We start from the raw sequence: 113,058 nt of genomic DNA, 5'->3' as shown, positions 1-113,058 counted from the left end.
CTGGGTTGCTAACCTCGGCAGCAAGTTCCGGGGCGTTAGCCAAGATGGCGGTCATACCTGCAACGTCGAGAATATGGCCATCCTTCGGCGCCAGTTCGACGGACATTCTAGCGTATTTCAATGCCTCGTTTGGCTGGTTTTTGACAGCCAGCACCCAACCATTTGCGCCGTTTGCCCACGCATCAGAGGGGGACAATTCAAGCGCTTTTCCAGACATTTCCGAGGCTTGATTGAAGAGATCATCCCTTTGTGCTTCATCCGGCGACAACACCGCCAGGATCGCCAAGACCTGCGCTGATCCGGCATAGCCGTCGGACAGACCCGGGTCGAGTTCCCTAGCGTACTGGAACATTCCCAGCGCTATTTGCTGACGCTTGACATCAAAAACGGGGAAAAACATGCCGCGGGCTTGATCCGCAAGGTTGACCGCCTGGAGTCGTGTCAATGATTGTTCACCAAGCGCCACACGTTCTGCTTGTTCGATGGATCGAGTTGTTGGCACAACCTCCCTGCTATCCTGGCTCATCCAGATGCCAAGTACAGCGACCAATGCAAGAACACCCAGTCCTGCATGCAGCAGTCGCCGCGAACGCCAACGGCCAACTGGATTGTCGCTCTTCAGTTCACTTGATGTGCGGTCTTCGATTGTAGGTTCGAATGAAAACCGCGGCTTGTATCCGCCGGGGTCAACAAAAATGCGAACTCCTTTGCCGTCCCAGTGATCTTCGTAGAACTGATGCAAAAGACGACGCAGCCGCCTTGCCTCAACGCGAACCAGGTTTTGACCACCAGTACCATCTATGCGCCGCCCATAGACCTCAACAGCGATAGCTTTGCCTCTAATCTGATTGCTTCGACCAGATAGAGATTCCTCGACTATATAGGTGAGAAATTGCGTGAGTCGTGGTGAAGCTTGAAACCCGTCGCTTGATACGATTCGACTCAGAGCTTCCCGAATGAGTTCCGGAGAAGGCTGCCCAACATGTTGATTTATTGTTAAATCGTTGGATTTGTTCAATGTCAACTCACCCCCAACTCACGGTGACTCACTTGGCCTTTGCGGTCAACCGCACTCATCTTGATTTGAGAATAGATAGTGGGTGTCGGGACTTTTCCAGTGACGGTCGACCTGATTGAAGAAATTCCAGAACTTTCTGATGTGCTGTCGGGGCGTATCGGAACGGATGCGCTACTCGGCGAGGTCATCGAAGACCTGAAGAAAGCATCTGCGTTTTCGAAAGACGCATCGATCTCGGCCTTAGAGCGCGCCGAATGGGCCCACATCAAATCTGAACTCATCAACGAGCTTCGCCGGATGTTGAAGCGCAACCTTTGAGATACTTCCAACTGAGGACCAATCCATGACCAAGGAAGACAATAGAAAAGACCAAGACGACAAACAGGTTCGGGCATCAGATCAAATTGAAGACCCGTCGCGGCGGAGTGTTCTTAAGGGCTTGGCAACTGGAGCGGCTGCGACAGGGGCAGCTGGGTTTGCGGCAGGAAGTGCCGAGGCCCACGAAGGAGACGGCCCACTAGGAGAAACACTCAAGAACCCATATGGTGGTCGACCCGCAGGCGGCATCTCTTTGCCAGAGTACTTCCGTCCTACGAAGTACATGACTGGTTCAAATGCGAACTATTTTCCGCTTAGTGAGGAGTTGGGGCCAGATGAGATGCGCATCTCATTCTGCGGCTCAACACCATATCCGCCGCGCGAAGATCAGGCGGGTACTTGTATCATGGTGGAGTTGGGGAATGGAAAACGGTTCTTCTTCGACTTTGGGTCCGGTTGTGTCCGCAACATCATTGCGATGCAAGTGCCTGGGCAGTTGATCAACGATATCTTCATCTCTCATTTGCATGTCGATCACTACGCCGACATTCCTTATATCTATCCGTTCCGGGCTTGGTCTGGAGGGTATACACCATTGCGCATCCATGGTCCCTCTGGTCGGACACCCGAACTTGGCACAGCTGGAATGGTCAAAGGCATGCAACAGATGCTCAAATGGCATCTGGAGGCCTTTGATGTGTTCCCGATTGGGGACGGCTATGAGATCGAGGTCAACGAGTTCGATTTCCGCCAAGAAGGTGGCATCGTTTATGACCAAGACGGTGTGACTGTTCGGTCCTGGCCGCGCAGTCATGCCAAGGACGGCGCAGTTGGTTATCGGCTCGATTGGAACGGTCTGAGCTTTGTATGGACCGGCGATGGACGCCCGGATGAGCTTTCACGGAAATACGGCGAAGGCGTTGATGTCTTTGTAACCGAAATGTCGGGACAGGATATTGGTCAGTTGATGACTTACAAATACGGTATCCCACAGGATCTCTTTAATTACACTATCGATACGCATCACACCTCCCACTATGCCGTGGGTAAGCTCTTTGCTGACACAAGGCCGCGTTTGGGAATGGTGACACACTATACCCAGGACGAAGACATTGACGCTGAAATGCTGGCTGGTATTCGCGCTCACTACGACGGTCTGTTCCAATGGGGTCTCGATGTAGCCGTTGTGAACGTGACCAAGGATGCAATCTGGTACAGGAAAGCTGCATTGCCCGGAAAATCCGGTACTGTGCCACCATTTCGTGAACTGGCTGCGGCAGCCGAGGCCGGGCGTATTGAGCTTCCGGATGAAATCACATTACCGAATCCGAGGCTCACCCGAGCAGATCAGCAAGACCAGAAGTACCGTGATATGGAGATCGATCCACGCGAATACTACCCAACTGACGTTTTCCGAGCACCCGGCGGAGATTGGCCGCAGAACTTTACCATCAAAGTTTCTGATATAATCGGCTCGCGCGATGAAGACTGAGAGGAGATCCAATCATGATTGAATTCGGTTCGACTTCTGCGATCCCCGTAACGATCCTTACCGGCTTTCTAGGAGCCGGTAAGACAACGCTTCTGAACCGCATCCTCACTGGCAATCACGGGTTGCGGGTTGCGGTTCTTGTAAATGACTTTGGATCCATAAACGTCGATGCAGACTTGGTGGTCGGCCTCGAAGATGACGTCATGAGCCTCGCGAATGGGTGCGTTTGCTGCTCGATACGAGATGACCTGATCGAAACGGTGGAAGCCGTTCTCGCCCGGCCTGAGAAACCGGAATACATCGTCCTTGAAGCAAGCGGAGTGTCGGATCCGTCATCAATTGCGATGACATTTACCGATCAGAAGTTTCGGGACATGATCCGCTTGGACAGCCTTATGTGTCTGGTTGATGCGGAACAGCTTTTTGCTGCGCCGGAACAAATGGAACTGAAGCTCCGTCAAATCGCGTTCTCAGATATGGTTATTTTGAACAAAGTCGATCTTGTCGACAGGGCCGCTGTTCAAAGGGTACACGATTGGCTCGGGTCTCGCTTCCGTCGCTATCGTTTGGTCGAAGCTGTCAATGCGGACGTCCCACTGGATATACTTCTTTCAGTCGGTCGCTTTGCCGCCGAACAGCTACAAACAGAAATACCCGATCATCATGAACATGGCCCCGACTGCGGTTGCCGCCACGCTGATCATTCAGACAGCTTTTCAACAACTATGATGAAAGCTGAACACCCCATAAGCCTATCCTCTCTCCGCAGCGCTATTCGGAAGCTTCCCGGTGATGTCTATCGTCTCAAGGGTTTTGTCTTCAGTGAGGAGGATCCGGATCATCGCATTCTTGTTCAGGTCGTTGGAAAACGTATGGACATCGCACGGGATGGAACATGGGGTGACCGCAAACCCGAAACAAGGCTTGTCGCGATAGGCGCACCGGGGGCCCTCTCCGAGGATGTGCTTTCGGATACGCTTATGGAGACAGTCTGAAAGCCATGTTCGATCAAGTATTTTGGCTATAAGTCAACCGTGCTGGATAATTTCATCCAGTTCGGCGGCGGCGGACTGTGAGTGGGCCATTGACGTCATTGCCAACCTGGCGATCTCAAGTGCAAGCCACCCATGAGAAAACGGCCAGCTAAGAGGAGACCGCCTATGAACCTCAGGTTGCTACGCTGCTCCATACTTGCCGGGATTGGTGCCCTTTCTGGTACTGCGTGGGCAGAGTCCCAGGAAGAAGAACTAGCAAAGCAACTTGCTAACCCCGTGGCCGCTCTCATTAGTGTACCATTCCAGGTGAACTATGATCAGAATTTGGGTGCCGACAGAAATGGTTCGCATTGGATATTAAACGTACAACCGGTTGTTCCCTTTGATCTTTCGGATGATTGGAACCTCATATCCCGAACAATTCTTCCAATTGCGTCCATAGATGGTGGCCTGCCGGGTTCTGGATCCGAGACTGGGCTAGGAGATACTGTTCAAAGCTTATTCCTTTCGCCCAAAAAACCAAGTGCGGGCGGTTGGATCTGGGGGGCTGGCCCCGTTTTTCTGCTGCCAACGTCGACAGATAACAGCTTAGGTCTCGGAGAGTGGGGTGCTGGAGTTACCGGCGTGGCACTCAAACAGCAGGGTCAGTGGACATATGGTGGCCTTACAAATCACATCTGGGACATTGATGGTGATACCGACATCAACCAGACGTTCTTACAGCCATTTATTTCCTACACAAATTCGAACGCGTGGACGTTCACATTAAACACTGAGTCCACCTACAACTGGGAAACCGATCAATGGTCTGTGCCAATCAACGGTGTTGTCACCAAAGTTACCCAACTCGGGGTTCAACTTATCAGCGTAGGCGGGGGAGTACGCTACTGGGCCGACGGCCCAGATAGTGGACCTGACGGTTGGGGCGTAAGACTTGTAGCTACCTTGCTATTTCCCAAATAGTTGAGCCCTTCCTGAGAGAATACCGCTTACGGTTATCGCAGCGAGAACTTCTTTCAGGAATTTCTCTTAAGAAACAGGCAAACTTTCTGCCCGGCTTGCTTACTTTCGGACATTGAGACCAATCGAGACGGATTGGGAATTGGCGCAGCAAGCATCAATTGGACATTTAACCCGGTTCGAACCTGTCGATATCATAGCGTGCCTTTGGTTCGAGCGCGCAAGGCAACAAGCAATGGTGCGAAGATCGACACTTCGTACTTGAAACCTAACATTGGGGATCTTGAGGACATCTTGGCGCACTCAAAAACTCGAAGACCTTCTGAACTTCAAGGTTATGTGGAGAAACGGTTGGAAGGTCATATGGTATCGAGCTGGATGGATAGCCAGCCGATTGATCTGGCGAACCGTTCTACCGAGATGCTTCGGGCATGCGTTGAGTTTGGAGCTCATACCGCGTTTTCGAAGCTAAACGAAGACAACTGGGATCACGCCGCTAAGGTAGGTTACGAGTTCACATCGAGGGGCGAGAAGGGAATTCGAAACGGCCTGAGATACCTATTGAATAGCTCTGAAAAGAACCAATCGCAGTCCGGGCCGCAGGGAACATTCGGAGGGCTTTTTCACTGGGTCTAGGCCGAACGCGGTGTTAAGCACATCGGACCTTTCAAAGAGGTTTTTCGGGAGTTCATTTTGGACAACGTCCGAGTAGAGCTAGGTACGTTGCTATTTGGCTCAGTGGTAGATCAAGCGAGGGTTCACTCAGTAGCGTCGCTTGCCAGAAAGTATGCTCTGCATCCGAAAACGGTTAGGAGTGCTTTGACAAAGTCCGGACTGCTTCGCGGCCCAAACGACCACTTTTCAATCCGTCAAACCGCTCGCGTCTAGCAAGCTGAGAAATTGATCAAAAAATTGGTCCGAGCTGTGCCTGTAGCTAAAATTCCGGATTACATCGAGTGCAAGAGGGCGCAGGCGCAGCAATAGTTGAAAGCAGGGATTCTTGAGCCGGTTGTAGATGATGAAAAGAAATTTAGCGGTCGCCACAAGCGCCGCTACAAACGACGCAACCGCCCCTCTCGTGACATTGCTGTGCAATGCACTGCCGGGCAGTGATACGAGATCATGTTCGGACGCCTGAAGGATTGGCGGCGTGTGGCAACCCGATATGACAGATGCCCAAAGGTATTCCTTTTGGCCATCGCTCTAGCAGCTACCGTGCTGTTCTGGCTGTAATTCAATGAGTCTGGAGCCTAGTTCGTGTGTGGGAGAGTGTGGAAACCAACGTTCTTATGACCGATTTGAACGTTCAGGGGTTTGGGATTGCAGTTTGCTGTCGCATTTGAGAATTAATCGTGCTTCACCTATGTTCGCTTACACTTGGCAGCTTTCGGTGATCTGATGCGATTTTTGAGATACACGGCGATGACAGCCTTTTTGGCCATTGCAAACAGCTCTTTTGCTCAACCCTCCAATAACGCACCATTTCTGACTACTGTTGAAGGCCTTCGAAACGGAAATGGAGTAATCATCGTAGCCGGCTTCAATAAAGCTGACGCATTTGAGGCAATGGACGTAACCAATGCGGCAGCGATGGCACAGATACCGGCGTCCGGCTCAAAGACCGCCTTCACGTTTCATTATTTGCCCCTGGGAGACTACGCTTTTGCCGCTCTTTACGATGAGGACATGGATGGTGACCTGGACATGAAGGTCCAGGTCCCGACCGAGGGCCTGCCTCCAGAATTCAAGGATGTTGCTGTCTTAGCCGGTGGAACCGCTCAGTCGTCATTGCGGCTGAAATATTGGGATTAGAACAATGGGACGCCCTTCAAATCGCGATGAGCGCTATGGTCAGGTCATGGAGGCGTTTGTGCGCTGTGTCGCACGGATGGGCCTGGATAGTGCCACCTTGAGTGCGATTGCAAAAGAGGCGGGGTTGACCCGCCCACTGATCCGTCACCACCTTGGCAACCGGGATGAGATGATCGTGGCCTTGCAGGATTACGTGTTGGACCAGTTCAACAGTGCTGCGAACGAATTGGTTGCCGCATTGCCGGATTCAGAGCCCGCGCATGCCTTGGTGAACTACCTATTCTCCGATCAGTCAGATTCGTCACCCGATCTGGTTCTGGCATTTGCGGCTCTTACGGCTCGGGCCAAAGAGGATGGTGAACTCAGATTAAACTGCCGGGCTTCGATCCTTGGATTTGAAGCGCAGGTTACTGAGGTTTTGCAGCGGAACTATCCCGGGGCTTCAGAGGTCAACACCCAGCGCGCAGCGCATGGCATAGTGGCGCTTTACTTCAACACGGCATCGCTTGCTGCCTTGGAGATGCCGGCAGAGTGGGTGAACCAGTCGAAGGCGATGGCAATTTCGCTATGTGAAAATCTGGCAGACCCCGCATAAAACGCAGCCATTCCGCAAACTACATTGTGTTCGCCCTGCTGATGACCTCGATTCTCCTGGGCTATCAATTTCTTTGGGGTCTGTTGTTTCTATATTGGAGCGTCCTTGGCATATCGTCTGGACAAGCTTTCTTGTTGACCGATGTCTGCATGGCAACTGAGCCGGTCCTGTTCTGGTGTATCCAGATCGCCAGGGTTGTGCTGGGTTTTTTCATGCTGCCGGGCGACTTCTTTCCATCGGTGGCTTAACTTTTCCAGAAGAGGAATGCACCCAATGTCAAACATGCTTTACCCCACTCAATGATCTGCTGAATGACAGTTTCAATCGTATGATGTCAGCCGATCAGTCCGGAGATCCCTTCAGGGAAACCTACCTGCGCCTGACGCGAAACGCCCAGGCCCAGCACGAGACTTTCGCTGCCGCCACCAAGGGCATTGAGGCCCCGGGCAGGTTCCCTGAAACTGACCTCGCACAGCAACTCAAGATGGTGGCCGCACCATCGCCGCCTCTGATCGTCTCGGGCTGGAGCAGCAGACTTTTTTTGTGCGCTACATCGGCTGGGACCATCATGATGAGTTGCTTGAAACCCATGCCAGCATGCTTGCCGTGTTGTCCCAAGCTCTGGGCGCCTTCCAGTCCGCGCTCGAAGACATGGGGCTGGCGGACAGGGTTGTCACCTTTACCGGTTCCGATTTTGGCCGCACGCTCACATCGAATGGCAACGGATCGGACCACGGTTGGGGCGGCAATACCTTGGTGATGGGGGATCCCATTGTCGGTGGCCGAATTTTCGGTGACTACCCTGTCCTGGGGTTGGGCGATGACAACCCGCTGGATGTGGGTGACGGCGTGCTGATCCCAACGACTTCTACCGATCAGCTCTATGCAGACCTTTCTCGTTGGTTTGGTGTTCAGGATGCGGCCCTAACTGAGATACTCCCCAATCTACGGCGTTTTGCGGCTCCGGGCGAACGACTTGGGTTGATTGGGTAACACCATACTTTCAAGCGGTGATCGCATGAAATGCCCCGCAATGATCGTGGCATTCGTTTGACCGCAGGCGGCCAAGTGTAAACACTTGAATGCTTGCTCGCTATTGGTTCTGAAGGCGTCGGCTCCCACGATCGAGACAACAACTTCGTCCAGATGCCATTCGTCATCGAGATTGCCATCCGACCGGGGATGGTTCGTTCTGGTGAACCCCCGTCCGAAGTTTCCGGCCCGGGCTGTATTATATATTGCGAAACGACGATGCTGTGCTCGGGAAGAAGATCTGAGCTCGAGAGCGGCCAAACCCTTTTCTTTATTAAGCAGCGTTTTCCTGCGGTGAATGCGTTTTTAAACCAGAGCTTCATTTGTCGAGCGGTCTACTTGACATGGGTCTGAAATCCATTACTTGTCACAAAAGACAACTTATTAGGAGGCGATGAGAATGGAACTCCTCAACACGTACATTAGCGACTTTCAGCTCAACTATTGGGAGACAATGATCGACGAGTGGTTTTTCGTCTTTGCAATAGGTTTCCTGATCTTTGAGCTTGTACGCTACGCCATAGGGAAAAAGCTTAGCTTCGAGATGGTTGGGGACACGGTCACCAACTTCATCACTCTTGGCTTTTTCATTGCGATTACCTTTGTGCTGATGGCCGGCTTTTATGTCGGAGCGTATGTCTGGGCGTCGCAATATGCTGTGTTCGACATTCCCACGACATGGGCGTCGTTCCTGACTGTGCTGGTTCTTGCGGACCTTGCCTATTACTGGGAACACCGAATCCTGCACCGGATCAATATTCTGTGGGCCACCCATTCGGTGCATCACAGTTCACCTTTCTTCAACATCTCGGTGGCTTACAGGCATGGTCCGCTGGATGGCTTCTGGCCCGTCTTCTTCCACCTGCCGTTGGTTCTTCTCGGCTTCAATCCCTTCGTTGTTTTGATTGCGGAACTTCTGGTGCAGCTCTACCAGACGGCGCTGCACACCGAGGTGGTTCGCAAGCTTTGGAAGCCCATTGAGTACATCATGAACACGCCGTCGCATCACCGTGTGCACCATGGGTCAAACCGCAAGTACCTGGACAAGAATTATGGCGGGATCTTCATCATCTGGGACCGTATGTTTGGCACATTCGAAGAGGAGAACGAGGAAGTCACCTATGGTCTGGTTACGCCCATCAATTCGGTGAATCCGTTTGTGGCGTTTTTCCACGGCTTTACCCGTGTCTTTCGCGATGCGTGGCGTATGCCGGGTTTCCGGAACAAGCTGGCGGTTCTGTTCCGTCCGCCCGGCTGGCAGCCCAAGAAACAAGACACCAAAACTTCGAACCACTCTTAAGGCGAGGACCAAGCCATGCCGTCCAACTCAAAACGCATCTTCGGGGCTCTGGCCACAGCCGCCCTGTTTGTTGGCGGAGCCTGGGTCGCCTCAGGTTTTCGCACCGACATCGCCGTGACCTCGGCCTCTTCGACAGGAACGCCGTCCGACTATGGGCTGGTGATCAACCTGCGCGGCGCACGCAGTGACAAAGGTCAACTTGTTGTCATGGCTTTTGATAATGCTGCCGCCTTCGACATACTGGATTACAACGCAGCCGCTGGCTTTATCGCGCTTCCGGCCAGCATGGAACCGCAACGCGTGGACTTCCCTGATCTGAATGCCGATTACTATAGCGTTGTGGCCTACCATGACGAAAATGGCGACTATGAGATGGGTTTTGACGAAAACTGGATGCCAACGGAAGGTTATGCTGTTTCGGGAATGAATGACCTCTATGATGATCCTGTGTTTGAATATTCACTGATCAGCCCGGGCATGCCGGTGGATTTGGTTTTCTTCTATTGGCCCGCGCAATCCTAGGGTCAGGATTCATAACCAATAGATGACGAGAGCGGCGAGCGCGATGGCCGAGAGGAACACCTTTGGTGATCGGTCATAGCGTGTCGTCAAGCGTCTCCAATCCTTGAGCTTGCCAAAAATCCCAGAAGACATGGAAAAGATCGCAGTCATGGGCATCGACATCGGTAAAGACACAAGCCACCTCGTCGACTTTGGTCATGCAGGCCGGCGCGTTTTGCGCAAGAAGATTTAGCGGTTAGAACTAACGCCTATCTTTGAGAAACTTTCGCGTTGCGTCGTTGGGATGGAAGCCTGCATGAGCGCGCATTTTGTCAGCCGACTGCTGCGAGAGCTCGGTTTTGAGCCTCGGATCATCCCAGCGACCTATGTGAAGCCATTCAACAAGGGACAAAAGAACGACTACAATGATGCGGAGGCAATTGCAGAAGCAGTGATGCGTCCAAACCTGCACACGGTCACTGAGAAGAGCCAGGACCAGTTGGACCTGCACGCAATGCACCGGGTTCGTTCCTGGCTGGTGGCGCTGCGGACTGCCACGTGTCGGACGTCAGCGCCAATGGGACAGTTTAGGTCGATTTGATAAGAGAGGGTTTCTGGCACATCGTAACCACCAAGGAGCGGAGATGATATAGGTCAAAGCGTTTAGCATTTGATCCAGTGGATCAAATGTAGCGCATGACCGGAACGTGTAAGAGCCACGGCGAGAAGGTCGTCAAAGACATCCTCCGCGCCACCCGCAAGCAGTATTCAGCGGAAGAGAAGATCAAGGTCGCACTGGACGGCCTGAAGGGCGAGGACAGCATTGCAGAGCTGTGTCGCCGCGAGGGCATAGTGCAGAGCCTCTACTACAGTTGGTCCAAGGAGTTCCTGGAAGCCGGCAAGAAACGTCTGGCAAGCGACACGGCACGTGCTGCGACATCGACCGAGGTCAAAGGCCTGCGCTGTGAGGTCCGCGATCTGAAAGAAGTTGTGGCAGAACAGGACTTGGAACTGCGCCTGCTCAAAAAAAGCATGATCGCGCCCTCTCGGCAGCATCCTTCGGATGCGCTTGCTGGGCAGTGAATCAGGCGTCCACGCCCCCCTTTTTGACGCCCAAACTGGTCGTTGTGCGGTGCGCCTTCAGGTAGGTCGCGTCCACTGCCCGGCAGTCGAAACGCAGTTTCGATGAGAGGAGATCATCACGGTCTTATCTTCTCCGTGCTTAGCGGCCAACCCGGCCATCATCCGGGCGAAGATGCCCTTGCCGCTCCACCGTTTCCAGTGGTTGTAGAGCGTTTCCCGGGCTTACGCGGCCCCACTGGGGCCACAGTCCCCTTCAACTGTGCGGGCCGTATTCCTTCGGCGCATCGCGCCAGCGCAAACCATTGCGACTAATGAAGACTATTCCGCTCAACACCCGCTACCTGGGCGTCGGTCAGCCAAAACAGATCAGACATGTTCACCGCTCGTTCTTCGCCCGCGCACGTGAGGTTAACGGTTTGCCGCGCAAGATCGTCATCGACAAAAGTGCTGCCAATACAGTTGGCATCACGGCAATCAACAAGATGCTCAAAAGCTTTGGTTGCCCGATCCTGATTGAGACGGTCAGGCTGAAATACCTCAACAACATCATTGAACAAGACCACCGCTTCATCAAACGAAGGATCAGACTCATGCTGGGGTTCAAATCACTCGTTTCAGCCGCATCTGTCCTGGCAGGCATAGAATTGGCAAACATGATCCGCAAAGGTCAATTTGCGCCCGGGCTTCGTCCGTTTCAGCAATTTATCCAGCTGGTGGGGTATTCGCCTCTCAAGTTTCGTCTATACAACTCTCAAAGAAATTTGCGACAGAACCCGCGCAAGTCCGGCGACCTTTCAGCCGGCCAGTTTCACCTTCCGCAAATAAGGCCGGATCTCTTCCCAACCTTGCGGGAACAGTTCCTTGGCGTTTTCATTCGGAATTGATGATGGAATGATCGCCGCACCACCAGGCACCCAATCGGCGGGCAGGGCCACGCATTTCGCGTCGCTGGTTTGCAGCGCATAGATCACACGCAGGATTTCTTCGAAGTAGCGCCCAACGCTGATGGGATAGGTCATGGTCAGGCGCAGCTCCTCGTCGGGGTCGATGATGAACACCGACCGTACCGCGGCGGTTTCGGACTGCGCCGGGTGGATCATCTGATACAGTTTGGCGATCTTCAGATCAGGGTCGGCCACGATGAGAAAGGTCAGGTTCGTATGCTGGGTGTCGTTGACGACTTCGATCCAGCGCAGGTGTTCGGCGACGGTGTCGGTGCGCAGATCGATGGGTTTCACGCCACGCTCGGAAAATTCGTCGGCCAGCTGCGCAATGCGGCCCATTTCAGTGGTGCAGACCGGAGTAAAGTCGGCGGGATGGCTGAAAAAAACGCCCAGTCGTCGCCGATCCAGTGTTGGAAGGAAAACGGGCCGGTCGTGGTGTCGGCTTGGAAATCGGGAACTACGTCCCCAAGAAGCAAGGTCATTGGTCTTCCTTTCGGTCTTTTGGGCTTTATTTCATCGGTTCAGGTAGTTCCGTGCCGCATCCCGGTCAGTGACAAGATCGCCGAGCTTGCTAATAAGTTATATTTAGAATAGAGGTTTCGAAAAAAAGGCGTACATGAAACTCACATCCTATTCCAATTTCGCTCTGCGTTCGTTGCAGTTGGCGGCGCTTAAGGCGCCGAACCGCATCCGCGTAGACGATGTCGTGCGCGTGCACGGGCTGGCCCGACCGCATATCGTGAAGATCGTGCACGAATTGGGCCGCGCCGGTTATCTGGAAACCACGCGGGGTCGGGGTGGTGGGTTCCGGCTGGCCAAACCGGCCGAGGACATCGTCATCGGCGATGTCATTCGCCTGACCGAAGGGCCACTGGCCGTGGTCGAGTGTTTCAATCCTGAAAAAAATACCTGTCCGCTGATCGGAATATGCAAGCTGTCACAAGCGATTCAAAAAGCGACCCGGGCGTTCATGGCGGTGCTCGATGATCTGACCCTCGCCGACATCGCCGCAAACCGGGGTGAGTTGCTAAACCGCATCGCGCCGATCGAGGAGGGCATCGTGGCACCCATGCGCAAGGCAAGATGACGATCACCGACTGGACCGAGCGTTTCCACGGCACCAGCCGCCTTCCCAAACCGGTACGGGAAAGGTTGCGGACAGCCGCCCGAATCCTGTGTTTCCCGAAGGGTGCCCAGGTATTCGGGCCCGACAATGTGCCCGACAGCCTGCTCTTTCTGTATCACGGCCGGGTCCGGGTCTCTCAAAGGTCGGATTCCGGGCGCGAGATTGTGTTGTATCGAGTCGAGGCCGGTGAAAGCTGTGTACTGACCACAGCCTGCATGTTGGCCGAAGAAGCTTATAATGCAGAAGGTATTGCCGAGACCGATGTCGTTGCCGTGGTTCTGCCGAAGCTCTCGTTTGATCGTCTGGCCTCGGAAGAGGATGCCTTTCGCCAGTTTGTCTTCGAGGCCTATTCGCGCCGATTGATCGATCTGTTGCGGGTGGTGGATGATGTGGCCTTCGGACATCTGGACGTGCGCTTGGCCGAGCGTCTTCTTGTCTTGGCCGAGGGGGGCGATGAAATCCGGGCCACCCATCAACAGCTTGCCAGCGAGCTGGGCACTGCGCGCGAAGTCATCACGCGGATTTTGCAGGATTTCCAAAAGCGCGAGATGATCAGCCAATCGCGCGGACGGATCACTTTGACCGACAAGCCTGCATTGGAAAGACAGGCTCACGGCGTCTGAAAATTGCCAAAGGGTTGCGGGTTTCGTGACTTTGTCACTGAACTGGTGCTTTGAAAGTTATATTTGCATTTCAACTTTAGATTCGCGCCCAAGGTATCGAGGCCCTGAACAGAATTTCGGTTGCCGGCGGACCAAAACCCAGGAGACGGAAATGGATGACCGCAAAAACATCCCGAAGCTCGGCGGCATTGCCCTTGCGGCGCTTGCCGCTGCGGCGGTCGGTGCGCTCGGCACCTGTTTTCTGCGGCACGATGCACCCGGCCGCAAGGCTGGAAGGGCCGGCAGCCCGATGCGGCATCGCCACACAGCGGAAGGGCAAGGCCATGACGACGTGAACACGCCGGGATTGCGCGGCCGAAATGCGACGCCCGAGGAAATAGCCAAACTGGCAGCGATGTTCCGCAACTTCGATCCCATCACGGGAAATGTCGAAAACCTGCCGGACGGCATCCGTACCGTCACCCGGTCACCGGATACCCGGGTCATGGCGGCCGTTCACGAAATGATGTTGACGCGCGGCTGACAAAGGCTCGACTCGCGCCCAAGAGGAGGCACGAATATGAACGATCAGAAGTCCATTGACACGCACAACCAAAGGATGACAGACGCGATCGCGACGCCGATTGGCGCCTATCCTGTTGACCAAAGCGTCAGGCCCGAGGTTCAGGGGTTCTATGACGAGGCGACGGCGACGATCAGCTATATCGTCAAGGACCCGACGTCGAACGCCTGCGCGATCATCGACAGCGTGATGGACATCGACTATGCGGCCGGCAGGATCACGTTCGACCATGCCGACCTGCTGATCGTCGAGATCGAAAAGCAGGGTCTGAAGCTGGAATGGATCATCGAAACGCATGCGCATGCGGATCATTTGTCGGCGGCGCCCTACATCCAGCAGAAGCTGGGCGGCATGATCGGCATCGGCGAGAACATCAAGATCGTGCAGGAGGTGTTCGGCAAGATCTTCAACGAAGGCACCGAGTTCCAGCGCGACGGCAGCCAGTTCGATGCGCTGTTCACCGATGGCATGACCTACAAGATCGGCAACATGACCGCCTTTGCCATGCACACGCCGGGCCACACGCCGGCCTGCATGGTGCATGTCATGGGCGATGTGGCTTTTGTGGGTGACACGCTGTTCATGCCCGATGGCGGCTCGGCCCGGGCCGATTTCCCGGGCGGGGATGCCGGCACGCTGTATGACTCGATCCAGAAGGTGCTGAGCCTGCCTGACGAGACGCGCCTGTTCATGTGTCACGACTATGGCCCCAACGGGCGGGACATCCGCTGGGAAACCACCGTGGCCGAGGAGAAGGCGCACAACATCCATGTGGGCGGCGGCAAGAGTCGGGACGAGTTCATCAAGATGCGCACCGAGCGTGACGCGACGCTGGCCATGCCGACACTGATCATCCCGTCGATCCAGGTCAACATCCGCGCGGGCGACGTCCCGACCGATCAGGATGGGAATCAGATGCTCAAAGTTCCCGTCAACAAACTCTGATCTGCGGAGGCAACATGGATATTAGGAAAATATCAGACGCACTGTCGGTCTCGCCGCAGATCACGCCGGGCGACATGGAAACCGTCAAGGCGGCGGGGTTTCGGGCGATCATCTGCAACCGGCCCGATGGCGAAGGTGCCGATCAGCCCAGCTTTGACGAGATCGAGGCTGCGGCCCGGAAACATGGCCTTGAGGCGCGCTATGTCCCGGTACAGAGCGGGATGGTCAAGGATGATGACTCGCAGGCATTTGGCCGTACCCTGACCGAGTTGCCGGGCCCGGTTCTGGCCTATTGCCGGACGGGCACGCGCTCGGCCACGTTGTGGTCGCTGCACGAGGCAGCGCACAAGCGGCCCGTCTCCGAGATTCTGACGGCCACCAAGGTCGCCGGTTACGACATGAGCGGCGTCGCCCGCCGAATCGCCAATGGCGGCAAGACCCCGACCGACACGGGGGATGCGTCCTTTGACGTGGTGATCGTAGGCGGCGGCGCCGGGGGCATCGCCACCGCCGCCAGCCTGCATGCGCGCAAATCCGACTTGTCGATCGCCATCATCGACCCGTCCGACGTGCATTATTATCAACCCGGTTGGACCCTGGTGGGCGGCGGCGTATTCACGCCCGAACAGACGGCCAAGACGATGGGTTCGCTGATCCCGAGGGGAGTCAAATGGATCAAGGCCGCTGTGGCCGCGTTCGAGCCGCAGAACAACGCCGTGATTCTGGATGGTTGCCGGGTCGTCAAATACGACCGTCTGGTGGTGTCTCCGGGGCTCAAGCTGGACTGGGGCGCGGTTGAGGGGCTGGAGGAAACGCTGGGCCGTAACGGGGTGACCTCGAACTATCGCTATGACCTGGCGCCTTATACCTGGCAGTTGGTCGAAGGGCTGAAGGCGGGCCGCGCGCTGTTCACCCAACCGCCGATGCCGATCAAATGTGCCGGCGCGCCGCAGAAGGCGATGTATCTGTCGGGCGATGCGTGGGTCCGGCGCGGGGTTCTGAAGGATATCGACATCCAGTTCATGAACGCGGGCGGGGTGCTGTTCGGGGTAAAGGACTATGTCCCGGCGCTGATGGAGTACGTCAGGAAATACGACGCCACGCTGAATTTCTTTCACAATCTGGTTTCAGTGGACGGTCCCGCGAAAACGGCCACGTTCACGGTGGCCAAACCCGATGAGCAGCCCGAGCAGGTGACGGTCGAGTTCGACATGATGCATGTCTGCCCGCCGCAGGTGGCGCCGGACTTCATCCGGGTCTCGCCGCTGGCCGATGCGGCGGGTTGGGTCGATGTCGATCAGGCGACGCTGCGGCACAAGAGCTTTGACAACATCTGGTCTCTGGGCGACGTGATGAACGCCCCAAACGCCAAAACCGCGGCCGCCGCGCGCAAGCAGGCGCCGACCTTGGCCGACAACATCCTGGCCGATATCGAAGGGCGCTCGCCGGTGGCGGCCTATGACGGCTATGGCTCGTGCCCGCTGACGGTGGAGCGCGGCAAGATCGTGCTGGCCGAGTTCGGGTATGGCGGTGTTCTGAAACCCAGTTTCCCAAAATTCCTGATCGACGGCACCAGACCCAGCCGCGCGGCCTGGTTCCTCAAGGAAAAGCTGCTGCCACCGGTCTATTGGTCGGCAATGCTGAAGGGCAAGGAATGGATGGCCAAGCCCGAACCGTTGAAAGTCGCGGCTGAATAAGCCGCCCACCCCCGAAACCGACGCAAGTTCTGTCCTGTCTTCGCGCAAGTCAGGCCTTGATCTGGCGGTCAGAGCCATCTCGTGCTGACCGCCGCCTTTTCAGGACGAAACCCCATGCAGAGCCTTTATCGTTACCTTCCCATTCTCGACTGGGGCCGCCGGTATGATCGGGCGGCGCTGTCGAACGACCTGATCGCCGCAGTGATCGTCACGATCATGCTGATCCCGCAATCGCTGGCCTATGCGCTGCTGGCGGGGCTGCCGCCCGAGGCGGGGATCTATGCCTCTATCGTGCCGATCATCCTCTATGCGGTTTTTGGAACCAGTCGGGCGCTGGCGGTGGGGCCGGTGGCGGTGGTGTCGCTGCTGACGGCAAGCGCCGTGGGGCAGGTGGCCGAGCAGGGCACCGCCGGATATGCGGTGGCGGCGCTGACACTGGCCTTTCTGTCAGGCGGGTTCCTGGTGTTGCTGGGCGTGTTCCGGCTGGGCTTTCTGGCCAACTTCCTGTCGCATCCGGTAATTGCGGGCTTCATCACCGCATCGGGCATCCTGATCGCCACCAGCCAGCTCAAGCACATCCTGGGGGTCAGCGCGCATGGGCATACTCTGCCCGAGATGCTGGGATCGATCGTTGAGAATCTCGGCCAGACCAACGGGATCGCCCTGGTGATCGGCGTGCTGGCAACGGCCTTCCTGTTCTGGGTGCGCAAGAACCTCAAACCCGCGCTGCGACGCATCGGGGTGCCACCGCTGCTGGCGGATGTGCTGACCAAGGCCGGGCCAGTGGCGGCCGTTGTGGCAACCACCGTTGCGGTCTGGGCCTTCGGACTGGACGCGCGGGGTGTCAAGATCGTCGGCGAGGTGCCTCAGAGCCTGCCGCCGCTGACCCTGCCGGGACTGTCTTCGGACCTGATCGGCGTGCTGCTGGTGCCCGCCATACTGATCTCGATCATCGGCTTCGTCGAAAGTATTTCGGTTGCGCAGACGCTGGCCGCCAAGAAATGCCAGCGTATTGACCCGGATCAGGAACTGATCGGCCTTGGGGCGGCCAATCTGGGCGCCGCGTTCTCCGGGGGATACCCCGTTACGGGGGGATTCGCACGATCGGTGGTCAATTTCGATGCGGGCGCCGAAACCCCTGCGGCCGGTGCCTTCACCGCCATCGGGTTGGCGATAGCCGCGCTGTTCCTGACCCCGCTGGTCTACTTCCTGCCCAAGGCAACGCTGGCCGCTACGATCATCGTGGCGGTGCTCAGCCTGGTGGATTTCTCGATCCTGAAAAAGACCTGGGGCTATTCGCGGGCCGATTTTGCCGCCGTGGCCGCCACCATCCTGCTGACCCTGCTGGCCGGGGTCGAGACCGGCGTGGCCAGCGGTGTGGCGATCTCGATCCTGCTGCATCTGTACAAGACCTCGCGCCCGCATGTGGCCGAGCAGGGGCTGGTGCCGGGCACCCAGCACTTCCGCAACATCTTGCGCCACAAGGTCGAGACCGACCCCACGCTGGTCACGCTGAGGGTGGATGAAAGCCTGTACTTTGTGAACGCCCGCTTCCTCGAGGATCTGATCCAGTCGCGCGTGACCGAAGGCTGCGAGATCTGCAACGTGGTTCTGATGTTCTCGGCGGTGAACGAGGTCGACTTTTCGGCGCTGGAAAGCCTCGAGGCGATCAATGACCGCCTGCGCGACATGGGCGTCGGTCTGCATCTGAGCGAGGTCAAAGGCCCGGTCATGGACAGGCTGAAACAGTCCCACTTCCTCGACGACCTGAACGGCAAGGTCTTTCTGTCACAGTATGACGCGTGGAAATCCCTGACCGACCGCGAACCGGTGCGCGCGGCGGAATAGCCCTGTCAGATCAGTTCTTCATGGGCCTTGCGCGCGATGGTTTCGATGACCTGGCGACCGGAGCGGCCCACCATGGAATATTCCCACCGCCCATCCTGCCAGAACACGATGCCCAAATCCCCGTCGCGCCGGTATTGAAACGAGGTTCGAGCTGGGTCCGTGGTCAGATTGGCAAACAGGCTGAGGCGGTCGCCGGATTCGTTTTCGTACAGGAAGAAGGCCGCCGGGCCTTGGCCCAGTGGCAGCAGCCGACCTCCGATCAGCCGGTAGCCGGTCTCTCCCAGTTCCGGCGCGAACACTGGCGCGCCCAGCCGGTTGCTGAGCCAGGTTTGCAGATGCTCGCGCTCATCGGCGAACACCTCGACCGGGTGCAGAACCTCGGGTGAATAAAGGGCGTGTGCCGCTGCCGCCTGAATTGGTGCCTGCGCCATCAATTTCTCGGGCTTGACAGAATCCCGCGACAGGAGCAGGCCACTGCCCAGACCCAAGGCAAAGATCGCCACCGCTGCGGCCAGCCGCCCTAACACACCGTGACTGGCGCCTTCGCGCGCCCTGTGCATCAGCCGGTCCAGTTGCGCGGGATCGGGCTGCGGCACCGAGATGCGCATTATTCCCGCCTGCCGGATCATCGCCGCCAGCCGCGCACGGTCGGCGGGATGTGCGGCAAGGTGCCGGTCCAGACGGTCCTGCTGAGATGGCGTCAACTGGCCGTCGACTGCGGCCTGAATCAGAGTGTCCATGTTCGGTTCGGTCGTCATGTCATGCTCCGCAATCGTGATTTGCCCGCCTGTTCTTCCGGGGCTTGCAGCCGTGTCCGGGCCCGGGACAACCGAGACATGACGGTGCCCTGCGGGACGCCCAGCAATCGGGCGGTCTCGGCATAGGTCAACCCCGCGATGGTGACCGCCAGCAGAACAAGTTTCTGATCCTCCGGCAAGGCGTCGATCCGACGCCACAGCCAGCGCAGTTCCAATCGCTCTTCGGCGGTTGCCCCGGGCGAGACCAGTTGATCCAACGCCCGAGGATCGGTTTCGGGACGGATCGCAGCGCGCCGCCGGTCATTGCGAAAACAATTAAGCAGGATTTTCATCGCCCAGGGCTTGACCGGGTGGCCCGGCCATCTGAGCCCCTTTTTTCGGATCGCGCGCAAGACCGCATCCTGCACCAGATCGTCGGCCAGGTCGCGATTCTGGGTCAGTGAAAACGCAAATCGCCACAGATCGGGCAAGGCGTCTTCGAGTTGCTGGTCGAATGTCCGTGTCATCGTCTAAGCCAAAGGCGGCCCGGTCGGACCGCCCCCTGGTGCCGCAATCAGGGCCGCGCGGTATGCCACACGCCCTTAACGCCGTCGCCGGTCATTTCTCCGGGTTGCTTGTCCTTGATCCACAGATACAGCGGTTGGCCCTTGTAGGCGACCTGCAGTGTTCCATCGTCGCGCTGGATCAACGAATAGTTCTTGGGCAGTTCGGTTCCCGCGGCTGCGGTCAGCGGCGGCCAGTTCACTGCGCATTGATCATAGCAGTAGGACTTGCCCGTTTCGTCTTTGTCGAACGTATAAAGAGTCATCTTGTTGGCATCCATCAAAATAGTCTGATCGCCCAGTTTCCCGGTCAGGACCGGGGCGTCGCCAGCTGCGGCGGCGGTTGCAAGGGCGCATGCCATCAGGGTGGATGCGGTCAGCGCAAAAGAAGTGCGGGTCATTCGGGTGTTCCTCCGTGTCGGGCGTCTGCATCATCGCAGACATGACACTTACACGCAGGCGATCGGGTTTATTCCCCCGGGCTTGAATTTTATTCGCGCCCGGCAGGGTCATGCGTGCCGCGCCAAATGCCGGTTGATTGGACAAAGACATCGGGAAGTGGATGTCGCGTCGCTGCGGAGCGATCGGAACATCGTTGATGCCGCGCCCGGATCGCCCAGCAACATTGCGACAGCAGGACCGGTGATATACCGGCCAAAGTTGGCGACTCTCACGCCGGTCACCGGAAGATCGGAGAACGGCTTGCGCGTGGTTCCTCTGGGAAGTTGTTGCACCCGGATGCCTACAGGATTTATTGACCGGCCAGCATCCAGCCTGCGGCCTTTTCTGCAATCATGATCGTGGGCGAATTGGTGTTTCCACTGGTGATCTCTGGCATGATCGAGGCATCAACGACGCGCAGCCCAATCACCCCCTTCATGCGCAAATGCGAATCGAGAACGGCGGTTTCATCATCCTCTCGGCCCATCTTGATCGTACCAACCGGGTGAAAGATCGTGCTGGCGATGTCGCCTGCCAAACGGGCCAGTTCCTCGTCGGTTTGATACTGAATGCCCGGCTTGAACTCTTCCGGCTCGTATGCTTCCATCGCGGGCTGAGACATGATTTCGCGTACCTGCCGCAAACTTTGAGCGGCAACCCTGCGATCTTCGTCTGTGTCGAGATAATTGGGAGTAATCTGGGGCGGCTGACGGAAATCCGAAGACGCGATGCGGACATGCCCGCGGCTGGTCGGATTCAGATTGCAGACGCTGACGGTGATGGCAGGGAAATCATGCAGGTCTTCGCCAAACGCCTCAAGGCTCAGCGGCTGGACGTGGTATTCGAGGTTGGCGTGTGGTCTTGCCGGATCAGACCGGGTGAAAGCCCCCAACTGGCTGGGCGACATGCTCATCGGGCCAGAGCGCTTCAGCACATATTCCAGTCCGATCTTGGCCTTGCCTATCAGCGAATTGGCCAGGGTGTTCAGCGTCTTGGTGCCCTTGACCTTGTAGACCGCGCGAATTTGCAGGTGATCCTGTAGGTTCTCGCCCACACAGGGCGCATCCATAACGACATCAATTCCGTGCTTTTTCAGAAGCGCCGCCGGGCCGATCCCCGACAGTTGCAGGATTTGCGGCGAGTTCACGGCGCCCGCAGACAAAACCACCTCCTTTGAGACCTCGACCGCAACGGGCTGTCCTTTGTGGCAGACAACTGCCCCGGAACAATGCAACCGACCGGTCTCGCCTGTTTCGAAAGTCAGTTTCTCAACCTGCGCCTCGGTCCAGATCGTCAGGTTCGGGCGCGACTTGGCGGGACGCAGAAATGCCTTGGAGGTATTCCAACGCCAGCCAGAACGCTGGTTGACGTCGAAATAGCCAACCCCGGCATTGTCGCCGGTGTTGAAATCATCGGTCTTGGGGATGCCGTATTCGACCGCGGCTTCGGCAAAACTGTCCAGAACATCCCAGCGCAGTCGCTGTTTTTCCACCCGCCATTCGCCGCCATGCCCGTGCAGATCGGAAAACCGGCTGTTGTCGCCGGTGCGCGGATCGGCGCCGTCATCCAACCGGTAGTGGTTCTCATGAGCCTTGAAGTCGGCCAGCGCGTTTTCCCAGTTCCATGCCTCTTCACCGGTGAGCTTGGCCCAGTTGTCATAGTCACGGGCCTGGCCCCGCATATAGATCATCCCGTTGATTGAGGAACACCCGCCCAGCGCTTTCCCGCGCGGGTAAAGCAGGCTGCGCCCGTTCAGCCCCTTAGCGGGTTCGGTTTTGTACATCCAGTCTGCGCGCGGGTTGCCGATGCAATAGAGATAGCCAACCGGAATGTGTATCCAAGGATAGGTATCGGGCTTGCCCGCCTCAAGCAGCAAAACCCGGTTCCCTGGATCGGTGCTCAGCCTGTTGGCCATCAGGCACCCGGCCGAACCGCCGCCAATCACAATATAGTCGTACCTGTTTGCGCCATCAGACATCTTTGTCTTCCACCTGTTCTGTCTTTTCGTTGCCAGTTGTGCGCCAGAGGGAACAAGGTATGCTGTTCTCTTGCAGGCTGCACGATTATGCGGCACGTTTTCTCCGCCACAAGCCAACGATGTGGTTCACGCCCCCTCCCGGAACGCTGGTTTTACCGATCTCTGCGGGAGCGGCAGGCAAAAAGCTAATGACAATTTGCACAATACCATATTAGTAAATTTTATATGGACCGGTTTTCGAGCATTAACACCATCCTGGCCTTCGTGACGGTGGCCCGGGAAGGCAGTGTTTCACGCGCAGCCGAGGTGCTGAACCTGACACAGCCGGCCATCAGCCATCAAATCAAGCGTCTTTCCGAAGATACGGGGCTTACCTTGTTCAACCGAACCGCTACCGGGTTGCAGATCACTCATGACGGCACTGCGGTATTAGCGAAGGCTCAACACGTCCTCGATGCAGTCAGTGATTTCCAACGCAGCGCCCGCCTGCGCGTTGGGCGCTTGAGTGGAAAACTGACGATCGGTACGATCGTCGATCCGGAGTTCATCCGGTTGGGGCGTCTGTTGGCGAATTTGCGCGCAGAGCATCCTGATGTTCAAACCGAACTGAAGCACGGGGTCAGCGGAGATATTTTGACATGGCTCAAGCGGGGTCGGGTTGATGCCGGGTTTTACTTGTGTGGGCCCGATGACCTATCCAGCATCGGGTCGGACGGAGACGATCCGGTGCATGCCATCAAGTTGGCCGAATTCACGTATCGCGTGATCGGACCGGCTGGCTGGCAGAAGCAGGTGGAAGAGTCCGACTGGTCTTCGCTTGCAGCCCTTCCTTGGATCGGCACGCCCGAAGCCTCTGTTCACCATCGCCTTCTGGCCAAAGTTTTCGAACGTCACGCCTGCCGCCCGAACGTGGTTGCGCTGGTGGATCAAGAAGCTTCGATGCTTGAAATGGTCAGGTCCGGCATTGGCCTGAGCCTCTGCCGCGAGTCCATCGCGCTGCATCAAAAGCAATCCTTCGGGCTTGCCGTCTGCAATTCCGTGTCTGTTCCTGCGTGTCTGAGTTTCGCGGCATTGGAACGTCGCAAAGACAACCCGATGATAGCCGAGACATTTGACCTGTTGCTCCGGTCCTGGTGATCGCGTCTGGGAGGTTGCAAAATACTTCTGAGGCGTGTTGCAAATTGCCATCCGGCGCGTTCTGCGCGTGGTACGGCGGGCGGCGCTATAAACCTGGTCGGCCCCAAGTGCCATGTTCTGCACAGACAGCAAGTGAGCAAAGGACAACTTATTGCATAGTGGGGTGGGTTTCAAACAATGGGTGGTGACGATATCGGCCCGGCTGCTGCGAAGACCATGCATGGTGCAACCGTGCCGCCTTCGTTTCTTGTCGCGTTCCACGCCAAAAACATTGGGAAAGACGTTCAGACAACCTATGATCTGATCCCGGGCGACGACAAGAAACGACACTGGGTCGAGGGCGGCGATACGTGACGCTTCATCGGCTGTAACCTCTTTGGCGAGCACCCCGAAACGAAGGCCGAGTTCTGCAACCCGCACATAAGATGACGGCAAAGCTCATACGGGAACGGTCAAGCGATCCTGTAATTGACCAACCAAAATGGCAGAGGTCGCGGACTGACTCTGCCTTGTCAGTTTATCTGCCAAAGAACTCAACCACCGCATCCGACGATGCTTTTACCGCCTCGGGTTTGTAGTAGAAGTCCACGTGCGAGAACTGATCAAATGCCAGTTCCTCGTGCTTATTCGTTAGCTTTCCGACAAATTGCGTTGAGCTAGGGGCGGTGAAGGCCGTACTGCTGTAGATGGTCAGGGATGGCTGCGCGATCTTGTCGGCTTAGACTTCTCCGATGGAAAACAGAGACTGCATGCCCCGACCGCCGATGAGCATGTTGGTATAGGTCGGAACCGCCTTCGGCCCTTTGACCCGGATCGTGACTTCGTCGAGCAATTGAAGGAAGCCTTGCGGCGCTGCATTGGGGTGATTACGGAAGAGACGGCCATCGGACTGAATCGGATGGTCATCTCAGAATTGATCCGTGACCTTGACCGGCCCCGGCAATTCTTCACTGAAACCGCGACACTTGATTACCCAATTACCAGGCTGTTCAGCGAAGCCGTGGATGTGGGCGTTATCCGAAAGGCTGATCCGGTTTTTGCAACCAACCAGCTATTGGCGCTGGTAAAGAACTTCTTTTTCTGGCCAGAGTTCTTCCTCGGTAAAAACCCGACGCCCAAAGATGTTTTGGACGATTGCGTCGCGATGTTCCTGGCGCACTACAAAGCAGACGTTTGACGCGTGATCGCGAACGCCCGCTTCGTACCGCGAAATGCACCTTCGAAAGGTTCAGGACTTTGCACCTGCGGCCAAAGTCCGGTCTGGCGGGCGCCGCAGAAGCGATGACCGGTCTGGGCCGCCCATATCGATGCGTCATAGAACCAAAAGGTCGTGGTCATGCGTTGCATCTTGAACGACGATTAATCGCTTGAATTCGCCGCGCTTTCGGAGTTCATCCTTTCATCCAGCGTTTTCAGAAGCCTGTTCAAGTCTTTGGCTTCTGCCGAGGTTAGTCCGCGCAAAAGGTGATGCTGTGTGTCGACATGATCGACGACGGCTTTCTCGATCGTCGCAAATCCGGCTTCTGTCAAACGGATCAGAAACCCGCGTTTGTCTTCAGGGTTTGGCACCCTCTCGACGAGGCCGTGTTTGACGAGTTGATCGATGCGATTGGTCATTGTTCCCGAGGTCACCATGGTCAGATCCAGCAATGCTCCAGGGGATAAGCCATCGGGTTTTCCGGATCTGCGCAGGGTCGCCAGGACATCAAAGCTGGCGGCGTTCAACCCATGAGCCTTCCAGGTTCTTTCCATTTCGCCCCGAAGCTTGGAAGTCAATCGTGACAGCCGACCGATGATTTCCATCGGTCCGACATCAAGGTCGGGCCGGGCCTTGTTCCATTGGGCAATGATGCGGTCTACGTGGTCCATGAAACTATATTGCGGAGTTATCTCTTGACGTCAAGATAAATGGATATATCTTGACATCAAGATAATGGAGGTCCGCGATGAGACATCTCGACATTGCACTAACAGCCATTGCGCCGCTGGTTTGGGGCAGCACCTACTTTGTGACGACGGAATTCCTTCCTTCAGGGTATCCGGTGACGATGGCCGCCCTGCGCGCTCTGCCTGCCGGCCTTCTGCTGCTGGTAATGGCACCGCGCTTGCCGAAAGGAATTTGGTGGCTGCGCATTTTCGTTCTCGGCGCGCTCAACTTCACGCTTTTCTGGACCTTGCTGTTTATCGCAGCCTATAGGCTGCCTGGAGGGGTCGCGGCGACAGTCGGTGCGATACAGCCTCTGATCGTCGTGTTCCTGGCCGCGCTGCTGCTTGGGACAGCGATCAGAGCGTCGGCCGTGATGGCTGCCTTGATCGGCATCTTTGGTGTCGGGCTGCTTGTCCTCGGGTCAGGTATAAGGCTTGATCCCATCGGTTTGATTGCCGGAGTTTGCGGGGCGGCCTCGATGGCGGCAGGCACGGTCTTGACTCGGAAATGGCAACCTCCGGTGCCGCTGCTTACCTTCACCGCCTGGCAACTGACCGCCGGCGGTCTGTTGCTGGTGCTTCTGGCCGTCTTCATCGAGCCGCCGCTTCCAACACTGGATGCACGGAACCTCTCAGGCATCCTCTACCTAGCGCTCATCGGGGCTGCGCTCACCTATATCCTGTGGTTTCGCGGTATCTCACGGATAGAGCCAGGGGCCGTCTCGGCGCTTGGTTTTCTCAGCCCGCTCTCCGCCGTTCTGATCGGTTGGGCATTGCTGGGTCAGGCGCTGACACAGATGCAAATCGCCGGCGCCGCGCTTGTCTTTGCAGCAATCTGGCTTGGTCAAAGAGCGGCGCGTACCCGCCCATCTGAGCTTTTGAAAAACTCCATCCGCCACCCATTGTAAAGGAGAACTCCGATGAAACTCATAGTATTTGGTGCCACCGGCGATGTCGGATCTCGCGTCGTAACGGAAGCGCTTGCTCGCGGGCATCTCGTAACCGCAGCTATTCGAAACGAGGCAGCGATTGCCAAGCTGCCCGAGGGTGTCAGACCGGTCATCGCGGATGCGACAGATCCCGCAACCCTCGTCAAAGCCATGGAGTCTCAGGACCTTGCGATCAGCGCGTTGCGCTCTCCTCCCGGGCGCGAAGGCGAGATCGTGGCTCTGACACGTTCGATCCTAAATGCTGCTTCACGCACGGGTCTTCGGGTGATCATCGTTGGCGGCGCCGCGCGCCTGCATCTGCCAAACGGCAGTCCGCATACGGTTCTGTCAGATCCGGATTTCTTGCCTGACAACATCGTTCCAACAGCCCGCGCATCGATGGCGCAATGGGAGCTCTGCGCCTCTGAAACATCGGCAAATTGGACTTATGCCAGCCCTCCAGCCCTTTTGCAGCCCGGCCCACGCCTGGGCGCGTTCAGAACCGGCACCGACACGCTGCTGGTCGATGAACTGGGCAATTCGGAGATATCGATGGAAGACTTTGCCGTTGCGCTGGTAGACGAGGCACAATCAGCCAATTTCCAGTGTGCTGCGTTCACGGTCGGTTACTAGCACTTGTTCAAGAGCGCCAGGGAAAGGCAGACCGGCCAGCCGACCAGCAGGCCGGGCAGGGACTAGCGGGGGCAGGTCAGACCAGATAAACCGTTTCACCGGTTTCAATTGCCTGTTGTGCCGCTTGCCCCATCCTGACAGCCCAGAGGCCGTCCTTCAAACTTACATCCGGTTTTGCTGTTTCGCCACGAAGCACGGCCAGGAACCCTTTGTGCTGATAATAGGTCGACCCATTGTGATCCCCTGCCGCCAAAAGGGTGGGGTCGACCGGAACGTCCATTGATACCGGACCTTTGGGGTTGCGCGGGCTCAGGATCACCTGCGGCAGCGGCGGGGCACCCAAATGGTCGGGCCAGAATCGTCCGGGTCCGGGAACAAACGCCTCGATCTTGGCGTCCGGTCCGACGGCCGATATTTCTTCTTGGTAGCGTGCGCCTTCGGCAAACATGCAAAGTTCCAACATCGCGCGCGCGCCCGAAGCGAAGTCGACCAGAACATAGCCGTGATCCAGAATATCCGGGGTTTGACCGTCGTAACTTTCGTCCAGATGGTTCACCGCCTGCCCGCCGCTTGCCGTGATGCGCACCGGATCGGATCGCAATATCAGACGCATCAAGTCGAAGAAGTGGCAGCATTTCTCGACGAAAGTACCACCAGTATTTCGGTTGAACCGGTTCCAGTTGCCGACCTTGTTGAGGAAGGGAAAACGATGCTCGCGGATCGACAGCATTTTCACCCCACCTGTCGCCTCGGCCTTGTCGATCAAAGCAGCGATAGGGGGCATATACCGGTATTCCATCGCAACCCAAATCGGGCAGGGGTAGTCGCGCTGCAACTGCTCGAGCCGGGGCGCGTCCTGCGGGTCGGTGAACAATGGTTTTTCTACCAGAAGCGGCAGAGGACGTGTTTCAGCGATTTCGCAGATCTGGTCCACATGAAGATGGTTCGGGCTGACAATGACGACGCAGTCCAGTTCCTCTACTGCCAAAAACTCTTGCACGGAACCTGCCATAGTTGCAGTCGGCGCAATTGCCTTGGCGGCTTTTGCCATCTCCTGATCGGGTTCAAAGATCGCAGCCACTCTGGTACCTTCCAGCAATCCGATATTGTGCAGGTGCTCTTGCCCCATCATTCCGCATCCAATCAGCCCGTAATTGATGGTCCGGGTCATGTGCGTTTCCTTCTACTTCAGACGTTGAACGTAGTTGGCCCGATCCGGGTCGAACCAGGTTTTTGAGAATTCGACGGGTTCGGCGCTTTCCGACCAGCTGAACCGCTCGATGTAACCGACTGCTTGGCCGGCTGGCTTGGTGAAGTCAGAAGGCGTCCAGTCCGGTAGAGGCCGGACCGAAACCCTGTCTTCGGCTCTTGCGATCCAAAAGCCCAACTGGCGCTGATAATAGCGATAGAGCGAGTCGGACAGCAGGCTCTGGTCGATTAGGCCCGCTGATTCGTCCAGCCAGATTTCTTCGACAGCGATGATTGTATCATTCAGGTAGCGCATCCTCCGGACACGCGAACCGGCGTCAGAAGCACCGAATTTTGGCAGATCAACCGGCTTTTTCAGATGGTCAACCGACAGGATATCCGCACGAGGCAGGCCACCCCCTTCGGGCAGTTCCAGCCTGAACATTGCATAGACGCTGTTTTGCGTACCGGTCTCGCGTATGTAGTTCCCCGAGCCTTGGATTCGCTCCAACATCCCCTTTTTTTCTAGCTCTGAGAGCGATTTTCGCAGCGTTCCAACCGAGACATTCAGCTCTGCGGCCATCTCGCGCTCGGGCGGCAATCGTTCACCGTCAATAAGGCGACCAGCCGCGATGTCACGGATCAGAAGTTCCGCGATCTGAATAAATACCGGCAGGGCATTGGGGTTTCGGTTGGATGCAGGCACGGCAGACGCTTCACTCGGTCGCAGGAAAAATTGATACACTATTGATCTACATCAAAGCGATTGCTACGCAAGAGGAAAGTCAAAGATGTACGGAGCGTGAATCAAATGAGCATCGTCCCCATCACATCCCCCGATCTGGATGCGGCCGAAGTTTCGTGGTTCGCTGCCCTGTGTTCCGATGATTACCAGTTCCTTGGCGTTCCCGACGGTGACCTGCGGTCGAGTTGGGAGCATTGCTCGAACATTGTGAAAGAGGCCGAAGCGCAGGGTTTTCGCAACATCCTCTGCCCGTCCTCCTATCAGGTCGGTCAAGACACGCTGAGCTTTGTCGCCGGCTGCGCTCCGATCACCGACCGGATCAACCTGCTGGCCGCCGTACGCTGTGGCGAGATGCAACCGATCATGCTGGCCCGCACCATCGCAACGCTGGACCACATGCTGAAGGGGCGTTTGACGGTCAACATCATCTCATCCGACTTTCCCGGTGAGAAGGCCGACAGCGCGTTCCGCTATCAGCGCTCGCGCGAAGTGGTGGAGATTCTGAAACAGGCCTGGACGCAGGATGAGATCAATCATGCAGGCGAGGTCTACAACTTCTCGGGCCTGACCACCGACCCGGCCAAGCCATATCAGACCGGCGGCCCGCTGCTTTATTTCGGCGGCTATTCTCCCTCTGCCCTGGACCTGTGCGGCGAGCATTGTGACGTCTACCTGATGTGGCCTGAAACCAAGGATCAACTGGCTGAACGGATGAAGGCCGTTCACGCCGTCGCTGAAAACTGCGACCGCACGCTGGATTACGGGTTGCGTGTCCATATGATCGTTCGCGATACCGAGGCTGAAGCACAGGAATACGCGGATTACATCGTCTCGAAGCTGGACGACGAATATGGTCGCGCTATCCGCGAACGGGCGCTGGATTCGACCTCGCTGGGGGTGGCGCATCAGGCCAGAAACCGCGATCTGGCGGATGAATACGGCTATGTCGAACCCGGTCTCTGGACCGGTGTTGGCCGGGCACGGTCTGGTTGCGGTGCCGCTCTGGTCGGATCGACGGATCAGGTTATGTCGAAGGTCGAGGAATACCAGAAGATGGGCATCCGCGCCTTCATCTTCTCGGGCTACCCGCATCTGGACGAAGCCCGCCATTTCGGCGCTCGCGTGTTGCCGAATTTGAAAACCTGTTCTCTTCCCGAAGCTTACGGAAGGGTTCCCAAAACGACCCCGGCCACACCGCTGGGCAACGGAGAACGCCGCTGATGCAACGTGTGAAACTATCTGACTCGCTGGAGATGAGCCGCCTTGTCTATGGCATGTGGCGGTTGGGCGATGACAGTGACACGTCCGCGGGCCATGTCGAGGCCAAGATTCAGACCTGTCTGGATCAGGGTATCACCACCTTCGATCAGGCCGACATCTATGGCGGCTACCAGGCCGAGGCCGTGCTGGGTGCCGCCCTGCGCGCCAATCCAAACCTGCGTCAGAAGATGGAGATCGTCACCAAATGCGACATCGTCGCGCCGGTTGGCCGTTACGCGGATGCGAAGGTAAAATACTACGACACCTCGCGCGCCCACATTCTGAAATCGGTCGACACGTCGCTGTCGGAAATGGCGATTGACCACATCGATCTGCTGTTAATCCACCGCCCGGATCCAATGATGGATCACCATGAAACCGGTGCAGCGCTGGATGAGGTGGTTGCCAGTGGCAAGGTCGGCGCGGTTGGTGTGTCCAACTTCCGCCCTTGGGATTGGTCGTTGCTGCAATCGGCGATGAATACGCCGTTGGTCACCAACCAGATCGAAATTTCTCTGGGTCAGATCAGCCCATTCACCAACGGTGATTTGGCCTTTCACCAACAGCATGGCCATCCGTTGATGGCATGGTCGCCGCTGGGTGGAGGCTTGTTGATGGCCGGAAACCCGCCGGTTGGGGTCGTTGCCGATGAAATCGCAGCCGGGTTCGGCGTAGATCGCGCCGCCGTCGCTGTGGCGTTCCTGCTGGCCCACCCGGCCAACATCCTGCCGGTTCTGGGCACCAACAATCTGGACCGGATCAAACGCGCCTCGGACGCATTGAAAGTCAAACTGGATCGCGAAAGCTGGTTCCGCCTGTACGAGGCGGCACTGGGGCACGAGGTACCATGATGAACGCAATCTCAAAGGACATGACTCGCACCTTCATTCCACATAAGGACGACACACGTACTCTGCGCGACGCCTTCGGCCGCTTTGCAACCGGTGTCACCATCGTGACCTGCAACAGCGCGGACGGTCCGGTCTGCATCACCGCCAACAGCTTTTCGTCCTTGTCGCTTGACCCACCGCTGATCATGTGGGCCGGAGACCGCAACTCGCGTCGCTTCCCCTATTTCCACAAGGCCCGCCATTTCAGCGTGCATGTGCTGTCGTCGGACCAGGCCGAGCTGTGCTTCGGCTGCTCGAAAGACGCATTTGCACTGCGGGACATCAGCCACGAGCGCTGTGAGAATGGGACGCCGGTGTTGGCGGATTGCCTTGCGCGGTTCGAATGCGAACAGCACGCGTATCACGATGCAGGCGATCACGTTATTGTGGTTGGAAAGGTTCTCAAGGCCAGCATGTCGGATGGAGACGCGCTGACATTTTATGCCGGGAAACTCGGCCAATTCGCGAAAGTCTAAGCGCGATTTGATGACCGTGGGGGACACCCACGGCTGACCAAGGGAGGATCCGCATGGGCGGACTGGCATCGGTGCTTGCACCGATTGCATTCGTGAACGAAACCGTGCTGCGTCTGGGCCGGGCGTTTGGTGTTGTTGCGATTGCGCTCATGGTGATCGCAATCTTGATCCAGGTGTTTTTCCGATACGTTCTGGGCAATGCGCTGCCGTGGCCGGATGAGGCCGCGCGGTTCTGCATGTTGTGGATGACCGGTCTAATGGCGCCCACCGCCTTTCGGCGTGGCGGCTTTGTGGCCATAGACATGCTGGAACGCTTCCTTCCCCGTATCATCGGTCAAACGCTGAATCTGTTCCTGCTTTTGCTCTCGTTCGCCGTCCTGCTGGTCGCGGTCAATATCGGCTGGTCCGAGGTTACCGGCTTTGGCGGAAAATTCGCCACTGCCGCGCTGTATTTGCCTACCTCTTTCGGGTTCGATGAATGGTATCGCATTCCGCGCAGTTGGGTGATGGCATCGCTGCTGGTGGGGATCATCCTGCTGATCTCGGTGAATATCGAGCTGATCCTGCGATCCTTCATCACCTTGCTGGGCGGCGGCCACCTGTTGCCTGAAATTCCTGATGCGGCAGTGGGGGCCGAATAAGTGCTGATCTGGTTCCTGCCCACCTTCCTGATTTTCCTGCTGATCGGCCTGCCGGTCTTTTTCGCTTTGCTGGCGGCGCCCGGTATCCTGCTGTGGCTGAACGGCCAGACGAACGACATCACGTTGCTGTATCGCAATGTCTATAACGGCATGGACAGCTTCCCTCTGATGGCGATCCCATTCTTCATGCTGGCCGGAGAGCTCATGAACCGAGGCGGCATCACCATCCGCCTTGTCGAGTTTTCGCAGGCTCTGATGGGTCATCTGCGCGGTGGTCTGGCGCATGTGAACGTGCTGAGTTCGATCCTGTTTGCGGGCCTCTCGGGATCCGCCGTGGCGGACACCTCGGCGCTAGGGTCGATGCTGATCCCGGCGATGGAGAAACAGGGTTATACCCGGAAATTCGCCGCCGCGATCACGGCGGCAAGTTCCGTGATCGGGCCGATCATTCCGCCCTCGGGCATCATGATCATCTACGCCTATGTGATGGGCGAAAGCGTGGCCGCGTTGTTCCTTGCGGGGATCGTGCCGGGCGTGATGGTCGGTGTCGGTCTGATGCTGATGATCAAACTGATGGCCGACCGCTATGACTTCCCCGTCGCCAGCCGCAAATACTCATGGCCCGAGCGGCGTCAGGCCAGTTTGAAGGCCTTTTTCCCATTGATGACACCGGTCATCATTCTGGGCGGTATTCTGGGTGGTATCTTCACACCGACCGAGGCTGCGGCAGTCGCCGTGGGCTATGCCTTCATCATCGGGTTCTTCATCCTGCGGACATTGACATGGAAAGAGGTCCCCGAGGTGCTCAGCAATGCAGGCATGACTTCAGCCGTTGTTCTGCTGCTGGTTGGTGCTGCGATGGCGTTCAAGACGGTCGTCAGCCTCAGCCATGCGCCGGAACAACTGGCCTCGCTGATCCTCAGCCTGTCAGAAAACCCGCTGATCCTTTTGTTCCTGATCAACCTGCTGCTGTTCATCGTCGGCATGTTCCTGGACGCAGGCCCCGCGATCATCATCCTTGGACCAATCCTTGGACCGATCTTCACCAGTCTCGGCGTCGACCCGATCCATTTCGCCATCATCATGAGCGTCAACCTGACCGTCGGCCTCGCCACCCCGCCAATGGGCCTTGTGCTGTTCGTGGCCGCCGCCGTATCGCGCGAACGGGTTGAAACCATCGCCAAGGCGATCCTGCCGTTCCTGGCGGTCGAAATCATCGTGATTTTCCTGATCACCTACATACCCGCACTATCCATGACGATCCCGAGGATAACGGGATTTGCCAACTAACTGAGTTCCACAGGGAGGAAACGCATGCTCAGAGAATTCATCAAAACCGCAGCGGTGGCCACATCGCTGGTGGCGGCGTCCGCCATGGCTGCGACAGCCGCCGATTATACGCTGCGCGCAACCGCAAATTCGAACGAAAACGATGAGGATTATGACGGTCTGATCGTCTTCAAGAACTATGTCGAATCTGCCTCGAACGGCGCGATCGAGGTCGAACTGTTCATCGGCACACAGCTCTGCTCGAACGGGGCCGAATGCTTGCAGGGCGTGGCAGACGGCACCATCGACATCTACATCTCGACCTCGGGCGGTGCCTCAGGCATCTTTCCTTACGTGCAGGTTCTGGACCTGCCTTATCTGATGGCCGATGACCGCATTGCCGAGCATGTCCTGTCGGGCGATTTCACCCGCACAATGCGCGACATGGCGCTTGAGGACTCGGGCAGCGCAATCCGTCTGATGACCATCGGCAACACAGGCGGCTGGCGCAACTTTGCCAACACACAGCGCCGCATTGCCGAGCCTGCGGATATGGAAGGTCTGAAAATCCGCACCGTCGTGGCCGACCTGCCGCAGGAACTGGTCAAGGCGCTGGGTGCGTCGCCCACCCCGATCCCGTGGCCGGAACTGTTCACCAGCTTCCAGACCGGTGTCGTTGAAGGATCCAAGAACGGCATCACCGACATCATGGGCATGAAATTCCCGGATGCGGGCCTGCAATACGTAACGCTGGACGGCCACGCCTATATGGGCGCATTGTGGTGGATGAACAACGCCAAGTTCCAGGAGATGCCCGAGGATCTGCGCCGCGTCGTGGTCGACGGGTTCTATGCCCTGCAACAGGCCACTTTCGCCTCCCCCAAGCGCAAGTCGATCCAAGCCTATGAAGATTTCGTCGCCGGTGGCGGAGACCTCTATGTGCTGACACCCGATCAGAAGGCTGCGTTCAAAGAGGCCGCAACGCCAGTCTATGATTGGTTCCAGTCCAACGTTGCGCGTGGCGACGAGATCTTTGCTGCACTGACCGAGGCGGTCGCGGCGGCTGAGGCGGACGTCAACGCCGCTCGTGATGCGGATCTGAAGTGAACGGTTGGGCCGGGCTTTGCGGCCTGGCCCTCACCGAAACGGGTACATCCACCCTTTGTAGTCGTTGACCAGAACATGCGCCTTTTCGATCTGCTCCGGCGACATTTTCTTGACCACTTCCTCAAGGCTGATCGCCGCGTCGGGGTCGCCGCCAATGGCGCTGAGCGTGTACCACATATACGCACGCACCAGATCGGGCGCGGGCATGCCCAGACCCAATTCATAGTACCAGCCAACGCCCGATTGCGCCCCCGGATGCCCCTTCATCGAGGCGCGCAGATACCATTCAAAGGCCCGTTCGTAATCCTGCTCGACTCCCAAACCCAGCCCGTACATCACGCCGATCAACTCTTCAGCCTCGGCGTTGCCCGAGCGCGCGGCTGGAAGAAGTTCCTCGCGCGCAGCTGCAAACTGTCCGGCTTCCATCATATCGCGCGCTTGTTCCAGTTCAGCCAGAGCAGGAGACGCAAATACGCAAAGGGCAAAAACAAGCTGGCGCATGGGATGGTTGCCTTCTTTTGGGTCGGGGCCGCTGTGGCACAGGATTTGCCGCGCCCGCTGACCGATGATGACTTTATCCCCTTTGATATGGAACAGGCCGCCATCGGTCATCAACTGTTTTACGACCCGATCCTGTCAGGCAACCGCAACATCGCCTGCGCCCATTGTCACCACCCGGATTTCGGCACTTCGGACGGGTTGTCGCTGGGCATAGGAGAAGGCGGGCAGGGGTTGGGGCCGGACCGCACACCCGGCACCGGGGCCGACAGAATACGCAAGCGCATCCCTCGCAACTCTCCGGGCCTGTGGAATCTTGGGGCCAAGGACATACACACCGTCTTTCATGACGGCAGGCTGAGCATTTCCGACGTCTACGGCAACGGCTTCAATTCCCCGGCGCAGGAGTGGCTGCCCGAGGGCCTGAACTCCCTGCTGGCGGCACAGGCTCTGTTCCCCCTGACCTCACAATTCGAGATGGCGGGCAATGTGGCCGAAAATGAAGTCACAGGCGCGGTGCATGATCGTATCGACAAGGGCTGGCCCATTCTGGCGAAACGCGTCCGCACCGATCCTCGCTATGGTCCGGCCATCGTCGCCGCCTTTGATGAGGTCGAGACGACCGAGGACATCATGATCACGCAAGTCGCCAACGCTCTGGCCGCTTTCATGGCGATCGAGTGGCGTAGCACTGACAGCCCGTTTGACCACTATCTTGCGGGCGACATGAATGCCCTTTCACCTGCGCAAATCGAGGGGATGAGGCTGTTCTACGGAAAAGCCCGCTGCTCCGCCTGCCACCGCGGACCGCTCATGTCAGATCAGAAGTTCCATGCACTGGGCTTGCCACCCTTTGGGCCGGGTCGCACCCGGCAGTGGGATCCCTTCGTCCGGGATGTCGGCCGCATGGGTGAAAGCAACCGCCTTGAGGATGCCTACAGGTTCCGTACCCCGATGCTACGCAATGTTGCCCTGACCGCGCCTTACGGTCACAATGGCGCTTTCCCCGATCTTGAAAGCGTCATTCGCCATCATTTGGATCCGCAGGCCAGCCTGGACAAATGGACCCCTCAAATGGCTGCCTTACCCAAGGTGCCATGGTTGCAAAAAACGGATTTTCTGGTTTGGCAGGACCAATATGAAATGGCACGTCAACGCAAGAAAATTGATATTGATCCGATCCAGCTTGCGGAATTGGAAATCGAAAACCTGATTGCTTTTCTGCATTCGTTGACAGGTCGCAGCGTAGACTCTCCGATATTCGGTGTGCCGAAAGGATTTACTCCTTAGGGTCTGGATGCATTGATTTTCAAAGCGCTGCATGATTCACGGTTCGAAAAACGGAGCGGTGATATGAGCGACCTTTTCTGGCTGACTGACGAGCAGATGGCCAAACTTTCCCCTTTCTTCCCGCGGTCGCATGGCAAGCCACGGGTCGATGACAAGAGGGTGCTGAGCGGGATTATCTTCATCAATCGCAATGGGTTGCGGTGGCGTGACGCTCCCAAAGAATACGGACCGCACAAGACGCTTTATAGCCGGTGGAAGCGTTGGAGTGAGAAAGGTATCTTCGCTCGGATGATGGTCGGCTTGGCAGCCGAACACGGCGAGGAAAAGACCGTGATGATCGACGCGACCTATCTGAAAGCACATCGTACCGCGACCAGCATGGCCGCGAAGAAGGGGGGCGTGGTCGCCTGATTCACTGCACGGCAGGCGCATCCGAAGGATGCTGCCGAGAGGGGGCCGAACCAAGGGCGGCATGAATACCAAACTGCATGCTATCTGTGACAGCCAAGGGCGACCGATCAGCCTATTTGTCACCGCTGGCCAAGTCAGTGACTACATCGGTGCGCGAGCGCTAGTGAGCAGTATTCCAGATGTCGACTGGCTGCTCGGGGATCGTGGCTATGATGCAGACTGGTTCCGAGATGCGTTAAAAGACAAAGGGATACGCGCCTGCATCCCAGGTCGAAAGCAACGCAAGACAACCGTGAAGTATGACAAGCGCCGATACAAACGGCGCAACCGTATTGAGATCATGTTTGGTAGGCTCAAGGACTGGAGGCGCGTCGCGACACGTTATGATCGCTGTCCCAAAGTCTTCCTCTCCGCAATCGCCCTCGCAGCAACCGTCATCTATTGGTTATGAATACTGACCCTAGGTCCGTTTCGAGCCGATCCTCAACGGCATTATCCGTCCCGGTATGACGACCTCGCCAGATTGGTATTGCTTGGGGTGTCCTCACACTCGACTCTTAATCTGCCTCACTCCACAAGGATTGTGAGACGCAAACTTGTATTGCCCTCCTTCCGAGGCCCACGCATAAGCGTGGGTTTTCGTTTTTCTGGATGTAAGCTTGACTTGGGTTGTGTATTTGACAGCAACGACAGAAATGTGATCCGCGCCGGAAGCCGGGCTTTGCACAGTGCGCGTATCTGCGCGCCGTCGGATTAATTAAGCTGAAGACCGTGGCCAAGCGTTCGCAATTTACGACCCCAATGATGGGCTGAGCCGCAAACCTCCAATGCCAGCCACTCAGCGTAGGACCGTCTATTATAAATGGGAGTGACTTGGTGCGCTTGATTTCCTTATTAAGGATCCGCCGCTCGGTGGCTAAAACGCAGTGTACCTGAAAAACGTCCTTAGCCAGATCCAGACCTACATTTCTTCTCCGTAATTGGATGGCTCCTCTCTTTGCAGTCGATAACAACTGCACTTTGGCGCGTTCGATGCCGACGAAGGAGGAACTATCCACCTCATCCGGTAAGGACCGATTACTTCAAAAAGAGCGTTTGAAGTAGCAGTAATTCAGACTGCGAGAAGTAACTTTTGTTGGCGGAAAGGTAAGTTAACTGGTCAAAAGGCAAAATATCTCTGCATTTGACAAGTTGATTTCATTGGTCGGAGTGAGAGGATTCGAACCTCCGACCCCTGCCTCCCGAAGACAGTGCTCTACCAGGCTGAGCTACACTCCGACCGTGGCGGGTGATCTATACGCGGCGGGTCTGATGCGCAAGAGGATTTTGTAATGCGACCACCCGAATCTTTCGATCTCAACACCCAAAAATATATGGCAGCGGACCAATGGGCACGGAACCCAGTGATCTAAGCAGGTCGCCGTGTTTATGGTTCGCAAAAACGAGCGTTTACATGTTTGCGTTCTGCTGTTGACCGGCGCGCAAAGTGTCCGCCAAACTGTTCACCCCCCCCCGCCGGGCAGGTCGCGATGGCACCGGTGTTAAAACGTTGGCTGGATGACAGGCTTGTTGAAAGGCAACGGAATCGCAACCTATTGCGGTGGAAACCCTGTGGTTTCTTTGTCCGCTTTCGCCCGCGCAGCCATCGTCATCAATTGGTTGTGAAGCGTCCCAGGCAATCACGGCAAGGGATCTGTTTTGTACAGACGAATTTTGGTTCCACCATGGTCGACGACCGGTCCTGGCGCCAGCAAAGGCAGGCGTGTGGCCCGGGCAAGCCCCGGAGCACTGGTGATCACGCCGACCCGCCATCCCTGGAACCGGTTCATCAGGGTTTTGCCCATCGCGCCATAGACCGAGCGCAAGCGTCTTTCGTCACCAATTCGCGCCCCGTAGGGCGGGTTCACAATGACCAGCCCCGCAGGACCTTCGGGGGGTTTTATGTCGCTGACGGAACGCTGTTGAAACCGTGTCACGGCACCGACTTGGGCCCTTTCGGCATTGGCAGTCGCCGCGTCAACCGCGCCCGAGTTGCGATCCGAGCCGTAGAAGGTAAGCGCGCATTCCGCCGCCTTCGTTTCCCGTCGCATTTCCTGCCACTGATCAGGGTCAAAGCCCGCCAGGTCCTCGAATGCAAAACCGCGGGAGCGGCCAGGGCGCAGACCCAGAGCGATCTCGGCGGCCTCGATCACGAAGGTACCCGATCCGCACATCGGGTCCAGTACGGGTTCATCGCCCGAGTAGCCACATTCTTTCAGGAACATGGCGGCCATTGTTTCGCGCATTGGGGCCTTGGCAATGGCTTCCTTGTGACCGCGTTTGTGCAACAGCTCGCCGGAACTGTCGACCGAGATCGTGCAGATGTCTTTTTCGATTCGAAGCAACACCCGAAGGTTTGCCTCGGATGAAATCGTGGTGCCCAATGTCTCGGATATTGCCCGCTCGATCCTCTGACGAGCTGCACCGGCGTGATAAATTCTGGATTTGCGGCTGATGGCTTCCACCTTGACCGGCACGTCAGGACGCAAAACGGTGCCCCAAGGAAATTTCCGAGCACGTTTGTCCAATTGGGCAAGGTGCACGGCGGGGAAGCTGCCCAGTCGCACCAGAACCTTGTTGGCGCCGCGCAATGTCAGGTTGGCGCGCCAGACCTCGGGCCATGAACCCCGGCATGTTACCCCGCCGGGTACAGTTCTGACCTGCGCGAATCCGTTGAATTGCGCCTCGTCACCAAGAGGCGCCTCGAGGCCCGGCGTGGCAACCAGAAAGATTTCCAAATCTGTGTCTTTTTCCATTCCGGTTGCTTACACTGGAACCCTGGTGGGCGCGATATGCAATTATACGCCATGGATTCAGAAGAAATGACCGATCAATCGCAGGATTGTGTGGTTCATCCTCAAGTTTTGGCGGTAACAGGTTTGCGTTTATGACCTTCCCCGCGTAAAGGGTCCTTGATCGGAAATACGCCTGCGGATTTTGGACCGTTTTCGACGCTTTTGCGACGGAGGCTCGAAAAACCGCGCTATTGCATGACCCCGAAAGGGCGTTAGCAGAGCTGGCGCAGAAAAGAGGCTTGGAAGAACGTAGCAACATGCAAACTTTCAAACTGAAAAAAGGGCTGGATCTGCCGGTGGAAGGCGCTCCTGACCAGACCATTCACCCGGGCCCGGAATACGCGACCGTTGGCGTCCTGGGCGGTGACTACATCGGCCTGAAACCCAAGATGCTGGTGCAGGAAGGCGACAGCGTCGTACGTGGCGCGCCGCTGTTCTGTCACAAGGACGCGCCTGACGCGATGATGGTCGCACCGGTAAGTGGCAGGGTCGTCGCGATCAACCGTGGTGCCCGTCGGGTGCTGCAAAGCGTCGTGATCGAAGTGACAGATGTCAATGACACCGGTGTTGATTTCTCGGGCATAGGGGATGCCGACAGCGCCGAAGGCGTGACGGCCAAGCTGTGCGCCGCCGGCCTGTGGACGTCGTTCCGCACGCGCCCCTATTCAAAAATGCCGAACCCCGGCGTCAAACCGGATGCGATCTTTGTCACCGCCATGGACAGTGACCCGCTGGCCGCTGACGCTGCCACGATCATTGCCGAGGCGCCCGAAGAATTTACCGCCGGTTTGGCGGCAGTCAGCACATTGACCGAGGGCAAAACCTATCTTTGCCAAAAAGAGGGTGACACGATACCCGGCGCAGATGTCGCCGGTGTCGAAGCTGCATCTTTCGCAGGCCCGCACCCATCGGGGCTGGCCGGAACGCATATTCACTTCCTCGAACCCCTTGCAGGCGACAAGCAGGTCTGGACCATCGGGTATCAGGATGTCATCGCTATTGGTCGCCTGATGCTGACCGGCCATCTGGATCCGAATGTCGTGATTGCCCTGACGGGGCCGGGTGCGCGTCAACCACGTTTGATCCGTACCGTGATGGGCGCATCAACTGACGATCTGACCCGCGACGAAGTCGATGTGGACGGCACGCCCCGCATCATTTCGGGTTCGATCCTGTCGGGCCGGCACGCTGAGGGCCCGACCGCCTATCTGGGCCGGTTCGCGCGTCAGATCAGCATCATCCGTGAAGATCCCGATCAAATCCCGTTGGGCTGGATTCGTCCGATGCCGTCGAAATACGCGGTCCAGCCTGTATTGGGTTCGGCATTCGCCAAGAAGCTGTATGCCTTCACGTCCAATCTGAACGGCGGGCGTCGGGCCATGGTGCCCACAGGTGTTTTCGAAGATCTGATGCCGCAGGACTATCTGCCCACTCAGTTGCTGCGGGCGCTGCTGGTAATGGATACGGACACTGCCCAAGCCCTGGGTGCGCTGGAGCTGGACGAAGAGGATCTTGGCCTTGTGGGCTTTGCCTGTCCGGCAAAATATGAATACGGGCTGGCGCTGCGCGACTGCCTGATCAAAATTGAAAAGGAGGGCTGAGCCGAATGGGTTTGCGCAGCTTCTTTGACAGGATCGAGCCGAACTTTACCAAGGGCGGCAAGTACGAAAAGTACTTCCCCATCTACGAGATGGTGGAAAGCTTCATCTACACTCCAAAAACCGTGACCACGGTGGCGCCGCACGCGCGGTCCTATGTGGATATGAAGCGGATCATGACCTATGTCGTGATCGCGACGATCCCCTGCATCCTGTGGGGGATGTGGAACACCGGCTATCAGGCAAACTCGGCGATTGCTTTGCTGGGTCCGGAATCGGCCACCGGCTGGCGGATTGCTTTGTTGCAGATGTTCGGGATTTCGCTGGACCCGTCCAGCATTTTTGCCAACGTCATGCATGGTCTGATGTATTTCCTTCCGATCTACATCGTCACGCTGGTCGCGGGCGGTATCTTCGAGGTCATCTTTGCCACCGTGCGCGGCCATGAGGTGAACGAAGGCTTCCTAGTTACATCAATGCTTTACACGCTGATCATGCCTGCTACGACGCCCCTGTGGCAGGTGGCATTGGGCATCATCTTCGGCGTTGTGATCGGTAAGGAAGTGTTCGGGGGCACCGGCAAGAACTTTCTCAACCCCGCGCTTGTGGGGCGGGCGTTTTTGTATTTCGCCTATCCGGCGCAGATGTCGGGGGATGCGGTCTGGACACCCGTTGACGGGTTCTCGGGCGCAACTGCATTGGGCGTGTCTGCGGCCGAAGGCGTGCAGGCGCTGGCCGCTGAAGGCATCACCTGGTCGAGCGCGTTTTTCGGCACCATTCAGGGCAGCTTTGGCGAAACATCGACACTGGCCTGCATGATCGGTCTGGCTTTCCTTCTGATGACCAGGATCGCCAACTATCGCCTGATTGTGGGCTGTCTGGCGGGCACCATCGGCTTTACCCTGCTGCTGAACCTGATCGGATCGGATACCAACCCGATGTTCGCGATGCCATGGTACTGGCATATCGTGTTGGGCGGTTACGCTTTCGGGCTGGCCTTTATGGTGACGGAACCGGTTTCCGCCAGCCACACCAATGTAGGGCGTTATATTTATGGCGCTCTGATCGGTGTCATGGTCGTGATGATCCGCGTGATCAACCCGGCTTTCCCCGAAGGCATGATGCTGGCAATCCTGTTCGGCAACGTCTTTGCACCGCTGATCGACTATTTCGTCGTGCAAGCCAACATCAAACGGAGGGCGCGTCGCCATGTCTGATACGCAATCCCCAGATCAAAACGAGGCACCCAAGGGCGCATTAGCCAAATTCCTGGCGGCGTCGCCGGATTCTGTTGGCAAGACGATCTTCATCGCCGTTGCCGTCTGTCTGGTCGCCTCGATGGTTGTGTCCGCGGCCGCAGTCAGCCTGCGCCCGGTGCAAGAGGCCAACCGGCTGCAGGACAAACAGGTAAACGTTCTGCAAGTTGCGGGCGTGTTCGAGCCGGGCATCGACGTGACAGAGGCTTTTGCCGCCTTCGAACCACATGTGCTGGAGCTGTCCACAGGCACCTTCGTCGATGATCAGTTTGATCCGACCACATTTGACGACATCGCCGCCGCTAGCGATCCTGAGCTGAGCGTCGCGTTGGACAATGACCCCGCCGGTATCGGCCGCAAATCCAAATACCGTGTTATCTATCTGCTGCGCGATGATGCAGGTGATCTGGACAAGGTGATCCTGCCTCTGCACGGATACGGCCTGTGGTCGACGCTCTATGGATTTATCGCGCTTGAAAACAACGGCAACGATATCTACGGCCTGCAATTCTATCAGCATGGTGAAACTCCGGGTCTTGGGGCCGAGGTGGACAACCCACGCTGGAAAGCCCTGTGGAACGGGAAAAAGCTGCGCGACGAAGCAGGTGATCTGCAAATCACCGTTGCCAAATCGCAGCCCGCAGCCGGGCCAGATTTCTATGTGGATGCGTTGGCGGGGGCCACGCTGACGTCGGTCGGCGTCGATAACCTTGTGAAATTCTGGATGGGCGATGCGGGCTATGGTCCCTTCCTGGCCAAACTTCAAGCAGGAGAGATTTGATGTCCCAGACCAAGAAAGAGATGCTGGTCGACCCGCTTGTCGACAACAATCCGATCACATTGCAGGTGCTGGGTATCTGTTCAGCACTTGCGGTGACATCATCGTTGCAAGTGTCGATGGTGATGGCGCTGGCGGTGATCTTCGTGACCTCGTTTTCGTCGTTCTTCATTTCGTGCCTGCGCAACCAGATCCCCGGTTCGATCCGGATCATCGTTCAGATGGTGATCATCGCGTCGTTGGTGATCTTGGTGGACCAGATCCTGAAAGCCTATGCTTTCGAGATTTCGAAAACCCTGTCGGTTTTCGTCGGCCTGATCATCACCAACTGCATCGTGATGGGCCGCGCCGAGGCGTTTGCGATGAAGAATCCGCCGGTTGCGTCCTTTATCGACGGAATGGGCAACGGCATGGGCTATGGTCTTATCCTGCTGCTGGTCGGCTTCATTCGCGAGCTGTTTGGCGCGGGGTCGCTGTTCGGCGTTACCATTCTGGAAACCGTCAACAATGGCGGCTGGTACGTGCCCAACGGCATGCTGTTGCTGCCGCCCTCGGCGTTCTTCATCATCGGTCTGATCATCTGGGCCTTCCGCACCTGGAAGCCGAACCAGGTGGAAGAGCGTGAATACAAAATTCAGCAGGTAGAGGCCCACTGATGGAAGGTCTGATCTCACTGGCCGTAAAGGCCATCTTTGTCGAAAACCTTGCGCTTAGCTTCTTCCTGGGGATGTGTACCTTCATCGCCGTGTCCAAGAAGATTTCGACAGCGCTGGGTCTGGGGATTTCGGTCATGGTCGTGCAGGCCATCACCGTGCCTGCCAACAACCTGCTGCTGAACTACTTGCTGAAACCGGGCGCGCTGGCCTGGGCCGGGTTCCCGGATGTAGACCTGACCTTCCTTGGCCTGATTTCCTATATCGGCGTGATCGCGGCGATGGTTCAGATACTCGAGATGGTTTTGGACAAGTATTTCCCACCGCTTTACAACGCGTTGGGGATCTTTCTGCCACTGATCACGGTGAACTGCGCCATCCTTGGCGGGTCGCTGTTCATGGTGGAGCGTGACTATAACTTTGCCGAGGCGGCGACTTATGGCTTGTCTTCCGGTTTTGGCTGGGCACTGGCAATCACCGCAATGGCCGGAGTCCGGGAAAAGCTGAAATATTCAGACATCCCCGATGGTCTGCAAGGTCTGGGCATCACTTTCATTACCGCAGGTCTGATGGCTATGGCCTTCATGTCCTTCTCGGGCGTGAAACTGTAAGGGGGCGTTGATGGAAACCTTTACCTTAGGCGTAGCTCTTTTCACCGTAATCGTTCTGGCATTGGTGGCCATCATCATGGCCGCCCGATCCAAGCTGGTATCGACCGGAAACGTCAACATTACGATCAACGGCGAAAAGACCATTTCCGTTCCGGCAGGTGGCAAGCTGCTACAGACGCTGGCTGCCGAGAAGCTGTTTGTCCCTTCGGCCTGCGGTGGCGGCGGCACCTGTGCGCAGTGTCGGGTGCGGGTGCATTCGGGGGGCGGATCGATCCTGCCGACCGAAGAAAGCCATATCACGAAACGTGAAGCGTCATGTGGTGATCGCCTGTCTTGCCAGGTGGCGGTCAAGCAGGACATGGATATCGAAGTTCCGGAAGAAGTCTTCGGCGTCAAGAAATGGGAATGTACCGTTCGGTCGAACGAAAACGTAGCGACCTTCATCAAGGCGTTGATCCTGGACCTGCCCGAGGGTGAGGATGTGAACTTCCGCGCCGGTGGCTACATCCAGATCGAAGCACCTGCACACCAGTTGAAATACACGGATTTCGACATTGAAGAGGAATATCGCGAGGATTGGGATCGCTTCAATCTGTGGCAATATGAATCGGTGGTGACCGAACCCATCGAGCGCGCCTATTCGATGGCCAACTACCCGGACGAAAAGGGCATGATCATGCTGAACGTCCGCGTGGCCTCGCCGCCGCCGGGGTCCGAAGGCATTCCGGCGGGTCAGATGTCGTCTTACATCTTCAACCTGAAGCCGGGTGACAAGGTCACCATTTCAGGCCCATTCGGCGAGTTCTTTGCCCGCGAAACTGACAAAGAGATGGTCTTTATTGGCGGCGGCGCCGGTATGGCACCAATGCGCAGCCATATCTTTGATCAGCTCAAGCGTCTTCAGAACCGCAACCGCAAGATCAGCTTCTGGTACGGTGCGCGGTCTAAGAAAGAGATGTTCTTTGTCGAAGACTTCGACAGTCTGGCTGAAGAATTCGACAATTTCGAGTGGCATGTGGCCTTGTCGGACGCGCAGCCCGAGGACAATTGGAAAGGCTATACCGGCTTCATCCACAACGTATTGTTCGAAGAGTACCTCAAGAACCATCCCGCGCCTGAGGATTGCGAATACTACATGTGTGGTCCGCCAATCATGAACCAGTCGGTCATCAACATGCTGCTGGATCTGGGCGTGGACCGCGAAGACATCATGCTCGACGATTTCGGCGGCTAAGGAACAAAAAAGAACCGGCGTTGAAGACGCCGGTTCTTTCATTTGGCGGTAAGCCTGCGTTATTTTGCGTAATACTCTCGATACCACGCGACGAATTGTGTGATACCGTCTTTCAGATCTGTCTGGGGGCGATAGTTCGTCAGTCTTTGTAGCAGCCGATTGTCCGCCCAAGTGGCATGAACATCACCCTTCTGCATCGGCATGAAATTCTTGATCGCCTTCTGCCCCACGGCCTGTTCGATGGCTTCGATGAAATCCATCAGGCGCACTTTTTCGCCGTTGCCGATATTCACGATGCGATAGGGCGCGACGGGCGACAGGCTGTCTCCGTCCTCGATATCCTCACGGCTGGATGGCCGCACCGGAGGCACATCGATCAGCAATCTGATGCCGCGTACAAGGTCCTGGACATGGGTGAAATCCCGGTACATGTCGCCGTGATTGTAAATGTCGATCGGGCGACCATCCAGGATGGCGGCGACAAATTTGAAATACGCCAGATCCGGCCGTCCCCAGGTGCCGTAGACGGTAAAGAAGCGGAACATGGTCGTCGGCAAATCCCACAGATGCGCATAGGAATGCCCCATCGCCTCATTCGCCTTTTTTGTCGCGGAATAGATGGTAAGCTGGGTGTCGGCTTTTTCCGTCTCGGTGAAGGGCATGTCCTCGTTGGCACCGTAGATGGAGGAGGTCGATGCCATCAAAAGATGATCCACCTTATGTTGCCGTGCAATTTCCATCACGTTGAATGTTCCAACGACATTCGATTCAACATAGCTGCGGGGATGTTCCAAACTGTGTCTCACACCGGCCTGAGCCGCCAGATGAACGATGACTTCCGGCTGAAATTCTTCGGCGACCTGCATCAACCGATCAAAATTTTCCAACCGATCCTCGGTTGCCGTGAACCCGGGTGTCTGAAGCAGAATTTGATGCCGACGCTGTTTCAGGACCACATCATAGTAATCCGTCATCCCGTCGTATCCATGCACGCGGAACCCTTCCTCTAACAGCCGCTTTGCCAGATGGAACCCGATGAACCCCGCAGAGCCCGTAATCAAAACCCGTTTCATAGAACCCTCAAAACGCCCTGCACGATCATCGCTGAACAAAAGGTTCTTCCCGTGATGCCGGGTCAAACATTTTGAACTGCGCCGAAGGTCATATCGAACATCCAGACGTCATTGGTCAACTCTTTGCTGATTCAATCAGATGCTCATTGCCGCCAATGGGCGAGAAGGATAGGGATCAACGTGTATGATTACGAACTGGATCAGACGGTGGTTCGACCGCACGGCGGGGCGGACAACGAATGCAGTGTCTTGCGACATCGCTCCGGCCGAGAAAGTGACGGCCGTGGGCGATATCCACGGTCGTCTGGACTTGTTGCAGGCGTTGTTGCCCAGACTGGACGATCAGAGCTTGCTGGTCTTTGTCGGAGATTACATCGACCGAGGGCCATACAGCGCGCAGGTGCTGCGCCACCTGTTTCACCTGAGCGAGACGTCAGGAGGACGCGTTCAGTGTCTTCTTGGAAACCACGAAGAGTTTCTGTTGCAATTCCTGGAGGTGCCGGAAGGCAACGCCCGGCTCTGGTTTCAAAATGGGGGTGTGCACACGTTGGCGTCTTTCGGGCTGAAACCGCCCGCGGATATCGACAACTACCAGCAGGTTCGAAAACTGGCGGATGATCTTCGCCTGAAGATGGGGGAAAGCCTGATCAACTGGCTAGCTGACCGGCCTTTGACCTGGACTACCGGCAACGTCACATTCGTTCATGCGGCGCTGGACCCCCGACATCCGACTGAGGCCCAGGATCGCCAGATTTGCCTCTGGGGACATCCCATGTTTCCCAGGCTGGCCCGCAGCGATGGCCAATGGGTGGTGCATGGCCACACCATCGTGGACCTGCCCCGGATCAGGAACCGGGTGGTATCGATCGACACGGGCGCTTTCGCTTCGGGTCGTTTGACAGCCGCCGAGATCAACGCCGGAAGTGTTCGGTTCACCTCGACCGGATGAACAGTGGGCCTTTAACCGACGATCATTTGCTTCATGCGAAGCGCTTCATATTCCAACTCTTTGAGACGGAAGTGGACAACGTCTCCGATCGTGATGACGCCGCACAAATGACCGTCGCGCAGCACCGGCATATGGCGAAAACGGCCCTCGGTCATTGTTTTCAGAACTTCATTCAGCAGATCATCCGGTGTGCAGGTCTTAACATCCTTGGTCATGAGGTCTTCGACCGATTGCGGAAGGGTCTGGCCGGGTGTGTCTGCCATGCGCCGAACGATGTCGCGTTCTGACAAAATCCCCTGCAATGCCCCGTTCTGATCCGTCACGAGAACAGCGCCGATCCGTTTTTCCTTCAGCGTGTTGACCACGGAATGGATCGTGTCATTTGGCCGCACCGAAAACACCGCGTCCCCTTTACCTTCAAGCAGCCTGGCCACGGTTGTCTGCGAATGCGACAGGTTCGATTCCGCAGACTGGCTGTACGTCGTCTTGTCAGCCTTGTCGCCACGCGAAGGCGACTGGTAAGAGGTTGGAGCCATGGGCAATCTCCTTGTGGTTCTTGCAAAGTCTTTCCCTTTCACCTTAGCGCAGCTAAACGACCTGTATAGGGTGCAATTGCGCCGATCGGCAAAAACGCAGGCCGGAAAGGACGTTCAAGCCATTGAGTGAACTCTATCTTACGCCACCCATAGCGGCATTGATCTTCTTTGCCGTTGTTGTTTGTGGCCACAATTTCCGCATGGCGTGGAAGCAACAGCCGCCGGGTTGGCAAAAACGTGCGTGGTTGTTCGGCGTGCCGGCGGGGGTCGGCCTTTTGGTGCTGGGTTTCCTGCCGCTGAAGATGTGATCGCAGTTTGACTTTGGCGGGGGCCACTGGCATATGCCGGGCACAGAATTTCCCGGAGATCGCCGATGCGTCTTTTGCCTTTACTGGCCGTTGCCACTCTTCTTTCCGGCTGTTTGTTCGACAAAGAACCCGAGGTGGTTCGTCTGTCGGGCGAAACAATGGGCACGACCTTCAACATAACCGCGATCGGCGAAGATCTTGATGAGGCCGCATTGGCCGCGGCTGTCGAAGAGACGCTGGCCGAGGTGAACGCCAAAATGTCCAATTGGGATCCAGAATCCGAGGTGTCCGTCTTTTCCGCTTCAACTAGCACAGCCCCCGTTCCGGTCTCGGACGAACTCGCACTGGTCCTTTCGGCCGCCAATGACGTGCACGAAAAAACCGGTGGGACTTTTGATGTAACTCTGGGCCCGCTGATCGAACTTTGGGGCTTTGGCCCACGCAAGCCCGAGGATCCAGTGCCATCGGATCCCGAAATCGAGGCCGCGTTAAGCGGCGTCGGGCAGGCCCGTTTGCTGACGCTCGACACCGAAGCCGGCACGCTGTCGAAGGCTGATCCGCAGGTGGGCATCAACCTGTCGGCGATCGCAAAGGGCTATGGCATCGATGCGGTTGCCGGCGCTTTGCAGGATGCTGGTATCGACGATTACCTTGTCGAGATCGGCGGTGATCTTGTTGCCAAAGGCAAGAATGAGCAGGGCGAAGCCTGGCGCATTGGCATCGAAAAGCCTGAAACGGGCGCTCAGAGCATTCAACTGATCGTTTCCCTGGATGATCGCGGCATGGCCAGCTCGGGCGACTACAAGAATTTTTTCGAACAGGACGGTGTGCGGTATTCGCATATCATCGATCCGACAACGGGACGCCCGATTACACATCGCACGACTTCTGTCACGGTTCTTGCGGAAAACGCAATGTTGGCGGATGCCTGGGCAACGGCCATGCTGGCTTTGGGTCACGAGAAGGGAATGGACATTGCGGAAAAGTATAAACTTGCCGTGTACTTCATTTCGCGGGATGTGACAGGCGGCGAAGATGCCTATATTACGTCGCACAGCACCGCGTTCAAAGACGCTTTGGGAACCAACTGACAGGCAGGAACCGAGATGAGCACTTTTATTCTGGCCTTTATTCTTTTGGCGCTTGTCATGGTCGGTATGTCATTGGGTGTCATGCTGATGGGGAAGACCATCAAAGGCAGCTGCGGCGGCCTGAATGCGATCTCGGGCGCCGATAAATGCGTTGTGTGCCAAAAGGATGTCGACCCGGACAGCCCGCTGCGCGATCAGTTGCAGTGCAAACGGGCCAGGAAGATGCTGGAACAGATGGAACATCAGGCCTGAAGCAAGTTTTGCTTCGCTCTGCGAACGGAAGTGGCTAACTAGGTTCCCATGACTTTCGGGGAGGCGCCGCGTTGGCCAAGGCAAAGAATATCCTGTTCATCATGTTCGACCAGCTGCGCTGGGATTATCTGAGCTGTTACGGGCACCCACATCTGCATACTCCGAATATCGATCGTCTGGCCGCGCGCGGTGTCCGCTTTGACCGGGCCTATATCCAATCGCCGATTTGCGGCAGTTCCCGTATGTCCACCTATACCGGGCGCTATGTGCATTCCCATGGGGCTTCATGGAACAACATTCCCCTCAAAGTGGGTGAGATCACGTTGGGCGACCACCTGCGCAAGGCGGGAATGGATTGCTGGCTGGTCGGCAAGACACATATGGCCGCCGATGCCGAGGGGATGGCCCGTCTTGGGTTGGAGCCCGACAGCATCATCGGGGCCCGCGTCGCGGAATGCGGGTTTGACGTGTTCGAACGCGATGACGGGTTGCGCGCAGAGGGTCCGGACGGGTTCTATGACCCGGACGGGGCAAAGAAATACAACCATTACCTAGCAGACAAGGGGTACGAGAGCGACAATCCGTGGCATGATTTTGCCAATTCCGGTCTGGATGCCGATGGCAACGTGCTGTCAGGGTGGTTCCTGAAGAATTCATCCGAACCTGCAAATATCGCGGAAGAGGACAGTGAAACACCATATCTGACCACCCGTGGAATCGAGTTCATGAACAGCCATGACGGACCATGGTGCTGTCACCTCAGCTACATCAAGCCTCACTGGCCTTACATCGTGCCGGAACCTTACGCTTCGATGTACGGGCCTGAACATGTCGTGCCCGTGGTCCGCTCGGAAACTGAGCGAAAGAATGCCCACCCCGTCCTGAAGGCCTTCATGGACACCAAGGTCGGGCAGGCATTTTCACGAAAGGATGTCCGCGAGGCGGTGATCCCAGCTTACATGGGGCTGATCAAACAAGCGGATGACCAGATGGGTCGCCTGTTTGACTGGATGGAGAAAACCGGGCGGATGGACGACACGATGATCGTGCTGACCTCAGATCACGGTGATTTTCTGGGCGACCACTGGATGGGTGAAAAGACCTTTTTCCACGATGCCTCAACCAAAATGCCGCTGATCATTTATGACCCATCACCCGAAGCGGACGTCACGCGCGGCACCACCTGCGACGCGCTGGTCGAGTCGATCGATCTGGTGCCAACGTTTCTGGAACTGGCAGGCGGCGAAAAGGCCGGGCATATTCTCGAAGGGCATTCTCTGCTGCCGATCCTGCATGGTCAGTCCGACAAAACGCCCCGACAGGTCGCGATCTGCGAGTATGACTATTCCGCCTCTCCCATTGCGCAGCGGCTGAACGCATCTGTTCGTGACGCGGTGATGTTCATGGTCGCGAATGAAAAGTGGAAGCTCATCCATTGCGAAGGCGGGTACAGGCCGATCCTGTTCGATCTGGAAAACGACCCCGATGAACTGGTGGATCTGGGTGACAGCGCGGACCATTCGGACGTCATCGCGCAAATGTACGATTACCTGTTTGCCTGGGCGCGGCGCCCGTCACAGCGCACCACCCGGTCCGAACAGCAGTTGATCGATATGCGAACCCGAAGCGGGGGCACAGGCATCATGATCGGTATCTATGATGAAAACGACACGCCGCTGGAACTGACGGTCAAGTATCGCAACCGCAAGGCAAAGCCATACACGCGTTACTTCAAAGACTAGTCTCGTCCGGGTTGTCACCGCTAAAACCATGATGGCTTTAGGTCGAAAAATGCAGCGGCTCAATGTCCTCCAGCGATGGGCCGAAGCCGCTAGGCCGTTTAATTAATTCTGCGTAATTTGCCGCAAAGATGGTTCACCCCTTGCCGACCAGACGCTAGAAGAAGACCCAAGAGCAGTAATTGGAGAATTTCAATGCCAACCCCCAAACCCGTTGTTCTGTGCATTCTTGATGGGTGGGGCGTGTCAGACGACACACAGGCGAATGCGCCCTATCTGGCGAACACGCCGACCTTTGACGCGATCATGGCCAAATGCCCGCACGCCACGCTGACAACGCATGGCCCGGACGTAGGTCTGCCCAGTGGGCAGATGGGTAACTCCGAAGTCGGTCATACTAATATAGGTGCGGGCCGTGTTGTGGCCATGGATTTGGGGCAGATCGACCTGGCCATCGAAGACGGTTCGTTCTTTGGAAATGAGGCATTGCAGGCATTCATTTCCAAGGTCAAATCCTCAGGGGGGACGGCTCATCTCATGGGGTTGGTCTCGGATGGTGGTGTTCACGGGCACCTGAACCACATCATCGCTGCAACCAAGGCCATTACGGATGCCGGTGTTCCGGTCGCCCTGCATGCGGTCACGGATGGGCGCGACGTGGCCCCCAAATCTGCGCTGACCTATTTTTCCCAGTTGGAAGAACGGCTGCCCGAGGGGGCACGTGTCGTCACGGTAAGCGGTCGCTATTTCGCCATGGATCGCGACAATCGCTGGGAACGGATCGCAGAAGCTTATGACGCGATGATCAACGGCAAGGGCAGGGCGGCCGACACCGCACATGGCGCCATGGACCATGCCTACAACCAGTCTGAATCTGACGAATTCATTACGCCGACCGTGTTGCAAGGTTACAAGGGCGTCACCGACGGCGATGGTTTTTTCTGTCTAAATTTCCGCGCAGATCGTGCTCGTGAAATCCTGCGCGCGATTGGTGAACCGGGCTTTGCCGAGTTCGAAACCGGGCCGCGGCCGAAACTGTCGGCGCTGCTGGGCATGGTAGAGTATTCCGACGCTCACAACGCATATATGACCGCGGTTTTTCCGAAACGGGCGATTGTGAACACGCTCGGGGAATGGGTCGCCAAACAGGGGTTGCGTCAGTTCCGGCTAGCTGAAACCGAAAAATACCCCCATGTCACTTTTTTCCTGAACGGGGGCAAGGAGACCCCTGAAAAAGGTGAAGATCGCTATATGCCCAAATCACCCAAGGTTGCGACCTATGATTTGCAACCCGAGATGTCCTCGGCTGAGGTCACAGCCAAGTTTGTCGAGGCGATCGAACAAGGTTACGACCTGATCGTAACCAATTACGCCAACCCAGATATGGTCGGGCATACCGGCGACCTTCAAGCTGCGATCAAGGCATGCGAGGCCGTTGATGCGGGGTTGACTCAGGTCGTTGCTGCCTTGGAAAAAGCAGGTGGAGCAATGATCGTCACCGCCGATCACGGTAACTGTGAAGTGATGGTTGATCCGGAAACCGGCGGTCCGCATACGGCGCACACGCTGAACCCGGTGCCCATAGCTTTGGTCGGAGGGCCAGACGGCGCGCAGGTACGCCATGGGCGGTTATCTGATCTGGCGCCGACCCTACTTGATTTGATGAACTTGCCCGAACCGCCGGAAATGACCGGAGAAAGCCTGCTGTCATGAGGCTGGCCGCCCTAGCGATTGTGCTGCTTTCAGCTTGTCAGGCCTTTGCCCAGACCGACGCTTCTCGGGCAGCACTGGATGCGGCAAGGATGCTGGAACAGGCGTCGATCTCGCTGAGCGAAGCAGACGGCGCAAGGGATCGGGTGCGGGCGCTGACCAAAACGATACAAGCCTATGAGGCCGGGCTGAGCGCGATGCGGACCGGTCTGCGCAAGGCTGCAACACGCGAAGCGCAACTGAGCGCGCAATTGAGCGCGCGTGAAAAGGACGTCAGGCAGTTGCTTGGCATCTTGCAGACCATCGAAACGACCGCGCCGCCAGTGCTGATGCTGCACCCGTCAGGCCCGTTGGGCGCGGCGCGGGCCGGAATGATGCTGTCCGAGGTCACGCCTGGGCTCAATGCAAAAGCGCAAGCGCTGGCACAGGACCTGCAAGAGGTTCAGACCCTGCGTCTGCTGCAACAAAGCGCCTCGGAAACTTTGACCGAAGGGCTGCGCGGTGTGCAGGACGCCCGCACGCGGTTGAGCGAAGCGATTGCCGACCGCACTGATTTGCCGCGTCGGTTTGTCGAAGACCCGGTGCGCACGGCCATTCTGATTTCTTCGACCGAGACTCTGGATGGTTTTGCAAGCGGTCTGTCAGAGATTTCAGAAGGCGAGATCATTGAAACCGACGCAAGCATCCTGGATCAGAAAGGACAGATTCCCTTGCCGGTGCAGGGCATTCTGCTGCACAAGGCCGGTGAACCGGACGCCGCAGGGGTCGCCCGCGCTGGTCTAGTCATCGGCACCCGTTCCCGTGCGCTTGTAACATCCCCCACTGCGGCCACGATCCGTTATCGCGGGCCACTGCTGGATTTGGGAAACCTTGTCATTCTGGAGCCGCAACCGGGCCTGTTGTTCGTGTTATCGGGCTTGCAAGAGGTCTATGGTCAACCCGGGCAGGTGATCCCCAAAGGCACTCCGGTCGGCCTGATGCCGGGTGAAACGCCGGAAATCGGCGCAATATTGTCAACAAGCGGTGATGGCACTGGAACTGATCGTCCAGAAACGCTCTATATAGAGGTAAGAGAAGACAACACCCCGGTGGACCCGGAAACTTGGTTTCGGACCGACAAGGATGGATAAACGAGTATGAAGAAATTTGTGATGGCCGGTTTGGCCGGAACTGTGGCAGGTATTCTTGCGACTACGCAGATCGCAGGCCCACTGCTGGCGCAAGAGGCTGTGAACAAGGCCAGCGTCTATGAACAGCTTGACCTGTTCGGTGACATTTTCGAACGCATCCGTGCGCAATATGTCGAAGAGGTCGAGCCTGAAGAACTTATCGAGGCGGCAATCGATGGTATGCTGACCTCTCTTGATCCGCATTCCAGTTATCTGTCGCCCGATGATGCCGAACAGATGCGCGTGCAGACCCGGGGCGAGTTCGGTGGACTGGGTATTGAGGTCACGCAGGAAGACGGTTTTGTCAAAGTCGTGTCTCCCATCGACGACACACCCGCTGACGAGGCCGGGATCGAAGCCGGAGATTTCATCACACATGTGGATGGCGAAAGCATTCTGGGCCTGACGCTGGACAAGGCGGTGGATCTGATGCGGGGGCCGGTCGGCTCCGAGATTGTTATTACCGTCGTGCGCGAAGGCGAACCTGATCCCTTCGATGTCACCATTATCCGTGACACGATCAAGCTGACCGCCGTTCGCGCCCGCACCGAGGGCACAAGTGTCGTGCTGCGGGTAACGACCTTCAATGATCAGACTTTCCCCAACCTACAGGAAGGGTTGAAGGAACAGATCGAAGAAGCCGGTGGTATCGACAAGGTCAATGGTGTCGTACTGGACCTGCGCAACAACCCGGGCGGTCTGTTGACACAGGCCATCAAAGTTTCGGATGCGTTCCTGAACGAAGGGGAAATCGTCTCGACCCGTGGACGGGACCCGGAAGAGGGTGAGCGTTTCAATGCCACCCCCGGCGATCTGGCGGAAGGCAAACCCATTGTCGTGTTGATCAATGGTGGTTCGGCCTCGGCATCTGAAATCGTCGCGGGCGCGCTACAGGATCATCGCCGGGCCATCGTCGTCGGCACCAAAAGCTTCGGCAAAGGGTCGGTTCAGACGGTGATGCCGCTGCGGGGTGATGGTGCGATGCGCCTGACCACGTCCCGGTATTACACCCCATCGGGGCGGTCGATTCAGGCTCTGGGTGTCAGCCCTGATATTATCGTGGAACAACCCCGTCCGGCGCCAGAACCGGAAGAGGAAGAAACCAACGCCCGTTCGCGCTCCGAGGCCGATCTGCGCGGCAGCCTCAACAATGACAGCCTGAGCGAAGATGAGATCCGCCAGATAGAAGAAGATCGCGCCAAGGCCGAGGCAACCGCAGAGCTGAGGGAAGAGGATTACCAGCTGGCCTATGCCATCGATATCCTGAAGGGACTATCGGCCTTCAACCCCAACGGGCCGTCACAGTAAAACGGTAAGGGCTGCGGGTGTCGCAGCCCTTGGCTCCCGACTTCAGCTTTCGATCCGGTGCAGTTTCTTTTCGTCGAGAAGCAGCGCCAGAACGAGACCGACCGAGACGGACAAGGCCGAAAAGACGAAAGCCATACTCATCCCGCTGTCAAACGCCGCCGACAATGCCCGTTGAGCCGTCTTTGCCTCGCTGGATGACAACCGGCTTATTACCGCGTGGGCGGACGGCGTATCAAGTGTTCCGCCATTGATCGTGCGAAGCTCTGCTTCGGTCAACTTGATGCCCGAAGCGGCCACATACTGGCGAAGCTCAGACAGGCTGACGACGTACATGATGGCCGTGGCACAGGCGACAGAGATTGCGCCGTAAACCAGGTGGGTCATGAAACTCAGGCCGCCAACCAGCCCAGCCCGTTCCGGCTTTACGGCGCACATTGCAGCAGTGCCTGACGGCCCAACCGTCAAAGTTGCGCCCAGCCCGATCATCGCCATGCCGGGCAGGATGCGAAAGTACCCCAGATCACCGGGCAGCACGACAATGGTCGCAGCGCCGATCGTTGCGATCAGATATCCCCAAAACAGCAGCCGCTTGGGGCCGAAATCATTGTAAAGCGTACCCGAAACAATTGATCCCACGGCAAGCAACACGGTCAGCGGCGCCAAGCCCAGTGCCGATTCAAACGTCGACCAGCCCAGCACCTTTTGCATGTATTGGGGAAAATACAGCAGCCCCACAAATGCCGCGGACACGTTGAACATGTTCAGGCCAAGGGTGATGCGAAACTCGCGGTTTTGCATCATCTGCGGCAAAAGCAGTGGCTCTGTCACGCGTTTCTCGACTTTGGGGAACAGAATGAAAAGCGCAGCGCTGGTGAAAAACAGCATCAACAACGGGACGGACGTCCACCCCCAGTCCGCGCCCACATCCAAACCGTAAAGCAGCAGCAAAACGGCAAAAGACAACACACCCATCCCGGCGAGGTCGAGGTGTTCATCCGGTTTGTGCTGTGCTTCGCGCTCCATCAGGATCAGCGCGGTGGCCATCGAAATGCAGGAAAAGACCACATTGGCGAGGAAAAAGTAGCGCCACTCTCCCAAGTTCACGGCCAATCCGCTGATCATCGGACCAAACACGTTTCCGGTGGTCACACCTGCCAGAATTAACCCCATCACCAAGGCTCGATGTTCTGGCTTTGATACTTTGGTTGCCCCGAAGGCCAGCGTGCAGGGCCATACACAACCCGCGCCGATGCCTTGCAGCGCACGCGCAATGACAAGAAAATCAAGACTGGGCGAAACAAAGCACATGACTGAGGAAAACAGAAAGATCGACAGGCCAAAAAGCATCATCCTGCGGTGGCCGTACATGTCGCCAAGTCGCCCGCCTGCGACCATGGTCATGGCAAAAAACAAGGCATAGATGTTCAGAACCCATTGGGTGCTGGTGATATCGGCGTCAAAGCTGCTTTCGATCGCAGGCACCAGCATCAGGGCGCCGGTAAAATCAATACCGATACCAAATCCGGTAACCATCAAAGCAATGACTTTGACTATGCTGCTGCGATCCATGATAAGGCGCGATCCGTTCAGAAAACGCCAATGATGCACGAATTTTGAAAGATTGACAGGAAAACCAGCCGGAACGGATCAGGGGTCGTCGCGGCAGATTCGGCGGAAAGCGCGTTTCAGCATATCCAGTTCAGCCCGCAGCAAATCAATTTCGGCCCTTAAGTCATCTGCGGCGGGCTCACCGGCAATCACCGTGAAGCTTCCCAGTTTCTCGGTCGTGGCTGCATCTGCAACGACGAACGTGTGCACGCCTTCGGATAGGGCTGCAACAGGCACCTGTATGCGCAAGTCCCATCCGTTTTCTGCGGGCGACAGGTCAACTTTGTTCAGGGTTTCGCCCTGATAGCTTACCTCGGGGTTAGGCGTACTGCTGGCTTGAATGTGACCTTGCCAGATTCCGTTTTCGAACCGTATGAAGGTTAGCTTGGTCTGCGTCATGACTGATCTTCTCACAAATCGGCGCGATGAAAACGGCAAAACGTAAGATCCCGCACCACCATGCGATTCATCTCGGGCGTTTCAAAAATCAAATCCAGCCAGATTTTTTCGATCCTGCGCTCATTCAGGGGGAGATGCGCCAGATCAAAATCCACGGCCTTTGATACCTCGCCGGGATCAAGGCGTCGCAACACCTGTTCCATATTGGGCCCGTGCTGAATGTTGAGGCGCGCGAAAACGCCCGATGGCTTTTCACACTCGATCAGGGTTTCCAGCCTGACAAGATGCTCGTGCGTCAGGTGAATTGCAGCGTCCTCAGGCAATTCAACCGAAACGGACAGGAAGGACCCCCCAAAGCTGAAAGCCTCGATCACGAGACTGAACGGAGCCAAATCTCTGTCCTCTCTGTTTCGGACTTGCCGCACGGCAATTTCAGAAAACGGGCAATCGTGGAACACGCTGACCTGACTGTCCAGGACGGTCTTTCGCGGTGCCGAAGCCACACCCGGTTGCGTGAGGGGCGCACGCCATAGGTCGGGACGGCAGCTCCAGTCTGTTCCGACGGGTTTGGGAAACTGTGTGGACCCAATCGTCGGCCGGATCAAGCGACTGTCTGCCTGCTGAATTAAATGATCAAGATGCCTGCGCAAACTGCGGGCCTGATCCCGTTGCAAGCGCAAATCTGCCTGGCTGGCATACGGCGCCTGATGCGCGGCCCGACGCCAGCGCCCCAGAGTCTTGCGATGAATATAGCGATCCAGAATCCTGCCCATGGCCACGTCGTCCGATAATGCCCGGCCTTAGTCAAGGACAACGGCATGAACAAAACCGTAATAACGGAATTGCTATCGAAGCCTTGTGTTTTCCTGTTGGGGTCTGACCACAATTTGGATAGGCGCAACATGCTGAAACTGAACCGGTCTATTCTTGCAATGTACCGGGTCAGTGCTTACCGTTTGGCTCCTGCAAAGTGGGTCATCCCAAGAACAGCCACACAACAGTTTAGCGCATGACAAGGCCAGGTTATGGAGTCCACTTTATTTGCCTTCATTTGGAAATATTCGAAGAAACAGCAACTTGTTCTACTTCTGCTGACGGTCCTGTCGTTCCCGTTTCTTTACGCCTCGCTGGAACTTCCCAAACAGATCATCAATGACGCAATCGGCGCGCCGGGTGACACGGTAACCATCTGGAACTTCACCGTGACGCAGGTTCAGTATCTAATGATACTGTGTGTTGCGTTCCTGGCGACGGTGATCGTGAGCGGTGTCATGAAGATGCGCATCAACACGATGAAGGGCGTCCTTGCCGAGCGCATGCTGCGGCGCCTGCGCTATACGTTGTTTCAACGGTCGATGCGGTTTCCGAAATCCTATTTTGCGACCACCAGCCAGGGTGAGCTGGTATCGATGATCACGTCCGAGGCCGAACCGATGGGTGGCCTGATGGGGGATGCCATCGCGCAGCCGGTTTTCCAGTTCGGCCAGATGATGACGATCGTCACCTTCCTGTTCATGCAAAGCGTTTGGTTCGGACTTGCCAGTATCGCGCTGATCCCGCTTCAGGCCTGGCTGATCCCCAAGCTTCAGCGGCAAATCAACCTTCTAAACAAGGACCGCATTCAGGAAGTTCGACGTCTGAGCTCGGAGATCGGCGAAACTGCGGCAGGTATCAGCGATCTGCGTACCAACGGAGGGTGGCGCTATCGCCTTGCGCAATTCAGCCATCGGCTAGGGAAACTGTTCGAGATCCGTTTCAAGATCTACAACAAAAAATTCTTCATGAAGTTCCTCAACAACCTGATAACTCAGATGACACCCTTCCTGTTTTATTCAGTGGGAGGATATCTGGCGATTACCGGTGAGGTGACCGTAGGTGCGCTGGTTGCCGCGTTGGGCGCCTACAAGGATCTGAGCGGCCCATGGAAGGATCTACTGACCTATTACAATCAGGTACAGGACATGTCTTTGCGGTGGGAAATCGTCACCGAGAGATTTGCGCCGAACAACATGATACCGGAAGAGCTGTTCGAGGGAGAACCTGAAACCATCCCGCGTCTGACTGGCGACATCGAGCTGCGAAATGTGACGGTTCGCGACAGCGATGGGAAAACCGTTCTCGAAGATCTTGATCTGACCATTCCGCGTGGCGCGCGCGTCGCAATTCAGTCTGGACAGGCGTCGGAACGCAGTGCGTTGGGACAGCTTTTGACTCGTGAGGTGTTGCCGGCTCAGGGTGAGGTGATAATAGCGGGGCATAATCTGCGGGGTCTGCATCAGGCCGTCATCGCGGCCCGGATCGGCTATGCCTATTCGCGCCCTTACCTGTTTGACGGCACATTGGGCGACAACCTCATGATGCCTTTGCGCACGCATCCACGACATCAAGCAGATACGCTCAGGGCCCCGACGCGGTGGCAAATCGAAGCTGTCCGTGCGGGAAATTCACCGGATTCTCTGGACGATGAATGGATTGACCCGGGTCTCGCCGGTCTTGACGATATCGACGACATACGTGACTGGTGGTTCCAGCTGGTGGAAGCGATGGGCATCGACGAGTTCATGTTCCGCCGCACTTTGCGTACGCAGTTCGACCCGGAAATTCACCCGGTCCTGGCACAGGAAGTTGTCAATTTACGAGGGACCATCGCCGAGCGCTTGGCAGAAAAGGGGCTTGATCGATATGTGTACCGTTTCGACCCTGATCGCTTTAACCCGGCAGTTCCGCTGGGCGGAAACTTGTTGTTCGCGGCGCCATCCAAGGACATTTCTCCGGATATACTGGCGGGTGACGAACGGTTCGTTCAGATGCTCAGCGCCCATGATCTGGTTGACGACGTGATCAGCATTTCTCAGGCCGTCATGGACACGCTCAGCAAGACCTTCGGGCGGGACGGGGCGGATCACCCGCTTTTCCTGAGGCTTGGCATGTCCAAGGACATGTATCACAAATTGCTGGATATCGAAGAACGGCGCAAAGCCAAGGGTGATATGGCCGTGAGCGACCAGGAGCGCGCATTGCTATTGACGGTACCGTTCCTGTTGACGGCCGAGCAGATCGGCCCAAACTTCCCGGAAGAATACAAGGAAAAGATTCTTGCCATCCGCAAAAGTCAGGCCAAGCGGCTGCTGGACGCGATGGGCGGCATGTTCATGTCAGTTGCGCCGGACATCTATGTGCCACGTCTGACCGCGATGGAAAATGCGATCTACGGCCGGGTTTCGTTGATGGCCGGTGCACACGCGGACGAAATAGAAGACGTTGTGGCCGAAGCCATGAACGAAGCCGGCCTGCGACGCCGTGCAGCTGCCATCATCTACGATCTGCCAGCAGGCCTGGGCGGGAACAATCTGCCGACCGTCTTTCAGGAGCGTGCCGCATTCTCACGCGCGGGTATCAAACGGCCTGACGTCCTGATTCTGGACAGGGCCCTGGCAAGTCACGATTCCGAAAGCCGGTTGCGCACTCGCCTGAAACTGCGGGAATTGTTGCCGGATTCCATTATGATCTTTATGGAAGATCACTTTGCACATCCCGAAGCGTATGATCTGTTTGTGGAAATCAAGGATGGCCGTATCGATGGTGTGTCACGATCCAAATCCCCGCAAGAAGACAGCACGTCGGACGATCTGAGCCGCAAGCTCGAAATCATTTCGGCGACCGAGTTGTTTTCCGGCGTGGATGGCCGCAACCAGCGGTTGTTGGCGTTCTCAGCGCAATGGTACGAAGCAGCAGCGGGGCAAGTCATTTTCTCGCGTGGTCAGGCGCCCGACGCGGCGTATCTGTGCGTCTCAGGGCAGGCCAGGCTGGACTGGCCCACGGATGATGGAAAAAAACGCCCGATCTCGATCATCGAACCCGGGCGGCTGATCGGTGATCTCTCGATCATAACAGGAGAGCCCAGACAACTGGATCTGGTCGCCACCGAAGATTGCAGGTTCCTGCGTATCGGCGCCGAGGAACTGCGTGCCGTGGTCGAAAGCGACGCTTCGGTTGCTACGCAATTGCTACAGACTGTTGCCGGATATCTGACTACGTTGTCCACAAGAATCAATGCGGCGCAGAACCCCGAGGAGCTGCTCCCGACGATTTCGGATCAGGCGATTCAGGAAAGCACGGGTGAAAATGCCTAAAGCATATTCCGCTCATGACCATCTGGTCGAAACCGCACGCGGCAAACCGGAAATCTGGCGCCTGTTGCTGGGGCTCTTGCTGGTTGCCGTGCTGGTCAGCGTTCTGAACATGGTATTTTTTACCGTGGTTGCCGGGATGGGTCCGGAAAACTGGGCGCAGACGCTTCTGTTGGGCGGTTCACCCCTCGCGCTGCTGTTGCTGTTGGCCAGTTTCGGATTCATCATTCTGGGCGTGGCCGTCGCCGCGCGGCAGGTTCAGCACAGGTCTTTGGTGTCCATCGTGGGCGGGTACCGACTGGCTGCGGGCCAATTCCTTAAAGTATTGAAAGCACTTCTTATTTTGGGCGTTGTCGGGTTCCTTCTGCCGCCTTATGGCTTTGGCGGATCTCTGTCGCAGAACCTGCCATTGTCAACCTGGCTTCTTCTTTTGCCGGTTTCGGCCTTGGTTGTTCTGGTGCAGACCAGCGCCGAAGAGCTGTTGTTCAGAGGCTATATTCAGCAAACCCTGGCAGCCAGATTCCAATCGCCTGTCATCTGGATGGGGGTACCATCCATCCTGTTTGCAATTGGACATTACACACCGGACATGGCTGGCGACAACGCGTTGCTGATTGCGCTGTGGGCTTGCGTTTTCGGTCTGCTGACATCGGACCTAACGGCACGGGCGGGAACATTGGGGCCAGCTATCGCCTTGCATTTTTTCAACAACATCATTGCGTTGCTGTTCATCTCGTTGCCCGACAACCTGAACGGACTGGCGCTGTTCACCCTTCCGTTTGATGCATCTGATGCCGAACAGCTTCGTCCCTGGCTTCTGGTGGACCTTGCCGTGATGTTCGTTTGCTGGCTGGCCGCGCGACTTGCGCTCAGGCGTTGATTGCAATTCCTTCCGTGGCGTCCTATTTGACGTCAACACCGCACAAGCCAAGGTTCCGACATGAACTGGATCACAAACTACGTCCGCCCCCGGATCAACTCGATCTTCTCACGCCGCGAAGTGCCTGAAAACCTCTGGCACAAATGCGACGAATGCGGAACGATGCTGTTCCATCGCGAGCTGGCGGAAAACCAGAATGTCTGCACACAGTGCGACCACCACATGGCGATCACACCGCGTGAGCGGTTCAAGCACTTGTTTGACGGCGGCATCTTTACCGAACTTGAAGTGCCCGCGCCAAAAGAGGACCCGTTGCAATTCCGCGATCAGAAGAAATACCCCGACCGCATGAAAGCAGCGCAGAAGAAGACCGGCGAAAAGGAAGCCATGCTGGTTGCCTTGGGTGAAATTGGCCGCACCCCCATTGTGGCCGCCGCGCAGGACTTTTCGTTCATGGGCGGATCGATGGGCATGTATGTCGGCAACGCGATCATCGCCGCCGCGCAGGAGGCGGTAAAACTCAAACGGCCGCTGATCCTGTTCTCGGCAGCCGGTGGCGCCCGTATGCAGGAAGGTATCCTCAGCCTGATGCAGATGCCGCGCACCACCGTGGCAGTCGAGATGCTGAAGGAAGCCAACCTGCCATATATCGTGGTGCTGACTCATCCGACAACCGGTGGCGTTACTGCGTCTTATGCGATGCTGGGCGATGTCCATATCTCGGAACCCAATGCGCTGATCTGCTTTGCCGGACCTCGCGTGATCGAGCAGACGATCCGCGAAAAACTGCCCGAAGGCTTTCAACGCGCCGAATACCTGCTGGATCACGGGATGCTGGACCGTGTCACCAGACGTACCGAAATGCGCGATGAACTGATTACCATCACGCGGATGCTGATGAATCTGCCGCCGGCGATCATGGGCGATCTGCCGGCACCGGAACCAACCGACGCAACAGAACTCCCCGCCGAAGAGACAGATCAGAAATGACGGCCAGGACGTCCGACGCCATCCTCGACCGGATGATGGCGCTGCACCCCAAGATCATTGATCTGACCTTGGACCGTGTCTGGCGTCTGCTGGCGGCATTGGACAATCCGCAGTTGAAATTGCCGCCGGTCATTCATATTGCCGGGACCAACGGCAAAGGCTCGACTCAGGCGATGATCAGAGCGGGTCTAGAAAGGGCAGGGCGCTCGGTACACGCCTATACCTCGCCGCATCTGGCCCGTTTTCATGAACGTATTCGATTGGCCGGAGAGCTGATCTCGGAGCCAGAACTGACGGCGGTTCTGGATGAATGCTACGCTGCGAATGGCGGCGAAAACATCACTTATTTCGAGATCACAACATGCGCCGCCCTGTTGGCCTTTTCCCGCGCCAAGGCAGATTTCACATTGCTCGAGGTCGGGCTGGGTGGGCGCCTGGACGCCACAAACGTGATCGAAAACCCGGCCGTCACGGTTATTACCCCCGTATCCATCGACCATGAACAGTTCCTGGGTGATACTTTGGGCAAGATCGCGGCGGAAAAAGCGGGCATCATCAAGCCCGGCGTTCCGTGCATTGTCGGCCCGCAACAGGACGAAGCGCTTGAGGTCATCGAATACACGGCCGCCCGATTGGGTGCGCCTTTGTTGGTTCATGGTCAGCACTGGCACGTGCAGGAAGAAAACGGGCGTCTGATCTATCAGGACGAAACCGGTTTACGGGATGTGCCTCTGCCCAACCTTCTGGGCGCACATCAGATTCAGAATGCGGGCGCAGCGTTGGCTGTTCTGCGCCATCTGAACATGGGCGACGACGCATACGAAGCTGCCGTGACCAAGGCCGAATGGCCGGCGCGAATGCAGCGTCTGAAATCCGGCCCGCTTGTCGATCAGGCGCCGCATGCCGAGATTTGGCTGGATGGTGGTCACAACGCCGCCGCCGGAATCGCGTTGGCGGATGTACTGACGAACCTGCCGCAAAAACCCACGCACATGATCTGCGGCATGCTCAACACCAAGGATGTGACAGGGTATCTTGCACCTCTGGCAGAGAAAGCGACAAGTCTGACAGCCGTGTCCATTCCGGGTGAGACCGCAACGCTCAGCGCGGAAGAAACCGCTGCGGCTGCGGCCAGGGTCAACCTTCCCGCATCCACCGCCGACAGCGTGGCGGACGCATTGAAAGTGATTGCGGACAATGACCCGCAGGCGCGGGTTCTGATCTGCGGCTCGCTCTATCTGGCTGGGAAAATTCTGCAAGAAAACGCGTAGGCGCGTTCCAACCTCATGATCTGGCTGACACTGTCTTGGATGGGGTGCGGGCGATACGGGCGGATCAGTGTCCCTGTCGCCCCCAATCCTGATCCTGCATTTCACGCAGGCGTGATGCCGTGCGTTCAAATTCGAAGGTTCCTTCGCCTTCGACATACAGCATCTCGGGTTCCGCTGCAGCCGAGCAGATCAAACGCACCCTGGCTTCGTAAAGCGCATCAATCAGGGTGACAAAACGTTTGGCCTCGTTGAAATTGTTGCGCGACAGGCGTGGGATGTCCTCAAGCACGAGCACTTTTACCTCTTCGGCGATCGCCAGATAATCACCCGGCCCAAGCATGCGGCCACACAGATCATAGAATGAAGCCCGCGCGACCCCGTTGCGAAAGGCGGGCAATTCAACGGCCCGGCCTTTGACGTGCAGCACAAGCGGATCAGCGGGTCCACCGGCAAGATCTGTCCAGACCTCTCTGATCTTCTGCCGGGCTTCTGGGCCAATCGGAGTGAAATAGACCGGGGCACCCTCCAACCGGTTCTGCCGATAGTCCGTCGGCGACACCAATTCCCACACCTGCAACTGCTCTTTGATATGCGCGATGAACGGCAGGAACAGCTGCCGGTTCAGCCCATCCTTGTACAGATCGTCGGGATGCCTGTTCGACGTGGTAACCACGACCACGCCGCCTTCGTGCAACAAGTCAAACAGCCGCCCGACAATCATTGCGTCCGTAATGTCGGTGATCTGCATTTCGTCAAACGCGAGCAAGCGAACTGAATTGACCACCTCTTTCGCCACCGGTGCCAGGGCATCCTCGACATTCTGTTGCCGGGCCTTGTGCATTCCAGCGTGAATTTCCTGCATGAAAGCGTGAAAATGCACGCGTCGTGCCGGGATATTGCCCAGCGTATCGACGAACATGTCCATCAGCATGGATTTCCCACGCCCGACACCGCCCCACAGGTACAACCCTTTGGGTGGCGGAGGCGCCTTGCGGAAGAGCCCGCGTTTGACCGGCTTGGACAGCGCCGCCCGGATGCGTTCGAATTGGGGCAGAACGGCCTCTTGCGCGTCGTCGCGTGTCAGCGTTCCGTCCGCGATGCGGGCCTCGTAAAGCGAAATAAGATCCGTCATGAATCCGAGCCTTACCCGTCGCCTCGGCCGTTGAAAAGAAGCCATTTTTGGCGACACATCAATTTTGTTTATCCGTGACCGCAAATCTGCTGAATTGACGGTGACACCAAAAGTAATACGGTCCTTCGGACGTAACGCCTGAGGTCCCATGCCCCGATCCGCCCGCTTGTTGAATCCGATTCTGATTGTCGGATGTATCATCATCACGGTCAGCTTCGCCGTTCGTGCGTCGTTCGGCGTATTCCAGATTCCGATAGCCGATGAGTTCGGCTGGCTGCGGACCGATTTCTCGATGGCGATTGCAATTCAAAACCTGGCCTGGGGCATCGGGCAGCCGATCTTTGCGGCGATTTCCGAAAAGGTGGGCGACCGCCGAGCCATCATCCTCGGCGCTCTCACGTACGCGGCTGGCATGGTGCTGACGGCGTGGTCCGTTACACCGTTCGAGCATCAGATATACGCGTGGCTGGTGGGTTTCGGCATCGCCGGGACCGGGTTTGGCGTGGTTCTGGCGGTTGTCGGACGCGCGTCCACCGATGAAAACCGGTCCATGTCGCTGGCCATCGTTACTGCTGCGGGCAGCTTTGGGCAGGTTCTGGGGGCGCCGACCGCTGAATGGCTGCTGACTTTCCTGCCCTGGCAGCAGGTTTTTGTCGTGTTTGCCGCGGCAATTCTTGCCCTTGTGCTGACCTTGCCCTTCATGCGTGCACCACAGCCCGTTTCGAAGGCAGAGATGCAAGAAAGCATGAGCGAGATTCTGGGAAAGGCGTTCCGCGACCCTTCCTATGCGCTGATATTTCTGGGTTTTTTCAGCTGCGGATACCAGCTGGGCTTCATCACCGCGCATTTCCCGGCTTTCGTGGCCGAGATGTGTGGACCAATCCAGCCCGGAGGCGTACTGCATTCCATCGGGATCACCTCTACATCCGCACTTGGTGCGGTGTCGATTTCATTGATCGGTCTGGCCAATATCGGCGGCACGCTACTGGCGGGTTGGGCCGGCAACCACTTTCCGAAAAAATACCTTCTGGCAGCGGTTTATACGGGCCGGACGATTGCAGCGGCTTTGTTCATCGTGCTCCCGATCACACCCATTACGGTCATCGTGTTCTCGCTGGTGATGGGATCGCTTTGGCTGGCCACCGTGCCGCTGACCTCGGGGCTCGTCGCGCATCTATACGGTCTGCGTTATATGGGAACGCTCTATGGCTTTATCTTCTTGAGCCACCAGATCGGCAGCTTCCTGGGCGTCTGGCTTGGCGGACGCATGTATGACCAGTATGGCGACTACAACATGGTTTGGTGGATCGGGGTCGCGATCGGTGCCTTCAGCGCCATAGTCCACCTGCCGATCCGCGAGAACCGGTCAGCAGTTCCTGCCTGAGGCACATCGACACGCCACAGGCAGGGAACCAATCGGGCAAAGGCGTTACCGAAGTTCGGCCTCGGTATTGCCGCCATCCACCGTCACGACATGACCGGTGGTGCGTTCCATCAGCGCCAGCGCAACAAAGGCGTTCGCGACATGCTTCGCCTCGACTTCGCGGCCCAGCAGGTTGCCTGACATATAGGTCTCCTCGGAAACGCCACGTGCGGCAGCGCGTTCCTGAATGAACCCATCCGTCAGTAGGCCAGACCGAATTCGATCTGCATTCACCCCGTTCACACGGATTCCGTATTCGGCCAATTCAAGCGTCAACTGGCGCAACAGGAACAGTGTGGCGGCTTTTGGCGTACCATAGGCCCCCATGTTCCGGCCCGGGTTGATCGCCTGTTTGGAGATATTGAACAGGATCTGACCGCCGCGGCCCTGAGCTTGCATCACTCGGGCAGCCTGTGTCGCAAATGCCTTATGCGCGAAGAAATTCAGTTCAAAAGCCGCGCGGAATTCGTCGTCACCAAGATCCAGCAAAGCGCCCGAAGTCGCCGACCCGGCATTCGATACCATTACATCGATCCCACCAAACCGGTGTATCGCCGCCGCAATCGCGGCATCTGCGGCGCCTCTCTCGGTTACGTCGCAGGCATATGTCGAATGCCATGTGCCAAGGGTCGATTTGGCCTTGGCCAACGCCCGTTCATCCCGGTCCACCAGAACGACATTTGCACCGGCATCAGCAAAGGCCTTGGCGGTTGCCAGACCTATCGCCCCTGCACCACCGGTCACCATCACAATCTTGCCCTGAAGCGGAGGTGGTGAGCTTTTGCCCAGCTTCGCCTGTTCCAAGGACCAGTATTCACAATCAAAGCGATCTTTTTCATTGATGGGAAAAAAACCGCCCGCGTCTTCGCCCACTGATCGCACCCGCAGGTTTTGTTCCGCAAGATCTGCCGCGGCCGAGGCAGCCTTTGCGTTCGGGCCCATTCCCAGGATCCCCACGCCCTCGATCCACGCATGCTTGGGGTCTTGAGGCAGCAGTTTCTTGCGTTCGTCGGCCTGCGGCGCCTGCCGTTCAAAATACGCCCGATAGTCTTTGGCAAACTCTTCGACCTTTGCCTTGATCCGAGACCGCCCCCCAGACAAATCCGACGCGCGCAATACAAGCGGGCAGCCTTTTGTCCGTAATACGTGATCCGGCGACGCCATGCCCCGCTGGGCCAATGAATCAATATCCGGACGATCGAAAAACTGCATGACATCCGGCCCGTTGCGGAGGTCAAAAATCGGCATCGGGTCATCCCGTTGGGCCGCCACTTCGGCGATGACCCCGCGCAGGATCGGCAATACCTCAAGATTCTCAGCCGGATCGCGACGGCCAATTGTCGTCAGGTCCTTCATCCCGAAATAGGCAGCAACCTCGTTGGTATGCGCCACGATCCGGTCATAACTTTCCTGCGCCGTCGCGCCGAACGTGAAATGTCCGTGCTGAAGCAGCAGAAGCCCTTCGACATTCGGGTTTTTGTCAAATACCTCGGCCGCCTTTTTGGCCAGCCCGAAGCCAGGCATGATGTAGGGCACAATGCCCAGTCGGTCGCCAAAAATCTCGCGGCAGACGTCCTCGGCATTTGGCAGATTGGCGAGCACCAGAAAGGGTGTCGCATGCGTATGATCCACATATTTGTGCGGTAAAAATGCATGCAACAGAGTTTCTACAGAGGGGTTCGGAGAACTCGAATCCAACAGATTGGCGCGCTGAACATTGACCATCTGTGCATCTGACAGATGGTCCAATGCGCGCAGTTTCATCAAAGGATCTAGCCACACACCCGGCAAGCCCGGTGCCTCGATGCTGTCCAGATCCCACCCAGATCCCTTGACATGCAGAACGCGCTGTGGATCGCCAAACAGATCAGGGCGTTCCAGTTTGACCGACGTGTTGCCTCCCCCGTGCATCAGGAGGTCCGGGTTCTGACCGATCAGCCGCGAGGTATAGACACGTTCGCCCAGTTCCTGATCTGCGGGGGCTGTTCCGGCCCGGTCACGCCATTTCCGTGCCTCGTCGGCCCTGTACCAGTTTTCAATCATCATTCATTCTCAGCAAGTTAAGCGGGTGCATGATCCGCGTGGGCGATTGCACAATTCAAGACTGTGCTAAACAAAGTGTTAACCAGCCCGTTCGGGAAACAACCGGGCAAGCCCGTCAGCAGACGCCTCGCTGACGCCGCGCTCGGTGATAAGCCCTGTCACCAGCCGGTTTGGGGTGACATCAAAGGCAGGATTGCCACCTTCCGTGCCGTCTGGCGTCACGCGTACATCCGAGATGTTCCCCTGCCCATCAACCCCCATGACATGGGAGACTTCCCTGGAATCACGTTCTTCGATCGGGATTTCGGCCACACCGTCGCGAACGGTCCAGTCAATCGTAGGAGAGGGAAGGGCGACATAAAATGGCACACCGTTGTCCCGCGCAGCCAAAGCCTTCAGATAGGTCCCGATCTTGTTGCAAACATCACCTTGGGCCGTGGTTCGGTCCGTGCCCGTAATCACCAAATCAACCACGCCGTGCTGCATCAAATGACCGCCGGCATTATCCACGATGTAGCGGTGGGGAATGCCATGTTCGCCCAATTCCCAGGATGTCAGTGCGCCCTGGTTGCGCGGTCTGGTTTCATCCACCCAGACGTGCAAGGGGATGCCCGCGTCATGTGCGTGATACATCGGGCTTGTGGCCGTGCCCCAATCCACAGTCGCCAGCCATCCCGCATTGCAATGCGTCAGCAACCGAACCGGCTCACCGGCGGGTTTTCGGGCCGCGATATCCTTGATCAGTTCCAACCCGTGCCGGCCGATTGCGGCGTTGATCTCGACATCTTCGTCTGCAATCTCCTGCGCCAGCGACCAGGCGCGCTCGGCGCGGTCACCCGGAGCAAGCGGCATCAGCGCTTCTCGGCATCTGTCCAATGCCCAGCGCAGGTTGATTGCCGTGGGTCGGGTTGCATGTAAAACGTCATACGCGGCGTCAAACGAGGCTTCTGAGCTGTCCCGAGACATCTGCTCGGCAATTCCAAACGCAGCGGTCGCGCCTATCAAAGGTGCGCCCCTGACCCACATATCCCGTATCGCAGCTGCAAATTCATCAAGCGTTTTCAGGGTTACGACCCGAAAATCATGCGGCAACCACCTTTGGTCGATGATCCGAACCACGCCTGCCGGTTTGTCCCACCAAATAGACCGATAATGGGTGCCTTGTACTTTCATAACGCAGTCTCCGTATTCGAAAAGCCTGATCGGAATTCAAGCACAGGGTGCGTTCTAATGAGGTACTTGTAAACGGGCGTTTCGGAATTCGGGTCAGTATTTGATCAAGCAAAAGGAATGATCATCCCTTTCTGGCGGCACGTATTTCCCGTTCCAAGGCGTCCAGAAACCGCGAGCGGTCGGCTTTACCGAAGGGTCGCCCACCGCCGCCGGTTCCCAACGGATTGGCCGCGCGCAGATCGGCCATCAAGTCACGCATTGCCAGTTGTTGGCCAATATTTGCCGCGGTGAAGGTTTCACCATTGGGGCGCAGCACGCGTGCGCCTGCTTCGACGCATTTTGCGGCCAAAGGGATGTCGGACGTTATGACGACATCCCCTTCTCCACAGCGTTCGGCAATCCATTTGTCGGCCTCATCCGCGCCTTCGGAAACGACAATGACCTGCACCAGCGGGTTGGCCGATGGACGAAGCCCGCCATTGGACACCAGCGCCATCGGCACCTTGTGCCGCGTCGCGACCCGTTCGGCCTCGGCTTTTACAGGACAGGCATCGCCATCGACATACAGCGTCGTCACGCCTTCTTTGCCTCTTTCTTTGCCGGCTCCACCGGTTTCTTTTTGACCTTGAATTCCTCGGGTATGGGCATGCGGTTGAACGCATCCAGGCCCGCGATTTTATACGCTTCGGCAAGAGTCGGGTAGTTGAACGTGTTCTGAACGAAGTAGTCCACCGTACCTTTCAGGTTCAGCACGGCCTGCGCAATATGGATCAACTCCGTCGCGCCTTCACCAACGATCTGGACACCCAGCACCCTGCGGGTCTTGAGCGAGAACAGCATTTTCAACATGCCGTGTTCCAGCCCCATGATATGCCCGCGTGACGTCTCGCGGAATCGCGCGACACCGACCTCGTAGGGGATGTTGCGCTCCTGCAATTCTTCTTCCGACATTCCGCAGGTTGATATTTCGGGCACTGAATAGATGCCATAGGGGTACCACGGGCTTTCCGGCAGCGTGGGCGTTTCAAGGGCGTGACAGGCAGCCACGCGCCCCTGCTGCAAAGAGGTTGATGCCAGCGACGGATGTCCGATCACATCGCCCGTGGCATAGATATGCGGTACCGCCGTTTGATATGTCTTGCGGTCTACCTTGATCCGGTTGCGGTGGTCCGTCTCCAGCCCGACGGCATCCAGATTGAGTTTGGACGTCGCCCCCATGCGTCCGGCCGCAAACAGAAGCATTTCAGCGCGAACGTGGCGACCGTTTTCAAGGGTCACTTCCACATGTTCACCGGCGTCTTCAATCTTCTCGACAGCCGAGCCCAAACGCAGGTCGACACCGTTTTCCCGGATCTGATGGGTAAAGTCGTGGATCAACCGGCTGTCGATGAAATCCAGAAACGTGTCGCGGGGTTCAATCAGCGTCACACGCACGTCCAGGGCTGAAAACATCGTGGCATATTCCACGCCAATGACCCCGGCACCGATAACGACCAGCGAGCGCGGAATCTCTGCCATTTCCAGAAATTCGTCACCATCCACCACCGTCTTGCCGTTGAACGGGACATAATCCGGGCGATAGGTTTTCGTGCCTGTCGCAATCAGGAACTTCGCGGCCGTCACACGCGTTGTTTCCCCGGCATCGGTTGCGACCTCTACTTCGTGCGGCCCGGCAAATCTGGCCAGACCGTCCAGGGTTTCGACATGGTTCCTGTTGAACTGATGTTCCAACACGTCGACTTCATGGTCGAGGGTCATATGCAGGCGGGCTTTCAAGTCTTCTGCCCGGATCTGATCCTTTACCCGGTATGAACGCCCGTAAAAGCTGCGCTCGCGCCAGCCCGACAGGTTCAGAACCGTTTCGCGCAGGGTCTTGGACGGAATCGTGCCGGTGTGGACAGAGACGCCACCAAAACGGTCTTTGCGGTCGATGACCAGCACACGCCGTTTCAGTTTGCCTGCCTGAATCGCCGCAGAACGCCCAGAAGGCCCCGACCCTATGATGATCAGGTCATAATCGTAATTGCTCATCCCTCAGTCTCCGTACAGTGCCTCGGCATGGAAGATGACGTGATCTTCCATAAACGTGGACACAAAGAAGTACGAATGATCGTAACCCGGCTGGAAGCGATACGTCGCTTGCTGGCGGCGTTCGGCGATGGCTTGCGCCAACGCTTCGGGGCGCAAAAGGTCCATGAATTGATCGTTTGCACCTGTGTCGATCAGGATCGGACCGTCAAAACCGGTTTTCTTCATCAACAAGGACGCATCGTGTTTTGCCCAAAGCGTTTCGTCGTCACCAAGGTAGGCGCTCAGCTGTTTGCGTCCCCAATCCGCTCCGGTCGGGTTCGAGATCGGCGCAAAGGCTGACACCGAACGGAAGCGTCCGGGCAGGTTCATGGCAAGCGTCAGGGCGCCGTGCCCCCCCATGGAATGGCCCGTTATGGCCTGGCGTTCGCTGTCGATGGCGAAGTTTTCGAACAGCAGGGCGGGCAGCTCTTCGGCGACATAGTCCCACATCCGGAAATGCGGCGCCCAGGGTTCCTGTGTCGCGTTCACATAGAACCCTGCGCCCTGACCCAGATCATAATCTTCATGATCTGCGACGCCGTCACCACGCGGCGAGGTATCCGGAAACACCACGGCGATCCCTTGTTCCGCGGCCCACGCCTGAGCCCCGGCCTTGGTCATCGCGTTTTCATGGGTGCAGGTCAATCCCGACAAATACCAAAGAACCGGGACCGGCCCGTCCTTGGCCTCGGCTGGAAGAAACAGGCCAAAAGTCATGTCACACTTGCACGACGAAGAGGCGTGGCGGTACACGCCCTGCACACCGCCAAAACAGGCATTTTCCGAAAGGGTTTCCATCAGGCACCGTCCTTGTTTTCGAGTCGCAACATGGCTAACGATCCGCGGACCCGGCGTAAAGTCTGTGCGCCTTCGTTGAGAGTATTTTTCGAGAAGGTGAAGGTCAGAATGTGCCCGCCCAGGCGATCACCATCGGCACGGTGAGAATACTGACGATTGTGGATAGAAGGATTGCCGCCGACGCGCGATGCGGGGCAATGCCGTAATGCGCGGCCAGCATGTAAACATTGCCCGCAACGGGCAAAGCAGCGGCAGAGATGGCAACAGTTGCGGGAAAAGTATCAATCGGTATCAGCCATAACAGAGCGACCGCAACGCAGGCCGGATGGATCGCCAGTTTGCAGAAGCTCAACCATGCCGCGATCTGGACACGTTCAGCCGACTTGTCTGCCAATGACGCGCCAATGGCGAACAATGCACCCGGAGTCGCTGCACCACCGAGAATGATCAGAAAATCGCCAAGAGGTTCAGGAACAGGCAATTGCAGCGAGGACCAGATGAGACCGGCCGAGATGGATACGATCATGGGATTGCGGACCAAACCCATTCCGATCAACTTGAAGGTGGTCGGGGTCAGTTTGCCGTCACGGCCGCCATTGATCAGGATCACGATAAGGGAAGAGAACACGACCAGATCGACGGTCAGAACCAGCATCACGGGCCCGATCGCAGCCTCGGAGAACAAAAGGGAAAGCATGGGCAGCCCGAGGAACCCGACATTGCCGATGGCCGCGCACTGAGCCTCGACCGCAGCGGTCGGAATGTCGAGCTTGCGCAGCCAGGCGATGGCCGACGCCAGAACGTAAACGGTCATGGTTCCCAGCAGATATCCAAGGATGAGCCGGGCATTGAAAATCTCGGCAAACGGAAGGGTGGCGGCAAAGCGAAACAGCATCGCCGACAGCGCAAAGAAAAAGACGAACTTGGTCAGATATGCCGTTGCTTCAGCCGTGAAAAAACGCGTGCGCCCCGCCCAAAAGCCCAGGCCGATAATCGCGAAAAACGGAAGGGTGCGCAGAAAGATTTCGACCATGGGCCCAGTCCTAGCACGGTTTGAACGCGCTGCAAGTACCCGACATCAAAGCAAATGCAACCTCCGCTTCGCTGGAATATTTGAGAATCGTTGTATCTAAACCGAGCGGTTTATAAACTGGCGCAGCTATCGATCGAGGAGAAGACATGACCCAGACCGCCACCATCCTGCGCACCGGCCGTAAATTCGACCAGGTTCTGCGCGGGGCTAGAGAGGTTTTCATGGCGGATGGGTTTGAAGGGGCAAGTGTGGATGACATTGCCCGCGCGGCGGGCGTGTCAAAAGCAACGCTGTACAGCTATTTCCCAGACAAGCGCCTTTTGTTCATGGAAGTGGCCCAGACAGAATGCTGCCTGATGGCCGAGCGGGTCATCTCGATGATCGACGAAACCAAACCCGCCCGCGAAGTGCTTCAGATCACGGCGACGCAATTGACGGCCTTCCTTGTGTCGGATTTCGCGCAGCAGGTTTTCAGGATCTGCGTTGCCGAGCGCGACCGGTTTCCCGAGCTTGGCCGTGCGTTTTACGAGGCAGGGCCGCAAAACGGCCAGCGACAGATGGCCGAGTATCTGGAAAAAGCCGTGGCCAAGGGTGAATTGGCCATTGATGATGTACATATCGCTGCCGAGCAGTTTTCCGAACTGTGCAAAGTGCGGATCTGGACCCGGGCGGCTTTTGGCATTCAGAACACGTTCACCCAGGAAGAAATAGATCAGGTCGCTGCTCAGGCCGTTGACATGTTTCTTGCCCGTTACGGGGTCTGATCCACAAAAGTGATGGCCCGCGCCCGGAACAGGGGCGCAGACCATCGCTCACTCACCAAAACACTCGATACACAACAGTTTAAAGCTGCAAGTCTTTTAAAACCCTTTACTCGAAGAAAGTTCTGGCCAGACGCTCGCTGACAGGGAGTGCCAGATATGCAATCACTGCGCGTTCACTTGTGTTGACGAACAGGTCTGCGGGCATGCCGGGGACCAAGTCCAAAGCCGCCACTTCGTCGGATTGCCGATCGTTCAGTTTGACCCGGGTCTTGAAATTGCACTCGCCAGTGCGTTCGTCCTCCAATGCGTCGGCTGAGATATTAAAGATTGAACCTCGGGCCTCGGACACATCGGCCTGCGCAAAAGCCGACAAACGAATCCGTGTGGCCTGACCGATTTTCAGCTTGTTGACGTCACCAAGTCTAATCCGGCCCGAAATCGCCGAATTGCAACCGGTAAGGATGTCGTCGCCGCCTTAACCGTTCTGCGGATCAACGCCGACCGCGCCGTTCAGCGCATTGGTCAGATCGCTGCCGACAATCACGTCGCCATCAGCCGAGTCAATGACGTACTTAGTTGAAAACAGTCCATCGGTTTCGACCTGGTTCGAGATCACGTCCTGACCGATGACACCGAGCCCCCTGATGCGTTCACGTTCAGCGTGGCGCCTGCCTCCGCCAGCGATTCCTGTACAACCGGGCCGTTTCGGCCGACCGGCACATTGTGCAGATGGATGGCCGAAACCGCGCCGGGGATGGGTGTGTTCAGGTCAGCTTCGTTCCGACCGACAACGCTCAGTTCGCTGGAATACGAGATTTCTCCGGTCGCCGAATTCCGGGTGATGACTACGGTCGCGTGGCCGGTGACCTTGCTGTCCAAGGCCGGCCCGGGCTCTTGCTCTGCGTTCAGGCTGCCGCTCAGGGTGACGGTGCGAATGTCACCCTTGGCCAACCAGATCAAAAAACTTAAACAGGAATTGGGAACCGATCTGTTCCTGCGCCTCAACAACGATGTGCCCCGACACTGTACGGTGCCCGTGTCGTTGAACAGGCTGGGCGCCTTCTGAACGATGCGCGGAAAATCCGTGACACCGCGACCGAGTTCCGCGACCCCGAAGTAGTTCCTTTGACTGTCGGAATGACTCCGACTTAGGCCCCTTATCTGACCGGGTATCTCTGAACCCTTCAGCCCGCTGTTTCCGTGGATGCGGGTCACGCTGGTCGAGGATCTGCCTGAAAACATGTTGCGTATGGTCGATGATCACTTGCTGGACAAGGCGCTTGCGGCGAAGATCAACAGCAGCGCCGCTTTGGATTTCACTTCAATCTGGTCTGAACCATTGTTTCTGGCCCTTCGAAAAGGGCACGCGCTTTGCTCCTTGTCATCCACTACCCCAGAGGATGCTCCGCCGTATGATTTCATCCGGCTTCCACACGGTTTTGGATACGAACTTGAGGGGAGGCTTCCCAAACAAGATGGATCAAGCCGTATCAGCAAGCGTTTCGACCTGACGGCGCTGAGGTTCGAGACGACCTGCCGCCATATTTGCCATTCCGACGATTGCACAATTGTCTCTGTCTTGGCCGCTGAACAACGAGAGCCAAAACTCGGCCGCCTCGGAACCTGCGCGGGCAAAGGTGACTGCCACTACAGTCAGGAAGGTGGGATCGAAGTGATAAGGTTTTTGCTCCTATGTCAAAACCTGTTCGGTGCTCTGGCCTCAATACGTGGTGCGCATCTGGTATCCCTGATGGAAGGTCATGCGCACGAAAGTAACAGGATCGCTGCGAAACCATGTCGTGCGTTCCAACTGAAACAACGGTGTGCCGGGCGGTACGGCCAGAAACTCCTGCAAATGCCCTGTTGCCGGGACGGCCGAGAAGGCAATTTCAGCGTTTGAAAATGGCACCTCAGACAGCAGCCATTCATTCGGCCCGGTGGTCAGGAAATCTTCGTCGAGAACCTGAGGCACGGTGCTGACGTTGATCCAGCGTTCCTCGAACTGAAACGGACGGTTGTCGGCGTGGTGCATGCATTGCAGATGGACGACCTGCGCACCTTCCGGGATGCTCAGCTTTGCCTGCAACCACGCGGGGCAATCGATTAGTGTTCGGCTTACCAGAGCATAGCGGTATTCGGCGTTCATTTCTTCGATGGCCTGTCGAACGACAGAAATCGGCAATTTCGCCTGCTTTACCGGTGTGGTCACAACACGCGTGCCACCCTTGCGTTTGCGGGTGACAATTCCCTGTTCGGCAAGTTCCCGCAGCGCCCGATTGACCGTCGCCCGTGCAACACCGAATTCGGCTGCCAGTTCCATCTCGGTGGGCAACAGGCTGCCCTGTGGCCAGACACGGGTTTGAATGCGGTTCACGACTTCGTCCCGAATGTCCTGAAAGCCGAGAGGTTTTTGATCGGTCACGTGGTGTTCATCCAATTACGTACAAACATATTGTTATTATGAGGCCATTTTTGTCGGCCCGTAAAGGCGCAGCAAGCTCAAAGTCTCGGCATGAGATCAGCCATGGCCTGTCGATAGTCAGATACAATCCGATTCCGAGCAATATGGCGGCCCCGGCGTACCTGATGGCGGCCAGCCGACCACAAATCGGTCACTACGTGGTCCTTCGCGGCAAAGACCAACCCGTCGAGCAACTGTTCAGGACGCAGGGCACAAAGCGCGGGATCCTGACTGTCAATAGCAACAAGATCCGCCAGCATCCCTTCTGCGATCTGCCCCGCCGTGCGCCGCAGGGCCTGCGCACCACCCAAAGCCGCATTGCAATACAGTGTCTGTCCAACCGAACCCTCCCCTTCGACCAGGACATTGCGCGACAGATCTCGCAGGCGTTGGGAATATTCCAGCGTACGCAGTTCCTCTGTCATCGAAACCAACACGTTTGAATCCGACCCGACCCCGAAACGACCACCGGCTTCAAGAAAGACGGCTCCATTGAAGGGGCCATCCCCCAAATTGGCCTCGGTGATCGGGCAAAGCCCCGCGACCGCGCCCGTTGCGGCCATATCGCGGGTTTCCTTTTCCGTCATGTGAGTGGCGTGGATGAGGCACCAGCGATGGTTTACCGTTGCATTGTTCAGCAGCCATTCCACCGGGCGGGCGCCCAGACCCTCGTGAACCTGTTCAACTTCCATGGGTTGTTCCGCGATGTGAATATGGACAGGTCCCGTCTTTTTTGCGTCCAGAACCCGGGCAAGATCTTGCGGTGATGTCGCGCGCAAGGAATGCGGGGCAATGCCTATCTGACAGTCATCCGGCAGATCGCCCAGTGCCGCCTGCGCCTGTTCGACCAACGCCAGATAGCGGTCCACATCATTGCCAAATCGTTGCTGTCCCGCTTCCATCGGTTGCTCGCCGACCCCTGCGTAAGAATAAAGTACAGGCAGATGCGTCAGTCCGATTCCCGTCTCGGCCGACGCAGCCATGATTCGCTGGGACAGCTCTGCGAGATTGTCATAAGGTGTGCCGTCTGGCTGGTGATGCAGATAATGGAATTCACCAACCGAGGCATAGCCGGCTTCCTGCATCTCCATATAGACCAGAGCGGCAATCGCCTGCACCTGTTCAGGCGTAAGGTGCGCAGTGAAACGATACATCAGTTCCCGCCACGTCCAGAAACTGTCGCGACCGGCCTTTCGATATTCGGTCATACCCGCCATCGCGCGCTGAAATGCGTGGCTGTGCAGATTGGCCAATGCGGGCAGCAAAGTGTCGACGCAAGTATCGCCTTCTTGCGCCGTCGCGCCCTGTTGCAGCGACACCATCAGCCCTTGCCTGATTTCTACCCGCAGGTTCATAGCCCAACCGGTGCTCAGTAATGCGCGATTAGCGAAGATAGCCATTTTTCACCTCATTTTATGCATAGACATATAAATGATAGAAATGTACTAGAAAAGTAGGAAATGCACGGAGGGTGCGAGTCACATGCAGACGCAAACGCAGGTTTTGACGGATCTTGATGCCGCAACTATGACCGAAGGCGGCGCGCCATACGGTTTGGTCCCGGATGCCGCGATCGTGTTGCAGGACGGGCGCATCGCATGGGTCGGCCCTGTTGTGGATCTTCCGTCACGTTTCGCCGACCAGCCAAGGGCTCGAATGGGTGGGCGCCTGGTTACGCCCGCCTTGATCGATTGCCACACCCATGTGGTTCACGGTGGCCATCGCGCCGCAGAGTTCGAAATGCGCCTGAACAGCGCGAGCTATGAAGAGGTCGCGCGCGCCGGGGGCGGGATCATCTCGACGGTCAAAGCCACGCGCGCAGCCGGAGTGGAGGAGTTGGTCGCACAAGCATTGCCGCGTGTGGATGCGATGCTGGCCGAAGGGGCATCGGTCATCGAAGTAAAGTCCGGCTACGGGTTGGATGACAAGACTGAATTGAACATGTTGCGCGCGGCTCGGGCGTTGCCCGATCATCGCCCCGTCCGTGTTCTGACCAGCTTTTTGGGTGCTCATGCGGTGCCTCAGAACTATGAGGGCAGGGCGTCGGACTACATTCATCAGGTCTGCATTCCCACGCTTCGCGCCGCTCATGCCGAGGGATTGGTCGATGCGGTCGATGCCTTCTGCGAAGGCATCGCCTTTCAACCGGAAGAGTTGATCCCGCTTTTTGATGCCGCGACAGCGCTTGGCCTGCCGATCAAGATCCACGCCGAACAATTGTCGAATTTGGGCGGCGCAAAACTGGCTGCCGGATACGGCGCGCTTTCGGCAGATCATATAGAATATCTTGACGAAGCAGGTGTTCTGGACATGGCGCAGGCCGGTACCGTCGGTGTTATTCTGCCGGGGGCCTTCTACACCTTGCGCGAAACACAGGCGCCACCGATTGACCTGTTGCGCCGGCATGCTGTGCCCATGGCGCTTGCCACGGATTGCAATCCCGGTTCGGCGCCGATGACTTCGCTGTTGCTGGCGATGAACATGGGATGCACCCTGTTTCGCATGACGCCAGAAGAGGCTCTGCAAGGCGTGACGGTTCACGCGGCCCGTGCTCTCGGGTTGGCTGATTGCGGTCAGATCTCAGTCGGGCGGCGCGCTGATCTGGCGGTTTGGAATGTCGAACACCCCGCGGAATTGGCCTATCGCATCGGCTTCAACCCTCTTCATACCCGCATATTCGGAGGTATATTTTGACGACCCTCACCCTTACCCCGGGCACCGTTACCCTGTCGCAACTGGAACTGGTCCTTCGCGAAGAGTGCGCTGTTCGGTTGGACCCAGCCTGCCGCCCGGCCGTCGAAGAAGCGCACAAGCGCATCGCCGATGCGGCGACGGGAGAGGCCGCCGTATATGGCGTGAACACAGGGTTCGGGAAACTGGCCAGCGTCAAAATCGCGGCCGAGGACACGGCAACCTTGCAGCGCAACCTGATCCTCAGCCATTGCTGCGGTGTTGGCCCTGCGATCCCGCGCGCCCTTGCCAGATTGATGATGGTTCTGAAATTGCTGAGCCTGGGGCGCGGAGCGTCGGGGGTTCGGCCAGAAGTGATCACCCTGCTGGAAGGGATGTTGTCACAAGGTGTGACCCCGGTGATCCCGGCGCAGGGTTCAGTTGGAGCTTCGGGTGATCTTGCGCCCTTGTCCCACATGGCTGCCGTCATGATGGGCGCTGGTGAGGCCGAATTCAGTGGCGATGTGATGCCCGGTGACGCTGCGCTGTCCAAAGCGGGTCTGCACCCGATCGAACTGGGCCCTAAAGAAGGGCTGGCGCTGATCAATGGCACCCAGTTTTCGACGGCCTTTGCGCTGTCCGGGCTGTTTGGCGCGTGGCAGGCGGCGCAAAGCGCGTTGGTTACCTCGGCGCTGACGACGGATGCGATCATGGGTTCGACCGCCCCGTTGCAACCGGAAATTCACACGTTGCGCGGGCATCGCGGGCAGATCGAGGCCGGCGTGACCATGCGGGCGCTGCTGGCCGGGTCGGTCATTCGTGAAAGCCATCGAGTTGGCGATACCCGGGTTCAGGACCCGTATTGTATCCGCTGCCAGCCTCAGGTGGTGGGGGCCGCGATGGATGTGCTGAGGCAGGCTGCAACAACGCTGGAAATCGAGGCCAACGCGGCGACGGACAATCCTCTGGTTCTTTCGGAAACCGGCCTGATCGTTTCGGGCGGGAATTTTCACGCCGAACCCGTTGGGTTTGCCGCAGACATGATTGCGCTCGCCGTGGCCGAGATCGGGGCAATTGCGCAACGCCGCATTGCGTTGATCGTCGATCCGGCACTCAGCTTTGATCTGCCGCCTTTTCTGACGCCCAATCCGGGCCTGAATTCGGGCTATATGATCGCTGAGGTGACGACCGCCGCACTGATGAGCGAAAACAAGCATCTGGCCAATCCATGCGTGACGGACTCGACGCCCACATCGGCCAATCAGGAAGATCACGTTTCGATGGCGGCCCATGGCGCGCGGCGATTGGGGCAGATGGTTGCCAATCTGGAACGCATTCTGGGGGTCGAACTGCTGTGTGCCACACAAGGGGTCGAGTTCCGCGCGCCGCTGCCTACGAGCGAAACGTTGCAGGCCGTGATGGCACGGCTGCGTGCCGTGGTGCCGGCCTTGGGTGACGATCGCTATATGGCACCCGAGATCGAAGCAGCCTCGGCCCTGATTGCCAGTGGCGAGATTGCCCGTGGCACGGGCATCGCCATGCCGGAACTTGGCGCATGAGCGGCCCGGTCGAGATTTCGCGCGGTGACAGTCCGATCGTGCTGGGTCTGCCGCATACCGGCACCCATGTGCCGGCCACGATCGAGGCCAAGCTGAATGCGCGGGGCAAGGCTCTGGCGGATACGGATTGGCATGTTCATACCTTGTATGAAGGACTTCTGCCCGGTGCGACCACGGTTCGGGCGACCTTCCACCGATATGTGATCGACGCCAACCGGGATCCGTCGGGCGTGTCGCTTTATCCCGGCCAGAACACGACCTCTCTTGTGCCGCTGACGGATTTTGACGGCCAAGGCATCTGGGACATCCCGCCTTCCGAAAAGGATATCCTCGAACGACGGGAAGCTTTTCATGCACCGTATCATGCCGCCCTGAAGGCCGAGCTGGAACGCGTGAAGGCGGCCCATGGGGTTGCGGTGCTGTATGATTGCCACTCGATCCGCAGCCATATTCCTTTTCTGTTCGAAGGTACTCTGCCCGATATGAGCATCGGCACGAACAATGGGGCGACCTGCGCGCCGGAAATCGAAGCCATAGCGCATGAATTCGCGACGTCCTCGCCCTATACGGCTGTTCTGAATGGGCGGTTCAAGGGCGGATGGACAACGCGCTATTATGGCCGCCCCTCCGAAGGGGTTCACGCGATCCAGATGGAGCTGGCTCAGTCGACCTACCTGAAAACTGAAGCGCCGCCCTGGGCTTTTGACACCGACAAAGCCGACCGCCTGCGCCGGTGGCTCAAAGACATTCTTGACGCTATCCATGACACTGCATTGGAGCTTGCCCGATGACCGATCCTCGTAAAAATACCCGTGACATCTTTCCCCCGACAGGGCCCGAACTGAACGCCAAAAGCTGGATGACCGAAGCCCCGATGCGGATGCTGATGAACAATCTGCATCCGGATGTGGCCGAGAACCCGCATGAGCTGGTTGTCTATGGCGGGATCGGCCGTGCCGCGCGGACGTGGAAAGATTTTGATACCATCGTTGCCAGCCTCAAGGATCTGGAGGAAGATGAAACGCTGGTGGTGCAATCCGGCAAACCGGTCGCCATCGTTCGGACGCATGCCGATGCACCTCGGGTGCTGATCGCGAACTCGAACCTTGTGCCGCATTGGGCCAACTGGGACCACTTCAACGAGCTCGATAAGAAGGGCCTGATGATGTACGGCCAGATGACGGCCGGTTCGTGGATCTATATCGGGACGCAAGGCATCGTTCAGGGCACCTACGAAACCTTCGCCGAGGCGGGACGCCAACACTATGACGGGGACCTGACCGGCAAGTGGATTCTGACTGGCGGTCTGGGCGGCATGGGTGGCGCGCAACCCCTGGCGGCGGTCTTTGCGGGGGCGTGTTGCCTGGCCGTCGAGTGCAATCCAGACAGCATCGATTTCCGCCTGCGCACCAAGTATCTCGACGAAAAGGCCGAGACGCTGGACGAAGCGCTGGAAATGATCGACCGCTGGACCAGGGCGGGCGAGGCGAAATCGGTCGGATTGCTGGGCAATGCGGCCGAGATTTTCCCCGAGATCTACCGGCGGATGCAGGCGGGTGGGATGCGCCCCGATATCGTGACAGACCAGACCAGCGCCCATGATCCGGTCAACGGTTATCTGCCATTGGGCTGGAGCATGGCGCAGTGGAAAGACAAGAGGGAAAGCGACCCCAAGGCCGTGGAAAAGGCAGCGCGCGCGTCGATGAAGCAACACGTGGCCGCCATGGTCGATTTCTGGAACGCGGGTGTGCCAACCCTGGATTATGGTAACAACATCCGGCAGGTGGCGCAGGACGAAGGCTTGGAGAACGCCTTTGCCTTTCCCGGTTTCGTGCCCGCCTATATCCGCCCGTTGTTTTGCCGCGGCATTGGCCCGTTCCGCTGGTGCGCGCTGTCGGGTGATCCCGAGGATATCTACAAAACTGATGCAAAGATGAAGGAACTGTTCCCCGAAAACACCCATCTGCACAACTGGCTCGACATGGCGCAGGAGCGCATCGCCTTTCAGGGCCTTCCCGCGCGCATCTGCTGGATCGGACTGGGTGACCGCCACAAGGCTGGGCTGGCATTTAACGAGATGGTCAAAACCGGAGAGTTGAAGGCGCCGGTCGTCATCGGTCGTGACCACCTCGACAGCGGCTCGGTCGCGTCGCCGAACCGCGAAACCGAGGCGATGAAGGACGGCTCGGACGCGGTGTCGGATTGGCCGCTGCTGAACGCGCTGGTCAATACCGCATCGGGCGCGACATGGGTCTCGCTGCACCACGGAGGCGGCGTTGGCATGGGTTTCAGCCAACATGCGGGCGTCGTGATTTGTGCCGACGGCACCGATGCAGCGGCTAAACGCCTCGAACGGGTTCTGTGGAACGATCCGGCTTCTGGCGTCTGGCGTCACGCAGATGCGGGTTATGAGGATGCCAAGGCATGCGCACGTGAGCACGGGCTGCGACTGCCGGGGATTCTGGGCTGATTTGCCATTCATCTTTGAATTTGTCTGCATGGCTTAGCGCTAACGTCTCATTTTCCGGTTTCGAACCGGGGATGTTTCCGCTAGGGCTAAGCCGTTAAGCAGCCCGCCAGGCTAACGACAACTGACAAAGGTGGCTCGCCCGTTGCTCGATATTGCACAAGTCCGCACTGTTCTTTCGGACGTCTATGACCTCGCCCCATCGGCCACGTTGGCCAATGAGATGAAAGACACGTTTGCCCGTATGGATCGTGTGATCAGCCCGCCGGATTGGGCGATCTATGCGCCCTATGTGCGGGCGATCAACGCGCTCAAGAAAGAGCGTAACGCCGTGATCCTTGGGCACAATTACATGACACCGGAAATCTATCATGGTGTGTCCGATTTCGTGGGTGACAGCCTGCAACTGGCGATCAAGGCCAGCGAGGTGGAAGAGGATGTGATCGTTCAGGCCGGGGTTCATTTCATGGCCGAGACATCGAAAATTCTGAGCCCCGGGAAAACTGTTCTGATGCCCGACATGGATGCCGGCTGTTCTTTGGCAGAATCGATTACTGCCGAAGGAATCGACGAAATGCGGGCCAAATACCCCGGTGCGCCGGTTGTGTCTTACGTGAACACCACTGCCGAGGTCAAAGCGGCCTCGGATATCTGCTGCACCTCGTCGAACGCCTTGCAGATCGTGAATGCCATGGAGAGCGACACGGTCATCATGACGCCGGATCAATATCTGGCTCAAAACGTGGCCAATGAAAGCCACAAGAACGTGGTGTATTGGCCCGGTTCCTGCATCGTGCATGAACAATACACCGCACAGGACCTGCGCGACTTCCGGGAATGGAACCCCGGAACGCGCCTGATTGCGCACCCGGAATGCCCGCCGGATGTGGTGGCCGAGGCGGATTATTCCGGTTCAACCAGCGGGATCATCAAATATGTGCATGATGAGAAACCCGAAAAGGCGATGCTGATCACCGAATGTTCGATGGCGTCGAACATCGCGGATGAACTGCCCGAGGTCGATTTCGTAGGGCCGTGCAATATGTGCCCGTACATGAAAAAGATCACGCTGGAAAAGATCCTCTATGCTCTGCACACGATGGAAGGCCAGGTCGAGGTCGCCGAAGACGTGGCAGAGAAGGCCCGCAAATCTGTACAGGCGATGATTGATCTGTCCCGCAAGCTCGGCATCTGATCGGCAATGACCGACATCACCACGGATCGCGTCATTATTGTCGGGGCCGGGATTGGCGCGCTTTATGCTGCGCTGAAACTGGCGCCGCGACCGGTGGTGATCATCTCGCCTGAACCTTTGGGCGAAGGTGCAAGTTCGGCATGGGCGCAGGGTGGCGTGGCGGCGGCGATGGACCTGGCCGACAGCCCGGAAAGCCACGCCGTTGATACCGTCAATGCCGGGGCAGGCACCGTCGAACCCGACGTTGCGGATTTGGTGACACGAGAGGCGCGGGACTATATTCTGGACCTGACCACTTTGGGCACACCATTTGATCGCACCGAGGGTGGCGGGTATGTCCTGTCCCGAGAAGCCGCGCACAGTTTTGCCCGCGTCGTGCGGGTAAAGGGCGATCAGGCAGGCAGTGAAATCATGGCCGCCCTGATCGAACGAGTGCGCGAAACTCCGTCGGTGCAGGTGTTGGAAGGGGTCCTTGCCGTTGCGCTGGAAGTGACGGATGGGCGCGTGTTGGGCGTGGTTCTGCAGGATGCCTCGGAAAGCGGATCTGCGTCCGTGACGCTTCGTGCACCTGCCGTATTGTTGGCGGGCGGCGGTTCTGGCGGGCTTTATGCCCTGACGACCAATCCGGCCCGCATCCGGGGACAGGTCATCGGAATGGCCGCACGGGCGGGGGCGCTGATCGCCGATGCCGAATTCGTGCAGTTCCACCCCACCGCCATGGACGTGGGTGAAGACCCGGCCCCGCTGGCGACCGAGGCCTTGCGCGGAGAAGGGGCAATACTGATAAACAAGTACGGCGAGCGTTTCATGCAGGCCGTTCACCCTGATGCCGAGCTTGCCCCGCGCGACGTTGTGGCCCGGGCGATTTTTGCCGAGGTACAGGCCGGCAACTGCCCGATGCTGGACACTCGCAAGGCTTTGGGCGCGCAAATCAACGAACTTTTCCCAGCGGTTGCCGCATATTGCGCGCGCAACGGAATCGATCCGGTCCGGGACGCGATCCCGGTTGCTCCGGCAGCGCATTACCACATGGGCGGGATTGCCACAGGCACTGATGGCCGCGCGACGCTGGATCGGTTGTGGGTGTGCGGCGAGGCGTCTTCGACCGGCCTTCACGGCGCCAACCGGCTGGCTTCGAACGGTTTGCTCGAAGCGTTGGTGTTTGCACGCATCTGTGCCGAGGACATTGCGCGTTCGATTCCGGACACTTCCGCGTCGGAACCTGTGGCCCTTCAATTTGATCAAGCTGACATCCCCGATACGTCTGAAGCGGTCAGTATGTTGCGCACGACCATGTCGCGCGATGTTGGCGTGGTCCGGAACCGCGCCGGGTTATGCCGGGCATTGCGCAGGATTGCCACGCTCGAAGAGCAGCATGGCACATGCCCGTCCTTCAGAAACATGTGTGCCACATCATCCTTGATCGCCGCGGCGGCATTGCAGCGCGAAGAAAGCCGCGGCGCGCATGAGCGATCCGACTTTCCGGAAACTGCCGATGGCCCCGGCAAACGATCCCGGATGTATCTTAGCGACGCGCTGCACATTCGCGCCGAAGCCTGCAAGGAAATATCATGAGTTTTGCGACCCTGCCCGATCTGATCCTCGAACCCGTCATCCGCGCGGCGTTGATGGAGGATCTGGGAGCATACGGTGACGTGACCACCCGCGCCGTGATCCCGCCGAACGCGACCTATACGGCCCGGCTGAATGCGCGTGAGGATGCCGTCGTTTCGGGCATGCAGGTGGCGACGATTGCGTTCCGGCTGGTCGACCCGACGCTTGAGGTTGAGGCGCATGTCAAGGATGGCCAGCCCTGTCGGCGCGGCGACACGCTGATGACCATCAAAGGTTCTGCCGCCTCGATCCTTTCGGGTGAGCGGGTCGCGCTGAATTTTGCCGGTCGTCTGACCGGTATTGCCACAAAAACTGCCAGCTTTGTTCAGCAGACAAAGGGCACGAATGCCCGCATGACCTGTACCCGCAAAACCACGCCCGGACTTCGCATTGTCGAAAAACAGGCCGTGCTGCATGGCGGCGGTTTCAATCATCGCTACTCTTTGTCCGACGCGATCCTGATCAAGGACAACCACATTGCCGCTGCCGGGGGTGTGCGTCAGGTTCTTGAGGCCGCCAAAGCGCAAGCCAGCCACATGATGGCCGTCGAGATCGAAGTCGATCGACTGGACCAGCTGGCGGAAGTGCTCGAGGTTGGCGGCGCGTCCGTCGTATTGCTGGACAACATGGATGACGAGATGCTGCGCGAAGCGGTTGCCATGGTGGACGGGCGGATGAAGACCGAAGCCAGCGGTAATGTGACGTTGGACCGGGTTGCATCAATTGCGGCGACCGGGGTCGATTACATCTCGTCCGGGGCGCTGACGCATTCCGCCCGAACCGTTGATCTTGGTCTTGATTTCTGAAAAGCGCGGCATTTCCGCTTGATTTGGGATCGTTTGCGCCAACACGGTTGCGCCTTCAGATTTTATCGATAATAAATCCTCGGCAACGCAAGCTGCAGGAAGTTTTATAGATAAAATGATCATCCCTCATTCCGGCTGGACCCGAAAGTCTGCGCAAGCTGTTCATGACCTCCCGTTGATGGACCTTCTGTTCCGGGCACAGGCCGTGCACCGCGAGAACTTTGATCCGAACAAGATCCAGACCTCTAAGCTGTTGTCGATCAAAACCGGCGGGTGCGCCGAGGATTGCGCTTATTGCTCGCAATCGGCCCGCAACGGATCCACCCTGCCTGCATCGAAACTGATCGAGGTTCAGCGTGTACTGGCCGAGGCCAAAAAGGCCCGCGACGGTGGCGCGACCCGGTTCTGCATGGGGGCCGCCTGGCGCGAGCCCAAGCCGCGCGATATGCCTGCCCTGGTTGCCATGGTGGAAGGCGTCAAGGCGATGGGCATGGAAACCTGCATGACGCTGGGCATGCTGGATGACACCCAGGTCGTTCAGCTGCGCGATGCCGGGTTGGACTATTACAACCACAATATCGACACGTCCGAACGCTATTATTCCGAAGTGATCACAACCCGTACTTTCGCGGACCGGATCGACACGATGACCCGGGTGCAAGAAGCCGGGATCAAGGTCTGCTCGGGTGGTATTCTGGGGATGGGTGAACACACTGGCGACCGTATCGATATGTTGCTGACTTTGGCCAACATGACCCCGCCGCCGGATTCGGTGCCGATCAACATGCTGATGCCACAGGCGGATACCCCGCTGGCTGATGCGGAACCGGTTGATCCAATCGACTTTGTGCGGATCATCGCAACCGCTCGCATCCTGATGCCCAAAGCCTATGTTCGGTTGTCCGCCGGGCGCAGCGACATGAGCGACGAGATGCAGGCGATGTGCTTCTTCGCCGGAGCAAATTCCATCTTTGTCGGTGAAACTCTTTTGACGGCGGAAAACCCCGAAGAAGACACCGACTCGATCCTGTTTGCAAAACTGGGCCTTCAGGCCGAAACGGCTGAAGACCATAAACGCACGGAAGCCGCCGAATGAAAGCAGTCGAACGACTGGAATCCATGCTGGGTGCGCTGGAAGCCCGGCACCGCCGCCGGGTTTTGATCCCGGCGCGCGGGCTGGATTTTGCGTCCAACGACTATTTGGGCTTGGCCGGGTCAAGCCTGTTGCAAGAGGCCGCACAGGCCGCGCTGGCGCGCGGCGTGCCCGTGGGCTCGGGTGGCTCGCGGCTGCTGCGGGGAAATCACCCCGAGCATGAGGCGCTGGAACACGAAGCAGCTGCGTTCTTTGGGGCCGAGGCCGCATTGTTTATGGGCGGGGGGTTTCAGGCCAATCAGGCAATCTTTTCCACCCTGCCGGCTGCCGGGGATCTGGTTTTGTATGACGAACTGGTTCACGCCAGCGCCCATGAGGGGATGCGCGCCAGCCGAGCGGATCTGCGCGCTTTCCGTCACAACGACGTCGCGGATGCGCGCAACGTTCTGACCGAATGGCGATCCGCTGGTGGGCAGGGTCAGGTATGGATTGCCGTTGAAAGCGTCTATTCCATGGAGGGCGATCTGGCTCCGCTGGAAGATTTGTCATGTCTGGCGCGTGAAGCCCAAGCTGTTCTGATCGTGGATGAGGCGCACGCAACCGGCGTTTTCGGGGCAAGTGGCAAAGGTCTGGCGCATGATCTGAACGCTGACCTTTTGACCCTGCACACCTGCGGCAAGGGGCTTGGAGTTTCCGGCGGGCTGATCTGTGGCCCGCGGGCGATGATCGATACCCTCATCAACCGCGCACGGCCCTTTATCTTTGCAACGGCGCCGTCCCCTCTGAATGCTGCGCTGGTACGGGCCGTCCTGCGTGAACTGGCCGGGAATGACGATTTGGTCACTGCTGCACTCAAACGTCTGCGCCATGCACATGATGCAGCCCGTGAAACTGGGTTGCCTGACGCGGCCTTGAACAGCCAGATCATTCCCGTCGTTCTTGGGGACGAGGCCCGCACGATGGCGATGGCACAGGCTTTGCAACATCAGGGGTTTGACATTCGCGGCATTCGCCCGCCTACCGTTCCGAAAGGCACATCCCGTCTACGCGTCTCGATCACCGGGAATGTCAGTCCTGATGACATTTCGGCCCTGTTTGCAACCATCTCCAGCCATCAGTCGGAGGCCGCATGAGCGCTCTGGTCATTGTCGGAACCGACACGGGCGTCGGAAAAACAGTTTTTTCGGCTGGCCTGACGGCGGCCCTGAACGCCACTTACTGGAAGCCGGTTCAATCGGGGCTCGAGGATGCAACGGACACGGAAACCGTCTGCACCTTGTCCGGCGTGGACGTGTTGCCCGAGGCGTATCGTCTGAACATGCCCGCCTCACCCCATCTTTCTGCCGAAGATATGGGTATAGAGATCGATCTGTCCCGGCTAGCGCTGCCGCAGGTTGAGGGGCCGCTGGTTGTGGAAGGGGCAGGGGGGCTGATGGTGCCTCTGAACCGCAAATCCTACTATCTGGATCTGATTGCCCAATGGCAGGCCCCGGTCGTTCTGGTCGCGCGCACGGCGTTGGGAACGATCAACCATACTACGTTGTCCCTGATGGCACTCCGAGGCGCTGGGTGCGAAGTGGTCGGCGTTGCCTTTGTCGGAGATCCGGAGCCCGACGTGGAACAAACCATCGTCGAAATGAGCAAGGTGCGACACCTCGGACGCCTGCCTTATCTTGGAGACCTGACGCAGCAAAGCTTGTCAGATGCCTTCTCGTCCATAGACGTGGCGACCATACGGAGGTTTCTGTGACCCCGCTGGAGTTTGACGCCAACCACCTTTGGCATCCCTATACCAACGTGGCCGATCCCGGCGCGATGCATCTCATCGACCGGGCCGAGGGCGTGTATCTCTATCGGGAGGACGGCGCAAAGATGATAGACGCCATGTCGTCATGGTGGTGCGCCATCCACGGCCACAAGCATCCCGAAATTACGTCCGCCATGCAGTCCCAGCTGGAAAAGATGCCTCATGTGATGTTCGGAGGGCTGACGCACCATCCGGCCATTGATCTGGGGCGCAGGATGGTCGACATGTTGCCCGAAGGGCTGGACCGCATTTTCTATTGCGACAGTGGGTCTGTTTCGGTCGAAGTGTCGATGAAGATGGCGGTGCAGTATCAAATGGCCCATGGCCGCACCCGCAAATTCGAATTTGCGACAATTCGGGGCGGCTATCACGGTGACACGTGGAAAGCGATGAGCGTCTGTGACCCTGTGACGGGTATGCACGGGCTGTTCCGGGGGGCTTTGTCGATCCAGCACTTCCTGCCGCGTCCCCAGGTTCGGTTGGGGGATGACTGGCCCGAAGATAGCGCGTTGAACGGATTGGAGGCGCTGGAACGACTGTTGGCCGAAAAGGGCGATCACCTCGCGGCCCTGATCCTTGAACCGGTGGTTCAAGGCGCCGGGGGCATGTATTTCTATCATCCCCAATGGCTGCGCGCGGCACGCGCCATGTGCGATGCCCATGACGTGCTGATCATTTTTGACGAGATCGCAACCGGATTTGGCCGAACCGGCAAGCTGTTCGCCACCGATCATGCGGGCATAACCCCGGATATAATTTGTCTGGGTAAGGCATTGACCGGGGGGCATATATCGTTTGCTGCTACCGTGACCAGCAAGCAGGTGGCGTATGGCATTGGCAACAGTGAGGCCGGAGTGTTCATGCACGGCCCGACCTATATGGCCAACCCTCTGGCCTGTTCCGCAGGTTCGGCCAGCCTCAGACTTCTGGCCGAGGGGAACTGGCAACGCCAGGTGGCTGATATCGAACGCCAGATGCGGACCGAACTGGAGCCAGCGCGCAGTTTGCAGGGCGTTGCAGATGTCAGGGTTCTTGGCGCCATTGGCGTTATTGAAATGAAGGAAACGGTTGATCCTTCGGTCGCTCATCGGCTGGCCCCTGAAACCGGAGTGTGGCTGCGCCCCTTTGCGCGCAACATCTATTGTATGCCGCCTTACATTGTTTCACCTGATGAGCTCGGCCGGATCACCAGCGCGATGGTCGCTTTGGCCGGGGGGAAGCAATGAGACACCAGTGGCTGGCGCAATCGGATGACAGCAAGCTGACACTGGTCTTTGGGGGGTGGGCGCTGGGTTTTGCCCCGTTCCGCGGGCTGACCGGAGGCGGATCTGTTCTGCTGGTGGATGACTATACCCGGCTCGATGATCCCTTGCCCGATCTGGCCGGGTATGACCGAGTCGAAATGCTTGCGTTCTCTTTCGGCGTCGCATCCGCGGCCCATTGGTTGGCCAGCACAGGGTTTCGCCCTGACCGGCTGGTTGCCGTCAGCGGTACGTTGCATCCTGCCTGCGCAGGCCGGGGCATCGCGCCCGATATTGTCCGGGCCACGGCGGATCAGCTGTCTTCGGCAAGTTTCGTCAAGTTTTGCCGACGCGCCGGACTGTCTGCTGACATACCTGAACTGGACATCGAGCAGGCAAGAAAGGAACTTCACGCGGTAATCGAACGCGGCTCGGCGCCTGATCCCGGCTTTGATCGGGTTTGGGTATCAGAGCGGGACCGGATCATTCCGTCCAATGCTCAAAGGATAGCCTGGGCCGCGACCCCGGATGTGGTCAAGGGCGTCGCTGCTCCGCATGTACCTTTCCAACCGGGGCAAAGCTGGGCGGAGTGGATGTCATGACCGCGCAATTGGCAGACAAGGTGCAGCGAAGCTTCAGCCGAAGCTTCCAGACTTACAACGATACAGCCAGCCAGCAGGCCTGGGTTGCCCGCAAGCTGGTTTCCGAGATGCGCCGGGTTGGCGCGCCGAACCGGTTTGATGTGGCGTTCGAGCTGGGATGCGGCACTGGCCATCTGACCCGGTTGCTGCGGCAGAACTTTGATCTTCCCGATCTTCACCTGAACGATATCGCGCCGCAGGCTCGGGCGACGGCAGATGCGGAAAATGCGGCTTTCGTTGACGGAGACGTCCGCCTGGTCGAATGGCCTGCAAAGCTGGATTTGGTCGCATCGGCCTCGATGATCCAATGGATGGAGGATCCGGCCGGTTTGCTGCAACAGGTTGCCGAGGCGCTTGAACCCGGAGGGTGGCTGGCGATTTCCGGGTTTGGTCCATTGCAATATCAAGAGCTTGCGCAAATCGGATCGACAGCCCGTGCACCGGGCCTATGCCTGCCTGACGCCCTTGCAACCGCCATAGATGGGCCGTTCAAGATTCTGACGGTTGGCCAAAGTGTTCGGCCATCCTATTTTGACACACCCAGAGATGTGCTGAAGCATTTACGCAGTACAGGGGTAAATGGCCGGGCTCAGGGTGCATGGACCCGGTCCACCTTGGCCCGGTTCGAAGCTGACTACGTGCAAAAGTTCGGAGAAGACGGCAGGGTTCCTCTGACTTACCACCCGGTTTGGATCATTGCCGAAAAGCGTTAGGCGCTTATTCGGCGACGACAAGGTCGATTTCATTTGCCGACAGCATCTGGCAGATGTCCTCGGGCGGGTTCACATCGGTAAAGAACAGATTGATCTTGTCGGCAGGTTCCAATGTGACCGGCGCGCGCTTTCCCAGCTTTTCGCCATCGGCCACGACAATGCGGACCTGTGCGTTTCGAATGGCGACGCGGGCCAGGTTTGCTTCTTGCAGGTCGTGCAGCATAAAGCCCGGGTCCGCATTGACCGCCCCGACTGAAAGAACGGCGAAACGGACGTTCAAACGTTTGATCAGGTCCTGAGCTTCAATACCAAATGCGCCCCCATCGTGCGACCGCAGCTCGCCACCAGCCATGAAGACCCGGTTGTTGTTTCTTGAAGCCAATGCCTGAGCAACAAAAACCGAGTTCGTCACGACAAAGAGGTCACTGTGGTTGCAAAGTGCCTGCGCCACATAAGCGGTAGTAGAGCCGATATCGAGGAAAACAGAGTCTCCGTCACTGATGACCTCGGCAACCGCCTTCGCCAGCTTCTCTTTCGCGTCAACCTTCTTGTCTAGGCGGCTTTGCAGCGACGGTTCCAGAATGTCTTCGAGAAGATGAACCCCGCCATGGACCTTGCGCACGATGCCGCGCTCTTCCAGATTGCGGACGTTTCGCCGAATGGTTTCCAGGCTGACCCCAAGTTCATTCGCCAGAACACTTACGCGGCACGAACCGCCCGCGCGAAAAAGGGCGCGCAGGATTTCTTCTTCTCGTTGGTTTGTGGTCGGCAGGTTCATGTTTCGCGCTCTGGTGGCATCGTCATAAGGGACGTTAAGCCATACCACAATACCCACATAAAGCAACGTTCTACCAAAGAGAAGCCGTTAAAACTTGCCTCGAGCAGGAATTTATGTGGCTTTACGTGGTTTTTATTGACACAAAACCCCACGATGTGGTCGTCTATACTCAATACCACCGATTCATCAAAAAAAATCACGACAGGGAGAAGGTGTTATGAATTGTAAAATGGGAATTTCCGCGCTGGCCCTCATGGCCGCCGGAGCCGCAACAACTGCTGGGGCTGTTGAGTCCACGGACCCAATCAAACTGACGCTGCACGACTGGTCGGGGCAGTTGATCAATACCAAGATCATGGGTTCGATCCTGGAAGAAGCCGGGTACAACGTTGAATATGTTCAGGCGGATTACATTGCTCAGTTCGCCGGTCTGAAAACGGGTGACCTGCATCTGGCAATGGAAATCTGGGAAACCACCGGGCGCGAAGCGCTGGACGAGGCAACCGGCACCGGCAAGGTTGTCAATGTCGGCGAAACCGGCCTGATGGCGATCGAAGAATGGTGGTATCCCAGCTACATGAAGGAACGGTGCCCGGGATTGCCGAATTGGGAGGCGCTGAAAGACTGCGCCGAGGAATTCGCGACGGCGGAAACTGCTCCGAACGGGCGTTATGTCGGCGGCCCGGTGACCTGGGGTGGCTTCGATGACGAGCGTGTCGAAGCGCTTGAATTGGATTTCGAAGTCGTCCATGCGGGTACCGACGCGGCCCTGTTTGCAGAATTGGAATCCGCTTATCAAAGACAGGATCCGATTGTTCTGTGGGTCTATGTCCCACATTGGGCGCCGGCGAAATACGAAGGCGAGTTCGTCGAGTTTCCGCCATTTACGCCAGAGTGTTACAGCGACCCTTCGGTTGGTGTGAACCCGAACATGGCCTATGATTGCGGCAAGCCGCGTGGCCCGATCTGGAAAGCAGCCTGGTCTGGCCTGCAAGAAAAATGGCCGGGCGCTTATGACATCATCGAAGCCTACAAAATCAACAATGATGAAATGAGCGCCATGGTTGGCAAGGCCGATCTGGACGGCGTGGAAATCGACAGCGTTGTTGCAGAGTGGATGGAGACCAACAAAGACCGCTGGTCTGGCTGGATCTCGAAGTAATCCACTGGCCAGAGCGGGCCTGCCGCTCTCTCGGACCGCTCTGGCCTTTTTCGCGAACGAACCGGACCACCCTGATGCCCCCCAAGACCAAACTGTCGTGCCGAAACGTCTGGAAGCTTTATGGCCCCAACGCAGATCGGTTGCTGCGGACAACCCCCGAACCTACGGCAGAAGAAATTCGCAAGGCAGGCGTGATCGGCGCAGTGCGCAACGCCAATATCGAGATCTCGGAAGGTGAGATTTTCGTCATCATGGGCCTGTCGGGGTCCGGCAAATCCACTCTGGTACGGTGCTTGTCCCGGTTGATCGAACCAACCGCCGGAGAAGTTCTGTTCGACGATGCTGACCTCTTGCGCGCCAGCGAGAATGAGCTGATCGAAATCCGGCGTCACAAGATGGGCATGGTGTTCCAGCATTTCGCGTTGCTGCCGCATCTGACGGTTTTGCAGAATGTGATGTTTCCGTTGACGATTCAGGCCACACCCAGACCCGAAGCCGAGGCCAAGGCCCGCGAGGTGGTGGAACTGGTCGGTTTGAAGGGGCGCGAGGATTATTACCCGCGTGAGCTGTCCGGCGGCCAGCAACAGCGCGTCGGCATTGCCCGTTCCTTGGTGACCGAGCCTGATCTATGGTTTCTGGACGAGCCGTTCTCGGCCCTCGATCCGCTGATCCGGCGCGAGATGCAGGATGAATTCCTGCGGTTGCAGGAGCGGTTGCACAAGACCATCGTTTTCATCACCCATGATTTCGAAGAGGCCGTTCGCCTGGCCGACCGCATCGCCATCATGAAGGACGGAGAGGTGATCCAGATCGCCACGCCGGAAGAGCTGGTGATGCACCCGGCCACCGACTATGTGGCTGAATTCACGAAACATATTCCCCGTTCAAAGGTCCTGACCGTCGGCGGTGTCATGACCTACGGCGCTGTGGGCGAGGGCGATCCGATCTCTCAATCCACGCGCATCTCGGACGTGGCGGAACGGATTATCGCGGCAGATGCGCCGATCCCCGTCGTGGATGCAGAGGGCCAGCCCGTCGGAGCGATTGACCGCAAGGCCGTTGCGCATGTGCTGTTCGGCGGCGGAGACACGGCATGATCCGCCTGACCCGCAGCCAGATGGCCATTCTGCTGCTTGTTCTGGTCACCATCGTGCTTGGCTATTTCGGTCGTGATTTGAGCAAGGCGCTGGATGCGCGCTGGTTGACCAAGTTCCCTTCGGCCTGGGTGATCCCGTTCAAAACCTACATTTCCTCGGCGATGACATGGCTGATCGAGGATGCCGCCATCGGGCCAGTGTCCTTCACCGATGTCACCCGCGCCATCGCGTGGTTGATCGAGCAGCCCTACAATCTGGTATTGGCCCTGCTGGCCGACGGCTTTGTCAGCGGTCAGGGAAATGACGCGCAGGTCATCCTGCCTGCGATCAGCTGGATCGTGGTCATCACCGCCGTTGTCGCCTTGGGTCAATATTGCCGTGACTGGGGATTGGCCGCTCTGGTCGGGGCCTGCTTTGTCTACCTTGCAGTTTTCGGACAATGGGACAGCGCCATGGTGACGCTGGCCTCGGTACTGATCGCCGTGCCGATTGGCGCGGGCGGAGGGTTGCTGTTGGGCATTCTCGCCTATCGCCATCCGCTTTTTGAAAAGATCATCTCACCAATCCTGGACCTGATGCAGACGATCCCGATCTTTGCCTATCTGGTGCCGATCCTGTTCATGTTTGGCTTTGGCCCGATCTCTGCCTTGGTTGCGACGATCATCTATGCGACCCCGCCGATGGTGCGGATCACAACGCTGGCGCTGAAAGGTGTGGATCCTGAGATTCTGGATTTCGGACGCATGGCGGGCACGACCCGGCGGCAGTTGATGTGGCGCGTGCTGGTGCCTTCGGCCAGCCACAGCCTGATGGTGGGCGTCAATCAGGTGATCATGCTGACTCTGAACATGGTCATCATCGCCTCGATGATCGGGGCTGGGGGGCTGGGCTTTGACGTCCTCGCCGCGCTGCGCCGTCTGGACATTGGGGCAGGGTTCGAAGCCGGCATCGCCATCGTGGTACTGGCCATCGCCGTCGACCGTCTGAGCCAGGCCTTTGCCGAACGGATGGGGCAGGTGCATCATGAGGTCCCCGGCTCGTGGATCGCACGTCATCGCCGGACGGTTCTGGTTGTGGTCCTGATGCTGCTGACCTGGGTGCTGGGACAGTTCTCGCCTCTGTTGCTGGAATATCCTGAAAGCCAGACCATCACCACCGGCGCGTTCTGGGACAACACGGTCGAATACCTGAACGTAAATTATTTCGACACGTTCGAGGCCATCAAGGTTTTCTTCCTGACCTGGTTTATGATCCCGATCAAAACGGTTCTGCTGGGCATCCCGTGGCCATGGGTCATTGCAATGCTGACCCTGTTGGGCTGGCACGCGGGCGGCTGGCGTCTGGCACTGTTGTGCGGAGGAATGGCCTCTCTGATCCTTGTGTCGGGCCTGTGGTCCAAGGCGATGGTGACGGTCTATCTGTGCGGCGCATCTGTCACTCTGGCGACGCTGATCGGGGTGCCTCTGGGTGTTCTGGCGGCACTGAACAAACGCGCTGGGACGGCCATCAACCTGCTGATCGACACGCTACAAACCCTGCCCAGCTTTGTTTACCTGATCCCTGTCGTCATGCTGTTCCGGGTTGGCGATTTCACCGCCCTGATTGCCATCGTTCTATATGCGCTGGCCCCGGCGGTCCGTTATGCCGCCCATGGCGTGCGCTCGGTCAGTGAGGAACTGATCGAGGCGGGTCTGGTTTCCGGCTGCACCCGTACGCAATTGCTGCGCCATATCCGCCTGCCGATGGCGTTGCCTGAAATCCTGCTGGGCGTCAATCAGACGATCATGCTGGCGCTGTCGATGCTGGTGATCACCGCCCTCGTCGGCACCCGCGATCTGGGGCAGGAGGTCTATATCGCCCTGACCAAGGCCGATACCGGCCGCGGTCTGGTGGCCGGCCTGTCGATTGCCTTCATCGCCATCATCGCCGATCGGTTGATCAATGCCAGTGCCCGTCAGGCCCGCATCCGCTTTGGACTGGAGAGTTGATATGAGCCATCCCGACCTGATGACCCGCATCCGCGCTCTGCCGATCTGGCAGGGAGAGATCGAGGCCGCTCCGTTGACCGGTGGCATAACCAATGTGAACTACAAGGTCACGGATGGCAGCGGGTCTTATGTGGTGCGTGTAGGCGACGACATCCCCCTGCATCAGGTGATGCGGTTCAATGAGCTGGCCGCCAGCAAAGCCGCCCATGCGGCGGGTTTGTCGCCAGCGGTTGTACACTCGTCAGGCGATCTGACGGTGCTAGAGTTCATCGAAAGCCGTACACTGACCGAGGAAGATGTCCGCAACCCGGATATGCTGCCGCGCGTGCTGGAATTGGTTAAGGCGTGCCATGCCGAGGTACCGAAGCACCTGCGCGGTCCATCGCTGGTGTTCTGGGTGTTCCACGTCATCCGCGACTATGCCGCGACACTCACTGAACGCGGCAGTGTCCATACAACGCTGATCCCTGACCTGATCGATGCAGGCGCTACGTTGGAACGCGAGGCCGGCCCGTATGACATGGTGTTTGGCCATAACGATCTGCTCTGTGGCAACTTTCTGAACGACGGCAACCGCCTTTGGCTGATCGATTTCGACTATGCCGGGTTCAATTCTCCGCTGTTCGATCTGGGCGGGCTGGCGTCGAACAATGGCCTGTCGCCTGAACAGGAAGACTGGGTGTTGGAGAGCTATTTTGAAGCCCCGGTCACCGACGATCTGCGCCACCGCTATACGGCGATGAAATGCGCCTCGCTGCTGCGGGAAACCATGTGGAGCATGGTGTCCGAGATCACCTCGGATATCGACTTTGATTACGCAGCCTACACAGCTGAAAACCTGGCGCGGTTCCGCGCAGCCCTAACCGATTTCAAAAACACCTGAGGACAGACATGACCGACCTTCCGAATACAGCCAAAGCCGTCATTATCGGTGGCGGGATCATCGGCTGCTCGACCGCCTATCACCTGGCCAAGCTGGGCTGGACGGATACGGTGCTGCTGGAGCGCAGGAAACTGACCTCGGGCACCACTTTCCACGCCGCAGGGCTGGTGGGACAGTTGCGTTCGAACGCCAATATCACGCAATTGCTGGGCTATTCCGTCGATCTGTACAACAAGATCGAAGAGGAAACAGGGCTTGGCACTGGCTGGAAGATGAACGGCGGCTTGCGTCTGGCCTGCAACGAAGAGCGCTGGACCGAGGTGAAACGCCAGGCCACTACGGCGCATTCCTTTGGTCTGGACATGCAGCTTCTGACCCCATCCGAGGCGCAGGAGCTGTGGCCCTTGATGGATGTCTCTGACGTGATCGGCGCGGCTTACCTGCCGACAGACGGTCAGGCGAACCCGTCAGATATCACGCAGGCATTGGCCAAGGGCGCCCGCATGGCCGGGGCGAAGATATTCGAAGATACCAAAGTCACCGATATCGAGATCGAAGATGGCAAAATTCGTGCGGTAATCACCGAACACGGTCGGATCGAGTGTGAAAAAGTGATCTGCTGCGCCGGGCAATGGTCCCGCACCTTTGCCAGCCGCTTTGGCGTCAACGTTCCTTTGGTTCCGATGGAGCACCAGTACATGGTGACAGAACCTTTCGACGTGCCCGGCAATCTGCCCACTTTGCGCGATCCCGACCGGCTGACTTACTACAAGGAAGAAGTCGGAGGTCTGGTCATGGGCGGCTATGAGCCGAACCCGATCCCCTGGGCCACCAAGGGTATTCCGCAAGGTTTCCACTATACCCTTCTCGACAGCAACTTCGATCATTTCGAACAGCTGATGGAACTTGCGCTGGGGCGCGTGCCCGCGTTGGAGAACGCTGGCGTCAAGACGCTGACCAACGGGCCGGAAAGCTTCACGCCCGACGGCAATTTCATCATCGGCGAAGCGCCCGAGTTGAGGAATTTTTTCGTCGGTGCGGGCTTCAATGCCTTTGGCATCGCGGCTGGCGGTGGTGCGGGCATGGCGCTGGCGGAATGGGTGCACAAGGGTGAGCCGCCCTTCGATTTGTGGTCTGCCGATATCCGCCGCTTTGGCCGCCCGCATTTCGACACCGACTGGGTTCGCACACGTACCGTCGAGGCATATGGCAAACACTACACGATGGGTTGGCCGCATGAGGAACATGACTCGGGCCGCCCCTGCCGAAAATCGCCGCTTTATGACACGCTGAAAAAGCAGGGCGCGTGTTTTGGCGAGAAACTGGGCTGGGAACGCCCCAACTGGTACGCGGACGCGTCAAAGGGCGAGGTGCCCAAGGATGAATACAGCTTTGGCCGCCAGAACTGGTTCGATGCTGTCGGGCGCGAACATAAAGCGGCACGCGAAGCGGCTGTGTTGTTCGATCAGACCTCTTTCGCCAAATTCGCCCTTAAGGGCCCGGATGCTTTGGCGGCGATGAACTGGATCTGTGCCAATGATGTGGACAAACCGGTTGGTGCGCTTGTCTATACCCAAATGCTGAACGACAAGGGCGGGATCGAGTGTGACCTGACTGTTGGGCGCGTAGCCCATGATGAGTTCTATATCGTCACCGGCACCGGCTATGCCACGCATGACTTCGACTGGATCAACCGCAGCATTCCCGAGGGCATGAATTGCCAGCTGTTCGATATCACCTCATCGAATGCGGTTCTGTCATTGATGGGGCCAAAATCGCGTGAGATTCTGGCGGCGGTGACGCGCGATGACGTCTCGAACAGCGGATTCAAGTTTGGCACGATCCGCACCATCGGGATCGCGGGGTGCCCGGTCAAGGCGCTGCGCGTGACTTATGTGGGTGAGCTGGGCTGGGAACTGCACCTGCCGGTAGAATATGCACAGACCGTGTATGACGCCTTGGCGGAGGCAGGGCGCCCGCATGGTTTGATCAATGCGGGCTACAGGGCGATTGAATCGCTGCGTCTTGAAAAAGGCTATCGCGCCTGGGGCTCGGATATCGGGCCGGATCATACGCCGTTCGAAAGCGGCTTGGGCTGGGCCGTGAAACTCCGGAAAAATATTGATTTCAAAGGGCGCGCCGCATCTGAGGCGCAAAAAACCGGCGGCGTAAAGAAGATGCTGGCATGTTTCACGGTTGACCCCGAGGTTGTTCTCCTGGGGCGTGAAACGATCTATCGGAATGGCGAAAGGGTCGGATGGCTGACTTCGGGCGGCTATGGTTACACCGTCGGAAAGTCGATCGGCTACGGTTACATCCGAAACGCCAACGGTGTCGACGCACAATACGTCACATCAGGGACATATGAATTGGATGTCGCCACTCAGAGGGTTCCTTGCGAAGTGACGCTGGAACCGCTTTACGACCCGCAGATGAGCCGGGTGAAGACCTGACCCGAGGGTGCAAGAGCTGATCAACAGACACACGCACAGCGATCGGAACACACGGGGAAAGCATGCAAACAGGGCAAATCCGCCCCGAATGTGCGAAAGTTCGTCGAATCTGACGGGTTTCGATCCATAAACCATTGATAAACTTTCAGTATTGTCACACCTCATGCCCATCTGAAAACTGAACTGCAAGACTTCTCATTCAGCTTTCAGGGTAAACAACCTTTCATCCGTCGGAGATTGGATGACTTCAGCCGAAAGGACCGGAAATGGTAACCCCAGATGCGTTGACTGAGCATGCGATGAAGATTGCTGATATTGCCTCGGAATCCGCGATGCATTTTTTTCGGGGGTCTTTGGGCATTGAATTCAAACAAGATGAAAGCCCGGTGACGCAGGCCGACAAGGCAGTTGAGGCAGAAGTACGTACCTACCTGAAACAGCATTTTCCCGGACACGGCATCTTTGGCGAAGAGCACGGGCAAGAAGCAGGCGACGGGCGTCATATGTGGGTGATTGACCCGATTGACGGAACCCGTTCGTTTCTGTCCGGCCATCCTTTGTTCGGGTTCCTTTTGGCGCACCTTGTGGATGGGCGCCCTCGGTTGGGGCTGGTCGGAATGCCGGCCTTGCATGAGACCTATTTGGGTGTGGTTGGTAACGGGGCCAGCCTGAACGGGCGGCCGATAGAGGTGTCGCACACCACGCGTCTGGATCATTCGGTTTTGTATGTGAATGAAGGCGACAAGATTTTTTGCGACCATCCTGACCTGTTCAACCGGTTGATGAATGCAGGGCAGACGCGCCGATTTGCCTATGATTGTTACCCCCATGCCTTGCTTGCTTCGGGCCATGTCGATGCTGTGGTGGATTACGATCTGCAACCTTATGACTATCTGGCGCTTTCACCTCTGATCACGGCTGCTGGCGGAGTGATGACCGATTGGCAGGGGCATGCGTTGGCCCTCGATTCAGATGGCGCGGTCGTTTCCGCCGCAACCCCTGAACTGCATGCTGAACTGCTTGACCTCATCAATGCTGAGAAATGAAAGTGTTGCGCAACCTTGGAAAACTAGCTTCCGCGATCAGATTTGAACAAATACAAAAAGACAAAAAGTGATCCTATTGACGTTGTGACGATTCCGACGGGCAACTCCTGCGGGGCCAGAAGAAGGCGTGACAAGATATCGGACAATGTCAGCAGAATCGCGCCCACGATCGCCGAGACGATCAGCAGGTTTCGGTGCAGAGTACCGGCGATGCCGCGTGCAATATGAGGCACCATCAGCCCGACAAAGCCGATGACACCGGCAACTGAAACGAAACTGGCCGTCGCCAAAGCGGCAACGAAAAACATGCTGAACCGCAGACCTTGAACGGGAATACCCAGTGACGAGGCTGTGAAATCCCCGGTCAGCAGCGCGTCAAGCCACCGACTGCGATAAAGTGAATAGCTCAGGATCAGGCCCAGTCCGATCAGGACAAGCGGGAATGTTTCCCATCTTGCCAGTCCCAGGCCGCCAAGCATCCAGAATATCACCGAATGAGCCGCGCGATTGTCGCCAGAGAAAATAAGGTAGTTGGTGATTGCGGAAAACAGAAAGGACACCGCCAGGCCAGCCAGGATCAGTTTTTCGGGTGCGCTCGTACGCAAGCCCTGAACCAGCGCCAGAACAATGCCGGACGCGATCAGGCCACCGCAAAATGCTGCCAGCGGCAACGTCCAGATTCCCAGAACATCCCCTGTGACGGTGATCACCAGAACGGCGCCGGCAGCAGCACCCGAGGACAGACCGAACAGAAACGGATCTGCCAGATCGTTTCGCGTCGTTGTTTGCAGAACGACACCAACGACGCCCAGCCCCGCACCAATCACGGCGGCAAACAGGGCGCGGGGCAGGCGAAGGTCGAAGACGATCCGGTGCAAGGGCGACATGTCTCCTTCCACCATACCGGTTCCGAGGCCGATGGCCGAAAAGACTTCGCGCACGGGGATTGGGGTGGTCCCATAGACGATCGACAACAGCAAAAGGGCGGTCAGAACAACCGCCCCCAGCACTATCAAACGGCCCAATTGGACCATATCAGTTGGTCTCCGGGTGCATCGCCTGTGCCATCTTCTCGATCGCCTCGATATTTGCCGGGCCGGGAGTCAGCTCTTCGTAACGCAGTCCAATCCAGCGCTCGTTCTTTACCGCGTCCGTTTGTGACATCACCGGGTGATCCTTGAGGAACTGGAAAGTGTCCTCTGCGCCGTTGCCGGACTGATAGTCGAGCAGCACCAGAAATTCCGGGTTAGCCGCTGCCACAGCTTCCCACGACGTGCGGCCCCAGCTGGTATCCAGATCATGAGTTACGTTCTCACCGCCAGCGGCTGCGATCATCGCATCGGGAATGGCGAACTTGCCGGCGGTAAACGGAGCATCGGCCGGTCCGTCCAACAGGAATACCCGCGGCTTTTCCAGATCGGCTGTTTTTGCTTGAATGGCGGACAACTTGTCCTTCCAGCCGGCAACCAGCGCCTCGGCCTTGTCTTCGACCTGCATGACCTTGCCCAGGCGCAGAACGTCATCAAACAACAGGTTCATGCTGGCTTCGGGGCGATCCTCGTCCAGATGCACGCAGCTTTCGGTCAGGATCATGGTCTTGATACCAAAGGGTTCCAGCGTGTCGGGCGTGACATCTCCGCCGGGTTTCATGCCATAGTACCAACCGGCAAAAAACAGATCAGGTTCGACGGCCACAAGGTTTTCAATCGTCGGGTACTTGGGGGCAAGCTCTGGGATGTCGCCGCGCTGAGCATCAAAGTCAGGGCTGGTTTTGTACCAGCCCGAAATCCCGGTAAGTCCCACGATCTTGTCCTGAAGGCCGAGTGCAAAGGCCATATCCGCCATGTTCATATCATGTACGACCAGACGTTCCGGCGCCGAGTCAAAAACCAGCGGTTCGCCGCAATTGTCCACGGTGACGGCTTCCGCTGCCACGCCACCTGCGAAGCCAGCGAAGACAACCACCGGCCAGAGTTTCTGCATCATATGTAAGTTCCTGTTATTATGACAATTTCCGTTTTCGGATGTCCAGTGCGGGGATCATGCGGCCTTCGTGCTGAAAGCACAGATAATCCACGCCGAATGTCTCACTTACCCGGTCTGGGGTCAGAACTTCGCCAACAGGCCCGAACCCCGTCAGGCGCGTGGCTTTCATCAACGCCACATGGGTGGCGAATTCCGGGATCATGACCAGATCATGGACGATCATGACGACCGTTACCCCCAGATCAGCGACCAGAGACAGCATGTGCCCCTTGGCATCGGGGTCCAGATGGTTGGTTGGCTCGTCCAGAAACAGCAAGGACGGGTTCTGGGCCAGAGCGCGCGCGATGTGCGCGCGCTGACGTTCTCCGCCGGACAGTTGACCCATCGTTTTGTTGGCAAAATGCAACAGCTCGGTCGTCGTCAGCACCCGTTCAAGATCAGCCCTGTGCTGAGTCACCGAACGTTCGCCCTGAATCGGGATTTGCCCCAGCGCAACGTAGTCTTGCAGGCGCATCCGCCCGTCGGGCATTTCCTGCTGCCCGACCACAGCAATGGAGCGGGCACGTTGGCGGGCGGACAGGGTCCGAAGGCTTTGTCCTTCTATCCAAACATCGCCCAACGCAATCCGTTCAATCCCGCACAGCAGTTTCAGCAGAGTGGTTTTGCCGGCGCCGTTCGGCCCGGCGATTGCCAGAATTGATCCTTCTTCCAGACGAAAGGACACATCCTGCAACAGGATGTCGCCATTGAGAGCGTAGTATCCCAAATTCTCTGCAATCAGAAAACTCATGATGACCCCCCGAAAGGTAAAGCGGGAATTCGCGATAAGGTCTTTGCGAAAAGGGCAGGGGGGCGGTCCGAGGCACTGGTCCAGCCGTCGTCGCTGTCGCCGAACTGGATCGCAAATTCGACCAAGGCAGACAGATCGCGGGATGTCGTGATATCGCCAAACAGGTACTGCGCTTTGCCCGGGGCCTGAAATCCGACGGTCATGGCCCGTTCACAACCTGCCATGCAGGCCACCATTCGGGTTTCAAAACCGTCAGGCAACCGGGCATCCAGCGCGTCTTGCGCGGCTTCGGCAGACATCGTCCCCTGACATGTTGAACAGATCAGAACGTAGTGATCAGAATAGCAGGTCATTGCCTTCTCCGTCGTTTGCCAGATGCAGACAGAGGGCACATACCCGGATATTACGCAAACGCGCCATCAAGCCTCCTTCCGAGACGCCCCGCCTCGGGTTGGTTCATAGTGTGATGGCAGGTCTCCTGACTTGCGGGTCGTTGCTTGGCCGACCTTCCCAACCCCTTTTGGGTCAGTGGTGAAGTGGCGTCGCTCACCGCTTACAGTTGCGGGGGCAGTCACGGACTTGGCACATTCCAGCGCCGCACCGTGTTCCCATTTTCATCCCTTACGGAACCATCCCGCTCAGCTAGTCCGGCTACGCCTGACTTGTCAAGCGGCAGGCGAAAGGGTGGTGGACGGAATTGCAACGGTTGAGCCAGCGATCCTGGTGCGCCAGCCCGGACCGAACGGTGTCAATAGTCTGATACAAGAAGAAAATCCGGTTCGGTATCTTCCTCAACCTTTGAAAACCGTGGGATTGGCTTTTCAAACACATTGTCCGTACGGTCGTCATTCACGGTCGATACCTCGCCAATAAGGCAATCGCCGCGCTCGGCCCAGAAAGCGTGCCAGATGCCGGGCATCAGAGTTACGCTTTGCCCCGGCTTCAGCCGCAAGTGCTCTTCGGGTTGCAAGGTTACAGGGCAGGCATCGCTTGGGACCGTCACCGGGTTGTCGCGGTCGACGCCACCGTTTGGATCTGACGCATGGATTTCCAGAACGAGATCGCCGCCGCCCCGGTTGATGATGTCTTCTGCCTTGATGATATGCCGGTGCATCGGAGAAAGCTGATTTTCTTTCGAGATCAACAGTTTTTCCGCATAGAGCATCCCGCGCCCGGATTTCAGATCCTTCGCCTCACCATTGCGCAAAGTGAATAGAAACAGTCCAAGTTCATCAAAACGGCCCTGGGCGTAATCGGTAATGTCCCATCCCAGCCCGCGGCTGCGGATCGTTTCGGCCAGAGGGCTGCGCATTTTCTCGGGCGACCAATCCGCAAAGGGTGGCAACACGGCACCGAAGGACTGAATGAACGCCTGTGCCCGGGTCTTGATACGGTTGATTTCGGATCGTTTCATCATGCCGTCCCAAAGATCAAAGTTCGTGCGCCCAGGGGGGTTCTGCCCCGGCTCGGGAAACGGTCACGGCCGCCACGTCAGCGCCCAGTTCCATGGCTGCTTGCAGGCTTTCAACCGTCAATCCGCGCAGACCTGACTTGGTCAGATGCCCTGCACGGCTGAGCTCGGTCAGAACGCCGGCGTTGAACGTGTCACCTGCGCCGATCGTATCGACCACTTCAACGGGTTTCACGGGAACCGAAACTTCGGAACCATCCGCCAGGTAACCGTGCGCCCCGTCACTGCCGCGCGTGACGATGACAACGGAAGGACCCGCCTGCAACAGCACAGACGCTTTTGCGGCTTCGGATTCAGCGCCCGGAATGATCCAATCCAGGTCCTCGTCTGAAACCTTTACGATATCCGCACGCGAGATCATGCGGTTCAAACGCGTCCGAAACCGGGTTTGATCCTTGATGAAATCCGGGCGAATATTCGGGTCCAGCATCACCGCACGGTCGGAACCGTGGCGGTCCAGAAGGGCGGCATATGCATCTGCGCAAGGTTCACACGCAAGGCTGATTCCGCCGAGATACAGGGCAGAGACAGCGGGAAGCTGATCTGGCATGTCCTCGGGCAGCAACATCCGGCCTGCGGTGTTTTCATCAACAAAGCTGTAAGACGCGTGTTTATCCGAGAGCTGCACAAAGGCAAGCGTGGTAGGGCGGTCCGAGATGATGACATGTGTCGTGTCCACATGGCTCGCTTTCAGCGCATCGATCAGTTGCTGGCCGAACATGTCCGATGACAAACCTGTCAGCATCCCAACCGGAACACCCAGACGTCCCATCGCGACGGCTGTGTTCAGAACTGCACCACCAGTATGTGGCACAAAACCAATTGCGCCCGATGCGGTCGGTTCTGAAATCATATCTATCAGCGCTTCACCACAGCACAGAATCATGTCTTGGTCCTTCTTGGTACAGAGAATTCGGTCAGTCTGGTTGCTGTCTCAGCGCGTTCTTGCAGAAGTTGTTTGCGCCGATGATCCCGAACTCTGCCTGTTCAGACACGTAAAGGTTCAGGGAACGGCGCAAATCGCTGAAGCGGCCGCCGCCGTTGAACGCATCCTTGAAGTTGTCGCTGAATAGCCAGCGGTTTTTCTCGGCAACGCCGCCGACGAGGAAAACGCCTCCCTCTGGCATCAAGGTGACCGCCAGATCACCCATCAAAGCACCCAGATGGGTGGTAAAAATCTGCGCTGCTTTTTCGGCGACCAGATCGGTGCCGTTGCGGGCATCGTTCAGAATGTCCTTTGCAGAGCGCGCCTGAGTCCGCGCCTGACCGGCTGCCAATTCAACCGCCTGATACAGGATCGGCAGGCCGGTTCCGCTCAGGAACATTTCTGCTTCCAGCGCCAGGCTGTCGCCAAAGAAACAGCCCGGTGCGATGCGACGTGCCGCCTCAAAGATATCAACTTCGTCGCGATGGCGCGGGTACAGGCCCACGTGCCCGCCTTCGCCGGAGACCGTGTGATACCTGCCTTCGGAAAAAAGCAAAGCACCAACACCAAGCCCGGTTCCGGGCCCTACAACCAGCCGTGTGCCAGCGGGCGGCGTCGCCTGACCCTGCAAGACCGCAACATCCGACCGAGTCACCTCGGCCACTGACCACGCCGCAGCGGTGAAATCATTTATGACAAAAGTGCGCTCTGCTCCTGTTGCTTTCGTCAGCTCGGTTTCCGAAAGATCCAGGTTCGCGTTGGTCAACTGAATCGTTCCGTCCCTGACCGGCCCGGCTCCGGCTGCTACGACGGCCTGTGGGTTGGTTCCGATCTCGTCCCTGAGGTCATGGAACGCCTCGAGCAGATCTTCCAATGTCCCCGTCGGGTGTTTCCGAAGATCTGCCAATTCTCCGTTCGTAACAACGCCCAGACGTGTGTTCGTACCGCCGATATCCGCAACCAGGTTCCAATGCTCATGCACGGCACCGAATGGTTGCGCTAACGGCTGAGAGACACTCTGACCCCCGGACAGGGCGGATTTCAGCGCCATGAAAGACGCTTTGGGCGTTCTCGCAAGTGTTTCGAAATCCACGTCCACCAGTCCAAACCTCTTCTCGTACCCGAAGGCCCATTCATAATTGTCCAGCAGCGACCAGACAAAATAGCCATTCACCGGAACACCTTGTGCCAAAGCGTCCAGTACGGCCGCAAGGTGCTTGTCGAGATAATCGATACGATCATCGTCCTGCACGCGCTCCTCACTCGCCATACCGTTTTCGGTGATATAGATTGGCAGGGCGCCCGTATAGTCTTTCCTTGCTCTGACAAGAAAGCGGGTTAGGGCAGAGGGATCGATTTCCCATCCCATCTGCGTTTTGGGTAACGGTCCGGGAACCTCTTGCAGGCTGGGCCAAGCGGTGTCCGCCGGGGCTATCAACTTTCGGGTATAGTAGTTCAACCCGCACCAATCGACTTGTGTGCCGATGGTTTCAAAGTCGTTCTGCCAGCCCTTGGGCAAGTGCGGCTCCAACCCCTCCAAGGCTATTTGGGGATATTCCTTGTTGAAAACACCGCCAAGGAAGAACCGGTTGTAGATCGCATCGTAGCGATCTGCCGCAAGCCGCGCATCTGCGCTGTCATCCGCGGGCTCGGACCATTCGAGGTTGAACACGGCACCCAGATTGCCCATCCCAAGACTGCGCATGGTCTGAATGGCCCGCCCGTGGGCCAACAAAACATGATGCATCGCCCGGGCGGCGGCGCGGATATCGCGCAGACCGGGCGCATGGTGGCCTTCAAAATGGCTCAGCCAACTGACACACCAGGGTTCGTTGATCGGCGCGGCACTGAACATCCGGTCTCCGATCCGACCCATGATGACCTGCGTATAATCCGCGAGCCAATCCGCGATGTCGCGATTGCACCATCCCCCCTGATCCGCAAGCGCTGACGGCAATTCCCAATGGTAAAGCGTCACGCAGGGGCGGATACCGCGTTCCAGCAGGGCGTCCGCCAATCGGTCATAATAATCCAACCCTGCCTGATTGACCTGACCACGCCCGTCGGGCAGTACGCGTGCCCAGCTGGTTGAAAAACGATAACAGTCAAACCCGGCCTCGCGCACCAGATCGAAATCCTGCTCGAACCGGTTCAAGTGATCGCAGGCGACGTCTCCGTTTTCCCCGCGCACCACGTTGCCCGGCGACGCCGCAAAGGTATCCCAATGAGTTCGCCCCGCCCCGCCCTGTGCGTGGCCTTCAATCTGGTACGCAGAAGTGGCAACACCAAAGAGAAAATCTTTGGGAAAGTCAGCGCGTGCGTATTTCATGGTTGCACCCTGTTGGGTGCAGGGCCGGTTGACCTACCAACGACCAGCTCGGCCTCCAGCAGCCTAGTTTTGACGGGATCATTCGGGGATTTGATGCGCTGGATCAACATGTCAGCCGCCATTTCACCCGCCTGACGGACGGATGAGCGTGTTGCCGTGAAAATCGGAACATCCTGCCCGTTCTTCAAATAGGACAGGTCGTCGTCATGGGCGATCACTGACACATCCGTACCCATCTCAAGCCCGTTTTCGGACAGCGCACGCCGTACGCCGATGGCAGAGATCATCGATGAACACAAAATAGCGGTCGGAGGGGAATCGAGGCGCAACATGTTCTGCGTTTCGTGATGGCCGTAAACCTCTGTCATTTCAGCGCTGCGCATCAGATTTGCATCGGGCGCAAGCCCGGCCTGACCAAGCGCCTCAAGATATCCGTCGCGGCGGCGTTGGGCAAAATCCATATCTTCCAGACCGTTGATCAGAGCGATACGGCGATGGCCAAGGTCAATCAGAAAGCGCGTGGCGCGCATGAACGAACTTTTGTTGTTCACGTCGATCCAGTCATACTGAGCGTCGACGCCGGTCGAGCGTCCGTGCACGATGAATGGGACGCCCATGCGGGTCAGGACTTCGATCCGTGGTTCGTTTACTTTGGGGCCTTGCAGCACGACTCCGTCCACCGCGCCGCGCTTAAAAAGACTCCGATACGCTTCTTCAATCGAAGTGTCGTCGGCATTGGTGAACATCATGTCATAGCCATGTTCAGCGTATTTCTTTGCGGCACCGGCGACGAAATCTCCGAAGATCGGGTTGACCATTTCATGCCGGGACGAGCTGGGAATGACGTGGCCGATCACCATCGATCGTCCGGTCGCAAGCCCTTTGGCGCGACTGTTCGGCCGGTACCCGTGTTTGCGTGCCGCGGCTTGAACGCGCGCACGTGTGTCCTCGCTCACTTCGGGGTACCCGTTCAGCGCCCGGCTGACCGTAGTTTGCGAAAGGCCCAGAACTTCCGAGAGCTGCTTCAGGTTCATTTTACGATTCAAAGCGCCTTAAATTGAGTGGCTCTTTTTTGTTTTGTGAGCAAATACGGCATCCGTCAACTTGTTTTGCGTTAAAAGCAAAAAATATAATTTATTTTGGCGCTGGGAAGCAAAATATTGACAGGGTGCCGATGTTAGCGGATAACACACGTTATCCAAAGCGCTTTGAAAGCGAGTCTTTGAGTACATGAAAGCTTGGGAGGAGGATTTGATGAAACACGGGCTTTACGCAGGTGCGGCGGCACTCGCCCTGATGGCCGGATCAGTTCAGGCAGAGGGTGAGATGATCCACGCCGTCGGCGAGGGCAGTTTTGACTGGGATGGGTTTCAGGCCTTTGCCGAAGCGAATGATCTTTCCGGCGAAAGCCTGACCATTTTCGGCCCCTGGCTGGCTGGCGAGGGCAAGTCCTTCGAAAACCTCGTGGCCTATTTCGATGAGGCAACAGGCGCGAATTCCAGCTATGTGGGTTCGGATTCTCTGGAACAGCAGATCCTGATTGATGCGGCCGCAGGCTCGGCGCCGAATCTGACTGTTTTCCCGCAGCCTGGTTTGGCGGCAAACCTCGCAAAACAGGGCTATCTGACGCCATTGGCCGAAGGCACTGCGGACTGGATCAAGGAAAACTTCGCCGCGGGACAATCCTGGGTCGATCTGGGTACGTTTGAGGACGCGGAAGGGTCTGACGATTTTTACGGGTTCTTCTTCAATGTGAACGTCAAATCGCTGGTTTGGTACGTGCCCGAAAACTTCGAAGACTTTGGGTATGAAGTGCCCGAAACCATGGAAGAATTCAAGGCTCTGATGGATCAGATGGTCGAGGACGGCGAGACGCCTTTGTGCGTCGGTCTGGCCTCGGGCGGCGCAACGGGTTGGCCTGCGACGGACTGGGTCGAGGATCTTATGCTGCGTACGCAACCACCTGAAGTCTATGACCAATGGGTTTCGAACGAAATGAAGTTCGATGATCCCCGCGTCATAGCCGCGATTGAGGAATATGGCAGCTTTACCCGGAATGACGACTATGTCGTAGGTGACGCAGACGACACGGCGGCAATC

The 113,058-nt window shown here is 57.6% G+C and carries 103 protein-coding genes, 1 tRNA gene, 10 pseudogenes and 1 riboswitch (2 of these 115 only partly in view); of the genes and pseudogenes, 73 read left to right on the top strand and 41 right to left on the bottom strand.

The features are described from left to right. Positions 1 to 1,018, bottom strand: the 5' portion of a protein-coding gene (locus ACR0FB_RS04860; RefSeq protein WP_480620275.1) for a tetratricopeptide repeat protein. 317 nt of this gene lie to the left of the window's left edge; only the first 1,018 of its 1,335 coding nucleotides appear in the window; the start codon lies at positions 1,016 to 1,018; its stop codon lies off the left edge, out of view. 99 nt (positions 1,019 to 1,117) lie between these two features. Here ACR0FB_RS04860 and ACR0FB_RS04855 point away from each other — a divergent pair, with 99 nt between their 5' ends. From ACR0FB_RS04855 to ACR0FB_RS04810, 10 genes and pseudogenes are all read left to right on the top strand, one after another. Further along, positions 1,118 to 1,336: a hypothetical protein gene (locus ACR0FB_RS04855; protein WP_171638341.1), complete on the top strand. Its 219-nt coding sequence runs from the start codon at positions 1,118 to 1,120 to the stop codon at positions 1,334 to 1,336. Positions 1,337 to 1,361: 25 nt separating this feature from the next. Further along, entirely contained in the window at positions 1,362 to 2,828 is a 1,467-nt protein-coding gene (gene gntH / locus ACR0FB_RS04850) for a guanitoxin biosynthesis MBL fold metallo-hydrolase GntH (RefSeq protein WP_480620273.1), read from the top strand. 14 nt (positions 2,829 to 2,842) lie between these two features. Beyond that, positions 2,843 to 3,823 (top strand): CobW family GTP-binding protein, encoded by a 981-nt coding sequence (locus ACR0FB_RS04845; protein ID WP_171723854.1) that lies wholly within the window; start codon positions 2,843 to 2,845, stop codon positions 3,821 to 3,823. A 165-nt stretch (positions 3,824 to 3,988) separates the two neighbouring features. Then, complete coding sequence (locus ACR0FB_RS04840) at positions 3,989 to 4,786, top strand: transporter family protein (protein WP_480620271.1); 798 nt, start codon at positions 3,989 to 3,991, stop codon at positions 4,784 to 4,786. A gap of 1,041 nt (positions 4,787 to 5,827) precedes the next feature. Continuing rightward, positions 5,828 to 6,016, top strand: a pseudogene (locus tag ACR0FB_RS04835) (hypothetical protein); the annotation flags it as partial. 165 nt (positions 6,017 to 6,181) lie between these two features. Next, positions 6,182 to 6,595 (top strand): DUF2141 domain-containing protein, encoded by a 414-nt coding sequence (locus ACR0FB_RS04830; RefSeq protein ID WP_480620270.1) that lies wholly within the window; start codon positions 6,182 to 6,184, stop codon positions 6,593 to 6,595. Positions 6,596 to 6,599: 4 nt separating this feature from the next. Then, positions 6,600 to 7,190: a TetR/AcrR family transcriptional regulator gene (locus tag ACR0FB_RS04825; protein ID WP_171638349.1), complete on the top strand. Its 591-nt coding sequence runs from the start codon at positions 6,600 to 6,602 to the stop codon at positions 7,188 to 7,190. A gap of 489 nt (positions 7,191 to 7,679) precedes the next feature. Further along, a pseudogene (locus ACR0FB_RS04820) lies at positions 7,680 to 8,183 on the top strand (DUF1501 domain-containing protein); the annotation flags it as partial. 439 nt (positions 8,184 to 8,622) lie between these two features. Beyond that, complete coding sequence (locus tag ACR0FB_RS04815) at positions 8,623 to 9,522, top strand: sterol desaturase family protein (protein WP_480620268.1); 900 nt, start codon at positions 8,623 to 8,625, stop codon at positions 9,520 to 9,522. Positions 9,523 to 9,537: 15 nt separating this feature from the next. Beyond that, on the top strand, positions 9,538 to 10,044 hold the full coding sequence (locus ACR0FB_RS04810; protein WP_480620266.1) for a DUF2141 domain-containing protein: 507 nt from the start codon (positions 9,538 to 9,540) through the stop codon (positions 10,042 to 10,044). A 9-nt stretch (positions 10,045 to 10,053) separates the two neighbouring features. On the opposite strand, the pseudogene ACR0FB_RS04805 reads toward ACR0FB_RS04810, so the two are convergent. Continuing rightward, positions 10,054 to 10,164, bottom strand: a pseudogene (locus ACR0FB_RS04805) (IS5/IS1182 family transposase); the annotation flags it as partial. Positions 10,165 to 10,174: 10 nt separating this feature from the next. On the opposite strand from ACR0FB_RS04805, the pseudogene ACR0FB_RS04800 reads away from it, so the two are divergent. Together ACR0FB_RS04800 and ACR0FB_RS04795 are read left to right on the top strand one after the other, a co-directional pair. Further along, positions 10,175 to 10,582: pseudogene (locus ACR0FB_RS04800) on the top strand (IS110 family transposase); the annotation flags it as partial. A 137-nt stretch (positions 10,583 to 10,719) separates the two neighbouring features. Then, positions 10,720 to 11,052, top strand: a pseudogene (locus ACR0FB_RS04795) (transposase); the annotation flags it as partial. Positions 11,053 to 11,119: 67 nt separating this feature from the next. Here ACR0FB_RS04795 and ACR0FB_RS04790 read toward each other — a convergent pair. After that, positions 11,120 to 11,480: pseudogene (locus ACR0FB_RS04790) on the bottom strand (hypothetical protein); the annotation flags it as partial. A gap of 12 nt (positions 11,481 to 11,492) precedes the next feature. On the opposite strand from ACR0FB_RS04790, the pseudogene ACR0FB_RS04785 reads away from it, so the two are divergent. Further along, positions 11,493 to 11,825 (top strand): annotated as a pseudogene (locus ACR0FB_RS04785) (DDE-type integrase/transposase/recombinase); the annotation flags it as partial. 75 nt (positions 11,826 to 11,900) lie between these two features. Here the strand turns inward: ACR0FB_RS04785 and ACR0FB_RS04780 are convergent. Then, positions 11,901 to 12,443 carry a redoxin domain-containing protein gene (locus ACR0FB_RS04780; protein ID WP_480620461.1) on the bottom strand — a complete coding sequence of 181 codons (543 nt, stop codon included), beginning with the start codon at positions 12,441 to 12,443 and terminating at the stop codon, positions 11,901 to 11,903. Positions 12,444 to 12,666: 223 nt separating this feature from the next. Between ACR0FB_RS04780 and ACR0FB_RS04775 the strand changes: the two genes are divergently transcribed. The 6 genes from ACR0FB_RS04775 (at position 12,667) to ACR0FB_RS04750 (ending at position 18,851) form a co-directional block, all read left to right on the top strand. Then, positions 12,667 to 13,137 (top strand): Rrf2 family transcriptional regulator, encoded by a 471-nt coding sequence (locus ACR0FB_RS04775; protein ID WP_480620264.1) that lies wholly within the window; start codon positions 12,667 to 12,669, stop codon positions 13,135 to 13,137. After that, a complete protein-coding gene (locus ACR0FB_RS04770) occupies positions 13,134 to 13,799 on the top strand; it encodes a Crp/Fnr family transcriptional regulator (RefSeq protein ID WP_480620263.1) in 666 nt (221 codons plus the stop codon). Before ACR0FB_RS04775 ends, ACR0FB_RS04770 begins: the two co-directional genes overlap by 4 nt. 151 nt (positions 13,800 to 13,950) lie before the next feature. Then, positions 13,951 to 14,322 carry a hypothetical protein gene (locus ACR0FB_RS04765; RefSeq protein ID WP_171638358.1) on the top strand — a complete coding sequence of 124 codons (372 nt, stop codon included), beginning with the start codon at positions 13,951 to 13,953 and terminating at the stop codon, positions 14,320 to 14,322. A gap of 99 nt (positions 14,323 to 14,421) precedes the next feature. After that, on the top strand, positions 14,422 to 15,306 hold the full coding sequence (locus ACR0FB_RS04760) for an MBL fold metallo-hydrolase (RefSeq protein WP_480620459.1): 885 nt from the start codon (positions 14,422 to 14,424) through the stop codon (positions 15,304 to 15,306). A gap of 14 nt (positions 15,307 to 15,320) precedes the next feature. Continuing rightward, positions 15,321 to 17,003, top strand: a complete 1,683-nt coding sequence (locus tag ACR0FB_RS04755; RefSeq protein ID WP_171723847.1) for a bifunctional protein tyrosine phosphatase family protein/NAD(P)/FAD-dependent oxidoreductase — start codon at positions 15,321 to 15,323, stop codon at positions 17,001 to 17,003. A 114-nt stretch (positions 17,004 to 17,117) separates the two neighbouring features. Then, positions 17,118 to 18,851: a SulP family inorganic anion transporter gene (locus ACR0FB_RS04750; protein ID WP_480620260.1), complete on the top strand. Its 1,734-nt coding sequence runs from the start codon at positions 17,118 to 17,120 to the stop codon at positions 18,849 to 18,851. A gap of 5 nt (positions 18,852 to 18,856) precedes the next feature. Here ACR0FB_RS04750 and ACR0FB_RS04745 read toward each other — a convergent pair whose 3' ends face one another. From ACR0FB_RS04745 to ACR0FB_RS04730, 4 genes are all read right to left on the bottom strand, one after another. Further along, positions 18,857 to 19,609, bottom strand: a complete 753-nt coding sequence (locus ACR0FB_RS04745) for an anti-sigma factor family protein (RefSeq protein ID WP_480620258.1) — start codon at positions 19,607 to 19,609, stop codon at positions 18,857 to 18,859. After that, the gene (locus tag ACR0FB_RS04740) at positions 19,606 to 20,115 is read right to left on the bottom strand and encodes an RNA polymerase sigma factor (RefSeq protein ID WP_480491106.1); all 510 of its coding nucleotides are present in this window, start codon (positions 20,113 to 20,115) and stop codon (positions 19,606 to 19,608) included. The genes ACR0FB_RS04745 and ACR0FB_RS04740 overlap by 4 nt, the downstream gene beginning before the upstream one ends. A 47-nt stretch (positions 20,116 to 20,162) precedes the next feature. Further along, positions 20,163 to 20,552 carry a COG4315 family predicted lipoprotein gene (locus tag ACR0FB_RS04735; RefSeq protein WP_480620256.1) on the bottom strand — a complete coding sequence of 130 codons (390 nt, stop codon included), beginning with the start codon at positions 20,550 to 20,552 and terminating at the stop codon, positions 20,163 to 20,165. 350 nt (positions 20,553 to 20,902) lie between these two features. Next, positions 20,903 to 22,570, bottom strand: a complete 1,668-nt coding sequence (locus ACR0FB_RS04730; RefSeq protein ID WP_210092976.1) for a GMC family oxidoreductase — start codon at positions 22,568 to 22,570, stop codon at positions 20,903 to 20,905. 225 nt (positions 22,571 to 22,795) lie between these two features. On the opposite strand from ACR0FB_RS04730, the gene ACR0FB_RS04725 reads away from it, so the two are divergent. The 3 genes from ACR0FB_RS04725 (at position 22,796) to ACR0FB_RS04715 (ending at position 24,884) form a co-directional block, all read left to right on the top strand. After that, the gene (locus tag ACR0FB_RS04725; protein ID WP_480620254.1) at positions 22,796 to 23,707 is read left to right on the top strand and encodes a LysR family transcriptional regulator; all 912 of its coding nucleotides are present in this window, start codon (positions 22,796 to 22,798) and stop codon (positions 23,705 to 23,707) included. 177 nt (positions 23,708 to 23,884) lie between these two features. Further along, complete coding sequence (locus tag ACR0FB_RS04720) at positions 23,885 to 24,061, top strand: hypothetical protein (protein WP_480620252.1); 177 nt, start codon at positions 23,885 to 23,887, stop codon at positions 24,059 to 24,061. 478 nt (positions 24,062 to 24,539) lie between these two features. Continuing rightward, a complete protein-coding gene (locus ACR0FB_RS04715; RefSeq protein ID WP_210092974.1) occupies positions 24,540 to 24,884 on the top strand; it encodes a TetR/AcrR family transcriptional regulator C-terminal domain-containing protein in 345 nt (114 codons plus the stop codon). 182 nt (positions 24,885 to 25,066) lie between these two features. Here the strand turns inward: ACR0FB_RS04715 and ACR0FB_RS04710 are convergent, their stop codons facing one another. Next, on the bottom strand, positions 25,067 to 25,576 hold the full coding sequence (locus ACR0FB_RS04710; RefSeq protein ID WP_480488297.1) for a MarR family winged helix-turn-helix transcriptional regulator: 510 nt from the start codon (positions 25,574 to 25,576) through the stop codon (positions 25,067 to 25,069). 77 nt (positions 25,577 to 25,653) lie between these two features. Here ACR0FB_RS04710 and ACR0FB_RS04705 point away from each other — a divergent pair, with 77 nt between their 5' ends. Together ACR0FB_RS04705 and ACR0FB_RS04700 are read left to right on the top strand one after the other, a co-directional pair. Continuing rightward, a complete protein-coding gene (locus tag ACR0FB_RS04705) occupies positions 25,654 to 26,541 on the top strand; it encodes an EamA family transporter (protein ID WP_480620249.1) in 888 nt (295 codons plus the stop codon). 12 nt (positions 26,542 to 26,553) lie between these two features. Continuing rightward, a complete protein-coding gene (locus ACR0FB_RS04700; RefSeq protein ID WP_480488293.1) occupies positions 26,554 to 27,195 on the top strand; it encodes an NAD(P)-dependent oxidoreductase in 642 nt (213 codons plus the stop codon). A gap of 76 nt (positions 27,196 to 27,271) precedes the next feature. Here ACR0FB_RS04700 and ACR0FB_RS04695 read toward each other — a convergent pair whose 3' ends face one another. After that, complete coding sequence (locus ACR0FB_RS04695) at positions 27,272 to 28,366, bottom strand: Gfo/Idh/MocA family protein (RefSeq protein ID WP_480620248.1); 1,095 nt, start codon at positions 28,364 to 28,366, stop codon at positions 27,272 to 27,274. Between the two features lie 12 nt (positions 28,367 to 28,378). Then, complete coding sequence (locus ACR0FB_RS04690) at positions 28,379 to 29,089, bottom strand: GntR family transcriptional regulator (protein ID WP_480620247.1); 711 nt, start codon at positions 29,087 to 29,089, stop codon at positions 28,379 to 28,381. 105 nt (positions 29,090 to 29,194) lie between these two features. On the opposite strand from ACR0FB_RS04690, the gene ACR0FB_RS04685 reads away from it, so the two are divergent. Genes ACR0FB_RS04685 through ACR0FB_RS04660 form a run of 6 tightly spaced genes read left to right on the top strand, consistent with a single transcriptional unit; the run spans position 29,195 to position 34,771 of the window. Continuing rightward, positions 29,195 to 30,349, top strand: a complete 1,155-nt coding sequence (locus ACR0FB_RS04685; protein ID WP_480488289.1) for an LLM class flavin-dependent oxidoreductase — start codon at positions 29,195 to 29,197, stop codon at positions 30,347 to 30,349. Continuing rightward, the gene (locus tag ACR0FB_RS04680; protein ID WP_171638390.1) at positions 30,349 to 31,239 is read left to right on the top strand and encodes an aldo/keto reductase; all 891 of its coding nucleotides are present in this window, start codon (positions 30,349 to 30,351) and stop codon (positions 31,237 to 31,239) included. Before ACR0FB_RS04685 ends, ACR0FB_RS04680 begins: the two co-directional genes overlap by 1 nt. After that, positions 31,239 to 31,754, top strand: coding sequence for a flavin reductase family protein (locus tag ACR0FB_RS04675; protein WP_480894226.1), 516 nt, complete (start codon positions 31,239 to 31,241; stop codon positions 31,752 to 31,754). Before ACR0FB_RS04680 ends, ACR0FB_RS04675 begins: the two co-directional genes overlap by 1 nt. A gap of 53 nt (positions 31,755 to 31,807) precedes the next feature. After that, a complete protein-coding gene (locus tag ACR0FB_RS04670) occupies positions 31,808 to 32,395 on the top strand; it encodes a TRAP transporter small permease (protein ID WP_480620245.1) in 588 nt (195 codons plus the stop codon). Then, entirely contained in the window at positions 32,396 to 33,685 is a 1,290-nt protein-coding gene (locus ACR0FB_RS04665; RefSeq protein ID WP_480620243.1) for a TRAP transporter large permease, read from the top strand. Between the two features lie 24 nt (positions 33,686 to 33,709). Continuing rightward, a complete protein-coding gene (locus ACR0FB_RS04660) occupies positions 33,710 to 34,771 on the top strand; it encodes a TRAP transporter substrate-binding protein (protein ID WP_480620241.1) in 1,062 nt (353 codons plus the stop codon). Between the two features lie 30 nt (positions 34,772 to 34,801). Here ACR0FB_RS04660 and ACR0FB_RS04655 read toward each other — a convergent pair whose 3' ends face one another. Then, entirely contained in the window at positions 34,802 to 35,272 is a 471-nt protein-coding gene (locus ACR0FB_RS04655; RefSeq protein ID WP_171230701.1) for a tetratricopeptide repeat protein, read from the bottom strand. Between the two features lie 3 nt (positions 35,273 to 35,275). Between ACR0FB_RS04655 and ACR0FB_RS04650 the strand changes: the two genes are divergently transcribed. Beyond that, positions 35,276 to 36,559, top strand: coding sequence for a cytochrome-c peroxidase (locus ACR0FB_RS04650; RefSeq protein ID WP_480620239.1), 1,284 nt, complete (start codon positions 35,276 to 35,278; stop codon positions 36,557 to 36,559). Positions 36,560 to 36,622: 63 nt separating this feature from the next. After that, positions 36,623 to 37,421, top strand: a pseudogene (locus ACR0FB_RS04645) (IS5 family transposase). 750 nt (positions 37,422 to 38,171) lie between these two features. Here the strand turns inward: ACR0FB_RS04645 and ACR0FB_RS04640 are convergent. Further along, positions 38,172 to 38,248, bottom strand: a tRNA-Pro gene (locus ACR0FB_RS04640). A 401-nt stretch (positions 38,249 to 38,649) separates the two neighbouring features. Continuing rightward, entirely contained in the window at positions 38,650 to 39,765 is a 1,116-nt protein-coding gene (locus tag ACR0FB_RS04635) for a THUMP domain-containing class I SAM-dependent RNA methyltransferase (RefSeq protein WP_171723831.1), read from the bottom strand. Between the two features lie 296 nt (positions 39,766 to 40,061). Between ACR0FB_RS04635 and ACR0FB_RS04630 the strand changes: the two genes are divergently transcribed. The 6 genes from ACR0FB_RS04630 to nqrF are packed head-to-tail and all read left to right on the top strand — an operon-like array spanning position 40,062 to position 45,934. Continuing rightward, positions 40,062 to 41,405: a Na(+)-translocating NADH-quinone reductase subunit A gene (locus ACR0FB_RS04630; protein ID WP_209833827.1), complete on the top strand. Its 1,344-nt coding sequence runs from the start codon at positions 40,062 to 40,064 to the stop codon at positions 41,403 to 41,405. A 5-nt stretch (positions 41,406 to 41,410) separates the two neighbouring features. Beyond that, a complete protein-coding gene (locus ACR0FB_RS04625; protein ID WP_171636240.1) occupies positions 41,411 to 42,619 on the top strand; it encodes an NADH:ubiquinone reductase (Na(+)-transporting) subunit B in 1,209 nt (402 codons plus the stop codon). Beyond that, a complete protein-coding gene (locus ACR0FB_RS04620) occupies positions 42,612 to 43,439 on the top strand; it encodes a Na(+)-translocating NADH-quinone reductase subunit C (RefSeq protein ID WP_480491124.1) in 828 nt (275 codons plus the stop codon). The genes ACR0FB_RS04625 and ACR0FB_RS04620 overlap by 8 nt, the downstream gene beginning before the upstream one ends. Next, positions 43,439 to 44,092, top strand: coding sequence for an NADH:ubiquinone reductase (Na(+)-transporting) subunit D (locus ACR0FB_RS04615; protein WP_152460184.1), 654 nt, complete (start codon positions 43,439 to 43,441; stop codon positions 44,090 to 44,092). The genes ACR0FB_RS04620 and ACR0FB_RS04615 overlap by 1 nt, the downstream gene beginning before the upstream one ends. After that, positions 44,092 to 44,700 (top strand): NADH:ubiquinone reductase (Na(+)-transporting) subunit E, encoded by a 609-nt coding sequence (nqrE, locus tag ACR0FB_RS04610; protein WP_050603817.1) that lies wholly within the window; start codon positions 44,092 to 44,094, stop codon positions 44,698 to 44,700. Before ACR0FB_RS04615 ends, nqrE begins: the two co-directional genes overlap by 1 nt. A 10-nt stretch (positions 44,701 to 44,710) precedes the next feature. Then, positions 44,711 to 45,934 carry an NADH:ubiquinone reductase (Na(+)-transporting) subunit F gene (nqrF, locus tag ACR0FB_RS04605; RefSeq protein WP_171636236.1) on the top strand — a complete coding sequence of 408 codons (1,224 nt, stop codon included), beginning with the start codon at positions 44,711 to 44,713 and terminating at the stop codon, positions 45,932 to 45,934. Positions 45,935 to 45,993: 59 nt separating this feature from the next. Here the strand turns inward: nqrF and ACR0FB_RS04600 are convergent, their stop codons facing one another. Further along, complete coding sequence (locus ACR0FB_RS04600; RefSeq protein WP_480620237.1) at positions 45,994 to 47,007, bottom strand: NAD-dependent epimerase/dehydratase family protein; 1,014 nt, start codon at positions 47,005 to 47,007, stop codon at positions 45,994 to 45,996. Positions 47,008 to 47,191: 184 nt separating this feature from the next. Here ACR0FB_RS04600 and ACR0FB_RS04595 point away from each other — a divergent pair, with 184 nt between their 5' ends. Further along, a complete protein-coding gene (locus ACR0FB_RS04595) occupies positions 47,192 to 47,956 on the top strand; it encodes a metallophosphoesterase family protein (protein WP_209833833.1) in 765 nt (254 codons plus the stop codon). Between the two features lie 11 nt (positions 47,957 to 47,967). Here the strand turns inward: ACR0FB_RS04595 and ACR0FB_RS04590 are convergent, their stop codons facing one another. Then, positions 47,968 to 48,492: a CBS domain-containing protein gene (locus ACR0FB_RS04590; RefSeq protein ID WP_171723828.1), complete on the bottom strand. Its 525-nt coding sequence runs from the start codon at positions 48,490 to 48,492 to the stop codon at positions 47,968 to 47,970. A 122-nt stretch (positions 48,493 to 48,614) separates the two neighbouring features. On the opposite strand from ACR0FB_RS04590, the gene ACR0FB_RS04585 reads away from it, so the two are divergent. From ACR0FB_RS04585 to ACR0FB_RS04555, 7 genes are all read left to right on the top strand, one after another. Continuing rightward, positions 48,615 to 48,800 (top strand): hypothetical protein, encoded by a 186-nt coding sequence (locus ACR0FB_RS04585; RefSeq protein WP_170345279.1) that lies wholly within the window; start codon positions 48,615 to 48,617, stop codon positions 48,798 to 48,800. A gap of 65 nt (positions 48,801 to 48,865) precedes the next feature. After that, positions 48,866 to 49,891, top strand: coding sequence for an FAD:protein FMN transferase (locus ACR0FB_RS04580; RefSeq protein WP_171636228.1), 1,026 nt, complete (start codon positions 48,866 to 48,868; stop codon positions 49,889 to 49,891). 15 nt (positions 49,892 to 49,906) lie between these two features. Beyond that, positions 49,907 to 50,143: a (Na+)-NQR maturation NqrM gene (nqrM, locus tag ACR0FB_RS04575; protein WP_152460192.1), complete on the top strand. Its 237-nt coding sequence runs from the start codon at positions 49,907 to 49,909 to the stop codon at positions 50,141 to 50,143. Between the two features lie 71 nt (positions 50,144 to 50,214). Next, entirely contained in the window at positions 50,215 to 51,885 is a 1,671-nt protein-coding gene (locus ACR0FB_RS04570; RefSeq protein WP_480620236.1) for a sulfatase-like hydrolase/transferase, read from the top strand. A gap of 192 nt (positions 51,886 to 52,077) precedes the next feature. Further along, positions 52,078 to 53,595, top strand: coding sequence for a 2,3-bisphosphoglycerate-independent phosphoglycerate mutase (gpmI, locus tag ACR0FB_RS04565; protein WP_480620234.1), 1,518 nt, complete (start codon positions 52,078 to 52,080; stop codon positions 53,593 to 53,595). Continuing rightward, on the top strand, positions 53,592 to 54,722 hold the full coding sequence (locus ACR0FB_RS04560; RefSeq protein WP_480620232.1) for a murein hydrolase activator EnvC family protein: 1,131 nt from the start codon (positions 53,592 to 53,594) through the stop codon (positions 54,720 to 54,722). The genes gpmI and ACR0FB_RS04560 overlap by 4 nt, the downstream gene beginning before the upstream one ends. A 6-nt stretch (positions 54,723 to 54,728) precedes the next feature. After that, positions 54,729 to 56,069: a S41 family peptidase gene (locus ACR0FB_RS04555; protein WP_171119151.1), complete on the top strand. Its 1,341-nt coding sequence runs from the start codon at positions 54,729 to 54,731 to the stop codon at positions 56,067 to 56,069. A 42-nt stretch (positions 56,070 to 56,111) separates the two neighbouring features. On the opposite strand, the gene ACR0FB_RS04550 is transcribed toward ACR0FB_RS04555, so the two are convergent. The 3 genes from ACR0FB_RS04550 to ACR0FB_RS04540 all read right to left on the bottom strand — a co-directional run bounded on the left by ACR0FB_RS04550 (position 56,112) and on the right by ACR0FB_RS04540 (position 58,849). Beyond that, the gene (locus tag ACR0FB_RS04550) at positions 56,112 to 57,638 is read right to left on the bottom strand and encodes an MFS transporter (protein WP_480620230.1); all 1,527 of its coding nucleotides are present in this window, start codon (positions 57,636 to 57,638) and stop codon (positions 56,112 to 56,114) included. A gap of 78 nt (positions 57,639 to 57,716) precedes the next feature. Then, positions 57,717 to 58,076: a hypothetical protein gene (locus ACR0FB_RS04545; RefSeq protein ID WP_480491138.1), complete on the bottom strand. Its 360-nt coding sequence runs from the start codon at positions 58,074 to 58,076 to the stop codon at positions 57,717 to 57,719. Between the two features lie 11 nt (positions 58,077 to 58,087). Then, positions 58,088 to 58,849, bottom strand: coding sequence for a DUF6478 family protein (locus ACR0FB_RS04540; RefSeq protein WP_480620228.1), 762 nt, complete (start codon positions 58,847 to 58,849; stop codon positions 58,088 to 58,090). 252 nt (positions 58,850 to 59,101) lie between these two features. On the opposite strand from ACR0FB_RS04540, the gene ACR0FB_RS04535 reads away from it, so the two are divergent. The 4 genes from ACR0FB_RS04535 to ACR0FB_RS04520 are packed head-to-tail and all read left to right on the top strand — an operon-like array spanning position 59,102 to position 65,347. Next, positions 59,102 to 62,209, top strand: a complete 3,108-nt coding sequence (locus ACR0FB_RS04535; protein WP_480620227.1) for an ABC transporter transmembrane domain-containing protein — start codon at positions 59,102 to 59,104, stop codon at positions 62,207 to 62,209. After that, on the top strand, positions 62,202 to 63,086 hold the full coding sequence (locus ACR0FB_RS04530; RefSeq protein WP_171723943.1) for a CPBP family intramembrane glutamic endopeptidase: 885 nt from the start codon (positions 62,202 to 62,204) through the stop codon (positions 63,084 to 63,086). The genes ACR0FB_RS04535 and ACR0FB_RS04530 overlap by 8 nt, the downstream gene beginning before the upstream one ends. Before the next feature lie 60 nt (positions 63,087 to 63,146). Next, positions 63,147 to 64,076 (top strand): acetyl-CoA carboxylase, carboxyltransferase subunit beta, encoded by a 930-nt coding sequence (gene accD, locus ACR0FB_RS04525; RefSeq protein WP_480620225.1) that lies wholly within the window; start codon positions 63,147 to 63,149, stop codon positions 64,074 to 64,076. Further along, a complete protein-coding gene (locus tag ACR0FB_RS04520) occupies positions 64,073 to 65,347 on the top strand; it encodes a bifunctional folylpolyglutamate synthase/dihydrofolate synthase (RefSeq protein ID WP_171636209.1) in 1,275 nt (424 codons plus the stop codon). The genes accD and ACR0FB_RS04520 overlap by 4 nt, the downstream gene beginning before the upstream one ends. 64 nt (positions 65,348 to 65,411) lie before the next feature. Here the strand turns inward: ACR0FB_RS04520 and zapE are convergent, their stop codons facing one another. Further along, the gene (gene zapE / locus ACR0FB_RS04515) at positions 65,412 to 66,479 is read right to left on the bottom strand and encodes a cell division protein ZapE (protein WP_171636208.1); all 1,068 of its coding nucleotides are present in this window, start codon (positions 66,477 to 66,479) and stop codon (positions 65,412 to 65,414) included. 148 nt (positions 66,480 to 66,627) lie between these two features. On the opposite strand from zapE, the gene ACR0FB_RS04510 reads away from it, so the two are divergent. Continuing rightward, positions 66,628 to 67,863 carry an MFS transporter gene (locus tag ACR0FB_RS04510; protein ID WP_480620223.1) on the top strand — a complete coding sequence of 412 codons (1,236 nt, stop codon included), beginning with the start codon at positions 66,628 to 66,630 and terminating at the stop codon, positions 67,861 to 67,863. Between the two features lie 45 nt (positions 67,864 to 67,908). On the opposite strand, the gene ACR0FB_RS04505 is transcribed toward ACR0FB_RS04510, so the two are convergent. From ACR0FB_RS04505 to ACR0FB_RS04480, 6 genes are all read right to left on the bottom strand, one after another. Continuing rightward, positions 67,909 to 69,948, bottom strand: coding sequence for a bifunctional aldolase/short-chain dehydrogenase (locus ACR0FB_RS04505; protein ID WP_480620221.1), 2,040 nt, complete (start codon positions 69,946 to 69,948; stop codon positions 67,909 to 67,911). Between the two features lie 75 nt (positions 69,949 to 70,023). After that, entirely contained in the window at positions 70,024 to 71,118 is a 1,095-nt protein-coding gene (gene mtnA / locus ACR0FB_RS04500; RefSeq protein WP_480488251.1) for an S-methyl-5-thioribose-1-phosphate isomerase, read from the bottom strand. A gap of 121 nt (positions 71,119 to 71,239) precedes the next feature. Beyond that, entirely contained in the window at positions 71,240 to 71,695 is a 456-nt protein-coding gene (locus tag ACR0FB_RS04495; protein ID WP_171119171.1) for a YaiI/YqxD family protein, read from the bottom strand. Beyond that, on the bottom strand, positions 71,692 to 73,149 hold the full coding sequence (sthA, locus tag ACR0FB_RS04490; RefSeq protein ID WP_480488249.1) for a Si-specific NAD(P)(+) transhydrogenase: 1,458 nt from the start codon (positions 73,147 to 73,149) through the stop codon (positions 71,692 to 71,694). Before sthA ends, ACR0FB_RS04495 begins: the two co-directional genes overlap by 4 nt. Positions 73,150 to 73,152: 3 nt before the next feature. Beyond that, entirely contained in the window at positions 73,153 to 73,986 is an 834-nt protein-coding gene (fghA, locus tag ACR0FB_RS04485) for an S-formylglutathione hydrolase (protein WP_171723817.1), read from the bottom strand. A 103-nt stretch (positions 73,987 to 74,089) separates the two neighbouring features. Beyond that, positions 74,090 to 75,019 carry an AEC family transporter gene (locus ACR0FB_RS04480; RefSeq protein ID WP_480620219.1) on the bottom strand — a complete coding sequence of 310 codons (930 nt, stop codon included), beginning with the start codon at positions 75,017 to 75,019 and terminating at the stop codon, positions 74,090 to 74,092. A 146-nt stretch (positions 75,020 to 75,165) separates the two neighbouring features. On the opposite strand from ACR0FB_RS04480, the gene ACR0FB_RS04475 reads away from it, so the two are divergent. Next, a complete protein-coding gene (locus ACR0FB_RS04475) occupies positions 75,166 to 75,783 on the top strand; it encodes a TetR/AcrR family transcriptional regulator (protein ID WP_171169500.1) in 618 nt (205 codons plus the stop codon). A 106-nt stretch (positions 75,784 to 75,889) separates the two neighbouring features. Here ACR0FB_RS04475 and ACR0FB_RS04470 read toward each other — a convergent pair whose 3' ends face one another. Genes ACR0FB_RS04470 through ACR0FB_RS04460 form a run of 3 tightly spaced genes read right to left on the bottom strand, consistent with a single transcriptional unit; the run spans position 75,890 to position 76,743 of the window. Continuing rightward, complete coding sequence (locus ACR0FB_RS04470) at positions 75,890 to 76,210, bottom strand: beta-barrel domain-containing protein (protein WP_480489141.1); 321 nt, start codon at positions 76,208 to 76,210, stop codon at positions 75,890 to 75,892. A gap of 48 nt (positions 76,211 to 76,258) precedes the next feature. Next, positions 76,259 to 76,399 (bottom strand): hypothetical protein, encoded by a 141-nt coding sequence (locus tag ACR0FB_RS04465; protein ID WP_480488244.1) that lies wholly within the window; start codon positions 76,397 to 76,399, stop codon positions 76,259 to 76,261. Next, entirely contained in the window at positions 76,396 to 76,743 is a 348-nt protein-coding gene (locus ACR0FB_RS04460) for a CHRD domain-containing protein (RefSeq protein ID WP_210092946.1), read from the bottom strand. Before ACR0FB_RS04460 ends, ACR0FB_RS04465 begins: the two co-directional genes overlap by 4 nt. A 211-nt stretch (positions 76,744 to 76,954) precedes the next feature. Here ACR0FB_RS04460 and ACR0FB_RS04455 point away from each other — a divergent pair. Continuing rightward, positions 76,955 to 77,317 (top strand): annotated as a pseudogene (locus ACR0FB_RS04455) (LysR substrate-binding domain-containing protein); the annotation flags it as partial. 186 nt (positions 77,318 to 77,503) lie between these two features. On the opposite strand, the gene ACR0FB_RS04450 reads toward ACR0FB_RS04455, so the two are convergent. Together ACR0FB_RS04450 and ACR0FB_RS04445 are read right to left on the bottom strand one after the other, a co-directional pair. Next, a complete protein-coding gene (locus tag ACR0FB_RS04450) occupies positions 77,504 to 78,205 on the bottom strand; it encodes a GntR family transcriptional regulator (RefSeq protein WP_480620217.1) in 702 nt (233 codons plus the stop codon). A 77-nt stretch (positions 78,206 to 78,282) separates the two neighbouring features. Continuing rightward, positions 78,283 to 79,644 carry a formimidoylglutamate deiminase gene (locus tag ACR0FB_RS04445; RefSeq protein WP_480620215.1) on the bottom strand — a complete coding sequence of 454 codons (1,362 nt, stop codon included), beginning with the start codon at positions 79,642 to 79,644 and terminating at the stop codon, positions 78,283 to 78,285. A gap of 82 nt (positions 79,645 to 79,726) precedes the next feature. On the opposite strand from ACR0FB_RS04445, the gene hutI reads away from it, so the two are divergent. From hutI to ACR0FB_RS04380, 13 genes are all read left to right on the top strand, one after another. Continuing rightward, positions 79,727 to 80,938 carry an imidazolonepropionase gene (hutI, locus tag ACR0FB_RS04440; RefSeq protein WP_480620213.1) on the top strand — a complete coding sequence of 404 codons (1,212 nt, stop codon included), beginning with the start codon at positions 79,727 to 79,729 and terminating at the stop codon, positions 80,936 to 80,938. After that, complete coding sequence (gene hutH / locus ACR0FB_RS04435; protein WP_171723809.1) at positions 80,935 to 82,473, top strand: histidine ammonia-lyase; 1,539 nt, start codon at positions 80,935 to 80,937, stop codon at positions 82,471 to 82,473. The genes hutI and hutH overlap by 4 nt, the downstream gene beginning before the upstream one ends. After that, complete coding sequence (gene hutG / locus ACR0FB_RS04430) at positions 82,470 to 83,264, top strand: N-formylglutamate deformylase (RefSeq protein ID WP_171636190.1); 795 nt, start codon at positions 82,470 to 82,472, stop codon at positions 83,262 to 83,264. The genes hutH and hutG overlap by 4 nt, the downstream gene beginning before the upstream one ends. Beyond that, positions 83,261 to 84,943, top strand: a complete 1,683-nt coding sequence (gene hutU / locus ACR0FB_RS04425) for a urocanate hydratase (RefSeq protein ID WP_171723807.1) — start codon at positions 83,261 to 83,263, stop codon at positions 84,941 to 84,943. The genes hutG and hutU overlap by 4 nt, the downstream gene beginning before the upstream one ends. 142 nt (positions 84,944 to 85,085) lie before the next feature. Then, the gene (nadA, locus tag ACR0FB_RS04420) at positions 85,086 to 86,135 is read left to right on the top strand and encodes a quinolinate synthase NadA (protein WP_171230399.1); all 1,050 of its coding nucleotides are present in this window, start codon (positions 85,086 to 85,088) and stop codon (positions 86,133 to 86,135) included. A 6-nt stretch (positions 86,136 to 86,141) separates the two neighbouring features. Continuing rightward, positions 86,142 to 87,710, top strand: coding sequence for an L-aspartate oxidase (locus ACR0FB_RS04415; RefSeq protein ID WP_480620210.1), 1,569 nt, complete (start codon positions 86,142 to 86,144; stop codon positions 87,708 to 87,710). After that, entirely contained in the window at positions 87,707 to 88,555 is an 849-nt protein-coding gene (gene nadC / locus ACR0FB_RS04410; RefSeq protein ID WP_171723804.1) for a carboxylating nicotinate-nucleotide diphosphorylase, read from the top strand. The genes ACR0FB_RS04415 and nadC overlap by 4 nt, the downstream gene beginning before the upstream one ends. 115 nt (positions 88,556 to 88,670) lie before the next feature. After that, positions 88,671 to 89,651 carry a biotin synthase BioB gene (gene bioB, locus ACR0FB_RS04405; protein WP_480620208.1) on the top strand — a complete coding sequence of 327 codons (981 nt, stop codon included), beginning with the start codon at positions 88,671 to 88,673 and terminating at the stop codon, positions 89,649 to 89,651. Further along, entirely contained in the window at positions 89,648 to 90,781 is a 1,134-nt protein-coding gene (locus tag ACR0FB_RS04400) for an 8-amino-7-oxononanoate synthase (protein WP_480620206.1), read from the top strand. The genes bioB and ACR0FB_RS04400 overlap by 4 nt, the downstream gene beginning before the upstream one ends. Continuing rightward, positions 90,778 to 91,398, top strand: a complete 621-nt coding sequence (gene bioD / locus ACR0FB_RS04395) for a dethiobiotin synthase (protein ID WP_171636178.1) — start codon at positions 90,778 to 90,780, stop codon at positions 91,396 to 91,398. The genes ACR0FB_RS04400 and bioD overlap by 4 nt, the downstream gene beginning before the upstream one ends. After that, positions 91,395 to 92,681, top strand: coding sequence for an adenosylmethionine--8-amino-7-oxononanoate transaminase (bioA, locus tag ACR0FB_RS04390; protein WP_480620204.1), 1,287 nt, complete (start codon positions 91,395 to 91,397; stop codon positions 92,679 to 92,681). Before bioD ends, bioA begins: the two co-directional genes overlap by 4 nt. Continuing rightward, positions 92,678 to 93,298, top strand: coding sequence for a pimeloyl-ACP methyl esterase BioG family protein (locus tag ACR0FB_RS04385; RefSeq protein ID WP_480620202.1), 621 nt, complete (start codon positions 92,678 to 92,680; stop codon positions 93,296 to 93,298). Before bioA ends, ACR0FB_RS04385 begins: the two co-directional genes overlap by 4 nt. Then, positions 93,295 to 94,050 carry a methyltransferase gene (locus ACR0FB_RS04380; RefSeq protein ID WP_210092934.1) on the top strand — a complete coding sequence of 252 codons (756 nt, stop codon included), beginning with the start codon at positions 93,295 to 93,297 and terminating at the stop codon, positions 94,048 to 94,050. Before ACR0FB_RS04385 ends, ACR0FB_RS04380 begins: the two co-directional genes overlap by 4 nt. 4 nt (positions 94,051 to 94,054) lie before the next feature. On the opposite strand, the gene ACR0FB_RS04375 is transcribed toward ACR0FB_RS04380, so the two are convergent. After that, a complete protein-coding gene (locus tag ACR0FB_RS04375; RefSeq protein ID WP_171723799.1) occupies positions 94,055 to 94,828 on the bottom strand; it encodes a DeoR/GlpR family DNA-binding transcription regulator in 774 nt (257 codons plus the stop codon). 217 nt (positions 94,829 to 95,045) lie between these two features. On the opposite strand from ACR0FB_RS04375, the gene ACR0FB_RS04370 reads away from it, so the two are divergent. The 6 genes from ACR0FB_RS04370 to ACR0FB_RS04345 all read left to right on the top strand — a co-directional run bounded on the left by ACR0FB_RS04370 (position 95,046) and on the right by ACR0FB_RS04345 (position 103,457). Next, a complete protein-coding gene (locus ACR0FB_RS04370; RefSeq protein WP_171636168.1) occupies positions 95,046 to 95,990 on the top strand; it encodes an ABC transporter substrate-binding protein in 945 nt (314 codons plus the stop codon). Between the two features lie 74 nt (positions 95,991 to 96,064). Next, positions 96,065 to 97,087 (top strand): quaternary amine ABC transporter ATP-binding protein, encoded by a 1,023-nt coding sequence (locus ACR0FB_RS04365; protein WP_480620200.1) that lies wholly within the window; start codon positions 96,065 to 96,067, stop codon positions 97,085 to 97,087. Beyond that, on the top strand, positions 97,084 to 99,075 hold the full coding sequence (locus tag ACR0FB_RS04360) for an ABC transporter permease (RefSeq protein WP_171723797.1): 1,992 nt from the start codon (positions 97,084 to 97,086) through the stop codon (positions 99,073 to 99,075). The genes ACR0FB_RS04365 and ACR0FB_RS04360 overlap by 4 nt, the downstream gene beginning before the upstream one ends. Position 99,076: 1 nt before the next feature. Further along, positions 99,077 to 99,958, top strand: coding sequence for a phosphotransferase (locus ACR0FB_RS04355; RefSeq protein ID WP_480491180.1), 882 nt, complete (start codon positions 99,077 to 99,079; stop codon positions 99,956 to 99,958). An 8-nt stretch (positions 99,959 to 99,966) separates the two neighbouring features. After that, on the top strand, positions 99,967 to 102,411 hold the full coding sequence (locus tag ACR0FB_RS04350; RefSeq protein ID WP_480620198.1) for a GcvT family protein: 2,445 nt from the start codon (positions 99,967 to 99,969) through the stop codon (positions 102,409 to 102,411). Positions 102,412 to 102,677: 266 nt separating this feature from the next. Continuing rightward, the gene (locus tag ACR0FB_RS04345; protein WP_480620196.1) at positions 102,678 to 103,457 is read left to right on the top strand and encodes an inositol monophosphatase family protein; all 780 of its coding nucleotides are present in this window, start codon (positions 102,678 to 102,680) and stop codon (positions 103,455 to 103,457) included. Between the two features lie 23 nt (positions 103,458 to 103,480). On the opposite strand, the gene ACR0FB_RS04340 is transcribed toward ACR0FB_RS04345, so the two are convergent. The 9 genes and pseudogenes from ACR0FB_RS04340 to ACR0FB_RS04300 all read right to left on the bottom strand — a co-directional run bounded on the left by ACR0FB_RS04340 (position 103,481) and on the right by ACR0FB_RS04300 (position 111,992). After that, positions 103,481 to 104,491, bottom strand: a complete 1,011-nt coding sequence (locus ACR0FB_RS04340; RefSeq protein WP_171636159.1) for a FecCD family ABC transporter permease — start codon at positions 104,489 to 104,491, stop codon at positions 103,481 to 103,483. Position 104,492: 1 nt separating this feature from the next. Further along, positions 104,493 to 105,443 (bottom strand): ABC transporter substrate-binding protein, encoded by a 951-nt coding sequence (locus ACR0FB_RS04335; RefSeq protein ID WP_480491184.1) that lies wholly within the window; start codon positions 105,441 to 105,443, stop codon positions 104,493 to 104,495. A gap of 16 nt (positions 105,444 to 105,459) precedes the next feature. Beyond that, on the bottom strand, positions 105,460 to 106,233 hold the full coding sequence (locus ACR0FB_RS04330) for an ABC transporter ATP-binding protein (RefSeq protein ID WP_480491186.1): 774 nt from the start codon (positions 106,231 to 106,233) through the stop codon (positions 105,460 to 105,462). Continuing rightward, positions 106,230 to 106,586, bottom strand: coding sequence for a DUF1636 family protein (locus tag ACR0FB_RS04325; protein ID WP_171636155.1), 357 nt, complete (start codon positions 106,584 to 106,586; stop codon positions 106,230 to 106,232). Before ACR0FB_RS04325 ends, ACR0FB_RS04330 begins: the two co-directional genes overlap by 4 nt. Positions 106,587 to 106,684: 98 nt before the next feature. Then, positions 106,685 to 106,882, bottom strand: a riboswitch (cobalamin riboswitch). Between the two features lie 99 nt (positions 106,883 to 106,981). Next, positions 106,982 to 107,647 carry a D-lyxose/D-mannose family sugar isomerase gene (locus tag ACR0FB_RS04320; protein WP_171723793.1) on the bottom strand — a complete coding sequence of 222 codons (666 nt, stop codon included), beginning with the start codon at positions 107,645 to 107,647 and terminating at the stop codon, positions 106,982 to 106,984. Positions 107,648 to 107,663: 16 nt separating this feature from the next. Further along, positions 107,664 to 108,590: a carbohydrate kinase family protein gene (locus ACR0FB_RS04315; protein ID WP_209833887.1), complete on the bottom strand. Its 927-nt coding sequence runs from the start codon at positions 108,588 to 108,590 to the stop codon at positions 107,664 to 107,666. Positions 108,591 to 108,621: 31 nt separating this feature from the next. Then, entirely contained in the window at positions 108,622 to 109,680 is a 1,059-nt protein-coding gene (locus tag ACR0FB_RS04310) for a glucokinase (protein ID WP_245218070.1), read from the bottom strand. Continuing rightward, a pseudogene (locus ACR0FB_RS04305) lies at positions 109,657 to 110,958 on the bottom strand (GH1 family beta-glucosidase); the annotation flags it as partial. The gene ACR0FB_RS04310 and the pseudogene ACR0FB_RS04305, both read right to left, overlap by 24 nt. After that, positions 110,955 to 111,992, bottom strand: a complete 1,038-nt coding sequence (locus ACR0FB_RS04300) for a LacI family DNA-binding transcriptional regulator (RefSeq protein WP_171723790.1) — start codon at positions 111,990 to 111,992, stop codon at positions 110,955 to 110,957. The pseudogene ACR0FB_RS04305 and the gene ACR0FB_RS04300, both read right to left, overlap by 4 nt. Before the next feature lie 220 nt (positions 111,993 to 112,212). Between ACR0FB_RS04300 and ACR0FB_RS04295 the strand changes: the two genes are divergently transcribed. Then, positions 112,213 to 113,058 carry the 5' portion of an ABC transporter substrate-binding protein gene (locus ACR0FB_RS04295; protein WP_171723789.1) on the top strand. 513 nt of this gene lie beyond the right edge of the window, so the window shows 846 of its 1,359 coding nt (coding positions 1–846); its start codon is at positions 112,213 to 112,215; its stop codon lies off the right edge, out of view.

Source organism: Ruegeria sp. P10 (assembly GCF_056534925.1).
This window is presented reverse-complemented; position numbering and strand designations above follow the sequence as displayed.

What these genes read in the sequence shown, in the direction of transcription:
- gntH (WP_480620273.1), top strand. Translation starts at nt 1,362, where the DNA reads ATGACCAAGGAAGACAATAGAAAAGACCAAGACGACAAACAGGTTCGG.
- ACR0FB_RS04845 (WP_171723854.1), top strand. Translation starts at nt 2,843, where the DNA reads ATGATTGAATTCGGTTCGACTTCTGCGATCCCCGTAACGATCCTTACC.
- ACR0FB_RS04840 (WP_480620271.1), top strand. Translation starts at nt 3,989, where the DNA reads ATGAACCTCAGGTTGCTACGCTGCTCCATACTTGCCGGGATTGGTGCC.
- ACR0FB_RS04830 (WP_480620270.1), top strand. Translation starts at nt 6,182, where the DNA reads ATGCGATTTTTGAGATACACGGCGATGACAGCCTTTTTGGCCATTGCA.
- ACR0FB_RS04825 (WP_171638349.1), top strand. Translation starts at nt 6,600, where the DNA reads ATGGGACGCCCTTCAAATCGCGATGAGCGCTATGGTCAGGTCATGGAG.
- ACR0FB_RS04815 (WP_480620268.1), top strand. Translation starts at nt 8,623, where the DNA reads ATGGAACTCCTCAACACGTACATTAGCGACTTTCAGCTCAACTATTGG.
- ACR0FB_RS04810 (WP_480620266.1), top strand. Translation starts at nt 9,538, where the DNA reads ATGCCGTCCAACTCAAAACGCATCTTCGGGGCTCTGGCCACAGCCGCC.
- ACR0FB_RS04775 (WP_480620264.1), top strand. Translation starts at nt 12,667, where the DNA reads ATGAAACTCACATCCTATTCCAATTTCGCTCTGCGTTCGTTGCAGTTG.
- ACR0FB_RS04770 (WP_480620263.1), top strand. Translation starts at nt 13,134, where the DNA reads ATGACGATCACCGACTGGACCGAGCGTTTCCACGGCACCAGCCGCCTT.
- ACR0FB_RS04765 (WP_171638358.1), top strand. Translation starts at nt 13,951, where the DNA reads ATGGATGACCGCAAAAACATCCCGAAGCTCGGCGGCATTGCCCTTGCG.
- ACR0FB_RS04755 (WP_171723847.1), top strand. Translation starts at nt 15,321, where the DNA reads ATGGATATTAGGAAAATATCAGACGCACTGTCGGTCTCGCCGCAGATC.
- ACR0FB_RS04750 (WP_480620260.1), top strand. Translation starts at nt 17,118, where the DNA reads ATGCAGAGCCTTTATCGTTACCTTCCCATTCTCGACTGGGGCCGCCGG.
- ACR0FB_RS04745 (WP_480620258.1), bottom strand. Translation starts at nt 19,609, where the DNA reads ATGACGACCGAACCGAACATGGACACTCTGATTCAGGCCGCAGTCGAC.
- ACR0FB_RS04740 (WP_480491106.1), bottom strand. Translation starts at nt 20,115, where the DNA reads ATGACACGGACATTCGACCAGCAACTCGAAGACGCCTTGCCCGATCTG.
- ACR0FB_RS04735 (WP_480620256.1), bottom strand. Translation starts at nt 20,552, where the DNA reads ATGACCCGCACTTCTTTTGCGCTGACCGCATCCACCCTGATGGCATGC.
- ACR0FB_RS04730 (WP_210092976.1), bottom strand. Translation starts at nt 22,570, where the DNA reads ATGTCTGATGGCGCAAACAGGTACGACTATATTGTGATTGGCGGCGGT.
- ACR0FB_RS04725 (WP_480620254.1), top strand. Translation starts at nt 22,796, where the DNA reads ATGGACCGGTTTTCGAGCATTAACACCATCCTGGCCTTCGTGACGGTG.
- ACR0FB_RS04720 (WP_480620252.1), top strand. Translation starts at nt 23,885, where the DNA reads ATGGGTGGTGACGATATCGGCCCGGCTGCTGCGAAGACCATGCATGGT.
- ACR0FB_RS04710 (WP_480488297.1), bottom strand. Translation starts at nt 25,576, where the DNA reads ATGGACCACGTAGACCGCATCATTGCCCAATGGAACAAGGCCCGGCCC.
- ACR0FB_RS04705 (WP_480620249.1), top strand. Translation starts at nt 25,654, where the DNA reads ATGAGACATCTCGACATTGCACTAACAGCCATTGCGCCGCTGGTTTGG.
- ACR0FB_RS04700 (WP_480488293.1), top strand. Translation starts at nt 26,554, where the DNA reads ATGAAACTCATAGTATTTGGTGCCACCGGCGATGTCGGATCTCGCGTC.
- ACR0FB_RS04695 (WP_480620248.1), bottom strand. Translation starts at nt 28,366, where the DNA reads ATGACCCGGACCATCAATTACGGGCTGATTGGATGCGGAATGATGGGG.
- ACR0FB_RS04685 (WP_480488289.1), top strand. Translation starts at nt 29,195, where the DNA reads ATGAGCATCGTCCCCATCACATCCCCCGATCTGGATGCGGCCGAAGTT.
- ACR0FB_RS04680 (WP_171638390.1), top strand. Translation starts at nt 30,349, where the DNA reads ATGCAACGTGTGAAACTATCTGACTCGCTGGAGATGAGCCGCCTTGTC.
- ACR0FB_RS04675 (WP_480894226.1), top strand. Translation starts at nt 31,239, where the DNA reads ATGAACGCAATCTCAAAGGACATGACTCGCACCTTCATTCCACATAAG.
- ACR0FB_RS04670 (WP_480620245.1), top strand. Translation starts at nt 31,808, where the DNA reads ATGGGCGGACTGGCATCGGTGCTTGCACCGATTGCATTCGTGAACGAA.
- ACR0FB_RS04660 (WP_480620241.1), top strand. Translation starts at nt 33,710, where the DNA reads ATGCTCAGAGAATTCATCAAAACCGCAGCGGTGGCCACATCGCTGGTG.
- ACR0FB_RS04655 (WP_171230701.1), bottom strand. Translation starts at nt 35,272, where the DNA reads ATGCGCCAGCTTGTTTTTGCCCTTTGCGTATTTGCGTCTCCTGCTCTG.
- ACR0FB_RS04650 (WP_480620239.1), top strand. Translation starts at nt 35,276, where the DNA reads ATGGTTGCCTTCTTTTGGGTCGGGGCCGCTGTGGCACAGGATTTGCCG.
- ACR0FB_RS04635 (WP_171723831.1), bottom strand. Translation starts at nt 39,765, where the DNA reads ATGGAAAAAGACACAGATTTGGAAATCTTTCTGGTTGCCACGCCGGGC.
- ACR0FB_RS04630 (WP_209833827.1), top strand. Translation starts at nt 40,062, where the DNA reads ATGCAAACTTTCAAACTGAAAAAAGGGCTGGATCTGCCGGTGGAAGGC.
- ACR0FB_RS04625 (WP_171636240.1), top strand. Translation starts at nt 41,411, where the DNA reads ATGGGTTTGCGCAGCTTCTTTGACAGGATCGAGCCGAACTTTACCAAG.
- ACR0FB_RS04620 (WP_480491124.1), top strand. Translation starts at nt 42,612, where the DNA reads ATGTCTGATACGCAATCCCCAGATCAAAACGAGGCACCCAAGGGCGCA.
- ACR0FB_RS04615 (WP_152460184.1), top strand. Translation starts at nt 43,439, where the DNA reads ATGTCCCAGACCAAGAAAGAGATGCTGGTCGACCCGCTTGTCGACAAC.
- nqrE (WP_050603817.1), top strand. Translation starts at nt 44,092, where the DNA reads ATGGAAGGTCTGATCTCACTGGCCGTAAAGGCCATCTTTGTCGAAAAC.
- nqrF (WP_171636236.1), top strand. Translation starts at nt 44,711, where the DNA reads ATGGAAACCTTTACCTTAGGCGTAGCTCTTTTCACCGTAATCGTTCTG.
- ACR0FB_RS04600 (WP_480620237.1), bottom strand. Translation starts at nt 47,007, where the DNA reads ATGAAACGGGTTTTGATTACGGGCTCTGCGGGGTTCATCGGGTTCCAT.
- ACR0FB_RS04595 (WP_209833833.1), top strand. Translation starts at nt 47,192, where the DNA reads ATGATTACGAACTGGATCAGACGGTGGTTCGACCGCACGGCGGGGCGG.
- ACR0FB_RS04590 (WP_171723828.1), bottom strand. Translation starts at nt 48,492, where the DNA reads ATGGCTCCAACCTCTTACCAGTCGCCTTCGCGTGGCGACAAGGCTGAC.
- ACR0FB_RS04580 (WP_171636228.1), top strand. Translation starts at nt 48,866, where the DNA reads ATGCGTCTTTTGCCTTTACTGGCCGTTGCCACTCTTCTTTCCGGCTGT.
- nqrM (WP_152460192.1), top strand. Translation starts at nt 49,907, where the DNA reads ATGAGCACTTTTATTCTGGCCTTTATTCTTTTGGCGCTTGTCATGGTC.
- gpmI (WP_480620234.1), top strand. Translation starts at nt 52,078, where the DNA reads ATGCCAACCCCCAAACCCGTTGTTCTGTGCATTCTTGATGGGTGGGGC.
- ACR0FB_RS04560 (WP_480620232.1), top strand. Translation starts at nt 53,592, where the DNA reads ATGAGGCTGGCCGCCCTAGCGATTGTGCTGCTTTCAGCTTGTCAGGCC.
- ACR0FB_RS04555 (WP_171119151.1), top strand. Translation starts at nt 54,729, where the DNA reads ATGAAGAAATTTGTGATGGCCGGTTTGGCCGGAACTGTGGCAGGTATT.
- ACR0FB_RS04550 (WP_480620230.1), bottom strand. Translation starts at nt 57,638, where the DNA reads ATGGATCGCAGCAGCATAGTCAAAGTCATTGCTTTGATGGTTACCGGA.
- ACR0FB_RS04545 (WP_480491138.1), bottom strand. Translation starts at nt 58,076, where the DNA reads ATGACGCAGACCAAGCTAACCTTCATACGGTTCGAAAACGGAATCTGG.
- ACR0FB_RS04540 (WP_480620228.1), bottom strand. Translation starts at nt 58,849, where the DNA reads ATGGGCAGGATTCTGGATCGCTATATTCATCGCAAGACTCTGGGGCGC.
- ACR0FB_RS04535 (WP_480620227.1), top strand. Translation starts at nt 59,102, where the DNA reads ATGGAGTCCACTTTATTTGCCTTCATTTGGAAATATTCGAAGAAACAG.
- ACR0FB_RS04530 (WP_171723943.1), top strand. Translation starts at nt 62,202, where the DNA reads ATGCCTAAAGCATATTCCGCTCATGACCATCTGGTCGAAACCGCACGC.
- accD (WP_480620225.1), top strand. Translation starts at nt 63,147, where the DNA reads ATGAACTGGATCACAAACTACGTCCGCCCCCGGATCAACTCGATCTTC.
- ACR0FB_RS04520 (WP_171636209.1), top strand. Translation starts at nt 64,073, where the DNA reads ATGACGGCCAGGACGTCCGACGCCATCCTCGACCGGATGATGGCGCTG.
- zapE (WP_171636208.1), bottom strand. Translation starts at nt 66,479, where the DNA reads ATGACGGATCTTATTTCGCTTTACGAGGCCCGCATCGCGGACGGAACG.
- ACR0FB_RS04510 (WP_480620223.1), top strand. Translation starts at nt 66,628, where the DNA reads ATGCCCCGATCCGCCCGCTTGTTGAATCCGATTCTGATTGTCGGATGT.
- ACR0FB_RS04505 (WP_480620221.1), bottom strand. Translation starts at nt 69,948, where the DNA reads ATGATGATTGAAAACTGGTACAGGGCCGACGAGGCACGGAAATGGCGT.
- mtnA (WP_480488251.1), bottom strand. Translation starts at nt 71,118, where the DNA reads ATGAAAGTACAAGGCACCCATTATCGGTCTATTTGGTGGGACAAACCG.
- sthA (WP_480488249.1), bottom strand. Translation starts at nt 73,149, where the DNA reads ATGAGCAATTACGATTATGACCTGATCATCATAGGGTCGGGGCCTTCT.
- fghA (WP_171723817.1), bottom strand. Translation starts at nt 73,986, where the DNA reads ATGGAAACCCTTTCGGAAAATGCCTGTTTTGGCGGTGTGCAGGGCGTG.
- ACR0FB_RS04480 (WP_480620219.1), bottom strand. Translation starts at nt 75,019, where the DNA reads ATGGTCGAAATCTTTCTGCGCACCCTTCCGTTTTTCGCGATTATCGGC.
- ACR0FB_RS04475 (WP_171169500.1), top strand. Translation starts at nt 75,166, where the DNA reads ATGACCCAGACCGCCACCATCCTGCGCACCGGCCGTAAATTCGACCAG.
- ACR0FB_RS04445 (WP_480620215.1), bottom strand. Translation starts at nt 79,644, where the DNA reads ATGGCTATCTTCGCTAATCGCGCATTACTGAGCACCGGTTGGGCTATG.
- hutI (WP_480620213.1), top strand. Translation starts at nt 79,727, where the DNA reads ATGCAGACGCAAACGCAGGTTTTGACGGATCTTGATGCCGCAACTATG.
- hutG (WP_171636190.1), top strand. Translation starts at nt 82,470, where the DNA reads ATGAGCGGCCCGGTCGAGATTTCGCGCGGTGACAGTCCGATCGTGCTG.
- hutU (WP_171723807.1), top strand. Translation starts at nt 83,261, where the DNA reads ATGACCGATCCTCGTAAAAATACCCGTGACATCTTTCCCCCGACAGGG.
- ACR0FB_RS04415 (WP_480620210.1), top strand. Translation starts at nt 86,142, where the DNA reads ATGACCGACATCACCACGGATCGCGTCATTATTGTCGGGGCCGGGATT.
- nadC (WP_171723804.1), top strand. Translation starts at nt 87,707, where the DNA reads ATGAGTTTTGCGACCCTGCCCGATCTGATCCTCGAACCCGTCATCCGC.
- bioB (WP_480620208.1), top strand. Translation starts at nt 88,671, where the DNA reads ATGATCATCCCTCATTCCGGCTGGACCCGAAAGTCTGCGCAAGCTGTT.
- ACR0FB_RS04400 (WP_480620206.1), top strand. Translation starts at nt 89,648, where the DNA reads ATGAAAGCAGTCGAACGACTGGAATCCATGCTGGGTGCGCTGGAAGCC.
- bioD (WP_171636178.1), top strand. Translation starts at nt 90,778, where the DNA reads ATGAGCGCTCTGGTCATTGTCGGAACCGACACGGGCGTCGGAAAAACA.
- ACR0FB_RS04385 (WP_480620202.1), top strand. Translation starts at nt 92,678, where the DNA reads ATGAGACACCAGTGGCTGGCGCAATCGGATGACAGCAAGCTGACACTG.
- ACR0FB_RS04380 (WP_210092934.1), top strand. Translation starts at nt 93,295, where the DNA reads ATGACCGCGCAATTGGCAGACAAGGTGCAGCGAAGCTTCAGCCGAAGC.
- ACR0FB_RS04375 (WP_171723799.1), bottom strand. Translation starts at nt 94,828, where the DNA reads ATGAACCTGCCGACCACAAACCAACGAGAAGAAGAAATCCTGCGCGCC.
- ACR0FB_RS04370 (WP_171636168.1), top strand. Translation starts at nt 95,046, where the DNA reads ATGAATTGTAAAATGGGAATTTCCGCGCTGGCCCTCATGGCCGCCGGA.
- ACR0FB_RS04365 (WP_480620200.1), top strand. Translation starts at nt 96,065, where the DNA reads ATGCCCCCCAAGACCAAACTGTCGTGCCGAAACGTCTGGAAGCTTTAT.
- ACR0FB_RS04360 (WP_171723797.1), top strand. Translation starts at nt 97,084, where the DNA reads ATGATCCGCCTGACCCGCAGCCAGATGGCCATTCTGCTGCTTGTTCTG.
- ACR0FB_RS04355 (WP_480491180.1), top strand. Translation starts at nt 99,077, where the DNA reads ATGAGCCATCCCGACCTGATGACCCGCATCCGCGCTCTGCCGATCTGG.
- ACR0FB_RS04350 (WP_480620198.1), top strand. Translation starts at nt 99,967, where the DNA reads ATGACCGACCTTCCGAATACAGCCAAAGCCGTCATTATCGGTGGCGGG.
- ACR0FB_RS04345 (WP_480620196.1), top strand. Translation starts at nt 102,678, where the DNA reads ATGGTAACCCCAGATGCGTTGACTGAGCATGCGATGAAGATTGCTGAT.
- ACR0FB_RS04340 (WP_171636159.1), bottom strand. Translation starts at nt 104,491, where the DNA reads ATGGTCCAATTGGGCCGTTTGATAGTGCTGGGGGCGGTTGTTCTGACC.
- ACR0FB_RS04335 (WP_480491184.1), bottom strand. Translation starts at nt 105,443, where the DNA reads ATGATGCAGAAACTCTGGCCGGTGGTTGTCTTCGCTGGCTTCGCAGGT.
- ACR0FB_RS04330 (WP_480491186.1), bottom strand. Translation starts at nt 106,233, where the DNA reads ATGAGTTTTCTGATTGCAGAGAATTTGGGATACTACGCTCTCAATGGC.
- ACR0FB_RS04325 (WP_171636155.1), bottom strand. Translation starts at nt 106,586, where the DNA reads ATGACCTGCTATTCTGATCACTACGTTCTGATCTGTTCAACATGTCAG.
- ACR0FB_RS04320 (WP_171723793.1), bottom strand. Translation starts at nt 107,647, where the DNA reads ATGAAACGATCCGAAATCAACCGTATCAAGACCCGGGCACAGGCGTTC.
- ACR0FB_RS04315 (WP_209833887.1), bottom strand. Translation starts at nt 108,590, where the DNA reads ATGATTCTGTGCTGTGGTGAAGCGCTGATAGATATGATTTCAGAACCG.
- ACR0FB_RS04310 (WP_245218070.1), bottom strand. Translation starts at nt 109,680, where the DNA reads ATGGCGCTGAAATCCGCCCTGTCCGGGGGTCAGAGTGTCTCTCAGCCG.
- ACR0FB_RS04300 (WP_171723790.1), bottom strand. Translation starts at nt 111,992, where the DNA reads ATGAACCTGAAGCAGCTCTCGGAAGTTCTGGGCCTTTCGCAAACTACG.